Origin of the sequence: Faecalibacterium sp. Marseille-Q0746, from assembly GCF_017377595.1 — a bacterium.
In the GTDB taxonomy this organism is placed as follows: Bacteria; Bacillota; Clostridia; order Oscillospirales; family Ruminococcaceae; genus Faecalibacterium; species Faecalibacterium duncaniae.
Map to the genome: position 1 here is coordinate 55,949 of NZ_JAFREI010000003.1, position 114,089 is coordinate 170,037.

At 52.9% G+C, this 114,089-nt stretch carries 117 protein-coding genes, 3 tRNA genes and 1 pseudogene (2 of these 121 running past the window's edge); 47 read left to right on the top strand and 74 right to left on the bottom strand.

Annotation, left to right across the window (positions count from 1 at the left end):
• Window positions 1-133 carry the beginning of a ribonuclease Z gene (locus J3351_RS02805; RefSeq protein WP_207697092.1) on the bottom strand. 806 nt of this gene lie to the left of the window's left edge, so 133 of the gene's 939 nt are visible here — the first part of the coding sequence; its start codon is at window positions 131-133; its stop codon lies off the left edge, out of view.
• 113 nt (window positions 134-246) lie between these two features.
• Between J3351_RS02805 and J3351_RS02810 the strand changes: the two genes are divergently transcribed.
• The gene (locus J3351_RS02810; RefSeq protein WP_154277582.1) at window positions 247-417 is read left to right on the top strand and encodes a hypothetical protein; all 171 of its coding nucleotides are present in this window, start codon (window positions 247-249) and stop codon (window positions 415-417) included.
• A 72-nt stretch (window positions 418-489) separates the two neighbouring features.
• Window positions 490-711 (top strand): annotated as a pseudogene (locus tag J3351_RS14075) (TrpB-like pyridoxal-phosphate dependent enzyme); the annotation flags it as partial.
• A gap of 161 nt (window positions 712-872) precedes the next feature.
• Here J3351_RS14075 and J3351_RS02815 read toward each other — a convergent pair.
• From J3351_RS02815 to J3351_RS02835, 5 genes are all read right to left on the bottom strand, one after another.
• Window positions 873-1,769, bottom strand: coding sequence for an IS3 family transposase (locus J3351_RS02815; protein ID WP_307862849.1), 897 nt, complete (start codon window positions 1,767-1,769; stop codon window positions 873-875).
• Window positions 1,718-2,074 (bottom strand): helix-turn-helix domain-containing protein, encoded by a 357-nt coding sequence (locus J3351_RS14290; protein WP_197039553.1) that lies wholly within the window; start codon window positions 2,072-2,074, stop codon window positions 1,718-1,720. Before J3351_RS14290 ends, J3351_RS02815 begins: the two co-directional genes overlap by 52 nt.
• 417 nt (window positions 2,075-2,491) lie before the next feature.
• The gene (locus J3351_RS02825) at window positions 2,492-3,970 is read right to left on the bottom strand and encodes a recombinase family protein (RefSeq protein WP_156061738.1); all 1,479 of its coding nucleotides are present in this window, start codon (window positions 3,968-3,970) and stop codon (window positions 2,492-2,494) included.
• Window positions 3,971-3,983: 13 nt separating this feature from the next.
• On the bottom strand, window positions 3,984-4,304 hold the full coding sequence (locus J3351_RS02830) for a type II toxin-antitoxin system RelE/ParE family toxin (protein WP_156061736.1): 321 nt from the start codon (window positions 4,302-4,304) through the stop codon (window positions 3,984-3,986).
• On the bottom strand, window positions 4,301-4,606 hold the full coding sequence (locus tag J3351_RS02835; protein ID WP_035393314.1) for a type II toxin-antitoxin system RelB/DinJ family antitoxin: 306 nt from the start codon (window positions 4,604-4,606) through the stop codon (window positions 4,301-4,303). The genes J3351_RS02830 and J3351_RS02835 overlap by 4 nt, the downstream gene beginning before the upstream one ends.
• 162 nt (window positions 4,607-4,768) lie before the next feature.
• Between J3351_RS02835 and J3351_RS14085 the strand changes: the two genes are divergently transcribed.
• A complete protein-coding gene (locus J3351_RS14085; RefSeq protein ID WP_307862850.1) occupies window positions 4,769-4,846 on the top strand; it encodes a hypothetical protein in 78 nt (25 codons plus the stop codon).
• A 74-nt stretch (window positions 4,847-4,920) separates the two neighbouring features.
• Here the strand turns inward: J3351_RS14085 and J3351_RS02840 are convergent, their stop codons facing one another.
• The 7 genes from J3351_RS02840 to J3351_RS02870 form a co-directional block, all read right to left on the bottom strand.
• Entirely contained in the window at window positions 4,921-5,331 is a 411-nt protein-coding gene (locus J3351_RS02840; RefSeq protein WP_227611581.1) for a hypothetical protein, read from the bottom strand.
• Window positions 5,332-5,399: 68 nt separating this feature from the next.
• Window positions 5,400-5,909, bottom strand: coding sequence for a hypothetical protein (locus J3351_RS02845; protein WP_117477323.1), 510 nt, complete (start codon window positions 5,907-5,909; stop codon window positions 5,400-5,402).
• Window positions 5,910-5,941: 32 nt separating this feature from the next.
• Window positions 5,942-6,259, bottom strand: a complete 318-nt coding sequence (locus J3351_RS02850; RefSeq protein ID WP_154276418.1) for a zinc-ribbon domain-containing protein — start codon at window positions 6,257-6,259, stop codon at window positions 5,942-5,944.
• 137 nt (window positions 6,260-6,396) lie between these two features.
• Window positions 6,397-7,062 (bottom strand): sigma-70 family RNA polymerase sigma factor, encoded by a 666-nt coding sequence (locus J3351_RS02855; RefSeq protein WP_154276417.1) that lies wholly within the window; start codon window positions 7,060-7,062, stop codon window positions 6,397-6,399.
• On the bottom strand, window positions 7,046-7,876 hold the full coding sequence (locus J3351_RS02860; RefSeq protein ID WP_154276416.1) for a helix-turn-helix domain-containing protein: 831 nt from the start codon (window positions 7,874-7,876) through the stop codon (window positions 7,046-7,048). Before J3351_RS02860 ends, J3351_RS02855 begins: the two co-directional genes overlap by 17 nt.
• A 707-nt stretch (window positions 7,877-8,583) precedes the next feature.
• Window positions 8,584-8,790, bottom strand: a complete 207-nt coding sequence (locus J3351_RS02865; protein WP_120120272.1) for a helix-turn-helix transcriptional regulator — start codon at window positions 8,788-8,790, stop codon at window positions 8,584-8,586.
• Window positions 8,791-8,800: 10 nt separating this feature from the next.
• A complete protein-coding gene (locus J3351_RS02870) occupies window positions 8,801-9,280 on the bottom strand; it encodes a DUF2975 domain-containing protein (RefSeq protein WP_112091735.1) in 480 nt (159 codons plus the stop codon).
• 139 nt (window positions 9,281-9,419) lie between these two features.
• On the opposite strand from J3351_RS02870, the gene J3351_RS02875 reads away from it, so the two are divergent.
• Together J3351_RS02875 and J3351_RS02880 are read left to right on the top strand one after the other, a co-directional pair.
• Window positions 9,420-10,685: a plasmid recombination protein gene (locus tag J3351_RS02875; protein ID WP_207697094.1), complete on the top strand. Its 1,266-nt coding sequence runs from the start codon at window positions 9,420-9,422 to the stop codon at window positions 10,683-10,685.
• A 17-nt stretch (window positions 10,686-10,702) separates the two neighbouring features.
• A complete protein-coding gene (locus tag J3351_RS02880; protein ID WP_227611579.1) occupies window positions 10,703-10,879 on the top strand; it encodes a hypothetical protein in 177 nt (58 codons plus the stop codon).
• A 98-nt stretch (window positions 10,880-10,977) separates the two neighbouring features.
• Here the strand turns inward: J3351_RS02880 and J3351_RS02885 are convergent, their stop codons facing one another.
• The 4 genes from J3351_RS02885 to J3351_RS02900 all read right to left on the bottom strand — a co-directional run bounded on the left by J3351_RS02885 (window position 10,978) and on the right by J3351_RS02900 (window position 13,193).
• Complete coding sequence (locus J3351_RS02885) at window positions 10,978-11,229, bottom strand: DUF6061 family protein (protein ID WP_035393319.1); 252 nt, start codon at window positions 11,227-11,229, stop codon at window positions 10,978-10,980.
• Window positions 11,230-11,381: 152 nt separating this feature from the next.
• Window positions 11,382-11,467, bottom strand: a tRNA-Tyr gene (locus J3351_RS02890).
• A gap of 114 nt (window positions 11,468-11,581) precedes the next feature.
• Window positions 11,582-12,970, bottom strand: a complete 1,389-nt coding sequence (locus tag J3351_RS02895) for a sodium:alanine symporter family protein (protein WP_156062136.1) — start codon at window positions 12,968-12,970, stop codon at window positions 11,582-11,584.
• Window positions 12,971-13,106: 136 nt separating this feature from the next.
• Window positions 13,107-13,193: transfer RNA gene (locus J3351_RS02900), tRNA-Leu, on the bottom strand.
• 220 nt (window positions 13,194-13,413) lie between these two features.
• Between J3351_RS02900 and J3351_RS02905 the strand changes: the two genes are divergently transcribed.
• Both J3351_RS02905 and J3351_RS02910 read left to right on the top strand, forming a co-directional pair.
• A complete protein-coding gene (locus J3351_RS02905) occupies window positions 13,414-13,788 on the top strand; it encodes a DUF3592 domain-containing protein (protein WP_097772785.1) in 375 nt (124 codons plus the stop codon).
• Between the two features lie 15 nt (window positions 13,789-13,803).
• Entirely contained in the window at window positions 13,804-14,739 is a 936-nt protein-coding gene (locus tag J3351_RS02910) for an FKBP-type peptidylprolyl isomerase (RefSeq protein ID WP_097772786.1), read from the top strand.
• A 44-nt stretch (window positions 14,740-14,783) separates the two neighbouring features.
• Here the strand turns inward: J3351_RS02910 and J3351_RS02915 are convergent, their stop codons facing one another.
• The 5 genes from J3351_RS02915 to J3351_RS02935 form a co-directional block, all read right to left on the bottom strand.
• The gene (locus J3351_RS02915; protein ID WP_207697095.1) at window positions 14,784-16,559 is read right to left on the bottom strand and encodes an ABC transporter ATP-binding protein; all 1,776 of its coding nucleotides are present in this window, start codon (window positions 16,557-16,559) and stop codon (window positions 14,784-14,786) included.
• Window positions 16,556-18,295, bottom strand: coding sequence for an ABC transporter ATP-binding protein (locus tag J3351_RS02920; RefSeq protein WP_307862848.1), 1,740 nt, complete (start codon window positions 18,293-18,295; stop codon window positions 16,556-16,558). The genes J3351_RS02915 and J3351_RS02920 overlap by 4 nt, the downstream gene beginning before the upstream one ends.
• A 168-nt stretch (window positions 18,296-18,463) precedes the next feature.
• On the bottom strand, window positions 18,464-19,573 hold the full coding sequence (locus J3351_RS02925; RefSeq protein WP_207697096.1) for a GGDEF domain-containing protein: 1,110 nt from the start codon (window positions 19,571-19,573) through the stop codon (window positions 18,464-18,466).
• Between the two features lie 11 nt (window positions 19,574-19,584).
• Entirely contained in the window at window positions 19,585-20,751 is a 1,167-nt protein-coding gene (gene rlmD, locus J3351_RS02930; protein ID WP_207697097.1) for a 23S rRNA (uracil(1939)-C(5))-methyltransferase RlmD, read from the bottom strand.
• A 211-nt stretch (window positions 20,752-20,962) separates the two neighbouring features.
• Complete coding sequence (locus J3351_RS02935) at window positions 20,963-21,385, bottom strand: BlaI/MecI/CopY family transcriptional regulator (protein WP_097770038.1); 423 nt, start codon at window positions 21,383-21,385, stop codon at window positions 20,963-20,965.
• Between the two features lie 315 nt (window positions 21,386-21,700).
• Here J3351_RS02935 and serC point away from each other — a divergent pair, with 315 nt between their 5' ends.
• Window positions 21,701-22,783 (top strand): 3-phosphoserine/phosphohydroxythreonine transaminase, encoded by a 1,083-nt coding sequence (gene serC, locus J3351_RS02940; protein WP_035393327.1) that lies wholly within the window; start codon window positions 21,701-21,703, stop codon window positions 22,781-22,783.
• A gap of 24 nt (window positions 22,784-22,807) precedes the next feature.
• Complete coding sequence (locus J3351_RS02945) at window positions 22,808-23,968, top strand: phosphoglycerate dehydrogenase (protein ID WP_156066817.1); 1,161 nt, start codon at window positions 22,808-22,810, stop codon at window positions 23,966-23,968.
• 144 nt (window positions 23,969-24,112) lie between these two features.
• Here J3351_RS02945 and J3351_RS02950 read toward each other — a convergent pair whose 3' ends face one another.
• Window positions 24,113-24,982 (bottom strand): phosphoribosylaminoimidazolesuccinocarboxamide synthase, encoded by an 870-nt coding sequence (locus tag J3351_RS02950; protein WP_154277420.1) that lies wholly within the window; start codon window positions 24,980-24,982, stop codon window positions 24,113-24,115.
• 311 nt (window positions 24,983-25,293) lie between these two features.
• On the opposite strand from J3351_RS02950, the gene J3351_RS02955 reads away from it, so the two are divergent.
• Both J3351_RS02955 and J3351_RS02960 read left to right on the top strand, forming a co-directional pair.
• On the top strand, window positions 25,294-26,727 hold the full coding sequence (locus tag J3351_RS02955) for a 6-phospho-beta-glucosidase (RefSeq protein WP_156068430.1): 1,434 nt from the start codon (window positions 25,294-25,296) through the stop codon (window positions 26,725-26,727).
• A gap of 32 nt (window positions 26,728-26,759) precedes the next feature.
• The gene (locus J3351_RS02960; protein ID WP_207697098.1) at window positions 26,760-27,587 is read left to right on the top strand and encodes a glycerophosphodiester phosphodiesterase; all 828 of its coding nucleotides are present in this window, start codon (window positions 26,760-26,762) and stop codon (window positions 27,585-27,587) included.
• A 69-nt stretch (window positions 27,588-27,656) separates the two neighbouring features.
• On the opposite strand, the gene J3351_RS02965 is transcribed toward J3351_RS02960, so the two are convergent.
• Entirely contained in the window at window positions 27,657-28,958 is a 1,302-nt protein-coding gene (locus tag J3351_RS02965) for a Gfo/Idh/MocA family protein (protein WP_207697099.1), read from the bottom strand.
• A gap of 345 nt (window positions 28,959-29,303) precedes the next feature.
• On the opposite strand from J3351_RS02965, the gene J3351_RS02970 reads away from it, so the two are divergent.
• From J3351_RS02970 to J3351_RS02985, 4 genes are all read left to right on the top strand, one after another.
• Entirely contained in the window at window positions 29,304-30,890 is a 1,587-nt protein-coding gene (locus J3351_RS02970; protein WP_207697100.1) for an extracellular solute-binding protein, read from the top strand.
• Window positions 30,891-31,005: 115 nt separating this feature from the next.
• Window positions 31,006-31,962 carry a sugar ABC transporter permease gene (locus tag J3351_RS02975; protein ID WP_117476376.1) on the top strand — a complete coding sequence of 319 codons (957 nt, stop codon included), beginning with the start codon at window positions 31,006-31,008 and terminating at the stop codon, window positions 31,960-31,962.
• Window positions 31,962-32,870: a carbohydrate ABC transporter permease gene (locus J3351_RS02980; protein ID WP_238078237.1), complete on the top strand. Its 909-nt coding sequence runs from the start codon at window positions 31,962-31,964 to the stop codon at window positions 32,868-32,870. The genes J3351_RS02975 and J3351_RS02980 overlap by 1 nt, the downstream gene beginning before the upstream one ends.
• Before the next feature lie 17 nt (window positions 32,871-32,887).
• Window positions 32,888-35,593 (top strand): hypothetical protein, encoded by a 2,706-nt coding sequence (locus J3351_RS02985; RefSeq protein WP_207697101.1) that lies wholly within the window; start codon window positions 32,888-32,890, stop codon window positions 35,591-35,593.
• A gap of 72 nt (window positions 35,594-35,665) precedes the next feature.
• Here J3351_RS02985 and J3351_RS02990 read toward each other — a convergent pair whose 3' ends face one another.
• The 15 genes from J3351_RS02990 to J3351_RS03060 all read right to left on the bottom strand — a co-directional run bounded on the left by J3351_RS02990 (window position 35,666) and on the right by J3351_RS03060 (window position 53,809).
• Window positions 35,666-37,774, bottom strand: a complete 2,109-nt coding sequence (locus J3351_RS02990; protein WP_207697102.1) for an AraC family transcriptional regulator — start codon at window positions 37,772-37,774, stop codon at window positions 35,666-35,668.
• Between the two features lie 812 nt (window positions 37,775-38,586).
• Complete coding sequence (wecB, locus tag J3351_RS02995; protein ID WP_097770049.1) at window positions 38,587-39,762, bottom strand: non-hydrolyzing UDP-N-acetylglucosamine 2-epimerase; 1,176 nt, start codon at window positions 39,760-39,762, stop codon at window positions 38,587-38,589.
• Between the two features lie 13 nt (window positions 39,763-39,775).
• Entirely contained in the window at window positions 39,776-40,972 is a 1,197-nt protein-coding gene (locus J3351_RS03000) for an NAD-dependent epimerase/dehydratase family protein (RefSeq protein WP_097770050.1), read from the bottom strand.
• Window positions 40,969-41,547, bottom strand: coding sequence for a lipid carrier--UDP-N-acetylgalactosaminyltransferase (locus J3351_RS03005; protein ID WP_097770051.1), 579 nt, complete (start codon window positions 41,545-41,547; stop codon window positions 40,969-40,971). The genes J3351_RS03000 and J3351_RS03005 overlap by 4 nt, the downstream gene beginning before the upstream one ends.
• A gap of 6 nt (window positions 41,548-41,553) precedes the next feature.
• Entirely contained in the window at window positions 41,554-42,486 is a 933-nt protein-coding gene (locus J3351_RS03010) for a hypothetical protein (protein ID WP_097770052.1), read from the bottom strand.
• A 28-nt stretch (window positions 42,487-42,514) separates the two neighbouring features.
• Window positions 42,515-43,555: a polysaccharide biosynthesis protein gene (locus J3351_RS03015; protein ID WP_097770053.1), complete on the bottom strand. Its 1,041-nt coding sequence runs from the start codon at window positions 43,553-43,555 to the stop codon at window positions 42,515-42,517.
• A gap of 22 nt (window positions 43,556-43,577) precedes the next feature.
• On the bottom strand, window positions 43,578-44,864 hold the full coding sequence (locus J3351_RS03020) for a flippase (protein WP_156062107.1): 1,287 nt from the start codon (window positions 44,862-44,864) through the stop codon (window positions 43,578-43,580).
• Between the two features lie 19 nt (window positions 44,865-44,883).
• Window positions 44,884-45,834, bottom strand: a complete 951-nt coding sequence (locus tag J3351_RS03025; RefSeq protein ID WP_097770055.1) for a glycosyltransferase — start codon at window positions 45,832-45,834, stop codon at window positions 44,884-44,886.
• A complete protein-coding gene (locus J3351_RS03030; RefSeq protein WP_207697103.1) occupies window positions 45,815-47,038 on the bottom strand; it encodes a glycosyltransferase family 4 protein in 1,224 nt (407 codons plus the stop codon). The genes J3351_RS03025 and J3351_RS03030 overlap by 20 nt, the downstream gene beginning before the upstream one ends.
• Window positions 47,035-48,066, bottom strand: coding sequence for an EpsG family protein (locus J3351_RS03035; RefSeq protein ID WP_207697104.1), 1,032 nt, complete (start codon window positions 48,064-48,066; stop codon window positions 47,035-47,037). The genes J3351_RS03030 and J3351_RS03035 overlap by 4 nt, the downstream gene beginning before the upstream one ends.
• A gap of 3 nt (window positions 48,067-48,069) precedes the next feature.
• On the bottom strand, window positions 48,070-49,296 hold the full coding sequence (locus J3351_RS03040) for a glycosyltransferase (RefSeq protein ID WP_097770058.1): 1,227 nt from the start codon (window positions 49,294-49,296) through the stop codon (window positions 48,070-48,072).
• The gene (locus tag J3351_RS03045; RefSeq protein ID WP_097770059.1) at window positions 49,277-50,581 is read right to left on the bottom strand and encodes a glycosyltransferase; all 1,305 of its coding nucleotides are present in this window, start codon (window positions 50,579-50,581) and stop codon (window positions 49,277-49,279) included. Before J3351_RS03045 ends, J3351_RS03040 begins: the two co-directional genes overlap by 20 nt.
• 223 nt (window positions 50,582-50,804) lie before the next feature.
• Window positions 50,805-51,590, bottom strand: coding sequence for a glycosyltransferase (locus tag J3351_RS03050; RefSeq protein WP_223384857.1), 786 nt, complete (start codon window positions 51,588-51,590; stop codon window positions 50,805-50,807).
• Between the two features lie 72 nt (window positions 51,591-51,662).
• The gene (locus tag J3351_RS03055) at window positions 51,663-52,451 is read right to left on the bottom strand and encodes a glycosyltransferase family 2 protein (RefSeq protein ID WP_186851505.1); all 789 of its coding nucleotides are present in this window, start codon (window positions 52,449-52,451) and stop codon (window positions 51,663-51,665) included.
• A complete protein-coding gene (locus J3351_RS03060) occupies window positions 52,451-53,809 on the bottom strand; it encodes a sugar transferase (RefSeq protein WP_156062101.1) in 1,359 nt (452 codons plus the stop codon). Before J3351_RS03060 ends, J3351_RS03055 begins: the two co-directional genes overlap by 1 nt.
• 386 nt (window positions 53,810-54,195) lie before the next feature.
• Here J3351_RS03060 and J3351_RS03065 point away from each other — a divergent pair, with 386 nt between their 5' ends.
• The 9 genes from J3351_RS03065 (at window position 54,196) to J3351_RS03105 (ending at window position 64,219) form a co-directional block, all read left to right on the top strand.
• Window positions 54,196-55,344 (top strand): site-specific integrase, encoded by a 1,149-nt coding sequence (locus J3351_RS03065; RefSeq protein WP_156074709.1) that lies wholly within the window; start codon window positions 54,196-54,198, stop codon window positions 55,342-55,344.
• 363 nt (window positions 55,345-55,707) lie between these two features.
• The gene (locus tag J3351_RS03070; RefSeq protein ID WP_243135937.1) at window positions 55,708-56,469 is read left to right on the top strand and encodes a sugar transferase; all 762 of its coding nucleotides are present in this window, start codon (window positions 55,708-55,710) and stop codon (window positions 56,467-56,469) included.
• 6 nt (window positions 56,470-56,475) lie between these two features.
• Complete coding sequence (locus tag J3351_RS03075) at window positions 56,476-57,612, top strand: glycosyltransferase family 4 protein (RefSeq protein WP_207697105.1); 1,137 nt, start codon at window positions 56,476-56,478, stop codon at window positions 57,610-57,612.
• Window positions 57,609-58,598 carry a glycosyltransferase family 2 protein gene (locus J3351_RS03080; RefSeq protein ID WP_197037020.1) on the top strand — a complete coding sequence of 330 codons (990 nt, stop codon included), beginning with the start codon at window positions 57,609-57,611 and terminating at the stop codon, window positions 58,596-58,598. The genes J3351_RS03075 and J3351_RS03080 overlap by 4 nt, the downstream gene beginning before the upstream one ends.
• A 28-nt stretch (window positions 58,599-58,626) precedes the next feature.
• Window positions 58,627-59,727, top strand: a complete 1,101-nt coding sequence (locus tag J3351_RS03085; RefSeq protein WP_186851707.1) for an EpsG family protein — start codon at window positions 58,627-58,629, stop codon at window positions 59,725-59,727.
• A 22-nt stretch (window positions 59,728-59,749) separates the two neighbouring features.
• Window positions 59,750-60,541, top strand: a complete 792-nt coding sequence (locus J3351_RS03090) for a glycosyltransferase family 32 protein (RefSeq protein WP_156062095.1) — start codon at window positions 59,750-59,752, stop codon at window positions 60,539-60,541.
• Window positions 60,542-60,569: 28 nt separating this feature from the next.
• Complete coding sequence (wecB, locus tag J3351_RS03095) at window positions 60,570-61,661, top strand: non-hydrolyzing UDP-N-acetylglucosamine 2-epimerase (protein ID WP_156062094.1); 1,092 nt, start codon at window positions 60,570-60,572, stop codon at window positions 61,659-61,661.
• A 19-nt stretch (window positions 61,662-61,680) separates the two neighbouring features.
• Window positions 61,681-62,679, top strand: coding sequence for a glycosyltransferase family A protein (locus tag J3351_RS03100; RefSeq protein ID WP_197037019.1), 999 nt, complete (start codon window positions 61,681-61,683; stop codon window positions 62,677-62,679).
• 10 nt (window positions 62,680-62,689) lie between these two features.
• Window positions 62,690-64,219, top strand: a complete 1,530-nt coding sequence (locus tag J3351_RS03105) for an oligosaccharide flippase family protein (protein WP_156062092.1) — start codon at window positions 62,690-62,692, stop codon at window positions 64,217-64,219.
• A 415-nt stretch (window positions 64,220-64,634) separates the two neighbouring features.
• Here J3351_RS03105 and J3351_RS14090 read toward each other — a convergent pair whose 3' ends face one another.
• Window positions 64,635-65,039: a helix-turn-helix domain-containing protein gene (locus tag J3351_RS14090; RefSeq protein WP_227622796.1), complete on the bottom strand. Its 405-nt coding sequence runs from the start codon at window positions 65,037-65,039 to the stop codon at window positions 64,635-64,637.
• 10 nt (window positions 65,040-65,049) lie between these two features.
• Window positions 65,050-65,961, bottom strand: a complete 912-nt coding sequence (locus tag J3351_RS03115) for a helix-turn-helix domain-containing protein (RefSeq protein ID WP_154277393.1) — start codon at window positions 65,959-65,961, stop codon at window positions 65,050-65,052.
• Between the two features lie 209 nt (window positions 65,962-66,170).
• On the opposite strand from J3351_RS03115, the gene J3351_RS03120 reads away from it, so the two are divergent.
• Window positions 66,171-67,781 (top strand): ABC transporter ATP-binding protein, encoded by a 1,611-nt coding sequence (locus tag J3351_RS03120; protein ID WP_207697106.1) that lies wholly within the window; start codon window positions 66,171-66,173, stop codon window positions 67,779-67,781.
• Between the two features lie 23 nt (window positions 67,782-67,804).
• On the opposite strand, the gene J3351_RS03125 is transcribed toward J3351_RS03120, so the two are convergent.
• The 8 genes from J3351_RS03125 to J3351_RS03160 all read right to left on the bottom strand — a co-directional run bounded on the left by J3351_RS03125 (window position 67,805) and on the right by J3351_RS03160 (window position 80,059).
• Window positions 67,805-69,313: a tyrosine-type recombinase/integrase gene (locus J3351_RS03125; RefSeq protein WP_207684968.1), complete on the bottom strand. Its 1,509-nt coding sequence runs from the start codon at window positions 69,311-69,313 to the stop codon at window positions 67,805-67,807.
• Window positions 69,314-69,955: 642 nt separating this feature from the next.
• Entirely contained in the window at window positions 69,956-70,864 is a 909-nt protein-coding gene (locus J3351_RS03130) for a sugar ABC transporter permease (protein WP_370569206.1), read from the bottom strand.
• A complete protein-coding gene (locus J3351_RS03135) occupies window positions 70,861-72,300 on the bottom strand; it encodes a carbohydrate ABC transporter permease (RefSeq protein ID WP_207684981.1) in 1,440 nt (479 codons plus the stop codon). Before J3351_RS03135 ends, J3351_RS03130 begins: the two co-directional genes overlap by 4 nt.
• Before the next feature lie 143 nt (window positions 72,301-72,443).
• Window positions 72,444-73,724, bottom strand: a complete 1,281-nt coding sequence (locus tag J3351_RS03140; RefSeq protein ID WP_207684967.1) for an extracellular solute-binding protein — start codon at window positions 73,722-73,724, stop codon at window positions 72,444-72,446.
• 278 nt (window positions 73,725-74,002) lie between these two features.
• Window positions 74,003-75,034: a LacI family DNA-binding transcriptional regulator gene (locus J3351_RS03145; RefSeq protein WP_207684966.1), complete on the bottom strand. Its 1,032-nt coding sequence runs from the start codon at window positions 75,032-75,034 to the stop codon at window positions 74,003-74,005.
• Between the two features lie 142 nt (window positions 75,035-75,176).
• Window positions 75,177-77,159, bottom strand: coding sequence for a beta-galactosidase (locus J3351_RS03150; protein ID WP_207697107.1), 1,983 nt, complete (start codon window positions 77,157-77,159; stop codon window positions 75,177-75,179).
• A 795-nt stretch (window positions 77,160-77,954) separates the two neighbouring features.
• Window positions 77,955-79,382, bottom strand: coding sequence for a tyrosine recombinase XerC (gene xerC / locus J3351_RS03155; RefSeq protein ID WP_177718864.1), 1,428 nt, complete (start codon window positions 79,380-79,382; stop codon window positions 77,955-77,957).
• 65 nt (window positions 79,383-79,447) lie between these two features.
• Window positions 79,448-80,059 (bottom strand): helix-turn-helix domain-containing protein, encoded by a 612-nt coding sequence (locus J3351_RS03160; RefSeq protein WP_154260021.1) that lies wholly within the window; start codon window positions 80,057-80,059, stop codon window positions 79,448-79,450.
• Between the two features lie 139 nt (window positions 80,060-80,198).
• Here J3351_RS03160 and J3351_RS03165 point away from each other — a divergent pair, with 139 nt between their 5' ends.
• From J3351_RS03165 to J3351_RS03195, 7 genes are all read left to right on the top strand, one after another.
• Complete coding sequence (locus tag J3351_RS03165) at window positions 80,199-80,405, top strand: helix-turn-helix transcriptional regulator (protein WP_154260023.1); 207 nt, start codon at window positions 80,199-80,201, stop codon at window positions 80,403-80,405.
• 3 nt (window positions 80,406-80,408) lie between these two features.
• The gene (locus J3351_RS03170) at window positions 80,409-80,645 is read left to right on the top strand and encodes a helix-turn-helix domain-containing protein (protein ID WP_207697108.1); all 237 of its coding nucleotides are present in this window, start codon (window positions 80,409-80,411) and stop codon (window positions 80,643-80,645) included.
• 6 nt (window positions 80,646-80,651) lie between these two features.
• Window positions 80,652-81,005: a hypothetical protein gene (locus J3351_RS03175; RefSeq protein WP_154260027.1), complete on the top strand. Its 354-nt coding sequence runs from the start codon at window positions 80,652-80,654 to the stop codon at window positions 81,003-81,005.
• A gap of 17 nt (window positions 81,006-81,022) precedes the next feature.
• A complete protein-coding gene (locus tag J3351_RS03180; protein ID WP_154260029.1) occupies window positions 81,023-81,352 on the top strand; it encodes a hypothetical protein in 330 nt (109 codons plus the stop codon).
• A 281-nt stretch (window positions 81,353-81,633) separates the two neighbouring features.
• The gene (locus tag J3351_RS03185; RefSeq protein WP_154260031.1) at window positions 81,634-81,909 is read left to right on the top strand and encodes a hypothetical protein; all 276 of its coding nucleotides are present in this window, start codon (window positions 81,634-81,636) and stop codon (window positions 81,907-81,909) included.
• Between the two features lie 65 nt (window positions 81,910-81,974).
• Window positions 81,975-82,901: a sigma-70 family RNA polymerase sigma factor gene (locus J3351_RS03190; protein ID WP_154260033.1), complete on the top strand. Its 927-nt coding sequence runs from the start codon at window positions 81,975-81,977 to the stop codon at window positions 82,899-82,901.
• Window positions 82,898-83,230: a hypothetical protein gene (locus J3351_RS03195; protein WP_055188572.1), complete on the top strand. Its 333-nt coding sequence runs from the start codon at window positions 82,898-82,900 to the stop codon at window positions 83,228-83,230. The genes J3351_RS03190 and J3351_RS03195 overlap by 4 nt, the downstream gene beginning before the upstream one ends.
• A 77-nt stretch (window positions 83,231-83,307) precedes the next feature.
• Here J3351_RS03195 and J3351_RS03200 read toward each other — a convergent pair whose 3' ends face one another.
• Together J3351_RS03200 and J3351_RS03205 are read right to left on the bottom strand one after the other, a co-directional pair.
• Window positions 83,308-83,505 carry a hypothetical protein gene (locus J3351_RS03200; RefSeq protein WP_055188573.1) on the bottom strand — a complete coding sequence of 66 codons (198 nt, stop codon included), beginning with the start codon at window positions 83,503-83,505 and terminating at the stop codon, window positions 83,308-83,310.
• A gap of 64 nt (window positions 83,506-83,569) precedes the next feature.
• Window positions 83,570-83,896, bottom strand: a complete 327-nt coding sequence (locus J3351_RS03205) for a hypothetical protein (RefSeq protein ID WP_207697109.1) — start codon at window positions 83,894-83,896, stop codon at window positions 83,570-83,572.
• A 346-nt stretch (window positions 83,897-84,242) separates the two neighbouring features.
• Here J3351_RS03205 and J3351_RS03210 point away from each other — a divergent pair, with 346 nt between their 5' ends.
• From J3351_RS03210 to J3351_RS03225, 4 genes are all read left to right on the top strand, one after another.
• The gene (locus J3351_RS03210) at window positions 84,243-84,515 is read left to right on the top strand and encodes a plasmid partition protein ParG (protein WP_154260036.1); all 273 of its coding nucleotides are present in this window, start codon (window positions 84,243-84,245) and stop codon (window positions 84,513-84,515) included.
• Between the two features lie 22 nt (window positions 84,516-84,537).
• Entirely contained in the window at window positions 84,538-84,909 is a 372-nt protein-coding gene (locus J3351_RS03215) for a PBECR2 nuclease fold domain-containing protein (RefSeq protein ID WP_154260037.1), read from the top strand.
• A 255-nt stretch (window positions 84,910-85,164) separates the two neighbouring features.
• Window positions 85,165-85,524 carry a hypothetical protein gene (locus tag J3351_RS03220; RefSeq protein WP_207697110.1) on the top strand — a complete coding sequence of 120 codons (360 nt, stop codon included), beginning with the start codon at window positions 85,165-85,167 and terminating at the stop codon, window positions 85,522-85,524.
• Complete coding sequence (locus tag J3351_RS03225; RefSeq protein WP_154260042.1) at window positions 85,521-85,754, top strand: helix-turn-helix domain-containing protein; 234 nt, start codon at window positions 85,521-85,523, stop codon at window positions 85,752-85,754. The genes J3351_RS03220 and J3351_RS03225 overlap by 4 nt, the downstream gene beginning before the upstream one ends.
• Before the next feature lie 499 nt (window positions 85,755-86,253).
• Here J3351_RS03225 and J3351_RS03230 read toward each other — a convergent pair.
• Window positions 86,254-86,329 (bottom strand) — tRNA-Lys (locus J3351_RS03230).
• Between the two features lie 245 nt (window positions 86,330-86,574).
• Between J3351_RS03230 and J3351_RS03235 the strand changes: the two genes are divergently transcribed.
• Both J3351_RS03235 and J3351_RS03240 read left to right on the top strand, forming a co-directional pair.
• Complete coding sequence (locus tag J3351_RS03235; protein WP_207697111.1) at window positions 86,575-87,834, top strand: DUF3048 domain-containing protein; 1,260 nt, start codon at window positions 86,575-86,577, stop codon at window positions 87,832-87,834.
• Between the two features lie 34 nt (window positions 87,835-87,868).
• Entirely contained in the window at window positions 87,869-88,954 is a 1,086-nt protein-coding gene (locus J3351_RS03240) for a DUF3048 C-terminal domain-containing protein (RefSeq protein ID WP_207697112.1), read from the top strand.
• A 42-nt stretch (window positions 88,955-88,996) separates the two neighbouring features.
• Here the strand turns inward: J3351_RS03240 and J3351_RS03245 are convergent, their stop codons facing one another.
• A complete protein-coding gene (locus J3351_RS03245) occupies window positions 88,997-89,602 on the bottom strand; it encodes a twin-arginine translocation signal domain-containing protein (RefSeq protein WP_098923411.1) in 606 nt (201 codons plus the stop codon).
• Between the two features lie 146 nt (window positions 89,603-89,748).
• Window positions 89,749-90,423 (bottom strand): histidine phosphatase family protein, encoded by a 675-nt coding sequence (locus J3351_RS03250; protein WP_005929611.1) that lies wholly within the window; start codon window positions 90,421-90,423, stop codon window positions 89,749-89,751.
• A 282-nt stretch (window positions 90,424-90,705) separates the two neighbouring features.
• Here J3351_RS03250 and J3351_RS03255 point away from each other — a divergent pair, with 282 nt between their 5' ends.
• From J3351_RS03255 to J3351_RS03270, 4 genes are all read left to right on the top strand, one after another.
• Window positions 90,706-91,401 (top strand): helix-turn-helix domain-containing protein, encoded by a 696-nt coding sequence (locus J3351_RS03255; RefSeq protein WP_005929618.1) that lies wholly within the window; start codon window positions 90,706-90,708, stop codon window positions 91,399-91,401.
• A 119-nt stretch (window positions 91,402-91,520) separates the two neighbouring features.
• Window positions 91,521-92,144, top strand: coding sequence for a twin-arginine translocation signal domain-containing protein (locus J3351_RS03260; RefSeq protein ID WP_207697113.1), 624 nt, complete (start codon window positions 91,521-91,523; stop codon window positions 92,142-92,144).
• Between the two features lie 159 nt (window positions 92,145-92,303).
• Complete coding sequence (locus J3351_RS03265) at window positions 92,304-92,843, top strand: twin-arginine translocation signal domain-containing protein (RefSeq protein ID WP_207697114.1); 540 nt, start codon at window positions 92,304-92,306, stop codon at window positions 92,841-92,843.
• 249 nt (window positions 92,844-93,092) lie between these two features.
• Window positions 93,093-93,728, top strand: coding sequence for a hypothetical protein (locus J3351_RS03270; RefSeq protein WP_005929631.1), 636 nt, complete (start codon window positions 93,093-93,095; stop codon window positions 93,726-93,728).
• Window positions 93,729-93,804: 76 nt separating this feature from the next.
• Here J3351_RS03270 and J3351_RS03275 read toward each other — a convergent pair whose 3' ends face one another.
• From J3351_RS03275 to J3351_RS03365, 19 genes are all read right to left on the bottom strand, one after another.
• Entirely contained in the window at window positions 93,805-95,175 is a 1,371-nt protein-coding gene (locus J3351_RS03275; protein ID WP_207697115.1) for an MATE family efflux transporter, read from the bottom strand.
• A gap of 81 nt (window positions 95,176-95,256) precedes the next feature.
• Entirely contained in the window at window positions 95,257-96,081 is an 825-nt protein-coding gene (locus tag J3351_RS03280; RefSeq protein ID WP_117476402.1) for a histidinol-phosphatase HisJ family protein, read from the bottom strand.
• A 7-nt stretch (window positions 96,082-96,088) separates the two neighbouring features.
• Entirely contained in the window at window positions 96,089-96,724 is a 636-nt protein-coding gene (gene hisIE, locus J3351_RS03285; protein WP_005929638.1) for a bifunctional phosphoribosyl-AMP cyclohydrolase/phosphoribosyl-ATP diphosphatase HisIE, read from the bottom strand.
• Between the two features lie 66 nt (window positions 96,725-96,790).
• Complete coding sequence (gene hisF, locus J3351_RS03290; RefSeq protein WP_098923415.1) at window positions 96,791-97,546, bottom strand: imidazole glycerol phosphate synthase subunit HisF; 756 nt, start codon at window positions 97,544-97,546, stop codon at window positions 96,791-96,793.
• Complete coding sequence (gene hisA / locus J3351_RS03295) at window positions 97,476-98,282, bottom strand: 1-(5-phosphoribosyl)-5-[(5-phosphoribosylamino)methylideneamino]imidazole-4-carboxamide isomerase (RefSeq protein ID WP_242699286.1); 807 nt, start codon at window positions 98,280-98,282, stop codon at window positions 97,476-97,478. Before hisA ends, hisF begins: the two co-directional genes overlap by 71 nt.
• Window positions 98,283-98,361: 79 nt before the next feature.
• The gene (gene hisH / locus J3351_RS03300; protein WP_207697116.1) at window positions 98,362-98,970 is read right to left on the bottom strand and encodes an imidazole glycerol phosphate synthase subunit HisH; all 609 of its coding nucleotides are present in this window, start codon (window positions 98,968-98,970) and stop codon (window positions 98,362-98,364) included.
• Complete coding sequence (hisB, locus tag J3351_RS03305; RefSeq protein ID WP_005929650.1) at window positions 98,967-99,557, bottom strand: imidazoleglycerol-phosphate dehydratase HisB; 591 nt, start codon at window positions 99,555-99,557, stop codon at window positions 98,967-98,969. Before hisB ends, hisH begins: the two co-directional genes overlap by 4 nt.
• A gap of 3 nt (window positions 99,558-99,560) precedes the next feature.
• On the bottom strand, window positions 99,561-100,622 hold the full coding sequence (hisC, locus tag J3351_RS03310; RefSeq protein ID WP_207697117.1) for a histidinol-phosphate transaminase: 1,062 nt from the start codon (window positions 100,620-100,622) through the stop codon (window positions 99,561-99,563).
• 166 nt (window positions 100,623-100,788) lie between these two features.
• Window positions 100,789-102,069, bottom strand: a complete 1,281-nt coding sequence (gene hisD / locus J3351_RS03315) for a histidinol dehydrogenase (RefSeq protein WP_156068346.1) — start codon at window positions 102,067-102,069, stop codon at window positions 100,789-100,791.
• Window positions 102,066-103,658: an ATP phosphoribosyltransferase gene (hisG, locus tag J3351_RS03320; protein WP_035393346.1), complete on the bottom strand. Its 1,593-nt coding sequence runs from the start codon at window positions 103,656-103,658 to the stop codon at window positions 102,066-102,068. Before hisG ends, hisD begins: the two co-directional genes overlap by 4 nt.
• Window positions 103,659-103,902: 244 nt before the next feature.
• Window positions 103,903-104,208, bottom strand: a complete 306-nt coding sequence (locus J3351_RS03325; protein ID WP_035393348.1) for a helix-turn-helix domain-containing protein — start codon at window positions 104,206-104,208, stop codon at window positions 103,903-103,905.
• Window positions 104,180-104,563, bottom strand: coding sequence for a type II toxin-antitoxin system RelE/ParE family toxin (locus J3351_RS03330; RefSeq protein WP_097770093.1), 384 nt, complete (start codon window positions 104,561-104,563; stop codon window positions 104,180-104,182). The genes J3351_RS03325 and J3351_RS03330 overlap by 29 nt, the downstream gene beginning before the upstream one ends.
• A gap of 122 nt (window positions 104,564-104,685) precedes the next feature.
• Window positions 104,686-104,994 carry a thioredoxin gene (gene trxA, locus J3351_RS03335; protein WP_035393488.1) on the bottom strand — a complete coding sequence of 103 codons (309 nt, stop codon included), beginning with the start codon at window positions 104,992-104,994 and terminating at the stop codon, window positions 104,686-104,688.
• Between the two features lie 215 nt (window positions 104,995-105,209).
• The gene (locus J3351_RS03340; protein WP_005929673.1) at window positions 105,210-105,554 is read right to left on the bottom strand and encodes a hypothetical protein; all 345 of its coding nucleotides are present in this window, start codon (window positions 105,552-105,554) and stop codon (window positions 105,210-105,212) included.
• Between the two features lie 89 nt (window positions 105,555-105,643).
• The gene (locus tag J3351_RS03345; RefSeq protein ID WP_207697118.1) at window positions 105,644-105,988 is read right to left on the bottom strand and encodes a hypothetical protein; all 345 of its coding nucleotides are present in this window, start codon (window positions 105,986-105,988) and stop codon (window positions 105,644-105,646) included.
• A 192-nt stretch (window positions 105,989-106,180) separates the two neighbouring features.
• Window positions 106,181-107,350 (bottom strand): DHHW family protein, encoded by a 1,170-nt coding sequence (locus J3351_RS03350; RefSeq protein WP_207697119.1) that lies wholly within the window; start codon window positions 107,348-107,350, stop codon window positions 106,181-106,183.
• Window positions 107,351-107,363: 13 nt separating this feature from the next.
• Window positions 107,364-108,782, bottom strand: a complete 1,419-nt coding sequence (locus tag J3351_RS03355; RefSeq protein WP_207697120.1) for an MBOAT family protein — start codon at window positions 108,780-108,782, stop codon at window positions 107,364-107,366.
• 139 nt (window positions 108,783-108,921) lie between these two features.
• Window positions 108,922-109,494, bottom strand: a complete 573-nt coding sequence (locus J3351_RS03360; protein WP_207697121.1) for a DUF4358 domain-containing protein — start codon at window positions 109,492-109,494, stop codon at window positions 108,922-108,924.
• A 148-nt stretch (window positions 109,495-109,642) separates the two neighbouring features.
• Window positions 109,643-110,563 carry a M15 family metallopeptidase gene (locus tag J3351_RS03365; RefSeq protein ID WP_098923426.1) on the bottom strand — a complete coding sequence of 307 codons (921 nt, stop codon included), beginning with the start codon at window positions 110,561-110,563 and terminating at the stop codon, window positions 109,643-109,645.
• Between the two features lie 75 nt (window positions 110,564-110,638).
• Between J3351_RS03365 and J3351_RS03370 the strand changes: the two genes are divergently transcribed.
• The 4 genes from J3351_RS03370 (at window position 110,639) to J3351_RS03385 (ending at window position 112,984) form a co-directional block, all read left to right on the top strand.
• Window positions 110,639-111,079 carry a SpoVA/SpoVAEb family sporulation membrane protein gene (locus J3351_RS03370; RefSeq protein ID WP_050762766.1) on the top strand — a complete coding sequence of 147 codons (441 nt, stop codon included), beginning with the start codon at window positions 110,639-110,641 and terminating at the stop codon, window positions 111,077-111,079.
• A gap of 135 nt (window positions 111,080-111,214) precedes the next feature.
• Window positions 111,215-112,243: a stage V sporulation protein AD gene (locus tag J3351_RS03375; RefSeq protein ID WP_207697123.1), complete on the top strand. Its 1,029-nt coding sequence runs from the start codon at window positions 111,215-111,217 to the stop codon at window positions 112,241-112,243.
• Window positions 112,240-112,596, top strand: a complete 357-nt coding sequence (locus J3351_RS03380) for a SpoVA/SpoVAEb family sporulation membrane protein (RefSeq protein WP_005929703.1) — start codon at window positions 112,240-112,242, stop codon at window positions 112,594-112,596. Before J3351_RS03375 ends, J3351_RS03380 begins: the two co-directional genes overlap by 4 nt.
• Window positions 112,597-112,702: 106 nt before the next feature.
• Window positions 112,703-112,984 (top strand): peptidoglycan synthetase, encoded by a 282-nt coding sequence (locus J3351_RS03385; RefSeq protein WP_179860347.1) that lies wholly within the window; start codon window positions 112,703-112,705, stop codon window positions 112,982-112,984.
• Between the two features lies 1 nt (window position 112,985).
• Here the strand turns inward: J3351_RS03385 and rpsT are convergent, their stop codons facing one another.
• A complete protein-coding gene (rpsT, locus tag J3351_RS03390; RefSeq protein ID WP_005929709.1) occupies window positions 112,986-113,246 on the bottom strand; it encodes a 30S ribosomal protein S20 in 261 nt (86 codons plus the stop codon).
• A 176-nt stretch (window positions 113,247-113,422) separates the two neighbouring features.
• Between rpsT and gpr the strand changes: the two genes are divergently transcribed.
• Window positions 113,423-114,089, top strand: partial view of a GPR endopeptidase gene (gene gpr, locus J3351_RS03395; RefSeq protein WP_035393352.1) — the 5' portion only. 119 nt of this gene lie beyond the right edge of the window; the window shows 667 of its 786 coding nt (coding positions 1-667); its start codon is at window positions 113,423-113,425; its stop codon lies beyond the right edge, outside the window.

Consider the following 114,089-nt stretch of genomic DNA (forward strand, 5'->3'; position numbering starts at 1 on the left):
GGGCCGCCGCCTGCGTGCCCTCGCCGCAGTCAAACAGCAGGGCATGGCCCCCGCATTCGGCCAGCGCAGCGGTCAGGGCACGGTCCGGCAGGGGCATGGTGGCCGCCGTGCCCAGCAGTGTAATGGTCAGCATAACAGTTCCTCCGTGATTTGTCGGTAACAGTGTACCACATTTTGCACCCGCACACAATCGGCACAGCCTGGCATAGGATGGCGCAGAGCTCTGATACAAAGGGAGGTTTGACCATGCAGCGCAAAAAAGTCCCCGCCGGGCACCACCGCTTCGGGCTGGCCCGGCTTGTTCTGGTTCTGGCACTGCTGTTTCTCGTCGTGGCGCTCACCGCCGGGCTGGCGGGCTGCCTGTTCCAGCCCGTACTGGCCGCCCGGGGCACGCTGCTGTTTCTGCCGGGGGCGTAAATTATTTTGTGAAAATTGAAATCCCTCTTGACTTCAGGACAATGACGTGATAAAATCCAGCCAAACCAGTGAGAGGGCATCCTGCCCGCCCCCGAGAGCAGCCACGCCATCCGCGCCGCCATCGACGAGGCCCTCAAGTGCAAGGAGACCGGCGAGGAAAAGACCATCGTCTTTGGCCTGACCGGCACCGGCTACTTTGACATGGTGGCCTATGAGAAGTTCCACGATGGCCAGATGAGTGACTACATCCCCACCGATGCCGACCTGCAAAAGGGCTTTGACGGCATTCCCCGGCAACGAGCTCTGAGCCGATACTATAATTACTATATAATAAAGGAGAAGCGCGCTCCCGATCCCGGGAACACGCTTCTCCTTTTCTGCGCACCATCCTCTGCAAACAGAAAACCGCCAGCGTATCTCTGAAGTGCCCCCCAAAAGTTAGACAAAAATAAGAATTAAGCGACCTGAACGGTCTGAATCCTGTACTGCACAGGGCTCAGGCCGTTTAGTTTTAATTTGATTCGGCGGTTGTTGTAGTAGTCGATATACTCAACAATGGCCTTTTCGAGCTGTTCAACGGAATCGAATTTTTCCAAATAGAACAGTTCCGTCTTGAGCAAGCCAAAGAAGTTTTCAGCAACCGCATTATCCAGACAAGTGGCTTTCCGGGACATACTTTGCGTAATGCCTTTCGCTCTCAACAGGTTCTGGTAAGGCTTCATCTGGTATTGCCAACCTTGGTCTGAGTGTAGAATAAGATTGTCTACTTTGTCGGGCAGCTTCTGAAAAGCATCTTCCAGCATGTCCGTGACTTGCTTGAAATTAGGATGGCGGCTAAGGTTATAGCTGACCACTTCTCCATTGAATAAATCAATGATCGGTGACAGGTAGAGCTTCTGGTCGTTTACCTTGAACTCCGTAACATCCGTAACCCATTTACGATTTGGTTCGTTTGTTTTGAAGTGCCGTTCCAGCAGATTTGGAGCCACTTCGCCAATCTCACCTTTGTAAGAATTGTATTTTCTTCTTTCACGAACATGGCAGACCAAGCCTAACTGTTTCATAAGCTTCTGTACCGTCTTGTGATTGACACAAATATCGTTGTTATGCAATTCTTGTGTAATTCTACGGTAGCCGTAACGCTTTTTGTTCTTGTTGAAGATTGTAATGATCTCCGCTTTCACCATTTGGTACTTCGCTGGCTTATGAGACTGACGCAAATAGTAGTAGAACGTGCTGCGAGGAAGCCCGGCAAGCTGCAGCAGTGCTTTCAACGGATATTTCTGCCTTAGTTCCTGAACTACTTGTGCTTTCTGTTTTGGCGTTCCTCTTCCAGCACCAAGGCTCTCAATTTTTTTAAATAGTCGATCTCCATACGAAGCCGTTGATTCTCTGCAATGAGATCTTCTTCTACCTGCTTGTCTAATTTCGGCTTTCGCCCCTTCTGCGTTCCGCTGGCGGCACAAGCTCGACCGCGCCGTTCTACCAGAAGAGCTTCTTTTCCTTCTTCCAAATAGATTCGTTCCCAGTCTTGAAGTGTTCGTCTGGGAACGTCGTACTCCCTGGATGCTTCGTGAAAGCTCAGTTGTTCACTGCGGATCCGTTCTATGATTTCTACTTTCTGCGTTCCATTGTACTTGCGTTGCCCTTTCGGCATACAAAAACACCCCATTTCCTAAACAGTATACCATACTGTCTAACAAATGGGGTGCAGTTCACTCTACACTGGCGGTCTTTTTATGGGCGCGGGTGGATTACGCAAGCCGCGCTGCTAAAAACAGCCCACCGGGCTGTTTTTGCCCCTTCTTCTGCGACGGGGCCGCAGCTGTTCGAATCCACCCGCATGAAAACCCAAACTTTCTGCAAACAGAAAACCGCCAGCGTATCTCTACACTGGCGGTCTTTTTATGGGCGCGGGTGGATCACGCAAGCCGCGCATCTAAAAAAGCCCCGCAGGGGCTTTTTTCCCCGCCGGACTGTTCGGCGGGTCGATGCTGTTCGAATCCACCCGCATGAAAATCCAAACCTTCTGCAAACAGAAAACCGCCAGCGTATCTCTACGCTGACGGTCTTTTTATGGAGCGAAGCAACCTAAATCCGAACCATTGCCCTCTGGGGCATCTTTGGCGGCGATTTCATCGAAAGTGATGGTTTTTGTGCCGTCTTTGTAGTTGAAGGCAATCAAAACTTTTTCATCATAGAGATAAACGGCATTCACGAATGTATTGATAAGCGTTTCCCGGTGGCTTTTCACGTTCGGGTCGAGCTTGCGGAACCGGGTCAGCCAGAAACGAACCTGATTTTCACTCAACCGAGGCCGAGCGATTTTTTCTTCAGCGATCCGAACCTCAAGTTCTTTCTGCTGGGCTTCCAACTTTTCCAAACGCGATTTAGTGGAGTTGGTCAGCACACCTGCTTGGATGGCGTTCAGCATATTCTCAATGCCGTTCTCCACCTCGCGCATCTGCTTTTCCAGCAAAGGAAGCGTGGTGTTTTCCTGATCCTGCAACTCCATGACCTCTGCAACGATGGCATCAATCACGGCATCGTCCTGAATCAGCTTCATGGTTTCGCAGACTACCAGATCTTCCAGCCACTCTTTACGGACGGTCTTTTTCTTACAGGTCTTGAAACGCTTCGCGGTGGCGCACTTATAATAATGATGAACGACCTTGTTTCTACCCGTACCGCACTCGCCGAACATCATCGCGCCGCACATTCCGCAGAACAGCTTGGTGGTGAGCAAGTAATTGTCCTCGGCCTTGTGACGGGCAGGAGCGCGGCTGTTCTTCTTGATTTTTTGCTGCACTTCTTCAAACAAGTCCTTGTCCACGATGGCTGGGATGCTGTCGGGCATCACAATGTCCTTGAAGTGGTTTTCTCCGATGTACCGTTTGTTCGTCAACAGCTTCTGAACACTGTTGTAGGTGAACTTCTGGTTGCGGTTGGTGGTCACGCCACTGTCGTTCAGCCAGTTCATCAGTTCTTTCATAGTTGCGCCATCGTTGTACCGATGAAAGGCTTCTACCACAAAGGGAGCTTTCAGCGGGTCGATTTGAAAGAACTTCTCTTCGTCCACCTTGAAGCCAATGGGAATCGTGCCGCCGTTGTACTTGCCCTTCAGAACATTCTCGGTCATGCCGCGCACAACTTTTTCAGAAAGTTCTGCCGAGTAGTATTCGGCCATGCCAGTCAGCATACTCTTGACCATGATACCCGCAGGGCTGTCAGAGATAGGCTCCGTGGCAGATACCAGCTTGACATGATTTCGTTCCAACTGGTACTCATAATGTGCCGAATCGTAACGATTTCGGGCGAAACGGTCAAGTTTCCAGACCAGCACAATGTCAAACAACCGTTTCTCGCTGTCCTTGATCATCTGCTGGAAGTCCGGGCGGTTGTCTGTCTTGGCAGAAAGCGCACGGTCGATGTAGTGCTTGATGACCGTGATGCCGTTCTTTTCGGCATAGGCGGTGCATTCACGAATCTGGCCTTCGATGGATTCTTCGCGCTGGTTATCCGATGAATAGCGGGCATAGATCACGGCGGTCATGCAAACACCCCTTTCACTTCATTCTCCGCAGGCGGCGCACAAGGTCGGATGCACTGTACAGCACACGGGCCACTGACACCGCATCCTCGCCCACAATGTAGAACACCGAGTAGTTGTCCACCAGCATCTGCCGCAGCCCTTGGGTGCGCTCCGGCTCGCTTTCCACCAGCGCACAGCGTTCCGGCAGGGTGTTCAGCGACTGGATAGCTTCTGCAATGCGGTTATACTGCCCCATGGCCGTGTCAGGCTCCAGCAGACGGTCAGCAATGTAGCTGTAAATCTGCTCCATATCATTGAGGGCTGCATGGGAAATTTTTACGTCATACTGCTTCATCTGTGCTGTTCCCTGAACTGTGCGAATGCGCTTGCGGCATCCACGGTATCACCGTTCTGAATCTCCTTAATACCCACCTGCAAGGCTGCGTGAAGCTGATCATCGGTCATGGTGTCAGCGTTCAGAGCCGCAGGAGCCTTCGGCAGGGACAGCGAGAACGGAATGCCGCCAGTCAGGGTAATCTGGCGCAGGTACATATCAATAGCTGTTGCCATCGGGATGCCGAGCTGCTTCAACACATCCTCAGCTTGTTGCTTGACAGTAGGGTTCACACGAAGATTGAGAGTCATCGTTTTTTCCATGGTTATCACCTCAATTTTATTGTAACGCATTTTGCGTTGCGAGTCAATCAAGCGCGAAGCCTCTATTGAAATTCTCTGTATTGCACAATATATTCGTCATTAAATTGTTTAAAGCGCAGAATATTCATTCGTTAGAATAAATCTTTGGAGTACGCCCAGTTTGTGCTGGGTGGTGAGATTGAGCATTATCTCTCACTCAGCTGTGACCATAGCAGATTTAGAGGATTGGCCTTTAATTAGAATATACAGATAAAACCGACAGCCATCTACTTGCGACTTGCAAATAGATGGCTGTCTATTATTAACTACGCATTTTAACAATGATTTTTCTTTTCAACAATCATTCCGATAACAAACGAAAGTAGGAAAACGAGCAGCCAAATCAAAACTCCATAGTGTGTCTTGAGCTGCCATACTTTTCCTATATACATATCCGGCGTGATTTTTGTGGCGTTTATTTTAATAATGAAATCGCCCAACACTTGTCCAATCAAAATTCCTGCCCAGTTTCCAGCCGTTGTGATAAGAGCCGCTTTATACATTTCCAGAAAACAGAAAGTAACGGATGCAACCCATACACACAAATAATAATGGGCTGCTGTCCATTCAAACAAGTAGATTTCATGAAACACTGTTTGAGAGAGAAGATAGCACACCACATATGCTAAAAATACGATCAGCAAAAATCCGAGACAAGTTTTCTTTTTTGATGCTGTGTTCTTCATACGGCTTTTGAATCCTATTCCAATGTGTACCGCCATCTTTGTGTTTCATTATAAAATAGCTTGACTGTTTACTTCGATACTATTTCGACAGTTGGCATCTTGCCTTCCAATCCAAGTTCATCATCTTCTGCAACTCTATAACTGGTAACATTTATTGAATACATATAATCTGAAATATCTGGATTTTCTTCATCGTCGGGAAGTTCAACTTCAAAAGTCTCAAACTCAAACACATAAGACGTTCCTTCAATAAGTTCGCCTGTCAAGTCCTTCTGGAAATGAAGCAAAAAAGGCCTGTCTTGAAAGAAGTGAACAACGGCGATTGTTTTTCCCGGAAGCGCATAGTAATCGGGCAAGAGTTGCTCAACTGTGGCCATAAAAGAACCCGAAAACTGTGCAAAATGCTTTTTGCTTTCGGCTATTTGCTGTTTCCCGTCATTATACCCTGCCTCGTAGCCAGCGGCATAGCCTTCTTCGTATTCCGCATTGTGCGCATCTGAACTTTGAGCATTATTTCCACAGCCAACCAATGTAAGTACTAGCATAAGGCCAAGAACTATTGTAGCCATCTTTTTCATACTGTTTCCTCCTTCCATGTTTTTCTTCGCCTTTATCGGACTTTTCCACAGTTTTTGCAAAATCGTTCGGAAGAATCATTTAATGTTCCACAGTCCGGGCAGTACCACCTACCATCTGGCATCGGTTCAACAGGCGAAGGCGTTTGGTGCGCCTTTGCCGGAGTTTGATTGGATGGTGCAGTAAACAACGGCGCAATATTCACATCTCTACGGCCAACACCAGCAAGGCTTCTAAAATCCAACGATTTAACTTCTTGTGCCAATGTCCGTTTTGGTTCAATATACTGACCGCACCGTTGGCAATATCGAACACCCAACTTGTTTTCATAACCACAATTTTTACAAGTCATCAAAGCTCCCTCCTTGCTTTTTGTTTAGATAACGAAATTTAAGCCTGATTTATTTCGTTTGTCCACAAAATTTTTCAAAATCGTATAGCTGCACATAAATTTTCAGAAAACTTGTAGCACAATCACGATTTTTTCATTCATATAAACCACCACGGCAGTTCCAGCCACAAATTATCCATAGCCTGTTCCTCCGTCTTTTTGGCGCGGCCTTTTGTCAGGTGAAAGTATATCGCCGTGCCGATCAGCGGATGTTCCTCACCATCGGTGAAGCCATAGCGGTACAGCAGATAAGTCTGCTCCCGCTGGGTCAGCCGTTTCAGACCATCGTACAGTTCCCGGCGCGATTCCTGTTCCTCCATAATGCTCTGCGGCTGCATGGCGTAGGGGTCAGCTATGGCTTCGATGCGCCGTAGTTGTTCCTCTCCCGGCAGAACATCGTCCAGCGAAACGCGCTGGTAGCAGACGCCGTCCTTATCCTCCGTCACCATCCGCTGCTCAAAAGCAGTAAAGGCATCCCTCACCATGTCCATCATGGCGTTGCGGATGGCAGGAGCCGCATAGGTCAGGAACTTCATGCCGCGCGCTGCATCGAACCTCGGCACAGCTTTCCATAAGCCCAGATTGCCCGCCTGTTTCAAATCGTCCGTGTCAAGGTTCAGGCCGGACTGTGCCAGATTCATGCTGCGGAAAAGGTCATTTGCCACCTTGCCAATAAAGGACTTGTTGTTGTCGATCAGGCTGTCCAGCGCGGCAGCATCGCCTTCCTGTGCCAGTGCACAAAGCCGTTCATTCGTCTGCTTCATGGGCGTTTTCCTGCTCTGCGGCAGACTGCAAGATTCCCAACAGACCGCTTCGCAGCTGTTCCAGTGCTTCCGGCGTGGCTCCTTCCATACCCGAAACGCTGTCCAGCATTGCATCCGTCAACTGCTCTGCCGTGATCGTTGGGTGCTGCACATCCTGCCCTTTGGTCAGCTCGTTGAACATCTTCTCTGCCACTTTCTTGCTCATTGCTTCCTGTTCGGCGTAATGGCTCCCGATGCCCTTTTTGATTTCCTTGACCGCTGCCATGAAGTACATCTCAATATCATCAAGGTCGCCCTGATACACCGGCTTTCTCCGAAGGCTGATGTCTTTGGCTGCCTTGGCTGCTTCCGGGGTCTTGACTTTTGTGCGCAGCAAGGTGCTCAATGTCGTGAACATGGCGTTCTGTGCCGCGATACCGGATGCAAAGGTATCATCAAAATACTGCGCTATGCGGTAAGTAAGCTCTGCAAAGCAGGTGTTTTCCAGCAGCAGATTGACCACCTCTGCATTGACACGCCCTGTGTAGAGGTTCTTTGCAGCTTCTACGGACAAGCCCAGCTCGGCAATGTCGTAATTCTTGCGGTCAGGGATGTTGGTTTCTCCCAGCAGGAAATCCGTGGACACGTTGAACAGCCTTGCGATCTTCAGCACCTGCTCATGGGTCAGAGTTCCTTTCGCACCACTGATAAAACGGCTGATAGTGCTTTTAGAGCAGCCGATTTCCTTGGCAAGCTCCGGTTGGCTGATGTTGTGCTCTTTCATCAAGTCCGCAAGACGGACGTTGGACGGTGCGGGCAGATATTCCTGTGCCATGTAGTCGGCCCTCCTTTTTGAGTTTTTTCCTCATTATAATACGCTCTGCCGTTTTGTTCAATATACGTTTTTCTCTCTGCCCTTGCTGTTGCAGCCCTGCAATCAGCAAGGGCATTTTTCTTTTTCCGTTGCAGTTCTGCCGCTTTTTCGCCTTTCCAGCAAAATTTTCCGTATATTCAGGCAGGAAGCAAAAAACACCAGAGTTCCCACTTTGGGGTACTCTGGTGCAACGCATAACACCGCCCTGCTCGGTGGCCGCAGGGTGCGCGGTTTTGTGGACATCGAACCGATTGTCCGCCCCTGCCCGTAAAAAGTGCATTTTTCACGGAAGAAGTTCGTACAACCTGTACGGTCTGTACTTGTACGCATCTGTACGGCGAATTGAAGTAAATTAAAACGAATTATCGTTTATATTTAGGATTTCCGTACGTCGTACGAACCGTACAGGTTATTTGAAGTCCGTACGCAATTTTTTCAGATGCGTACGGAGCAATCAAGTTCGCATTGTGCGAGCTTGATCGTAGCTCTCCCGCAGGAGACGTTCCCCCTCGGAGAGTCCTCGAAGAGCCCACTACACTTTGCAGCCCATAGGGATGAAAGTGTTATAGTGGGTTATTACACTTCCGAAGAAGTGCATCTCCCCACCGCAAACAAGCTGTTCGCCTAAAGAAAAGCCGCATAACGGAATGTGCCTGTTCCGGCTCCTTCTATGTTTCATCGTATTCTAAAATGTCTCCCGGCTGACAATGAAGCTCCCGGCAAATTGCATCCAGTGTAGAAAAACGAATTGCTCTAACCTTTCCGGTCTTTAGATTTGAGAGGTTCGCCATAGAGATTCCAACACGTTCAGAAAGTTCTGTCAAGGAAATCTTTCGGTCTGCCATAATGCGGTCCAATCGTAGTATGATTGCCATTCTTATCCCCTTAAAGAACTTCGTTCAATTCCTTCTGCATCGCAACAGCTTCTTTCAACAACTCAGCCATGATAATCAGAAGTACTCCAGGCAACAGCAATACTGAATCACAGAAGAAAAAGGTCGAACCAGACGCTTGATATCCCGGTAAAAGTGGAAATATCACAGATGCAACCGCAATAAGATAGCCTTCAAGACGAGTGCATTGAACCAGCGTTTTAGAAAAAGTTTTATCACTAAGCATCATCTTCAAAACAGAGATTCCGGCAATCGTCATTACAAGGAAATACAGTTCCTGCGATGCAATGGAAGTGACATTAAGAGCCACTCCATGCCTTGCACCCAAAAGCCATTGAATAGGAAGAATCACTGCACTGAACATTTGCGGAACAGTCAGTAAGAATGCCAGTCCAAGAAGTGTTTGTTTCTTTTTGAAAAACGTCTTTTTCTCGGAAGAAGTTGTATCAACCCGAAAATCATTCTTACCCATATTGCATCCCCCTTTGATTTCACATTTAGAATAGCACACGTTAAATTGAAAATCAATATATTTTTATCGTTTATCAGCAAAACCATCTGCATTATGAGTAAGAGTGTTAAACAGCACCCCTTGAAAGGAGGGATGCCCTTTGGCAAGAAACGATGGCGTTGACCGCACCAGTGTCCGAAATCTCGACGTTTCGGACAAGGCCGTTGGCAACACCCAACAGCACAACGAGCGCGAAAAGGACAGCTATCGAAACCCCGACATTATCCCCCAGCGCACCTCATGGAACGTCCACTTCAAAAAGCCAACCGCCAGCTACACTGACCTGTTCGCCCAACTGGAAACCGCTGGTACGATTTCAACGCGCGGCCTGAAGCCGGATGCCAACCACTACTGTGAACTTGTCTTTGATGTCAACTCGGCCTATTTTGACAACCACGGCGGCTATGAGTTCGCCAAGCAGTTCTATGAGAATGCCTACAAAGCAGCCGTTCAGATCGTGGGTGGTGAGCAGTATATCCTCTCGGCAGTCATGCACGCCGATGAGATCAACCGTGCCATGACCGAAGCACTAGGCTGCGAAGTTTACCACTACCACCTCCATGTGGTCTATGTGCCTGTGGTGGAAAAGCAGATTCTGTGGTCGAAACGCTGCAAGGACAAGGCACTGGTCGGCACCGTCAAGGAGACTGTCATGCAGGTCAGCCGGAGCAAGAAGTGGGCATCCAAGCCCCTGCTGGACGATGCCGGAAAGCCCGTGCTGCAAAAGAACGGCAAGCCAGTCCTGAAGAAGTCGTACAGCATCCTGCAAGACGATTTCTTCAACTATATGCGCTCTGCCGGGTACACCGATGTGGAGCGCGGCGAACGTGGCAGCACCGAAGAACACCTGACTGTCACTCAGTTCAAAGTCCAGCGGGAGCAGGAGCGGCTGGACGCCCTGACCGCTCAAGCCAATCAGCAGGTACAATCGCTTGCTAAAACCAGTCAGACCCTCTCCCAAAAGGAGAAAGAACTTGCCTCCATTCAGAAAAAGACCACGCTCACGAAAGAAGCCCTCATTCATGCGCGTGATCTGGATTATATCGGCAAGCGCACCTTTCTCGGTAACTACTCGCTGACCGAAGAAGAATTTTCCAAGCTGAAAAAGCAAGCCGACCACGGCTATATGATGGACGTAGAGAACCGCCGCTTGAAAGAAGAACTTTCCACCGCCAAGAAGGAGGCCGTTCGTTGGAGTAACAAGTACCACGACCTGTGGTACGACGTGAAACCCTATCTGGATGCTCTCCACCGTGCTCCTGAACTGGTGCGCAGCTTTCTGGAAAAGATTCTTGCCCCCAAGCAGGAGCGCACCATGAATGTGCCGCAGCGAAACCACAAGCGTGGACAGAATATGGAACTTTGATTTTCGGAGGATACCATTTGAACAAAAAGAAGAAGTCGAACAAATCCGGCTACCCGGATGAAGCGATCAAGACCCTTGCGCGTTGCTTTTATCCCTCCATGGTTGAGTTTTTCAACAGTGAGGAAGGCCAGCGTGAATATGAGGAATGGCTGAAAGAGCAGAAAGCACTACAAGCCTTGCCTGTTGCAGCATAAAAACAGCAGGACGCTCCCGATGAAAGGAACGCCCTGCCTTACATAGATGTATCTCACCGAGGTGTGTCCAGTTGGGCACACCTCTTATTTTTTTGTCCTTAATCTTCTAACCCATGGCTCCCGGCTGCATTTTTCAAATATTCCTCTGGGTCACCGTTCAGAATCAAATCGGCGTAGCCCAGCGGGTCATTGTAGATGAGATAATCTAACTCTGCCCTCTGCGCCATAGTCACATCCAGCGCATCCTCGACCCCGGTGCAGTCAATATAGATCATTCTCCCATCCCGGAGCAGCAGCTCCACGCACCCGGTGTCCATGTTGAAATGGCAGGCTCTTGCATCGTACTTCATAATCATACCCTCCAAATCTTGTTATCAGCTTACGGTCTATGACAAGGTATCGGAGTTTTGCGCCGTCCACGGGAGCCTTCATTGCTGTACCCAAAGAAAACGAAAAATCCGAACCCTTCTCCAATCGGAAACAGGTTCGGATTTTTCTTGTTTGGTGGGCGCGGGTGGATTCGAACCACCGAAGCTGAAAAGCAGCAGATTTACAGTCTGTCCCCATTGGCCACTCGGGAACACGCCCAGATTCTGTTCACGTCCGTTGCCGGACGACTTGTTTATTTTATCAGACTGCGGGCGATTTGTCAACTACTTTTTTCGGATTTTTGCAGCTTTTCTGCGGAAACTGTCGGCAGGGTCAGTTTTGGGTCAGATGTTTCCGGCGCTCGTAATCCCGCAAGGCGGCAATGGCTTCGCCGGACATGGGGTAGAGGGCAATGAGATTGAATATGGTCATCAGGCCGATGCCCACGTCGCCCAGGTCCCACACCACGGTATAGGCCTCCAGGCCGCCCACCATCAGCATGACAAGGGCCAGCACCTTATAGGCTGTCTGCCAGCCCCAGCGGTCGCCAAAGAGGTACGCCACATTGGAGCGGGCATAGAACAGGATGCCGATGAAGGTGGAGAAACTGAACAGCGCCAGCGTGACGGCAATGAACACCACGCCAAAGCTGCCCAGATGGTACTGCGCCGCTGCCTGCAGCAGGTCCATGCCGGTCAGCCCAGTGGTGACATTTGCGGGAGCCAGCAGCATCATAAAGGCAGTGCAGCTGCAGATGACCACCGTGTCGATCAGGACACCCAGTGCCTGCACAAAGCCCATTTTCACGGGATCATCGCAGGAGGCAGCCGCTGCCGCACAGGGGGCCGAACCGCTGCCCGCTTCATTGGAGAACAGGCCGCGCTTGACACCGTTCATCAGCACCGCGCCAAAGCCGCCCGCGGCCACCTGCCGCAGGCCGAAGGCTTCCGAGAAGATGCGGCCCAGCACAGCGGGCAGCTGACGGAAATTTACCGCAATGATGATGACCGTCATCACGAAATAGCAGACCGCCATGATCGGCACGATAACATCCAGGCTTTTCACGGTGGCATCCTTGCGCAGGACAATGACCGCCGAGAGCACCACCAGCACCACCGTGGTCACAATGGGCGGGATGGAGAACGCATTGGCAAAGGCAGAGCTGACCGAGTTGCTGATGACCTGGCTGATACCGCACCAGCAGATGAGGCCCGAAATGGCAAACAACACCGCGATGATGGAATGACGCAGCTTTTTGCCCCGCTTGCGCTCGGCCAGCACATGGATGTAGTAGGCCGGGCCGCCGCGCTGCCCGCCATAGAGCGGGTCGGGCTGCCGGTACTTCTGGGCCAGTGTGGATTCCACAAAGGAGGTGGAGGCCCCCAGCAGGGCCGTGACCCACATCCAGAACACCGCACCGGCACCGCCGGCAGACACTGCCGCCACCACGCCCACCAGATTGCCCATGCCTACCCGGGTGGCCGTGGAGACGATGAGCGTCTGAAAAGAGGAAAGGCTGTCCCTGCTCTGGTTCTTTTCGCAGACAGCGGCGATCATATCCCGGAACAGCCGCACGGGCAGCAGCCGGGTGCGCAGGGTGAAGAACACGCCCGCCGTGAGCAGCAGCACCGCCATCAGCGAAATGCCGATGCCGCCGCCCACCGGCAGGGTGAACAGATCACCCCAGAGCAGGTTGTATACCGTTTCGATCAAGTGGGACATTCTGAGGAGCCTCCTGTTGTGTGATTACTTTATTATAATACAGCACTTCAGGTTTGTAAATCAGAAAATCCCGGCGCAGAGAAAACAAAAAATCCGAACCCTTCTCTTTCGAGAAAAGGTTCGGATTTTCATTGTTTGGTGCGGATAAGAGGACTTGAACCTCCACCGAGTTGCCCCGATTAGAACCTGAATCTAACGCGTCTGCCAATTCCGCCATATCCGCATATTCTGTTTTGTTCACCGGCCGTTCGGCTCGGAACGTTAGTTATTATACCACAGCCACAAGAAAAGTCAAGCACTATTTTCAAAATTGTTCGACAAAAAAATGTTCTAAATTTCAGGCACTCCGTACAGGGGCATTTGGGCCGGAATATGGTACAATAAAAGCTGACCGTCCGGCCTGTATGCCGCCGGGCGAGTAATGACGGAATGAGGGAAACCGAATGTTCAATGTTCTGATCTTCATCATCGGCGCGGGCATCATGTTCTACATGGGCCTGCGCAGTGTGCTGCAGCGCCGCCGCTTACAGCAGAAGGGCCAGCGTGTGGAGGCCCGGGTGGCAGGCACCGTTCAGAGCCGGGACGGCGCGGCTTATCTGCTTGAGTTCGAGACCGAGGGCGGCAGCCACCGCCTGCACTACCCCAAAGCCGCCAAGGGCAAGGGTTTTGCCAGCGGGGAAACGGTCACGCTGTACTACGACCCCGAAGATCCCGAAAAGATGTATGTGGAGGGCGACCGCTCCGTTCTGGGGGCCGAGATCCTCTATTTCTGTCTGGCCGTTGTGCTGCTGGCACTGATGGTCAGCTTTAGCCGCTGAAAGGAGGTCACCGCAATGGTATTGGAACATATCGGAATGCCCCAGCCCGGGGACTGCCGGGTGGTATTCTCCGCCAGCGCCGAGGAGTTGGAAGCGGCCATTCAGGCCGAGCAGGCCGCAGAGAACCCGCCGCAGACGGAAGAGGACCTGCTGACCGCCGCCGTGAACCGGGCTATCCTGACCGGTTTTTCCACATTATATCAGGAGCTTGTGGAAAAAGAGCATCTGGTTCCCGTGACCGATCCAGATTTTGAGCTGCTGGCTGTCAACCGGGCCGAAGGCTTCCGGGCGGGAGCAGAGTTCTACTGCCTGCCGCCGCTGGAGCTGGAGCGTTACACCGGCTTCACCCAACCCATCCAGCCCCGGCCCATCCGTCAGGTGAGCATTGAACTGGAAGTGAACACCCGGCACGGCGATGAAGACCGCGCCGCCGATGCCGCAGGCAAGGCGGCCCTGCGCCAGCAGGTTGCACGGGAGCTCTATGCCCAGCGCTGTGCGCAGGCCAAGGCACTGGCCCGCCGGGAGCTTATCTTCCAGCTGGGCGGCTGTGTCAAGGGCACCCTGCCCAAGGACCTGGTCTCTGGCAACTATTTTGCTGAACAGCGGAACTTCAACCTGCGGCTGCAGGCCAACAACGTCAACTTTGACCAGTACCTCAAAGTGCGGGGCCAGACTGTGGAACAGTTCCGCACTGAGCTCCACGCACAGGCAGAGCAGAAGCTGCGGGGCAGTCTGGGCCTTCTGATGGTGGCCGAGCGGGAACACCTCTGGCCCACCGATGCCGAGGTGGAGGCCGCACTGGCACACTGGAAGGGTGAGCGCACCTTCCCTGCCAACGATTTCCGCAAGGTGCGGCAGGGCATCGCCAGCCAGCGGGCGGCAGAGTTCGTGGAAGCCCACTCCACCCTGCTTCCCCCGCCGGAGGAACCGGTGCTGGAAACCATCGCATAAAAAATGGGAGATGCCGTGTACCGACATCTCCCATTTTGGTTTTTTCAGGTCTCCACGCCCTCGAACTGGCTGTTATAGAGCTTGGCATAGAAGCCGCCCTGCGCCAGCAGGGTGTCGTGGTCGCCCTGCTCCACGATGTGGCCATCCTTCATCACAAGGATGACATCGGCCTCACGGATGGTGGACAGGCGGTGGGCCACGATAAAGCTGGTGCGGCCCTGCATCATCCGGGCAAAGGCAGCCTGGATGCGCACCTCGGTGCGGGTGTCGATGGAGGAGGTCGCCTCGTCCAAAATCAGCATGGGGGGCAGGCAGAGCATCACGCGGGCGATGCAGAGCAGCTGCTTCTGACCCTGACTGATGTTGCCGCCGTCCTCAGCAATGACGGTATCGTAACCCTTGGGCAGGCGGCGGATGAAGCTGTCGGCGTGGGCCGCTTTGGCGGCGGCAACGATCTCTTCCTCAGTGGCATCGGGCTTGCCGTAGGCAATGTTCTCCCGCACAGTACCGGCACGCAGCCAGGTCTCCTGCAGCACCATGCCGTAGCTGCCGCGCAGGGAGGCGCGGGTCAGGCTGCGGATATCGTTCCCGGCCACCTCAATGGAGCCGCCGTTGACATCGTAGAACCGCATGAGCAGGTTGATGAGGGTGGTCTTGCCGCAGCCGGTGGGGCCGACGATGGCGATGCGCTGGCCGGGCTTCACATCCAGATCCAGGCCCTCGATGAGGGGGCGGTCCGGCAGGTAGCGGAAGGAAACGTCCTTCAGCTCCACATGGCCGTCGGTCTCCAGCACCTTGGCGTTCTCCGCCTCGGGCACCTGATCCTCGGCATCCAGCAGCTCGAACACACGGGCCGCGCAGGCCAGTGCGTTCTGCAGCTCGGTGACCACACCGGAGATCTCGTTGAAGGGCTTGGTGTACTGGTTGGCATAGTTCAGGAAGATGCTCAGCTGGCCGATGGTGATGCCGCCCGCCACAGCGTAAACGGCACCCACCAGACCGACACCTGCATAAACGATGTTGTTCACAAAGCGGGTGGCGGGGTTGGTCATGCTGGAGAAGAAGATGGCCTTCAGGCTCACGCTCTGCAGGCGGCCATTCACCTCATCAAAGGCGGCAAGGCTCTCGGCCTCATGGCCAAAGGCCTGCACGACCTTCTGGCCCTCGATCATCTCGTTGACCAGGGCGGTCTGCTCACCGCGCACGGTGCTCTGGCCCTGGAAATACTTGTAGCTGCGTTTGGCAAGGAAGCTTGCCACCACCAGGCTCAGCGGGGTGATGCAGACCACCACCAGCGTGATGGGCACATTCTCACTGAGCATAAACAGCAGGGTACCAAGGATGGTCAGCACGCCGCTGAACAGCTGGGTAAAGCCCATGAGCAGGCCGTCCGCAAAGGTGTCCACATCGGCGACCATGCGGCTGACGATATCGCCGGAGGGGTGGCTGTCCAGATAAGAGAGCGGCAGGGTCTGGATCTTACGGAGCGCGGCGTTGCGCAGGTCCCGGCTGACCGAGAAGGTGATGCGGTTGTTGCAGACACTCAGCAGCCACTGGGCCAATGCAGCCACTACGGCCACGATCACAATCTCCACCACGATGCGCAGAACACCGTTGAAGTCCACATTCCCCTTGCCCAGCATCATATCAATGGCGCTGCCGCAGAGGATGGGGATATACAGCTGGGCAGCCACGCTCGCAGCGGCCACGATCAGACTGCACACCACAAAAAAGCCGTAAGGGCGGATCTTTTCCAGCACCCGCCGAAGCGTTGCGTTGCGCTGTTCCGGGGTCAGCTTACTCTTTGCTTTTGCACTCATTTCTGCGCATCCCCTTTCTTGAACTGGCTGGCGTAGATCTCCTCGTAAACGGGGCAGGTCTTCAGCAGATCGGCGTGCCTGCCCAGACCCACCATCCTGCCGTCATCCAGCACGATGATCTGGTCGGCATGCTGCAGGCTGGCGGCACGCTGGCTCACGATGAACACGGTCAGGTCACCGGGCAGAGCGGCCAGCGCCTTGCGCAGGGCCGCATCGGTGGCGTAATCCAGCGCGCTGGCGCTGTCGTCCAGGATCAGGATCTCGGGCTTGCCCACCAGCGCACGGGCAATGGTCAGGCGCTGCTTCTGGCCACCGGACAGGTTCCGGCCGCCCTGCTCCACAGGCTCGTCCAGCCCAAGGGGCTTTGCCCTGACAAAATCCGCAGCCTGCGCAGTCTCCAGTGCGGCCCACAGGTCAGCGTCCGCCGCATTCTTGTTGCCCCACAGCAGGTTGGAGCGGATGGTGCCGCCAAACAGCTGGGCTTTCTGCATTACGACCGCCACACTGCCGCGCAGAGCCGCGCGGGGGTACTCCTGCGCCGGACGGCCCAGGATCTCCACGGTGCCCTCCGTGGCATCATAAAAGCGGGGGATCAGGTTGATGAGGCTGGATTTGCCGCTGCCCGTGCCGCCGATGACACCAATGGTCTGGCCGCGCTTTGCGGTAAAACTGATATCGGTCAGGCTGGGGGCACCGGCACCGGCGTAGGTCAGGCTGACATGGTCGAACCGCACAGCATCCCCGGCCTTATCCGCAGGTGCCTCACCCTTGAGGGCCGCGGGGAATTCCATGCCCGGTTCGGTGTCCAGCACAGCCTGCACACGGCCGGCACAGGCCAGCGCCTTGCTCACCTGCACGATGAGGTTTGCCAGTTTGACCAGCTCCACCAGGATCTGGTTCATGTAGTTCACCAGCGCGATCACATCGCCGGAGGCCATGCCGCCCACATTGATCTCGATGCTGCCCACATAGAGCAGAGCCACGATGGCCAGATTGATGATGACGTAGGTCAGCGGGCTCATCAGGGAGGAGATGTGGCCCACATGGAGCTGCATCCGGGTCAGCAGGTCGTTGGCCGACTCAAAGCGGTCGATCTCGCTCTGCTCCTTATCAAAGGCGCGGACCACACGCACACCGGTCAGGTTCTCGCGGGTCAGGCCCAGCACACGGTCCAGCCGGGCCTGGGCCGTTTTGTACAGCGGGTTGGTGATGACCATGACCCCGAACACCACCACGCTCAGCAGCGGGATGGCGACCACAAAGATCCAGGCGGCCCGCACATTCACGGTGAACGCCATGACCATGGCACCAACCACCACGAACGGGCTGCGCAGGAACAGGCGCAGGAAGAGGTTCAGACCGCTCTGCACCTGATTGATGTCACTGGTCATGCGGGTGATGAGGGTGCTGGTGCCCATGGTATCCATCTCGGTAAAGCCAAGCCTCTGGATGTGCTCAAACAGGGCATGGCGCAGGGAGGTGGAATAGCCCACCGCCGCCTTGGCCGAGAAATACTGGGCCGTCAGGCTGCAGGCAAGGCCCACAACGGCCAGCAGCAGCAGGATGCCGCACCGCACAAGGATATAGTGGAAATCATGTGCTGCAATGCCCACGTTGACGATGTCTGCCATGACCAGCGGCACAAACAGGTCGAACGTGGCTTCCAGCATCTTGAACAGCGGTGCAAGCACAGCCTCGCGCTTGTAGCCGTTCAGGTGGGTAAGCATTTTATTCAAGGGGTGATTCTCCTTTCCCAGTGATAGCGGGTGTAAACTTCACAGTTCTTTATTATAGTACAGGAAATGCAAAAAAGCCAGTTCAAATCACGCCATTGCGCACCGTGCCCTGCCAGAACAAGGAAAGGGACTGCCGCACAGGGGAGATCCCAGTGCAGCAGTCCCTTTTCATAGGAGGGTATGATTCGGAGAACAATGAGCGGCATCGGGCTTCCGGGCTTTTTTGTAGCGGTACATCTCCCGGTCGGCCCGGTTCTTCACAGCCAGCACGTCCTCCCCCAAAAAGGGAGCCGAACCAAAGGACACCGTGGGCAGAAAGTCCACGGCTTTTCGCCGCTGTTCCAGCTGGCGTATAAACTCCTGCGCGCACTGGGCCTCCCGGTCTGCGTTTTCCATCAGCACACAAAACTCGTCGCCGCCGGTACGGTAGCAGTAGCCGCTGCGGGCATAGGCTTTTTTGATGCAGCGGCCGATCTCGGCCAGACAGACATCTCCCTGCAGGTGGCCGTAGCGGTCGTTGATCTGCTTGAAGTCGTCCACATCGAACACCACCAGCACCCCGCCGCGGCGGCGCATCTCAGCAGTGCGGTTCAGGTAGCTGTTCTGATTCAGCAGCCCGGTAAGGGCATCCAATTGGTTCCACATCTCGCTGCAGTAGATAAAGTACAGCACCGACAACAGGGTAACGCACAGCCATGTAACGTGAAGCTCCGGCAGTGTCACCTGAATGATGGTCTCAATGAGCAGGAAGATCATCAGGGGGTAGATCAGCGCCCGGCTGCGGTTCTGGAATTCCCGCGCCGTGACGAAGGTGGACACCGAGAGATACACAATGGCCGCAAAGTACATGATGATATAAATATAGAAGTATTGCCCGCGGGAATAAACGTTGTCGGCGCTGACGGAGAACACCAGCCCGGCGGGGATGGACAGAGCAAGGAACAGCAGGTAGCACGCCTCGCAGCACACCGCCGCCCCGAACCAGCGGTTCATCCTCTTTTTCCGGTCCATGACATACACAAGGCAGAGACACACTCCCGGGGACAGGCCGAACCCCAGATAGTTGGACAGGATGTTCAGCCAGCGGTAGCCTGCCGGGGTGCCATCCACCGCCAGTGTCACCACCTCCAGCACCGAGATCACCGCGATCAGCGCAAAGGCAAAGAAAAATCCCTGCTTCTGCTTTTTGTTCAGGGACTCGCTGAGCTTTGTGAGGATGCACATGAAGCTCAGCACAAAAAGGTCAATGGCCGTCAATACATAAAAATATCCATTCATTGTGGCTTGTTTCACCCTTTGGACTTCTGTGATCTGGTCAGCGCGCCGACCACCTCACAATGGGCGGTCTGGGGGAAGAGATCAACAGGGGTAAAGCCCTCGGCGCGGTAGCCTTTGGCGGTCAGGAGAGCAAGATCACGGGCCATGGTCTCGGGGTTGCAGCTGACATAGACCACCCGTTTGGGGGCCATGCGGGCCACGCTCTCGATGAACTGGGGGGTGGAGCCTTCGCGGGGCGGGTCCATGAAAATGACATCTGCTCTCTGCCCGGCGGCCGCCGCTTCTGTGATCCACTGGGTGGCATCGGCGGCAAAGAAGCGGGCGTTTTTCACGTTGTTGTGCCTTGCGTTGCCGATGGCATCCCGGACAGCGTCCCGGTTCAGCTCCACGCCCACCACCTGCTTTGCCCTGCCGCTGGCGGTCAGACCGATGGTGCCAATGCCGCAGTAGGCATCCAGCACCACCTCTTTGCCAGTCAGGCGGGCAGCTTCCACGGCCAGACCATACAGCACCTCGGTCTGGTCATGGTTGATCTGGTAGAAACTCCGGGGGCTCAGGGCATAGGTCTTGCCGCAGAGGGTATCCAGAATGAAGCCCTTGCCGTAGAGCACCTTTTCCTCTTCGCCCAGCACCACGCTGGTGCGGCGGGGGTTGTAGTTCTGCACCACGGTAGTCACGGGGACATGGCGCTTCTCGGCTTCGGCCAGCAGAGCACGGACAAAGTTTTTCGCCCCGGGCAGAACCGGCTGGGCTGTCACCAATACCACCATCACCTGCCCGGACACCACGCCGCGCCGCAGCAGGCAGTGGCGGAGCAGGCCAGTGCCCTTGTCCTCATTGTAAGGCTGGTAGCGGCAGGTGCTGGCCGCCGCCCGCACCGCCTGCATCACGGTGTCCAGCACTTCGTCCTGCAGCAGGCAGCTTTCCACGGGCAGCACTTTATGCGTACCTGCCGCATAGATGCCGGACACCAGTTTCCCGCCGGGGCCCGCTGCAAAGGTAGAGATCACCTTATTGCGGTAATGGCAGGGGTTTTCCGCACCCCGGATGGGAGCCACCGGGCCGTATTTCCCCACCAGCTTACGGACAGCAGCTTCTTTCTGTTTCAGCTGCTCGGCATAATCCAGCCCCAGCATCGGACAGCCGCCGCATTTTTTTGCTTTCAATCTGCACTCCATCGTATATCCTTCCGCCTCTTGACAAAACAAGAAAAAATCACTATACTACAAATAGAAAAGGCACTGCGACAAGCGGTTAGCCCTTTTAGGTTTGAGGTTTAACTAGAAAACCGTCACCGGCCAGGGTGGCGGTTTTCGCTTTTACTTTAGCATATCTTCTGACCGAATGCAACGAAAAAGCTCCCATAATGGGAGCTTTTTTGTTTTTCCGTCACCCATAGGGATCGTACAGGTCATATTCTTCTGCCTCCTGATGCTGCTCCTCCAGCACTCGGATGGCCTGTTCCAGCTGGCTCTGGGAAGCGCCGCTCTCGCTGGCAAGGGCGCGGACCGCTTCGGGCAGGCTGCCGCCGAACAGGGTGTCCATCCGCTGGCGCATGGCCGCAACGCAATAGGCCCGGCGGGTGACCGTGGGCAGATAGGTGTTCTGGCTCCCCGCCTTGCCGCCCTTGACCCAGCCCTTTTCCTCCAGACGATACAAAAAGTTGAGCACCGTGGCCGGGGCCCAGCCGGTGGCGGTCAACTTTTCGCTGATATCCCGCCGGGTGGCCGGGGCGGGGCAGTCCCAGAGCGCCAGCAGCACCTGTTCCTCGGCGGCAGAAAGTGGTTTCAGTCTGTCCGAAAGTCCGTACACCGGTTTCACCTCCGATTTTTTCTTTTACATTTGTCTTATTTCAACATGATTATACCATACCCGGCACAAACAGGCAAGCAGTAAAAGTGAGGAGCCATGCGGTAAAACCAGCATATTTTTACATTTGTCTTAAAAAGTGTTCTTTATTCAAAGACAGTTGTGTGTTTTGTGCGCTCAAGGCAGGCAGAGCAGCCCCATCTTTGTGCAAAGATGCTCTTGTTTTTGCACCCCCGGAACCGGTATACTACGGACAAATCAAGCACACACCTGCCGCAGATGAGAGCGGCGGTACGGATAGGAAAGGGAGAGTTCCATATGGCACGAGTATACAACTTCAGCGCAGGCCCCAGCATGTTACCGGAAAAGGTGCTCCGTCAGGCACAGGCAGAGCTGCTGGAATACGGCGATTCCGGCCAGAGTGTGATGGAGATGAGCCACCGCAGCAAGTGGTTCGATGCCATCATCACTGAAACCGAAGCCACCCTGCGCCGGGTGATGAACATCCCTGACAACTACAAGGTCGGTTTCTTCCAGGGCGGTGCCACCCAGCAGTTTGCCATGGTGCCCCTGAACTTTATGACCACCGGCAAGGCCGATTATCTGGTCACCGGCAATTTCTCGAACCTGGCTGCCAAGGAGGCCGCCAAGTTCGGCGAGGTGAAGATTGTTGCTTCCAGCAAGGACAAGAACTTCACCTACATCCCCGATGTCAACGCCATCGACTACGACAAGGACGCAAGCTACATCCACATCTGCCAGAACAACACCATCTTCGGCACCCAGTACGTTGAGGTACCTCAGGTGGAGGGTGTGCCGCTGGTGGCGGACATGAGCTCGATGATCCTCTCCAAACCTGTGGACGTGAGCAAGTATGGCTGCATCTACTTTGGCGTGCAGAAGAACGTAGCCCCCGCCGGCATGGCCATTGCCATTGTCCGGGACGACCTGCTGGGCCACGCCGCCGACACCGTGCCCACCATGATGAATTACACCACCCTGCTGGCCAAGGACAGCATGTACAACACGCCCCCCTGCTGGTGCATCTACATGACCGGTCTGGTGCTCAAGTATCTGGAAAACGACATCGGCGGTCTGGAGAACATGCAGAAGATCAACGAAGCCAAGGCCAAGATTCTGTACGATTATCTGGACGGTCAGGAGTTCTTCCACAACCCTGTGGAGCACCGCTACCGCAGCACGATGAATGTCACCTTTACCAGCCCTGACCCTGACATGGACAAGAAGTTCTGCGCCGAAGCCGCCGAAGCCGGTTTTGTCAACCTGAAGGGCCACCGTCTGGTGGGCGGTATGCGCGCTTCCATTTATAATGCAATGCCCACCGAAGGCGTAGAGAAGCTGGTGGACTTCATGGAGAAATTCCGCAAGGCAAATGCCTGATTTGTGTATAGGAGATAGGAAAGTATGTTTACGATCAAGACCCTGAACGCCATCAGCCCGGTGGGCCTGGCAAAGCTGAACAAGAACCTGTTTGATGTTTCGGTGGACACCGATGTCCCCGATGGCATTCTGGTGCGCAGCGCTGACCTGCTGAACACCACCTTCAACGACAACCTGCTGGCCATTGCCCGTGCTGGTGCCGGTGTGAACAACATCCCGCTGGATCGCTGCTCGGAGCAGGGCATCGTGGTGTTCAACACCCCCGGTGCCAACGCCAACGCCGTGGCTGAGCTGGTCATTGGGATGCTGATCGCAGGCAGCCGCAATGTGGCCGCCGCCGCCCAGTGGTGCCAGGGCCTGACCGGCGACCCCGCCATGGCCAAGACCGTGGAAAAGGGCAAGAAAAAGTTCGTGGGCAACGAGATCAAGGGCAAGACGCTGGGTGTCATCGGTCTGGGTGCCATCGGTTCCCGGGTGGCCAACTGCGCCATTGAGCTGGGCATGGAGGTCTACGGCTACGACCCCTACATCTCCATTGATGCCGCCTGGAACCTGTCCAGCCAGGTCCACCACTGCGTGAACCTGAACGACATGCTCCCTCTGTGCGACTACATCACCATCCATGTTCCCTACCTGCCCACCACCAAGGATACCATCAACACCCAGACCCTGGCCCTGTGCAAGGACGGCGTGAAGATCCTGAACTACGCCCGCGGTGAGCTGGTGAACACCGCAGCCCTGCTGGAGGCCATGGAGACGGGCAAGGTCTCCGGCTACATGACCGACTTCCCCACTGAGGCCATTCTGGGCAAGCCCGGCATCGTCTGCACCCCGCATCTGGGTGCTTCCACGCCGGAGGCCGAGGACAACTGTGCCGCAATGGCCGCGCTGGAGATCAGCGATTACCTCAAGAACGGCAACATCACCCACTCGGTGAACATGCCCGAGGTGCATCAGCCCCGTGCAGGCGGCAAGCGCATCTGCATCATCCACAAGAACGAGCCCGGCATGATCAGCCAGATCACCGCCCTGACCACCGAAGCGGGCCTGAACATTGAAAACATGGTGAACAAGAGCAAAAAGAACATGGCTTACACCATGCTGGACGCGACCGGTGCCGTGGACGGCAGGCTGGCTGAGAAGCTGGCCGCCATCCCTGCTGTCATCCGGGTGCGCATCCTGTAACACTGCCAACCCTTAGCTTTCCCCTCGCCCCATCTGTTCATGGGCGGGGGGATTTTTTGGTACAGCGTACTGTCGGGCCGGTCTGCTGATATAAAAATCCCCCCTGCCGTTATACAGCAGAGGGGAGAAAGAAGATCAGAGTGTTTACAGCTTCTTGCCAGTCAGGAGCTCATAAGCTTCCTCGTACTTGGCAATGGTCTTGTCGATGACATCCTGAGGCAGATCGTAGTTGCTGTCGGGATTGGCCTTGAGCCAGTTGCGGACGAACTGCTTATCGAAAGAGGGCTGACCGTGGCCGGCCTCATAGCCCTCCAGCGGCCAGAAGCGGCTGGAATCGGGGGTGAGCATCTCATCGCCCAGCACCACGTTGCCGTTCTCATCCAGACCAAACTCGAACTTGGTATCGGCAATGATGATGCCGCGGCTCAGGGCATACGCGGCGCACTTCTTGTACAGGGCAATGGTGTAGTCCCGCAGCTTGGTGGCGTAGTCCTTGCCGTGGCCGGGGAACTGCTTTTCCAGCACCTCAATGCTCTTTTCGTAGCTGATGTTCTCATCGTGGTCGCCGATCTCAGCCTTGGTGGAAGGAGTGTAAATGGGCTCGGGCAGCTGCTGGGATTCCTGCAGGCCCTCGGGCAGGCGGATGCCGCAGACGGTGCCGTTCTGCTGGTAGCTGGCCCAGCCGCTGCCGGTGATGTAGCCGCGCACGATGCACTCGATGGGCAGCATGGTCAGCTTGCGGCACTTCATGCTCCGGCCCTCAAAGGCAGGCGTGCGGAAGAACTCGGGCATATCGGCGGTATCCACGCTCAGCATGTGGTTGGGCAGAACATCCTTGGTGTAGTCGAACCAGAATCTGCTCATCTGGGTCAGCACCTTGCCCTTGTTGGTCACTTTATTTTTCAGGATCACATCAAATGCAGAGATACGATCGGTGGCAACCATAATGAGGCTGTCGCCATTGTCATAGATCTCGCGGACTTTGCCTTCCTTGATGGGCTTGAATTCAGTCATAGCAAACACTCCATTTTTCCTGATAGCTCTTTCATCAACATCCTCGCCCGCTCCGGCATTGCAAAGCAATGGAGGACAGGGCGAGCCGTTTTCCGTTTACCTATTCAGTCTATCACACTTACTGTCCGTTTGGAAGAAACAGATTCCAAGGAAAATTGCTCGCAATTTTCGATTTCTTCGTGAAAAGTGTCAAAAATCAGCAACATTTTTCGTCGAATTGACGGCTAAAGTCGTACTTTCCCGGTTGACAGCGGCTCAGAACATGGTATCATTGAAGTATCAGAATTCAACCGCATCAGGAGGTAAGACCTATGGGCAAATTCCCGAAAGACTTTTTGTGGGGCGGTGCCACTGCCGCCAACCAGTGCGAAGGCGCTTACAACGAGGGCGGGCGCGGCCTGTCCAGTGTGGACGTGGTACCCTTTGGCCCCGACCGCTTCCCCGTGGCGCTGGGCCAGCTGAAGATGCTGGACTGCGATGCCGAGCACTTCTACCCCTCCCACGAAGCCATTGACATGTACCACCACTTCAAGGAGGACATCAAGCTCTTTGCCGAGATGGGCTTCCGCTGCTACCGCCTGTCCATTGCCTGGACCCGCATCCTGCCCAACGGCGATGACGCGCAGCCCAACGAAGAGGGCCTGCGCTTCTATGAGGAACTCTTTGATGAGTGCCACAAGTACGGCATTGAGCCGTTGGTGACCCTGTGCCACTTTGATACCCCCATTGCCCTGATCAAAAAGTACGGCGGCTGGAAAGACCGCCGGATGGTGGATGCCTACGCCCACTACTGTGAGGTGCTGTTCCAGCGCTTCCGGGGCAAGGTCAAGTACTGGCTGACCTTCAACGAGATCAACATGCTGCTCCACATGCCCTTTATGGGAGCAGGTCTGCTCTTTGCGCCCGGCGAGAATGTGCAGCAGGTCAAATATCAGGCCGCTCACCACGAGCTGGTGGCCAGCGCAAAGGCCGTCAAGCTGGCCCATGCCATCATGCCCGATGCCATGGTGGGCTGTATGCTGGCCGCCGGTCAGTTCTACCCCCGCACCTGCGCCCCTGCCGATGTGCAGGCCGCTGCCGAGGCTGACCGCGACAACTACTTCTTCATTGATGTCCAGTCCCGCGGCGAATACCCCGTCTGGGCCAAAAAGCGGATAGAGCGTGCAGGCATTGCCCTGCAGATGGAGCCGGGCGACGAGCAGCTGCTGAAAGAGGGCACTGTGGACTTCATCTCCTTCAGCTACTATTCCAGCCGCTGCGCCACTGTGGACCCCGAACTGATGAACAAGGCCAGCGGCAATGCCATCATGGATGCCGTCAAGAACCCCTACCTCAAGGCCAGCGATTGGGGCTGGGCCATCGACCCGGTGGGCCTGCGCATCACCATGAACAGCCTGTATGACCGCTACCAGAAACCGCTCTTCATCGTGGAGAACGGTCTGGGTGCGGTGGACAAGGTGGAAGCAGATGGTTCCATCCACGACACCTACCGCATCGACTACCTGCGGGCCCACATTGAGCAGATGGAAAAGGCCATCAACGAGGATGGCCTGCCCCTGCTGGGCTACACCACCTGGGGCCCCATCGACCTGGTCAGTGCTTCCACCGGCGAGATGAAGAAGCGGTACGGCTTCATCTATGTGGACAAGGACAACGAGGGCAAGGGCACGCTGGCCCGCAGCCGGAAGGACAGCTTCTACTGGTATAAAAAGGTCATCGCCTCCGACGGCGAAGATCTGGCCTGAGCCAACTGTGAGGAAAGGAATCATAGCACAAGATGACGACACCCCAAATCATTGCGCACCGCGGTGCATCCTATCTGGCCCCTGAGAACACGCTGGTCGCCTTCCGCAAGGCGATGGAGATCGGCGCGGATGGCGTGGAAATGGATGTACAGAAGACCTACGACAACGAGAGGATCGCCACGCTGCAGGAAGCGCTGGAGCTCTGCGCCGGCATGGAGGGCACGCAGGTACAGCTGGAACTGAAAAGCCCACTGGAGGACGACCCCGACTTTGTGCCCCGGGTGCTGGATGCGGTCCGCGCCGCCGGGCTCACCGACCGGCTCACCCTCATCTCCTTCCACCACTCTCAGCTGCGGCAGGCAAAGCAGCTGATGCCTGAGCTGAAGGTAGGTGCGCTGACCTACGGCGCTTTCCTCAGCATGGTGCTGCCTCCGCCGGTGGTGTGGAAGGATCTGGGTCTTGTGAACAGCATGGACGAGCCCCTCAGCGAGGAAAACTGCATCGACCTGCGGAACAATCTCATTTACCGCACTGTGGCCGACAAGGTCGATATGCTCCGTGCCAACTTCCCCGGCGAGACCGTGGAGCAGGTCATCGGCCATCTGGAGGAGCAGGCGGATGTGGCTGCCTACATCAAAACGCTGGATTTCCCTGTGGACATCGTCAGCTGCGAGTACCACACCGCCTACTCCAACCCCGAGCTTGTGAACCAGCTCCACGCCATGGGCATCCAGGCCGCGTTCTGGACCGTGGACACCCAGGACGCTGTCCGTTCCCTGCTGCCCCTTGGCCCTGACTGCATCGTCACCAACCGGCCTGACCGCGTGCGGGAATGGGTGAATGCGGAAATGAGGAAATAAAAAGATCACAAAACGTCCCCGTGCAGGATATCAAAACTGCACGGGGACGTTTTTTATGTCAGCACTGCATTATCTGATGTCCGGCATCGTTATGACGGCGCTCTCCTTGCGAGCACGCTCTGCGCAGAAAACGCCCAGATGCCCATTGATCGAATCTTTGAGCGTCGTGCAGGAGATGGAAGGTTCCTCACCCTGAAGCACATGAACAAAGTCCTCCACCAGCCGCAGGTCGCCGCCGCCATGAGAGCCTGTCATGCCGCTCTTATCTCCACCAATCTTCAGGTCTACCACTTCCTCGTTCCAGCCCTTCTCGCTGGCGGTATCTATGGTGCGCACAGTGAAAACCGAATCGTCAAACACACCCTTGATCTCACCCTTTGTACCAATGATGTGGATATTGCGCTCCGGCTTCGCTGCGCCGCCGATCATGTTCAGGGTCGCAGTTGCACCATCCGTAAAATTCATCAGCACCGATTGATGATCCACCACCGTATGTTCACAATCCCACACACAGCGTCCATGGATATTGTCTGTCATCAGCGACTTACGCTTGTCCTCCAGCGTCGGATTCTCAATATTCTCCAGGCAGTCCCATACATAAAACGCCCACCGATCCGGGTGATCCAGATAATGCTTTTTGGCGGAGTACAGACAAGTCTCCTCGCACTGACAATCCACCAGGCAGCGCTTGCCTGCCCCTGCGGGCTTTTTGGCAGGATCAAACTGGAAGTCACTTCCAAAGCTTGCGATCTGTTTGGGCGAAACGCCGCTCTTCAGCCACATGATGAGATCCATGTCATGGCAGCACTTTGCCAGCAGCATCGGAGCCCCGCATTTTTCCTCGTTGCCCCATTTGCCGCGCACAAAGGAGACAGCCAGGTGATGGTAGCTGACATGCTCCGTGGCCTGAATATTGATAATGTCACCGATCTCCCCGCTCAGCAGTCTCTGCTTGATTGCGACATAGAAGGGCGCATACCGCAGAACGTGGCAGATCATCACCTTCCGCCCGGTCTCTTTTACAACCTTATATAAATAGTTTACTTCCTCCTCGCTGATCGCGAAGGGCTTTTCCAGCAGCATATCATATCCTGCACGCAGGAGCGGAACCGCAGTGGGCACATGCTGGCGGTCCATGGTTCCATTGATCACCGCGTCTGCCAGCTTGGGCCTTTCTGCCAGCTCCTCAGCACTCCTGAAGCACATCTCCTCCCCGAAGCCATGCATCTCCGCAACCTTTTTCCGCCGGATCGGATCCGGATCTGCTACGCCCACGATCTTCAGCTCGTCCGGGTGTTCCAGCGCATACAGGCTGTACAGGATCGCCCGATGGCCAGCGCCCACGATGATGGCTGTGATTTGTTTCCTCATAGTTTCTCTCTTCCTTTCTTTTGAATGGGTCTCCGATTCCAATTTTGTTTCCAGCATATCTTTTTGTGCCGAAATCGTCAAGGTGAAGGAGCATGATATTTCATCCTACACCATGACGAAAGGAAGAATAATCGCATCTTTGTGGATATTGTGCAACAATCATGCTCAAAAATGAGAAAATCTTTTGTGCGTTTTGTATCAAAAAATGTTGCAATTCCAAAAAGAACATGATATGCTTCTGAGTAAAGAAAAACCACTGGTCGGCAGCGTACGAGCTGAACGGAGGTTATGGAAGCACGGGGATCTTCCCCGTCCCATTCCATAAATCAAGGAGGAAAAGATTTTATGAAAGAAAGAAAAATCAGCAGACGCGCCGTATGCAGCGCTATGGTCGCTTCCCTGGCATTGGGTGTCCTGGAGGGCTGTGGCAGCTCTTCCTCTACGACTGCTTCTTCTGCTGCCGGTTCCGGAGCAGCTGCTTCCAACGAGCGCATCACCGTGCGCATCCTGAAATCCAAGGCCGCAAACGAGGTTGCTGCCGAGCAGATGGATGTCTGGAAGGTCCTGGGCGAAAAATTCAATATGGATTTTGAATTTGATAACCCCCCGCAGGACAATTACAACGAGCGCCTGAATCTTGTGATGATGGATGCTCAGCTGCCGGACATCATTATGGATATGCCCACCACCGAAGTTCTGAAGTACGGCGAGTCCGGCGTGATCCTGTCCCTGAACGATTACATCGAGAACGACATGCCCAACCTGAAGAAGGAGATCGACAAGCGGGACGGTGTCGAAAAAGCACTGACTTACAGCGACGGCAATATTTATTATATGCCCATGCTGGATGAGAAGGTCTCCGGCAATATGCCCTACATCGTCCGCACCGACTGGCTGGAAAAGCTGGGCATTGAGAGCCCCGTGACCCTGGAGGACTGGGAGAACTACTGGCATCTGGTCAAGACCACCGACCTGAACGGCAACGGCACCAACGATGAGATCCCCTTCAGCTCCTACGATATGACCGGCCTGCGGAACTTCTGCACCGCATTCGGCTGCCTGGATGACTTCTACACCGACCCGGACGATGGCGGCAAGGTCCACTACGGCCCCATCGACCCCAAGTACAAAAAGGCCGTGACCTGGATGCACGATATGTACGAGAAGGGCTATATCGACCCTGAGATCATCACCATGGACTACGCTTCCTTCGTGCCGAAGCTGGCCCAGAACGCGGTGGCTTCCTTCTACGGCCCGCTGGGCGGTATGCTGGCTGCACAGAACGCCACCATGCCTGCCTCCTTTCCCGGCTTCCATGTTGAGGCCACCGTACCCCCCAAGGGCGATGCACAGATCCACTCCTATATTGATCAGGAGCCCCGTGCAGTCGCAGCGGCTACCATCACCGCAAGCTGCAAGAACGTTGACCGCGTGGTCGCTCTGCTGGATTACATGTACAGCGACGAGGGCACCCGGCTGATCAACATGGGTATTGAGGGCACTCACTACACCATGCAGGACGGCAAGCCGATCTTCACCGATTATGTTATGAACAATCCTGACGGCCTGTCTCCCAAAAACGCGATCGGCACCTTCACCTTTGCACAGAGCTCCGGCCCGTTCATTCTGAGCCAGGATGAGGTCACACAGCTGGATGATGAGTCTGTCAACCGCGCAAAGCAGGACTGCATCATTCCCTTCCTGGAAGAATCCAAGAAGTACGTCATTCCCGGCTCTACCTCCTTCTCCTCTGAGGACGATGCCGTCCGCCGTGCTGTGATGGCAGACGTGGATACTTACGTTGACGAGATGATCATCAAGTTTGTTTCCGGCCGTGAGCCGCTGTCCAACTGGGACACCTACGTTGAAAAGGTCAATGGCATGGGCATTGCAGAAGTCGTCGATATCTACCAGAAGACGCTGAATGGCTGATGCCCCAGCAGGTACCTATTTTTTGATCCAGTAAAATAACGGCCGGGGCAGGAACACCCTGTTCCCGGCCTATTTTTTCCTGGGTTCTTCAGAACGAAAACAGGAGAATACCACCATGAAAACAGCCACCGCAGCAAAACCGATCACACTGCCAACAGCGAACCGCCTTGATCATGCCTACAAAAAGTTCTGGCGCAGCCGTTATCTGCTTTTGATGCTGCTGCCCGCCCTGATCTGGTATATCGTGTTCATGTACGCGCCCATGTACGGCGCGCAGATCGCCTTCCGGGATTTTTCTCCCGTACTGGGCATCACGGGCAGCAAGTGGGTCGGCTTCAAATATTTCATCCAGTTCTTTAAATCCGAGTATTTTGGCCGTCTGATCAAAAACACGCTTGGCATCAGCCTGTATTCCATTATTGTGGGCTTTCCCATTCCCATCATTCTGGCTCTGCTCATCAACGAAGTCCGCGGTAAATTCTTCAAACGCAGCGTACAGACCGTAGTGTACCTGCCCCATTTCATCTCCGCCGTGGTCGTTGTCAGTATTCTGAGCGCCCTGCTTTCTCCTTCCAGCGGCCTGATCAACCAGCTGATCACCGCCTTTGGCGGTACGCCGATCCATTTTATGGCCGAACCCAAGTACTTCAAGACGATCTATGTTCTTTCTGACATCTGGCAAAGCGCCGGCTACGGTTCCATTGTGTACATGGCGGCACTGACCGGCATTGACCCCTCTCTCTACGAGGCCGCCACCGTTGACGGTGCTTCCAAATGGGACAAGCTGATCCATATCACGCTGCCCGGCCTGCTGCCCACGATCATCATCATGCTGATCCTCCGCATGGGCTCTATTTTCTCGGTCGGCTATGAAAAGATCATGCTGATGTACAACCCTGCAACCTATGAGACTGCCGATGTGATCTCCACTTACGTTTACCGCCGTGCCTTTGAAAGCGGCGATTACAGCTTCTCTGCGGCTGTGGGCCTGTTCAATTCTGTGATCAATTTTACCATTATCGTGCTGTTCAACAAGTTCAGCAAAAAGATCAGTGAGGTGAGCCTGTGGTGATGAAAAAGAATATTGATGCGATGAATCACCCCACGAAAGTGAAGGAAAGCATCGGGGAACGGATCTATACCATTGTTGTGTATCTGCTGCTGATCCTGATCAGCGCAACCATCATTCTGCCGCTTCTGCACATCATCAGCGGCTCGTTCAGTGATCCCATGCAGCTGCTGACAGGCAATGTTTCCTTCTGGCCCAAAGGCTTTACGACCTCCATGTATGAGAAGGTTCTGAAGGATGCCAGCATCTGGACGGGTTATCTGAACACGATCCTGTATACCGTGCTGGGCACCCTGATCAGCGTGACCCTTACCGCCTGCGCCGCCTACCCCCTGTCCCGCAAGGATCTGTTCGGGCGCAATGTCTTTATCAGCCTTTTCATCTTTACCATGTTTTTCAACGGCGGCATGATCCCCACTTATCTGATCATTCAGAAGCTGGGTATGCTGAATAAGATCTGGGCGCTGGTGCTGCCTTCCGCCATCAGTACCTATAACATGATCATCATGCGCACCTTCTTTGAAAACACCATCCCGAATGAGCTGATCGAGGCCGCAGCCCTGGACGGCTGCAACGATATCACGACCTTCTTCCGCATTGTTCTTCCGCTCTCCGGTGCAGTGTTCGCCGTTATGGCGCTGTTCTACGGCGTTGCGCAGTGGAACAGCTGGTTCCCGGCATTGCTGTACATTCGGGATCGTTCTCTGTACCCTTTGCAGATGATCCTGCGTGAGGTCCTGATCCAGAGCGACATCGGCAACATGGCCGGTTCCACCGGTGATGTCGAGGTCATCGGCGATGGTCTGAAATATGCCACCATGGTGGTTTCCACCCTGCCGATCATGTGCCTGTATCCGTTCCTGCAGAAGTACTTTGTTGCCGGTGTTACCATTGGCGCGGTCAAGGGCTGATGGGAGGATATCACACCATGCAATCACATGACCTTTCCTTGCCTGCGTGGGGCCCCTACACCAAACGATACAGCGGCATTTCCCATGTTCCTGCGGCCAACGATGGTGTTCGATTTGACCTGTCCGTTTTTCCGGGAATGTATCGCCGCCGGGTCGATGTGCCCAATGTACGGTTTGAAAGCGGCTTTCACCCCTGGGCTGCGGCTCCGGATCTGAGCTGCTACATGTTCCGCCACGAGCTCCTGTGGAAGGATCAGCTGTATGCAGACATCTCTTTTGCTCCCTTGGGGGAGGATGCCCGGCTGATCCGTGCTGAACTCCACAACAATACAGATGCTCCGCAGAATCTGGTGCTTCATTATATGGCATCCGCCTGGGATCCCGTTCCGTCCTACCGCGGTTTCTCCCTGCCGGGCTGTGAGGTATCCCTGCCGGAAAACGCGGCCTTTGTCTGGGCAAAGGATTATGACACCCTGGATTTTTCCATCCATCGTCCCAATGAATGTCTGACCTGGGATGGTCTGCGCCGGGGCGAAGAAGCCGTTCCCGGCTTTGGTCAGGGATACGGCATTGGCATGGGGTTCGGCTGTTCCGAAGGCAAAGGACCTTTTGGACAGGTCGTGCCCAACGGAAAAGGGGACACCGTTACCTTTACGCTTTCCCTTACCGCGCCCCTGCATACCCCCTGTCTCTGTGTACGGTATTGGAATCCGGCAGATGAGAGTTCCGAGTACGATGTCAATGGTCAGGACACGCTGCGGCTGCCGCCCTGTCAGAAGCCTTCTATTGCCATCCTGCCGCTGAATGCTTCCATTCCCGCCGGGAAATTCACTCTGACCCTGACTGCTGCCGGTGTTGGAGGGGCGAAGCTGGATTGTCTCGCTCTGTGCGAGCAAGCGGACGCTGGTAACTTTACCGTCACCCTGCGTGGAGATGGCTCCCGGCCTCAGGCCGAGCCCGCCGCAGATGAGAACTATCTGACCCTGCAGTATCCCCATATTCAGGAGTGCTACGGGATCCTGTGGGACGATATCACCACCCATATTCGCACGATCGAAAACGACGAACTGGATATCTTTCTGCGTGACACCGTACACGACCATGTAAATGCCACGCTGCGCGGCAATGGAAAAGGGCATTACGTCAATCTCTTTATGGGGCCGATCCCCTTGGAGGCAGGACAGACAAAAGTGATCTATGGAGCGGTCTGTGCTGCTCCGGATTCTTCTGCCGCCGCGCTGCGCTGCCATGAGCTGCTAACGCGGCGCTGCGATTGGGAGCATGTATGGCAGCAGGCTTCTGCATCCCTTGCAGCACTGCCCGCTCTACCGGCTGCCGAATCGCTTGCCTTGGGCCAACAGTTGATGAATGCTGTTCTCTGCACCAACGTTGTGTATCCGGTGTACACGCGGGGACAGTATATCCGCCACTACACTCCCGGACGCTGGTGGGACTGTGTCTACACATGGGATTCCGGGTTCATTGGAATGGGTCTGGCTCAGACCAGCCTGCGCAATGCCTTTGACTGCCTGAACACCTACCTGATGCCCCCGGATTCTGTGGATGCTGCTTTTTTGCACCATGGCTCCATGGTGCCAACGCAGTTTTATCTGTATGCCGAGCTGTTGAATCGCACCAGCAGCAGAGAACTTGCCGCCTACTGCTATCCGCGCCTAAAGCTGTACTACCGCTTCTTCACCGGGCAGGAAGGCGGCTCCACTACCGCCAACCTGCACAGCGGCCTGCTGCGTCCCTGGGATTATTTCTATAATTCCGGTGGATGGGACGATTATCCCCCACAGCAGGAGGTCCATCGCCGCCGTTTGCAGGCCAGCTGCGCGCCCGTGGTCACAACTGCCCATGCGATACGCTGTGCCAAGATCCTGGCGTACACCGCCCGCCTGCTGGGCGAGACAGCCGACGCAGATGCTTTTGATGCTGATGCGCTTCGCTTGGGGCGTTCCCTGCAGACTGCATGGGATGAGGAAAGCGGTTACTTCGGGTACCTCCTGCACGATCCTTCTGGTGATGCTGCAGATATTCTGCGCACCGAGCAGGGTCTGAACTACGATATGGGCATGGATGGCGCTTCGCCGCTGTTTGCAGGTGCCTGTACAGAACCGCAGAAGAAACTTCTGTGGCAGAAGCTGCAGAGCCCGGAACACCTGTGGTGTGCCTGCGGCCTTTCCACCGTGGATCAGAGTGCGCCGTACTATCGGCGTGACGGCTACTGGAACGGCGCTGTATGGATGCCTTACCAGTGGATGTTCTTCAAATCTGCACTGGATGCGGGCCTTGCCGATTTTGCTTACCGCATTGCCGACACCGCTCTTACCCTGTGGCAGAACGAGTGTGCCGAAAGCTACTGTTGTTTTGAACACTTTATGATCGAAAGCCGCCGTGGTGCCGGCTGGCATCAGTTCAGCGGGCTTTCTTCTCCCATTGTACAGTGGTTTTCCGCTTACTACCGCCCCGGCACCCTCACGACCGGTTTTGATGCCTTTGTCCGGCATACGGATTGGGCACCGGACAACAGCGCCTTAAATGCCACACTGGATTTTACCGCAGCGGGCCGCAGCACTGTTCTGGCTGTTCTGCAGCCGGGTTCCAAGGCTGTTACAGCCTCTGTTCCCTGCACCGTGACCACACGCCATGATGGGCTGCTTGAGCTGACCTTTGCATTGGATGCTCCCTGCACTGTTACCATAAGCATCCATCCCTGAATCCACCTGTAAAAAGAAACGAACGATGTCTGTCCGAATCGGATGACATCGTTCGTTTTTTTTGCACTGAAATCAGTTGTCTCCTTTGCGAACTGCAGAAGGCGAGAGCTGATACTTCCGCCGGAATGCCTTATAGAATGTATTCGCTGTGGAGAAGCCGCACTGTTCTGCAATATCCGTAATATTCAGATCTGTCGTTCTCAGCAGCTGCATCGCATGATCCAGACGCAATTCTTCCACATACTCTGTATAGCTCTTTCCGGTTTGCTCCTTCAGGAATTGTGAAAGATACTTTTTCGAGATCTTGAACTGCTCCGCCGTCATTGCCGCATTGATCTCCGGATTCTGGAAATTCTGTGCCAGCCAGTCCAGAATATTCTTTTGAAGCGCATCATTGTGGCTATGCTTCAAGAACTGCACATGGTTGCAGATCTCCACACAGCAGTCCTGCAACCGGCTCAGCATCTGGCGGGCAGTCAGTTTAGAGTCATAACTGCACAGATAGGCGATATCCGGACAGCATACCCTTTCCGCCGTGTTCAGCAGAATGCCGCCTGCCGTGTAAAAATCCTGCTTGAAGTTTTCCGGGTCCAGATTATCCACCGAGAACAACTCACTCAGAAGCGAAACCGCTTCTTCCGTGCATCCGGAAAGCAGATACTCCCGAAGCCGCGCTGCATTGGTTGCATTGACCGTGGTACCGCGCTGCGCACTGCTGTTCCCCAAATAGCAGATCTTCTGTGTCGGATCCGCATAGGCCGCCACATTGCGGGCCTTCCAGTAAATATCTGACAGCTGCTCCATTTTCTCAAAAGGATCGCTCAATATCAGGGGAGTTGTCAGATGCAGCGCATCATACAGCTGCTCTGTGCGGAAACACATTTCCCGCAGTTCCTCTGCTTTATCCGTTTCCTGCGTCAGGATCACCAGGATCAGGTCATCTGCCGTTGCCTGTACATAAAATCTCTGCCCGTAAATTTGACGTATCTGCTCTGACACCACCACAGTACGCAGTTCTTCTTTCAGTGAGCACTCGGCGTTTTCCTGAAGAGATGGGATCAGCAGCAGGAAGTTATAGGCTTTCAGCTGCACCGCATCCGTCAGCTGCTGAAGGGTTTCCTGACTCACAGACCCTGTGCGCAGCAAAATTTCCATTTTGCCGTGTTCCAGCTCGCTGCGTGAATGCTCCAGTTCCCGCGCCAGTTCATGCTGGCTGTTTACATTACGGAGAAAGATCTCATTCAGCACTTTCCGTGATGCCAGATCCGACTCGTCCAGCGTGTCCAACATCGGACGCAGGCTGTTCATATCCTCCAGTGTCATGCAGACGCTGATCAATACACAGCCCAGAACGCCCACGATCAGATACAGACAAATTGCACGCTGTACTGCCAACAGACCCGCTTCGTAGAGCGACGGCGGCATTCCAATGACCGCCGTTGCATTCAGAGATGCCACATATCGCGTTGCCATCAGATAGCGCTTTCCCTGATAGGTCTCCCAACCCGTATCATCACTTGTCAGGGAAAGTGTCGTTCCGTCATAGTTGTTTCCCGCCAGGATCGTTCCGTCATCGGAAATCAGGCAAAAAAGGCCTTCCTCGCGCCATTGCTGCTGCGAAAGGAACATCGAAACGATATCTTTTTCCTTGATCAGCACCGTCATTGCGCCGCAAAGGCGGCCCGCCGTGTTCAGATAGGGCTGATATACTGTGACATACGAATTGCCATAGCTGGAATGCATCAGTTTGACAACATGGGCGGGCTTTATCGTCATTACGTCGATCTGATTCTGTGCATCCCATTCCTCCTGAGACACATCCTCATACTCAAGTGCTCCCGGGTAAAAATTGCTATGGCTTTCATACGCGCTCCGGTCATCCAATATGATGCCATTCCGCTCAAATGTAATATAGCTGTATGTGATCACAGAGGAATCGTAGGTCTTATCCTGTAACGATTTGCTGGCTCTCGTCAGTGTCTGATAATCTCCCAGAATACTGTTATCATAACTGCTGGCAAGCAGCGTATACTCCGTTTCGCTGAACAATTTGTTCGTTGTACTGCGGATGTTGCTCAGGCATCGCTCCAACTGGGTGGTGCCGATCGCCAGCATTTCCATCGTGCTGGAGGACTGCGCTTGGATCGTCTGGCGGATCATCAGGCTATACAGAGGAACCACGACCAGGAAAAACCCAACCGGAATACAAAGATACCTTAAAAGCCTTCGGATCCAGTTTCTAACAAACAGTCTCTTACGCATCTGCAAAAGCTCACTCCAAGCAATGATGATTTCTATGGAACTGTTGGCTGCACCTGTAAGGCGTTTATGGAGCTGGTGCATGTTGCACAGCTCCTCCCTCCGCAATTTCGCAGCATCTTTCTAATTATTTTACCACAGAAGGATTTTTTCCTCAACATTTTTATTGATTTGTAACAAAAATCCACTTTATCACCATGATTTTCAATGCTTGAAAATCTCTGTCAGATGGTCAATCACTTTGCTCTGCAAACCGTGTTGTCGTTCAAAGCCACCACCCGGGGCCTGATTGTCTGAGGGAACTCGAATCCCTGGCCCTCTGATTAAAAAGCTTACTTTGATGGACTTTTGTGCTCCGAACTGTTGCGAAACACACGATTTTACGGCATTTTTTGCGTTACTCCGCCCTGTAGCAGCCCCTCATGCATTTTCGAGTTGTCGCATTTTGTCGCACTTTTTTGCGGAACTATAATCGGGACTTTTTTCATTAGCCATGATAAACGAGAGTTCAGGATCCATAATTTCGGATAGATGGAAACTGCACGGTTTTCTGCAACAGGAAGAGTAATCTCGGGTGGTTCCCCTACCCTATTTCCGGGTGCTGCGCACATCAAAATTTCGCCGGAGTGAGTTTGGCGGTAGGTGTGGGGAGGGGTGGGGATTATTGCTTGATATAAAACTTTTCTTACTTCTTCACCCTAGATCATGGCTTGCGTACATCAAATCAGCCTCTATTAATATTTTCTCCACACCATTTTATTGACCACGCCAGTATAGCTCTGGATGATTTTCACGACTTTATCAGACACGTTCTCATCCACATAGTCCGGTACAGGAATGCCCAAATCACGATTCCGGTTCATCTCGACCGCCACATCCACAGCCTGCAGCAGATGGTCACCGTCAATACCGGCAAGGATGAAATCCCCCTTATCCAGTGCTTCCGGGCGCTCAGTACTGGTACGAATACACACCGCCGGGAACGGGTGCCCTACGCTGGTGAAGAAGCTACTCTCCTCCGGCAACGTTCCACTATCGGATACCACACAGAAGGCATTCATCTGCAGGCAGTTGTAGTCATGGAAGCCCAAAGGCTCATGCTGGATCACACGCTTGTCCAGCTGGAAACCACTCTGTTCCAGACGCTTTCGGCTGCGGGGATGGCAGGAGTACAGAATCGGCATATCGTACTTTTCTGCCATTTTATTGATTGCAGTGAACAGCGAATTAAAGTTTTTCTCGGTGTCAATATTCTCCTCACGATGGGCAGAAAGCAGAATATATTTACCCTTTTCCAGTCCCAGACGGGCGTGGATATCGGATGCCTCGATCTTGGCCAGATTCTGATGCAGCACTTCAGCCATGGGCGAACCCGTCACATAGGTACGCTCTTTGGGCAAACCAGTATCAGCCAGATAGCGGCGGGCATGCTCAGAATAGGCCATGTTCACGTCGGAAATGATATCGACGATGCGGCGGTTGGTCTCTTCAGGCAGGCACTCATCTTTACAACGGTTACCGGCTTCCATGTGGAAGATGGGAATATGCAGCCGCTTTGCACCGATGACAGACAGGCAGCTGTTGGTATCGCCCAGCACCAGTACGGCGTCTGGCTGGATAGCAACCATCAGCTTATAGCTTTCGGAGATGATATTGCCCATCGTCTCACCCAGGTCTGCACCCACGGCATTCATATATACTTCCGGATCTGCCAGCTGTAAATCGTGGAAGAACACGCCGTTCAGGTTATAGTCGTAGTTCTGACCAGTATGGGCCAGAATTACATCAAAGTATTTCCGAGTCTTGTTGATGACCGCTGCCAGGCGGATGATTTCAGGGCGGGTACCAACAATGATGAGCAGTTTCAGCTTGCCATTATTCTTAAAAGAAACATTGCTATAGTCAGCCATTATTTTTCTCCTCTCACACCGGCTCAAAGAAGGTGTCCGGGTGCTTCGGGTCAAAGATCTCGTTACAGGTCATGACCGTGACCAGATTTTCCGTCTCAGACAGGTTAATGATATTGTGCGTCCAGCCGGGAATCATGTGGACAGCCTCGATCTTGTCCCCAGAAACCTCAAACTCCACCGTTTCGCCAGTATTGATGTTCCGTTCCTGGATCAGACCATGCCCAGCCACCACAATGAATAGCTCCCACTTGGAGTTATGCCAGTGCTGCCCCTTGGTAATGCCCGGGCGGCTGATGTTGATGCTCACCTGTCCGCAGTCGGCGGTATGCACCAGTTCAGTGAAGGAACCACGGCTGTCCACGTTCATCTTCAAAGCATACTTGAACTTGTCAGTCGGCAGGTAGGTCAGATACAGGGAGTACAGCTTCTTGGCAAAGGAGCCATCTGGCATCTTGGGCATCATCAGAGTCGTTGGCTGCGCCTTGAATTCCTGTAGCAGATCCACAATTTCGCCCAGTGTGACCTTATGTGTCACGGGGACGCAGCAGTAACGGCCATCCGCTTTGAGAACCGTTTCCACACCATCAAATTCGCAGTGCTGCTCCTTGCCTTCCAGCAGGTCAAACATCCCTTCTACCAAGTCATCGATGTACAGCAGCTCCAGCTCGGTGCTACGGTCGTTGACAGTGAAGGGTTCGTCATTGGCAACCGCCCAGCAGAAGGTACTGACGGCACTGTTGTACTTGGGGCGGCTGTGTCCCATTAGATTCGGAAAACGATAGACCGCCACTTTTGCACCAGTTTCTTGGGCATAATCGAAGAACAGCTCTTCACCCGCCTTCTTGCTGCGGCCATACTCGCTGTTGCCAAAGCGTCCGGCCAAAGTTGCCTGAATGGACGAAGACAGCATGATGGTGGCCTTATTGTTGTGCTTTTTCAGGCAGTTCAACAGGTCAAAGGCAAAGCCAAAGTTGCCCTTCATGAAATCTTCCGGGTTTTCCGGGCGATTCACCCCTGCCAGATTGAACACAAAGTCTGCCTTCTGGCAGTATTCGTCCAGTTCTGCCGGGGTCGAATTCAGGTCGTATTCATAGATTTCATCAATATGCAGTTCTTTGCGGGTCTTGTTTTTTCCGTCTCGGATATTTTTCAGGTTGTTCACAAGGGCGGTTCCCACCATGCCCTTGGCACCTGTCACCAGAATGTTCATTTTCTCACCTCCGGGCGTACCGCTGTGCAATCCGGAACATCTGCTCCATCTGGCACGACTGCAGAATTGCAAACCGTCACATTGCTACCGATACGAGCATACTTGCCAACTTTTGCACCAGTGCGAACGACGCTATTTGCATAAATGAGCGCATAATCTTCCACGATTGCATCACAATGGATTTCTGTACCCGCATTCAGCAACACGCCATTGCCCACGACTGCACCATTCTGAACACAGGCATTCTGCAAAATGACACACCCATTACCAAGTTTGGCGTAGGGGCTAACGTAGGCACTGGGTGCAATGATATTCGGGAAAGTATAGCCCATTGCCGCAGCTTTCTCATATACCTGCACCCGGAAGTTGTTATTACCAATGCCAACCACGAGCAAACCATAACTCTTGCGCAACTCAGGCAAATTCGCAATCTCACCAACAACAGGAGTACCACAAACCCCAGTCCCAACAGGTTGTCCATCGTCCACAAAAGCGCAGTCATACTGGAGCATTGCCTGCTCGGCCACCATGCGTCCAAAACCACCAGCACCGACGATCAACAGTTTCTTTTTCATGTGAAATTATTTCTTCATAATAGTGTTTCTAAGCATCTTTTTTATCTTATCGAGAAATGGAATTCTATTAAGTCGAAAAGTTTTCCAAACTTTTTCATCGACTGGAATCTTTCCGATTTTTATGTATTTATCATATATTTTCAGCATTCCTTGTTCTTTTTCTGCCGGAAGATGTAGAATTGTGATTCGATTATATTCATAACAAGTTGAAATCAGCCTGAATCCTGCACCAGTCCAAAAACGATAAATATACGCTCCTGCATTCTTAATGCTTTCCCTCATCTCATTCGCTGCAAGAGATAAAATAAACTCATCACCTTTCGTTGTTATAAAATTTTTCTGGAGCATTTCATAATAGACCTGCTCGCATGTGTCAACAAAAGCTTTTGCATTCTCTGCAGATGCTGCAAAAAATTCTCCGCCATAATGTGTAATCAGTTTCCTTTGTCCGCAGTAACTCTCAATCTCATCACACAGCAGAACATAATCCCGTGTGTTCAGGCCATGATTGATATCATATAGCATGATATTCTGCCTGCATTCTGTCCAAATAGCATCAAAACTTCCCTGAATGTAGACATCGGTGTCCATGTAGCAAATTGACTCATACTTCATACAAGAGAGCTTTTTTAGGACGCAAAGCTTATAAAATGCAAGCGCCCATGTATAACTACCTTGAAATCTAAACTGGTCAAATGGGATTTCCATCACTTTAATCTCCCATTTATCAAAAATAGACAGAAATTCTTCAGGAATATTCCATCTGCCAAAGTTTGTAACTAGCGCAACATCCGAATCCGGATTGTAATATTTAGCCGAAATCAATGCCACACAAGCATTCTTTAAATATATTTCGATTTTGCCTTTTCCCTTTATAGAGACATTGACCCCTGAATTCATATTTTCTTCATAGGCAAACGGAATGCAAATCAAATTCATGCCAGTTGTTCCTCTTTACAGACTAATTTTACTTATCTTCTTTCAATGCATTCTGCACATACTCAGTGGTCATAATTTTCTTAACGGTACCTTCCACATCCAGCCGGGTGGTGTTGTGGCTGGTGTAAGACTCATCGGCCATGGTGTGGACCTCGCCCTTGACCACGAACTTATCGTAGTTCAGGTCACGATTGTCAGCGGCGACACGGAAGTAGTGCCCCATGTCCTCACTGCGCAGACGCTCCTCGCGGGTCATCAGGGTCTCGAACAGCTTCTCACCATGACGGGTACCAATGATGTTCGTGCCAGTGTCACCAAACAGCTGCTGAACAGCCTTTGCCAGATCACCAATAGTGGAAGCATCAGACTTTTGGATGAACAGGTCACCGGGATTTCCGTGCTGGAAGGCGAACATGACCAGATCTACAGCCTCGTCCAGATTCATCAGGAAACGGGTCATATTCGGATCCGTGATGGTGATGGGATTGCCCGCCTTGATCTGGTCGATAAACAGTGGGATGACACTGCCGCGAGAGCACATAACGTTACCATAACGAGTGCAGCAGATGGTCGTACCGCCACGCTCAGCCGCCACACGGGCATTTGCAAAGATAACATGCTCCATCATAGCCTTGGAGATACCCATGGCATTGATAGGATAAGCCGCCTTATCCGTAGACAGACAGACAACACGCTTGACACCGGCATCGATAGCAGCATGCAGAACATTGTCTGTGCCGATGATATTGGTCTGAACAGCCTGCATCGGAAAAAACTCACAGGACGGAACCTGCTTCAAAGCAGCAGCATGGAAGATGTAGTCAACACCGGGCATAGCGTCCTTGATGGACTGCGGGTTGCGGACATCACCGATGTAGAACTTGACCTTCTTGGCTGCTTCCGGGTGTTTTGCCTGAAGCTCATGGCGCATATCGTCCTGCTTCTTCTCATCGCGGGAGAAGATGCGGATTTCCTTGAGATCAGAATCCAGAAAGTGCTTCAGCACGGTGGAGCCGAAAGAACCGGTACCACCAGTGATCATAAGGGTTGCGTTATTAAATGCAGACATTTTTATTTCCTCCTATGTGCAGTCAAAACACATCTTTCAAGCAAATTGCATCAAGCATAAGTTTCACATTTGGTCGCATTTTGCGAATAAACAGTGGAAAAATCATGATTGTTGAAATTTGTGTTACTACTGATGCGAACGCAGCACCAGAAGCTCCAAACAATGGAATCAGAAAATAGTTCATTACAACATTTGTTATTGCCGACCCGATATATAGATATTTCAGATATTTTTGACAGTCATAACTTATAACCCAAACATTTCTCGCATCTCCCAAATAAGAAAATGCAATGTACCATGTAACAATTCTCATAGGGGTAATTGCTGGCAGATACGCTTCTCCATACAATATCAAAATGATGTATTTTGCAAACATTGTATACAATATTGAAACTCCAGCAGAAGTATAAAACACAATCGCATATAATTGCCTGCACTTTCGTTCAAAAAGCTTTATATCCGATTCAAATGCCTCCAATATCACCGGATACATTGAGTCATTGATTGCTGCCAGAATAAAACACCATAGACCACATACAGTAACCGCTGTTGAATAAAATCCAACTTCTGTCTCATCCATCATTTGCTTTAGCATCAGTTTGTCGGTACTTCCATAAATCGATACCATCAGTGAAACCAAAATAAAATGATGGCTACTATTCAACAATTCTTTTACTTTTCTCCACGAAAACGAAAGAGATGGTCCTCCATGCCTTCTATAATTGTAATAAAGGCATACTGCAACCACTAGATATTCGATTGAAGACGCTGCTGCAAACCACACCACATTCTTTTGAAACACAAGCAATGAGATTTTATAACCCATCATCACCGTGTATCCAATTGCGGATGCTATCGCAGCATATTTTGATTCAAGTTTTGCTTGGAACCAGTAGTTCAAGGTATCAAAAACCTGTGGAATTGCTCCCAACCCCAGCAACAATACTACTAAATGTGTTGTCCTTTCTTCTCGATCCAGAAAAAGTGTTGCAACCATAATAAGAACAACTGAACAGATACTTGATATCATCCGAACGCCAATAGCTGATCCTGTCGTTTTTCCCTCTTCATTTGGATGATCAATGAAATTTTTAACAATTACCGAATTGATTCCAAGTACACAAAATGTCGAAAAAAAAGATGTGAACGATGATGCATAATTAATCAAGCCATAATTTGATGGTCCAAGATAGCGTGCAGTAAGCATGCTGACAACAAAGGACAGACTCATCTGGTAAATCCGACCAATAATCATCCAGCTAGCATTTCTCGTCACTTTATTTTTAAAAATATTTTTTATTTTTTTCATTAATTTTATCTCTAAGCAATCATTTCACGATGTAATGTGCAAACTTATACACATAGAAAAGATGATGTGACAAAATAAACATCCATTGATTGCACTCCTTACTCGATGGAATATAATCTTCTTTATTATCAAGAATATATTCCAAGAGTTTTTTTTCTACATCTCGGTATTCGTCTCTTGTACGAACAGCCAAAATCCTAAGCACATTCATTCTTGCCTTCAGCAGCATATTCTTAGCAAGGTCATGCATTTGGGGAAATTGTTCTTCAATTTTCTTGTACTTCAAATCAGACACTTTCAAAATATCAAAATATTTTTCAGAAAAAACCGTCCTAGATGAACTTTCCGAATTCGCCCGATAAAAATAAATCACATCGTTTGTCAAAACAAAAACATTTTGTTTACAGAGAAGTTGAAATACAAAATAACTATCTTCATTTATTCTTATATCTGGAGTAAACCGAGTTTTTCCAATAAATTCTCTCCGAATCAATTTTGCACATGCGGAATACGTAAACAAGTGATCTTTTAGAGAATTTTCAAGAGCTTCTGCACCAGTCCAAATTATTCTGTCTTGAAAAAGTTCCTGATTCTCACAACTTCTTCCAGCAACAACATCCGCATTCGTCTCTTCTGCAATGTTTACCGTCTTTGCCAAGCAGTCTTCAATAAGCTCATCATCCGCATCGAGAAATACAACATAATTTCCAGTTGCTTCATCAATTCCTTGATTTCGAGCCAATGAAACCCCCAAATTTTTCTGATGAAAAACTGTTATCCGTTCATCAGCAAATCCATATTCTTCCGCTATTCGCCCTGATTTATCTGTGCTCCCATCATCAATCAAAATCAATTCCCAGTTTGTATATGTTTGTCTCAGCACAGACTGAATACAACTATCCAAATATTTTTCCGCATTATAAATCGGCACAATAATGCTTACAAGCGAATCATTTACCGAACCAATCATTTTCCATCACCTTCGCTTCGCTGCAGATTCCATTTTCATATGGACTTTTAGTTTTCTTGGCAAATATTATATTTTCGCACAAATCAATCAGTCTTTCTGCCGCCACATCTGCATTCCACAAATCTGCTATTGTATGGTAAGCATTCAATCCAAGCTTCATGCGATACTCGGCATCATCCATCAATCTACAAACCTGTTGTTCAAGCTGCTTTTGGTTTCCGTTTTCATAGATCAGACCATTCTCTTCGTCCTTGATCAAAAACGGAACCGATCCAATCGCATGGCTTGCCACAACTGCGCAGCCGCTGTTCATAGATTCATTCAGAACCGCGCCCCAGCCTTCATTGAAATCACTGGTGAAGAGGTAAATATCGGCTTTTTCCATATAGGAACGGACTTCACTCGCCTTCATAGCGCCAGGCATTTCCACGCAGTCTTCCAGGCTCTTATCTCTAATCATGTTATGGAGCTGTTCTTCCATTTCACCCGTACCAATAAGGGTCATTTTGAAAGAATAACCTTTTTCCTTGAGAGACTCCGCCAGCCGAATGGAAGCATCCGGGTGTTTCCATCCGATCAATCTTCCCGCCCACAGGATGGAAACGCACGGGCGCTTCAGACCATCTGATGCAGCCGACAGTTTTCCTTTCATCAGCTCATCCGGATCATATTTTTTTGCCTCCGGAAAATATCCCCATTTGTAGCATTTTCCACGATAACAGCCAAAACGAGCATAATCGTCTGCAGTATAGGCACTTGCTGCCAGCATATAAAGCGGTTTGGACTGGAATCGTCCGTGATGAAGCCACATCCCGCAAATGATATGCGCAAGGTTGTTCCAATGGATGCCCTTCTTCAATGGGCGCTCACTGTATTTGAAAGTCAGTTTATTCCTTTTCAGACGTGGGATAATATAGGAATCCGGCGCACTTCCAATGATCACAACATCGCTTTCAATAGCCAGTTGTTCAGCTTTTTTCTGCAGCTCATTGCTTTCATTTGCTTTTATCTCAAATGGGTATGTATCTTTATCCAGACTCCAGCCTAATTTGATGCGTTCCTCCGTCATCGGCTCAGTGGCAACAAATTTGAAATCCTCGCCCAAACGATTCACCATTGCCTTACAGAATGGAAGCTGATGCGGGCCAAGGAAATTTGATATAAATGTAATTTTCACTGTCTTATCCCTTTCTTCTGCTTTCATTTCCAGAACAGAACATACGGACTGACTCCCAGATATCCCCAGCCTGTATTCTTGTAGAAGTACAGCAGGCAGAACGCCACACATCCAACGTAAAGCATAAGTTTCAATTCTCTCGATCGGGTTGTTTTTTCAATCATTTCAGGAATCAAAAGGCATTCAAAGAAAGCAAAGTAATACCCCACCCGGCCAATATTCATATGATAAAGGCCCAAGCATTGGATTGCCGCAGCTAGATACATACAATTTATATACAGGTTCCACGGGGCATCACATCGAATAAGAAGGGAGCTCATAAACCAGATCAGAGCATACAATAAGAAACAGGCGTATGCTCCTGTAAACTGGATCGTATTATAGCTGCCAAACAGTGTCGCAGCGACTTGTATAATGGCCGGTGCCATGAAAATCTCAACTATAAATGCTCCAAGCATCAAAAAATGAACGATATGATTTTTGACTTTGATTTTTGAAAGCGGCCATACAACTATCCCAATCAGCGCAGACTTATGGAACATTGCTGCCAAAAGAATCAATGCTGTAAATTTGAGCCACTGCTCATCCTCCGCTTGGAGTACAGCCAGCAAAAACAGACCTATTGCAATCATCTGCCGGATTCCTGAGAAGGAAAACGTAAACAAGCCGAATGTAAAATAGATCAAGATGCTCAAGCACGGATTTTTTGCTCTTTTGTAAAAGAAGTAGAAAACTGGGGCCTGACATAGCACAGACATGATAGCAATAAACCCCTGCCTTGGCACATGAAATACAGCCAGTGTATGAATCAGGATACGAAAAATCAGCTCAAAGTTAAAAACGGGATCGAGCCATCCGCCCCGGGCACTGGCTGTATATCCCCGAAGATACTGTACCATATCTCCACCGACATATTCCGCACAGAGACTCTGCAGTAACACGGTTGACAAAAAAGCCAGACAGACAAAAGTCTTCTTTTTATCTTTCAGTCGGACGTGTTTTATCCCGCCATAAAGGATTCCTGTCCATAAAATCAATCCATAATAAGGAATCATATTTTAATCCGTACTCTGCTCCAAAATCTTTTTGTATATTTTCTCATAATTTTCCACCATTACTTTTTGAGAAAATATTTTTTGACCAGCTTCACAACAAATTTTCTTTTCTTCAGGATGATCAGATACATTTTTCACAGTGTCAGTAAGCTGTTCCATATCACCGTGTGGAATAAAATGCACGTATTTTTCTGGGAAGCTTCCTTCGCCTTCATCTCCATGAAAATAGAAACTGACAATTTCTGTACCACAGCAAAGTGACTCCAGACATGTGGTCGGAAGGCATTCACGATAGCTTGTCAATACCATCACATCAGCTGCAGAATAGAACGCCGCAAGCTCCTCCTGTCCATTTGCACGACCATAGTAGATACCACAAAAGTCTTTTGGGGGAGGGTTATTCAATCCGTCCACAACTACAACCACGTACTTTTCGGAATCCAACCGTTGGGACAATTCCGTGATAAACTTTCCGCCTTTTACAGGGTCGGTATAGCTTGCCGTTACATGAAGGATCATCTTGCGGTCGCCAACATTTAGTTTCTCTCGAAGAACCAGCGCTTCTTTTTCTCGATAATGAAATATATCTGTGTCAATTCCATTTAATACGGTGCGGATTGGATACTGCTTCAGTACCGGCGACTGTGTCGCTCGCTCTCCCACCCAATTCGAAACCGGACAAAGGATCAGATCATCAAACCCTTCAAATGCTTCTTTCATCTTCTTCCAGTTCCACGCAGCTGCTCCTTTTCTGGTGGAATTGATTGCTTCTTTTTGATTTGGGCAATTATGACAACCAGTCTTCCATTCATTGCATTCAAATGCATGTCCGCAATTTCCGGTATACATAAACTCAGCATGAAGCGTTAAAACGGTTGGAATATGATTCTTTTTCAGATAATTTAAAAGTCGATAGATATCCACAAAGTAACCATTGATGCACTGCAGATGCACCACATCCGGTTTTTCCCGCTCCAATCGGTGCAGCAGTGTCAGTGTTCCAAATGGTGTCACAGCATACGGATGACCTGTCAGCCGGGACAGAACATTCCATGCCTTCGCCTCGAACTCTGTACAGGTTTTATAAACCCCTGCTTCCTGTACTTTCTGACGACGTCCATATAAAACAACACTGTCAAATCCATTTTTCTGCATGTTTTTATGGATATCTCTCGTAATTTTTCCAGTGCTTCCATAGTCGTATACGCAATTAATTTGTAGAATTTTCATTTTGTGACTTATCCACTACTTCTTGCAGCCATTTGCGAACCTTTCGAGGGTTTACATCTGCGTTATGATTTTTCAACGCCAATGCTCTGGCATTTCTTACAATCTGCTCCCGTAATTCCTTATTTGTCAGAATCTCCTCGAGACCTTTTTCCAGATCTTCCGGCCTTGAAATCACATATGCGGCATTATTTTCTTTCAGATAATCGATTGATGCGATTCCCTCTGGACCATAAGCGATCAGGCACGGGCCATACATTAGTGACTCGGCGATTTTTGTAGAGACTGAGAAGCGAACCAACTCCATCATTTCCTGCTCAAAAGATTCTGTATGAATAACAGCCATACTGTTAGCCATAACTTCCAATACACTTTCTGCCGAAATTTCTCCACAAAAATTAATTCCTGGTGCTTTTTTTAGCGGTTCAATACAGTCAAATTCTCTTGTTCCAGAGTATACATCAATAACATTTGGGACATTTTCATCTCGCAGCTCTGAAAGCGCTTTTCCTATATCAATTAACGTCTTGTACCGGCCACACTTCAAATTTCCTATATATGAAACATGCCTTGCAGTTTGAGCTAATTGCACATTTTTCCTTTCTGCAACAGTATGTAATGTCAAACATTTTTTTTCAAAAAGCTTGCCATACGCATCATTCATCTCATCACAAATTGTAAAAATCATATCGCAATCTTTCGCTGTCTTGTTGACGACTCTCATAAAGTTTTTTTGCCTTATTCCCCCAAGAATCTCTTTTTTATTGCGATTATTTATAAAGAAATCATCCATGCAAACCATAATAAGTGGCTTATTCAAATATCTCGCAATTTCATCAGCGATTCTATATATAAATGCCCCATCCCCAGGAGCAAAAAATATAACATCCGCCCCAGTCCGATCAAGCCATTTTAGAAGTTCTCTGTTCTTCCACGAACTCAGTTTCCAGATCGTATCTCGTACAAAGAGCATCCACGCTTTATGCGCTGCTCCTAATTTATAAATTTCATCCTTTTCCGCTACTTCTTCGGCATCTTTCTTTTTAAATACCTCAGATTCCTTAGTAAATGATTTTCCTTGTATTTTATGATTCAGGATTGATTTCATTGCATCAGAATCTGAAAAGCAATAATATTTTTCACAAACATCTGTATTTTCAGGTACACCTTCGTGCAAATATAGCTGAGATATATCGTCTGGAGAAAAATCTCTAAAGTACCCCATCAAGGTCTTTCCCATATTATTTGTTTTGCTTAAAACCGGTTGACTTATAATTAATACCTTCATTTGATTTCCTCAGCCATATTCGACGCAGTGCTCACAAATAGTACTTCATCACGCCATTTACTGCGTATCTCACAAAAGCCCACGCACTGGTGGCCAGATTCAAATTCAACGCCTTGCGGTATGTATTCCATCGTTCTTTTGCCGCATTTCCCTTTTTATTTGACCTAGATCCTGTGACCTGCCGATAGTTCATCAGCACTTTCTCAAACACAAACTTCCTTAACTAATTTGGAGCCAATGCTGATCCACTGCGAATCACACAACTTTTGATGTACTGACCATTCCCAATGAATCCACTGCCCCTCATAAAACGGAACAACCTCATCTGCGTTTCGGCATACTTCCAGCCTGCCCGACGCTTGTACATCTCTGAACCGGCTCGCATATGCAACAACGGCTCCTGAATGTTATAGCCTTGATATCCAGCCATCAGCATCCGCAGCCAAAGATAATAGTCCTCCAGCAAATAGAAATCCTGATACGAACCGACTGCTTTAACCACTGACTTCCGGTACATTACGCAGGGATGATTGAACGGATTACGCTTCTTTGCAAACTCTACGATTTCCACATTCGTCTCCGGCGGCACTCGCTTTGCGTCAACAGTATTGGGGTCAGTTGTAAACTCCTCTACGATGCCGGAGCATATGCCCACTTCCGGATGCTCGTCAAACACGGAAAGCTGTTTCTCACAGCGATCCGGATACGCAATATCATCGCTATCCATCCGAGCAATCAGCTCGTTTTTACAGTACTTGATGCCTTCATTGAGTGCATTTCCAAGTCCACCGTTCTTTGCGAGACGAACAACATTCAGTACCGTACCCATCTCCTGTTGCTTTGCAAAAATCACTCCATCCAATGCATCATTCAATGGACCATCGCACACCAGCACAAAATCATCCGTCAGGAGTGCCTGTGCTTGAATGCTCTCAATTGCTTGCTTCAAATACTCTGGCTTCTCTTTGTGATAAACTGACATCAATACAGAATACTTGGAAGCCATCATGCAGCCTCCAGTTGTTCTTCATGCAGTTGCTCAGGGACGATCAGAATATCAAACGAAGCAATGTAAATCACCTCATTCCATACCCCCCCTCCCGGATATTTTTAGGTTCGTGTACTTAATCACATTTTTTATCATGTACCAGCCCTCATAATAAGCGGCCTCTATCGGATTCAATCCGATATACCGATATGTATTCCAATTCATCTTTGCAGCCTTGAACTTGTTGCCCGACTTCGATGATTTTGCAATTCTATAAATGAGCAGCGGCTCATCTACACCATAGGCCTTTCGTCCATCTTTCAGGATATTGAGCCACAGCGCAAAGTCTTCATGCATTCCATCGCCTACCGCATAGTACTTTGCATATAGCTCCTTACGGACAAGCGCAGAAGAATTAGATAAGACATTCTGTTTCAACAGCTGCCGGTAGGTAACTTCTGCAGGAGCAGCTAGATACCAGTCGATTGGTTTTCCATCCGCATCCATGAAAGCCGATCCGGTAAACAGCAGGTCTGCATTTGTTTTCTTTTGAAGATTGATCTGCTTTTCCAGTTTCTCCGGTGCCCACGCATCATCGCTGTCAAGAATAGCGACCCACTCACCGCTAGCTTCTTCCAGCCCATGTTTCCGGGTGTAAGAAACGCCGCTGTTCTTCTCATTCGAAATCAACCGAACCCGATCATCTTTTTTCACGATTGCTTCAGCCAACATTGCGGTTTTATCTGTCGAACAGTCGTTCACAACCAGAAGTTCGAAATCAGGGTACGTCTGGCTCAAGACTGAGTTGATCGCTTGTTCAATCGTTTTTTCAGCATTGTACGCTGCCATAATGATACTGATCAGACCAAAATCATTCTGCATCACTTCGTCTCCTGTTCCATCGCCGTGGTCGCACCTTCTGCCACACCTTCCGTGCTCTCCGGCATAAACAAGATCTTGACGGTTGCCAGCATGATCTTCAGATCCTCGATCAAGCTGGGATGGGCGATGTACATCAGATCCATCTGCAGTTTATCGTAAGGAGTCGTATTGTACTTGCCGTACACCTGCGCGTAACCGGTCAAGCCAGCCTTTGCCTGAAGCCGCAGTGCAAACTCCGGCATTTCTTCGCAGTACTGGGCTGCGATTTCAGGCCGCTCCGGGCGGGGGCCGACGATAGACAAGTCACCCTTGAGGATATTCAGCAACTGAGGAAGTTCATCCAAACGGCAGGCACGGATGATATGACCCACCTTGGTGATGCGGTCGTCCTTATCGCCGGTGGAAAGGCGAGCCACACCATCTTTTTCGGCATCCACACGCATCGAGCGGAACTTCAGAATCTCAAACTGCTTACCATCTTTGGTCAGACGAACCTGCTTATAGAACGCGGGGCCACCATCGGATTTCACCGCAATGGCTGTGATTAGAAAGAGCGGGCTGAGAACGATCAGCGCAATCAGGGAGATCACAATATCCATTGCCCGTTTCACAAACAGATACTCCGGGCTTGCCATATAGCGCCCCACCCGCAGAACCGGCAGATGGAACATGTGCATCGGCTGTGAACCGCTCATGATCACATCGCCCACACGAGGGATCACAAACACATTGATGCCCTGTCCCACACAGTATTTCAGGATGATATTGCGCTCATGGCTGTGAACACCGCTGATGAACACACTCTGCATTCCATCCAGCAGGCTCAGGTCGCTCAGACATTCTTCCACATTCAATGTCATCTTGACATCGTATTTTTTTGAAAGGCCGTATTCATTGATGAGCTTTTCCAGACCATGCCGGACATCGTAGACCACTGCGGTGGGCTGAGGCGGAAAAGTCCGGAAATACCAGGTATGGGCGCATCTTGCCCACAGGGTTGCCATCATGACCTGTCCGGCAATCGCCGCAGTACCCGGCAGAATATTGCAGAGCCGTCGAGACATCAGGCAGATCACGATATACAGGATGCCGTCTGTCGCCATTGCCGCCAGCACTTGCCCATAAATCAACTCCGAAATACGCTGCAAAGACATCCAGAACGCATCGTAGACTTTTCCCAGCAGGAAGAACAACACCGCAAACAGACCGATCATGGCCCAGTTGCCCTTCCAACCAAACTTTGCATAGACCTGATACGAATAATACAGCTCCCAACAAAGTGCAAACGGAATCGTGATCATAATCAGATCAATCACTTTCACGAACTTTAGCATTACATCGTGCTGAAATTTTGACATAGTACCCCAATAACTCCTTCAATTGTTTTCTTTGGTTCTCATCAGCCTTCCTGATGCTGCCGTGGGTCAAGCTTTTTCCACTGCATTTCAACAGCATCCAACAAAGCCTCATACTCCTCCTATCGCAATCAAGGAGTATCCTCCATTTGAATCATGGAAGATACCTCTTATTTTTCGCCTTGTACCAATTCTCGCCTTATTTTATCATGAATTTACCAGCACTTCAATAGAAATACCTTGTATCATTCCAAATTGACGGAGAAAAAAACAACATTCTAATGCAATTTTATCCGATTTTAGGCAAGAAATGCAATTTATGGAAATTGCGGAAGCGTTTCTTTGCTCACAAGGAGTTAAACAAGGGTCAAGTAAAGGGAGGCATTCAGATGGCAAAACGAGGAGAAAACATCCATAAGCGAAAGGACGGCCGCTGGGAGGGGCGTTATATCAAAGGGCGCACCGCCGAAGGAAAACCCGTATGGGGGTACCTGTATGGATATGCGTACAGCGAAGTCCGGGAAGAACTGATCAAGCAGAAAGCTCTGTCCGGATTCTATCAGCTCTCCGGGAAGTCGATGCATTTTTCAGAACTGGCAGCGCTTTGGCTTACGGCTCTCAGGCAGAGTGTCAAAGAATCCACATATGTTCATTATCAGTACACTCTGCACAAATATTTTCTTCCTGTTTTAGGCAGTCTGCCGGTCTCAAGTATGACGGATTCTTTGCTGGAACGTCTTTTTCTTCAAATTCTATCGCCCACAGACCGGAGCCACAAGCCACTTGGCGCATCCTCGGCACAGGAATGTCTTGGGATGCTGCGGCGAATCTGCAAGTATGCTGCACATCTGCACCTCATGCCGCCCATCGAGATATGCGTCAAACTGCCACACACACAGAAACCAGAACCACAACCCTTGACCCGGACAGAACAGGATTCTCTCCGGGAATTTCTTTTGTCAGAACCAACCACCCGTAAAATCGGGATGCTTCTGCAAATGGAACTTGGATTGCGAATCGGGGAGGTCTGCGGCCTGCAGTGGGGGGATTTTGATTTTGATGAAGGCACAGTAATAATCCGGCGCACTGTCTGTCGAATCTGTTGTGGGAATGGTCATACAAAAGTTGTGATCCAGACCCCCAAAACACAGCATTCTAACCGTGAACTTCCGCTTCCGAAGCCGTTGCTGAGAACTCTACGCAAGTTGCACAGAAAATACAGCGATACCACATGGTTTCTCTCCGGGAACGAGGAACGGCCTGTAGAACCACGCTGTTACCGCAAGAGCATCCAATGTTACCTGAATCAGGCCAGGATCCGAAAAATTCACCCACATGTTCTGCGTCATACGTTCGCTACGACCTGCCTGCAGGCTGGATGTGATATCAAAACCTTGAGCGAACTGTTAGGCCATTCCAATGCAACGATTACGCTGCAGCGATATGTTCACTCTGATCTGAACCGTATGAGACAGGAGCTGGAGCGCATTACACGCAGGCTTTATAAAGGGTCGGACAGGAGTTACAGGTTGAAATAAATCACGATGTCGCAGAAAAAATCAGACTATGCCCTCAACGATTCAAATGGAAGATACTCCTTGATTGCGGCAGGAGTGTGCGCATGTGGCATTGCGGCTGTCTTGAGCATAATGAGAGGACCTCCCCAGCGGCGATAGAGCCGATAGAAGCAGTATGGCAAGACCACTGTCATTTATCCGGCCAGCACCGGTAAGAGTCAATATTGCGTTAAAACTCACAGAGAACCACTCGGATGCGGTCATTTTTGACTGTCTCCCAGTGAGCACATCTTCAAAATACAGACAGGAACTCAATTGGTAAAAATTGTTGCACAGGAATCTTCCTTATTATATAAGCGGAATAAAAACGTGTGAGGAAAAATGGTGAATTTAGAAGAAACGAAGTATCATGTGGATTTTGGTGAATATTATGTTCGGATGACGGATAAGCAAAAGCATTATCTTGTGGTGCGCTCTGTCATCGACCGGATTCTTGCGGGGATTGCTCTGGTAATACTTTCACCGCTGTTTTTGATCGTGAGCATTGCACAGAAAATCAGTGCACCTGATGAGCCTGTTTTCTTTTTGCAGAAGCGTGTTGGAAAAAATGCACATTGCTTCAACATCATTAAATTCCGGACAATGAAAAGCTCTGCACCAAAAAATGTGGCAACAGGCGACTTGGCCGACCCACAAATATATATTTCAAGACTTGGGCGCTTTCTAAGAGACACCAGTATTGATGAACTTCCACAATTTGTGAATGTGGTCAAGGGGGAAATGAGCTTGATTGGCCCCCGCCCGTTGGTATATACCGAGCGTGAGATTCGTTTTTTGCGTCGATGGTACGGTGTATATCAAGTGACACCGGGCATCACCGGCTGGGCACAGGTCAACGGTCGGGATACGGTGGATATCTACGATAAGGTCTATTATGACCGTGAGTACGTCCAGAATGTCAGCCTGAAGTTTGATTTGAAGGTCATCTGGAAGAGCGTTCTGGTGGTGCTGGGCCGGAAGGGTGTCGTGGATGGAAAGGTTGATCCGGAGTTCCGGCAGGAAAGTATTGTGCTGCTGCGGGAAAGTCAGCTGGTGCAAAATAGGCAAGTTGAATGCACAGACGAGAATAAATTGCCGATGATGTGAGGAAATATGAAAAAGGTACTTTTTGTAACGCACAATGGACGTTTTTTAGTCCAGTTTGAATTGAATGATATCCAGATTCTGCAGAAACTTGGGTACGAGGTCCATTGTGCAACGTATTTTGACGGCGAAACTATGCGTGCAGACGCTGAAAACACCTTGAAGGAACACGGTGTGATCTGCCACTCAATTCCGATTGAACGTTCACCTTTGCGATTGAGAGAAAACCTGAACGCATATCGGGCGCTGAAATCACTGCTAAAAAAAGAGCATTTTGCGGGTGTGCATTGTCATACCCCTATGGGTGGCGTTGTTGGCCGTCTGGCTGCCAATGCCGCACACACGGCACCGGTACTCTATACAGCCCATGGTTTCCACTTCTACAAAGGCTGTCCATTGAAAAACCGGCTGATCTACCAGACCGCCGAGACTTTTTTGGCCCGCTATACCGATGCCCAGATCACCATCAATCAGGAGGATTACGCTGCCGCACAGAAATTCCCCCTGCGTGGCAAGGCGTACTATGTACCCGGAATCGGCGTGGATGTGAAGAAGATCTCTTCCATGCAGGTGGACCGAGCTACAAAGCGAAAAGAACTGGGCATCCCGGAGGATGCGTTTGCGTTCCTCACTGTGGGAGAATTGATTCCACGGAAAGGTCATGAGCTCTTGATCAGAGCTTTTGCAAAATCAAACATTTCGGGGGCACAACTTTTAATTTGTGGTAGTGGCAGAGAAAAGGAGCACTTAACTGCCTTGATTAAAGAACTTGGGATATCGGACAGAGCGCATTTGCTTGGCTTCCGGAATGACATCTATGAACTGCTGAAATGTGCGGATGCTTTTGTATTTCCATCCAAACAGGAAGGACTGCCAGTGGCTTTGATGGAAGCAATGGCTGCTGGCCTACCCTGCATTGCAAGCCGCATCCGTGGAAATGTAGACCTGCTGCCAGACAGCCGGTATCTGTTTGAGTCATCGGATGAAAGTACATTGTGCCAGTTGATGCAGAATGCTGTAAATGGAGTACAGGTTGACCAGGAATGCGCCCAGAATAAAAAAGCGCTGGAGCAGTTCGATGTGAAGAATGTCAGCGAATGCATGAGGAAAGTCTATACGACTGTGTTAGAAAAGAGTGCGGTATGAAGAAAAAAGCTCTAAGCATTATCATCCCAGTATACAATGTCGAGGCTTATTTGGAGCAATGCGTAAAAAGTATTCTAGATCAATCAACACCTGAGGTTGAAGTAATTCTTGTTGATGACGGATCGACAGATGACTCTGGAAAACTATGCGATAAATTTGCGGCGCAATCCAAAGAGCTTATTGTTGTTCATCAGGAGAACGGCGGACTTTCTGCTGCAAGAAATACAGGGCTGCGGTTTGCAACAGGTCGATATATAACATTTGTCGATTCAGATGACTTTATTGGAAATAACAGCATTCAGAAGATATTGTCATGGATCGAAGGATCCAGTGCGGATATTTGTTTTATGAATGCATGGAAGCTCTTCCCAAATGGGAGAAAAGAACTTTTGGATGTGCCAATACCACATGAAATGCTATGCAAAGGAAAGCTGAATGCAGTAAAGTATCTTTCTGAAATGAACAAATATCCTGGAAGCGCATGTGGAAAACTTTTCAGAAGAGCCTTCCTCACACAGAATAAACTAGACTTTCCAAAAGATAGAAGAATCAGCGAAGATCTCGGATTTATGCGAGACTGCATTCTAAAAGCAGAGCAATTTGATTCATTGCCCATCGACTTTTATTATTATCGTCAGGGACGAAGCAATTCTATTACAAATAAGATCACGAAAAAGTCTTTTGATGGCGTGGGAAAATTTGTGACAGAGTCTGCAGAAAAGTTGACTTTGCATAAAAAAGCAATTGGGACATTAGAAAGCTACGCCATGAGTTTTGCTGCATATGAGTATTCGATTATGGTTTGGCAGTATAGTTGTTTGACACCGTTGGAAAAGAAAGCTTCATATCCATTTCTCAAAGAATATAAATGGGTATTAGAATATGGAAAATCACAGAAAACACTTTTTGTACGCAAAACATCAGCCATACTGGGGCTTCGTATTACGTCGTCCGCAATGAAAATATACATGCAACTACGAAAATAAATCTATCCGAAGGAGCAACGTAAAATTTGTGACGATATACATATGCATAGAAGCTGTTTTGCTTGTACTTCTATTTAAGAAAAAGCCGCACCATATCGGATATTCTCTGATTTCAATTGGGCTGTTGCTTATATCAGCTTTTCGGGCCGAATCTGTGGGAACGGATGTTGTGAATTATATTATCGAGTACAACCTTCATGGAATCGAAACATGGAAAGAGTCTTTCACAAATTCAGAGTACACCTTTGCAATTTACTGCAAGTTTTTGAATGTTCTTGGCCTAAAGGAGCGCGGCTTTCTTATTGCAACTGCCATCCTGTTTGCAATGCTTCTTATGATTGCACTGCACGTAAATCATTGTGATAAGATTCTGACTTTTTCATTGTTTTATTTTGCCGGACTATATCTTCAGTCATTCTGTATTATACGGCAAAGTCTAGCGATTGTTACTGCTCTGATTTCATATAGCAGCCTTGAAAAGAATTATTCTATTCAAATGCCATACAATAAGGGACGCTTTCAAAGATTTCCTATTGGCTTTGTGATTGGAATGATTATTGCGATAGGTTTCCATCCAACCGTAATTGTTCTCTTTGCGCTTCCCGTCATGATGCTATTTTATGGGCAGAAACGTTGCAGGAAACCCTCTGTTTTTTTACGGGATGGTATTTTGTGTATGTCAGCGGCTTTAATAATACTGCCCGTCCTTTACCCATTTATTCTCCAACACTCCAAAGAAAAGTACCAGGTTCTCTACGGCGGCAGTTATGTAACCGGCCCATTCGGGAACTGGAAAAGCGGCATTCTCTTGGTTGCGCTATACCTTATCTTCTATATAGCCTACTACAATAACTGGAAAAAACTCACCGAAAAAGAAAACATCATCGTCGGCAGTGTTATTATGCTGGCATTTGCTTGTTCCTCATTGAGTATTATCAATAGCACTTTGGGCAGAACCAATCTCTTTTTCGAAGGGCTAATGGTCCTAATGCTTGGCAAATTATTGAGTCATAGATATACCCGAATAAAATCCATCAACTTCTACGTCATCCTCGTATTTTCCGCCTTTTTTATACTGTATCTGATGCGAGATTCAATTGTCGTCGTTCCGTATAAAATATGGCAATAAACAATATTGAAAGGAAAACAAAATGATTCCTAAAGTCATCCATTACTGCTGGTTCGGTGGAAATCCTCTGCCGGAGCTGGCGCAAAAATGTATCGCCTCGTGGAAAAAATATTGCCCTGACTACGAGATCAAAGAGTGGAACGAGAGTAACTTTGATTTGAATTGTTGCGATTATGTCCGGGAGGCATACGAGGCAAAGAAATGGGCATTTGTCAGTGATGTTGCACGACTGTATGCTATGGTTCATGAAGGCGGTATCTACATGGATACAGATGTTGAAGTGATTGCTCCTTTGGACAGTCTGCTGCAATACCATGCAGTTTCGGGTTTTGAAACTGAGCATTCTATTCCAACTGGACTGATGGCATGCGAAAAAGGCAATCCGATGTTCACAGAGTTTCTGAATGAATATAAAACAGCCCACTTTCTGTTGCCTGATAGTTCATTGGACCAAACCACAAATGTAGTCAGAATTACAAATATCTGTTTAAAATATGGCTTTATTCCAAACAATCAGAAACAGACGATTCGCACTTTTACATTGCTCCCACAAGATTATCTATGTCCTAAAAGCTTTGAAACAGGTAAAACAGAACTCACTAAAAACACCCTTACGATTCATCATTTCAATGGTTCGTGGCGATCCGAGCAAGAAGTTTACCAGACCGAACTTTCCAGAAAATTAATTGATTATTTTCCTTTTATACCGCATATACTCCAAGTTCATATAGCTGCTTTTGTCGCAGAAACAAAATTTAATGGTCTAATCCGTGCTATCTGTCGAACAGCAACGTGGGTTAAAAAGAAAAAATAAACGTATTAATCGGAAGGAGTTCCATGCTGTGAAAAAAATAATGCTAGTCTTCGGTACTCGCCCCGAAGCAATCAAGATGTGCCCATTGGTCAATGAGCTGAAGAAGCGCAAAAACATTGAAAAGATTGTATGCGTGACCGGCCAACACCGGCAGATGTTGGATCAGGTGTTGGAAGCGTTTTCTGTTGTACCGGATTACGATCTTTCCATCATGAAGGACAAGCAGACGCTGTTTGATGTAACAGTCAATATTCTGGAACGAATCAAAACCGTTCTGGAAGAAGCAAAGCCGGATGTCGTACTGGTGCATGGTGATACATCTACCACCTTTGTGACAGCGCTGGCCTGCTTCTACTTGCAGATTCCGGTCGGACACGTGGAAGCCGGACTGCGCACCTATAACATTTACAGCCCCTACCCGGAAGAGTTCAACCGCCAGGCAGTGTCCATCATCAGCCAGTATAATTTTGCTCCGACAGAGTTGTCAAAGCAGAATCTTCTGAAGGAGGGTAAAGACCCGGACAGCATCTATGTCACAGGCAACACTGCAATTGACGCGCTGAAAACAACGGTGCGGGCAGATTATACACACCCCGAACTGGATTGGGCGAAAGACAGCCGTCTGATCATGATTACAGCACACCGCCGTGAAAACCTTGGTGAACCGATGCGGCACATGTTCAAAGCAATCCGCCGGGTCATGGACGAGCATCCGGACGTGAAGGCAATTTATCCCATTCACATGAACCCAGTTGTGCGTGAAATTGCGCAGGAGTATTTGGGTGACGATGATCGTATCCATATCATCGAGCCACTGGACGTGCTGGACTTCCACAACTTCCTGAGCCGCAGCTATCTGATCCTGACTGATTCCGGTGGCATTCAGGAAGAGGCTCCTTCTCTGGGTAAGCCGGTTCTCGTAATGCGTGACACCACCGAGCGCCCGGAAGGCATTGCCGCAGGTACACTGAAGTTGGTTGGTACGGAAGAGGAAACTATTTACAAGGAATTCAGTCGTCTGCTGTCGGACAAGGCAGAGTATGATGCTATGAGCAAGGCAAGCAATCCCTATGGCGACGGCCATGCCTGTGAGCGGATTGCGGATATTTTGGAGGCATAAAACCACATACGAGGAAACCATGAAAACGCTTTCTATAATTATACCAATTTATAATACGCCTGAAGAATATTTTTCAAAGTGCCTTGCTTCCTTACAGTGTGCACATGCACATGAAGTTGAAATCATTGCTGTTGATGATGGTTCAAAGCCGGAGTTCAGCGCTAAAATCCAAAAGTTGATTGACAGTTCCCCGTTGGATATCCAATATTATAAAAAGGAAAACGGCGGACAAAACTCAGCCCGGGAATATGGCCTTGAACGTTCAGATGGACAGCATATCTTCTTTATGGATGCGGATGATTATGTCGATACGATTGTATTGGATAAAATCATTGCTCTATTGAAAAAATATCATCCGAAAGTGTTGGCATTTAATTATGATGTCCGTTCACCAAATGGAGTTCTTCTGGAAAAGCATGATCGTTGGCTCAAAGAATACAGTGAAGCGAGTGCGCATACCGGTTTGTTGTACAGCGATTCGTTATGTATGCAGATTTATGAGCGCAGGGCGCTTTGTGAGTGCGGGATTCACTTAGTACAAGGAGTAAAAATCGGAGAAGACTTTGCATCTGCGACAGCAATTCTGGCTGCAATTGGGGAAGAATATACCCTTGGTGAGTGCTTATATCATTATGTAAGGCGGCCCGGAAGTACATTGCAGAGTCCGCCTAAGGATTCAGCGCTTGACATCGTGAGAGCATTTGATACAGCACTACAGCAACTGACTGAACCCATACAAACAGAATACCACGACGAGCTAGAGTGGCTGGCAATTTTGCATATATTGGTTTATAACTCTATCCGTATTCTGGAAAGCTTTGATGGAAATAAAGAGGCGCTCCGAAAAACACGTGAATGGGTTGAAGAAAAATACCCGAATTGGCGAAGAAATCACTATTTGAGAACAGAAACTATCGTAAAAAGCATCTCGTTCCAATTAATAAAGAACGATCATATTTCTCTGTGGACGATACTTCGCAAAGTGAAGAGAAGCATCAGAATATTCATCAAACAATAATAACTAAACCATGAATGAACGAAAAAAAGGTGCAATATTATCCTATATACAGGTGTTCCTGAGCGTAGTTGTCAGTATGATCTACGTCCCAGTTCTCCTGCACTTTCTCGGACAAAGTGAATACGGATTGTATCAGATCGTCGGCTCATTCTTTTCGTATGTCACTGTTTTCGAGTCCTGTGTGTCGGCCGGTATTCTAAGGAACTACTGCAACGCCTTGGGGCGCAGCGACCATGAAGAAGCCGCTGTGACCCTGTCGATGGCAAGAAGCATCTATCGGTTTCTGGCAATCATTCTGGATCTGGTCGGAGTTTCCGTGGTGTTTGCCTTCCGGAGCTTCTACGCAGGTTCATTCAGTACCTCAGAGCTGAACGAAAGCATTGCTATTCTGATCCTTCTGTTCGTAAATATGACTTTCACCTTGCAGGGTTCGGTTTATCTGACTGTGCTTACCGGGCATGAGAAGTACACCTTTTTGCGTATATTATCCATCCTGATGCAGGTCATCCAACCGCTTCTGGTCATTTTGTGCGTCAGCCGGATCCCATATGCAATCACAGTCTCGGTGGTGATCGTCCTTCTGAACCTCCTGACCATTGGAATTCGGTATGGCTATGTGACCCAAAAACTAAAAATACGGATCACAAAACAGCCCAAAGATTCCCGGATCGTGAAAAATATCCTTGGGCTTTCTGCTGCCATCCTGCTTGGAAGCATTGCGGATCAGATCTTCTGGAAAACAGATCAGGTCATTCTGGGACGAATGTTCAACACCGCAGTCGTTGCCGTTTATTCTGTCGGCGCTCAAATTTACATGATGTACATGCAGTTCGGCACACAGGTCTCCGGTGTTTTTTATCCAAAACTCAGCGCCTTGTATCAAGAAGAAAACGGTCTGCAGAAAGTATCGGATTTGTTCATCCGGATAGGACGGATCACCTTCTACATCATCCTTCTGGTTTTATCCGGCTTCATCGTTTTCGGGCGTGAATTTCTGCTGCTGTGGGTCGGAGAAGGCTACGAAGAAGCCTATTGGGTTGCAATCATCGTCATGCTTCCATTTTCCATCGATCTGGCGCAGAATCTCGGACTTTGCATTCTGCAGATCAAGGGGCAGTACGGTTTCCGTGCAAAGATCTATTTTCTGAGCGCTGTCCTGAACATCCTGACGACCATTCTTTTCACAAAATGGATCGGGATCATCGGTGCTGCACTTTCTACCGGCATTTCGATGTTCCTGACCAGCGGCCTGATCATGAACTGGTACTTTCAAAAACGAGCCGGTCTCGACATCCGGAAATTCTGGAAGGAGACTCTGCCCATTATCATCGCCACACTTTTGCTGACCACTGGGGCGCTCCTGCTCAAGCATTTTCTGGTATCCGAGCGCACAGGTTCCTTCCTGACGTTCGGGTTGGAAGTTATTCTTTACACCACACTCTACGGCATCGTCATGCTTAAAATCGTGGCAGACCGTTCCGAAAAGGAACAATTTCTTCAAATTGTCACAAGCTTGACCCTCACTCTAAAACGAAAATAAGTGCCCACCTAACGAAACCACATGCTTTTTACCATTGGGGGTTGTAATGCCGGGTGGCATTCGATTCGAACATCTGCCGGATATAGCGATTTTGACCCACCCGGAGCGTCTCAAGCAGATGCAGCCTTGGAGAAATCTCGTCTGGGAAAACTTTGCGTGACAAACAAAACGAGGCATCCGATTTCAACATCGAGTGCCTTTTTCTTTGTTGCAACGTGTTTTCTCCGAACAGCCACCATATTTTGCCCCGGACTGGGGAGAACAGACAACCCTTCCGTTCAGCCAGAATAACCCCCGGCTCCAGATTTTTAACTACCCCCACCCCCCACTTCTGACTGCCTCTGACTTCTGCCAAACAAAAAGCCAGCATATCATACGCAAATCGTACAATATACTGGCCATTCCGGTTATTCTCTTATCCGGCTTTCTGCGTGAGCCACTTTTCCACTGTCTCCATGCTGAAGCCAATCGCTCTTGCAATCTGCTCTATCGTCAGACCCTGCTCATAGAGGTTCTTCGCCGTCATCTGAGCCTGTTCTTCCCGACCCTCTGCATGACATTCTGCGCGGCCCTCTGCATAGCTTTCATCTCTCAGGTCTTCCATCACTTTACACATTTCGCTCACTCCCTTCGGATTTTCCTTCAGATACCGGGGCTTTTCGGCAAGGATCTCAAAATTCATATCATCGGCACTGGTGCAGTTGAAGTCGTGCATCAGCTTGCCAATGTCAGAGTCATCCCGATATTCACCGTTTACATACAGGACTAAACCGGAATGTCCTACTCCATCCGCAGATGCCGCCACACCGCAGGACGACATTACATGATATTCAAAATAAGATGTTCAGATACTTTTCTGCTTCTGTGCGGATAATCTGCAAATCATCTTCATATCCCATGACTTTGCAAATGTAAAAAGCTTCCCGATAGCGTTCGACACTCTCCTCCTTTTTTCCAAGAAAGAAGTCGCATTCAGCTTCGATTTCCAAACACGAGTGAAGCACCTGATAATGTCCATATTTTATACATGCTTCTTTTCCGTATCTTGCCACCTTTGCGCCTTCCTCATACTTTTGCGACAAATCCAACGATCTGGCAAAATTATACAAAACCAAGGGAAGCATCCTGTTTGAAGTAACCGTTTCCGGAAGATGCTTTCTTATATATTGAAGCAGTCGATAGAAAATATCGGCTGCTTTTTCATTGTCACCGCTCAAAGAATACGCATTTCCAATTTGATTGACCAGTTTCATTTCATCCAATGTAAAGAGAAAGTCTTCAATTTTGTCCAGTTGAAAATCCGGTATGGTCATCCGAATGGCTTGCAACAACATTTGAATCCGTTCGTCATTTGAATATCTTTTATCCAATCCTCCCAAAAGGACTTTCGATCGAAGAATAAACTGTTGTGTGATTTGATCATCCGGCTTTGCAATTTTCTCAAGCCGACTTATTTTGTCAAAGCCCTCCTCAACGCACTTTAGCGCATTACAGGAAACAATTTCCTTCTTGAGTGCTTCTATTTCCAGTTCTTCCGGTGTTACCAACGCATAATATCGGTCATCCGGCAGACCAAGGCGCTGCAGAATCGCATTGATTCGATTTCGGCTGGGGGTCTGTTTTCCGTTTTCAAATCTGGACAATGTAACGGATTCACAAATGCCTGCACAGACCTGCTCCTGTGTCAACCCGAGATCCAAACGCCGCTGGCGGATATACTCCCCCAATTTGTAATTCTGCATTTAGCAGCTCCCTCCAAACTTTAGTATTGCCATAATTGTAATATACTAGATTTTGTACATGTGTGCAAGCGTCTCTTATGAAAACCTGTCGTCCCATGTAATTTTTTATTACACCAGACGATATGGTCAATTGAAATCTTTTGTGATAAAATACAGAAACAGCAGATGAAATGCATTCTAAGCTCTTTGACATACGCATGGAGGAAACAATGATACACTATCTGAAAAAGCAATGGAGGCTCAGTACCCTCACCTGCTTGTTTGCCATCATCGCCTATGGTGCTCAGGCTCTGATTCAGCTTGCCTTGATGAAGATTTTTGATGCCGTGGTATTGCTGGATCTGCGGAGTACTATCTTTTGGACGGCAGTTGATCTGACCTGCTGGGGAGGCTATTTTCTTTTTACTGCTTTACAGGAGCATTGTCAGGCCAAAACAATTCGCGCTTTGAACAATACGGTGCGAGATGGGCTGTATCACTCCTTCCTGCGCAAGAGCCATACCGATTTTCATCAGTCCGACACCGGAGAATATCTCGCCCGGCTGACCAATGATATGAAGCAATTAGAACAGCTTACGTGGATTCCCTTCTTCGGCTGTGTAGGCAGAATTGCGCAGATCGTGTTCAGCATTTTGGGACTTGCCTTTTTGCATTGGTCGCTGGTTGTTTTTTCCGTGATCACAGCAGTTGTTCTTTGGCTTTCCCCAAAACTGTTCCAGAAGAAGCTGGAACTACTGGGGCAAAGCTGCGGTGTGCAGCAGACTGCCGCCATCAACCATTTGAAGGACCTTCTGACAGGCTTTGACGTACTCCAGTTTTTTGGCAGAGGAAATCTCTTTCTCCAGCAGGGAAATAGGATCAGCGATGACATTGAAAAGCCCAGTTGCCAGCTGAGCTATGGTAAATCTCGCATGGAGGCGTTGATTGGCTTTATCAACGTCGCACTTCAGCTCGGCTCGCTTGTGCTGATTGCTGTGCTGACCAGCATGGGACTTGTCACCACAGGCACACTTGCCGGTGGTGTCAATCTGATCGGAGGCGTGGCAAACGGCTTTAACAGTTTGGCCGGTTTGCGTCTCTCCCTCTCAGCCAGCAAGCCTTACTTTGGCAAGCTGCCAACGGTCGATACTGATTCCAAATCGGAAGAGGTTGCTCCTATGTCACCGCTGAAAGCCTCCATTACGGTAGATAGAGTTTCTTTCGGCTATGATGAGAAAAAGCCCATCCTGAAAGATGCCTCCTTCCGCTTTGAAAAGGGCAAAAAGTATGCCCTGACAGGCCCCTCCGGCTGCGGAAAATCCACTCTGCTCAAGCTGCTTTTGGGCTGGCTGCCGGACTACACCGGTACGATTTCGTTTGACGATGTGGACATTCACACCATTACACCCGCTCAGCTCCAGCAACAGATGAGTTACATTGAGCAGAATGTGTTCCTGTTCAATACTACGATTCGGGAGAACATCACACTGGGTGAAGATTTCTCGGAAGAGCAGCTGCATGCGGCCATTCAGGGCAGTGCCCTTGCCGCAGATTTGGCCGCCATGCCCGATGGCCTTGACACCGTTGTAGGTGAGAATGGCAGTAATCTTTCCGGCGGTCAGAAGCAGCGTGTCGCCATTGCCCGTGCCCTGATTCACAATCGCTCCATCCTGCTGGTAGACGAGGGCACCAGTGCGCTGGATCAGAAAAACGCCGACCTTGTGGAAAAGAGCCTGCTTACCAATCCCGACCTGACACTGATCCTCATCAGCCACCACCTGTCGGCAGCGCGCCGTGCGCAGTTCGACCGTGTGTATGAGCTGGCACCTGTAACACAATGATCGCCCTGTAATTTCCCCTCAAATCATAAATACGCCCTGCATGCCGACCAGTGCCGGTGTGTGGGGCCTTTTGCAGTGAAACCGAAACGCTCCACAAGGCTGCTCATATCCTGACCACCAAGGACAAGCCTGCCGATTGCACGGACGACCCCTTCCTTGTGGAGAAGATGTGTGCCGAGTTGGAGGGCCGATGCATAGTAGTTCAGCGTGGTTGAGGTCTGTGCATGTCCAAGCCGCCCGGAGACCGTTGTGATCGGTACATGTGCCGCAATCAGGATGCTGACATTCGAATGGCGGAGGCTGTGGAAGTGAATTGATGGGAGATCGTGTGCTTCCAGAAACTTCGGAAACCAGGACGAGATGATATCCGGGTCCATCGGCTCTCCATTCCATTTCGTGAATAGCATATCGTTATCCACCACTTTGCCATTTTCCAGTGTGACCTTGCGCACCCACACTGAGCCGATCCGGAACCTCTCTACTTTTTGGTATCGCCGGTACTCCTGCAGCAGTTCCACGCAATCCGCTCCTATGCGCAGGCATCTCTTGCCTCGTCTGGTTTTCGGTGCATTGAACACAAGGCATATCCCGGGGATGGACTGGACTGTCCGCTTGATGGAAAGCGTCCCCTTCTCAAAGTCAATGTCCGACCAGCGAAGGGCACAGATCTCACCCCGCCGGGCACCAAGCAGCAAGGCCAGCTGAGTGATCACGCTGTACTGCGGCGGTGCATCCAAGAGGGCATCCAACAGCTTTGGGATCTCTTCCTCGGTCAGCACCCGAACATCGATTTCCTCGGCTTTGGGGTGTTCTGCACGGGAGCACGGATTTTCGTTGATCAACCCCCACTGAACCCCTTTCTTAAAGATGCTGGAGAGCATGGCCTGGTATCGAATGACGCTGTTGTTGTTCAGCTTCCCGTCCTTTTTGGTATGCTCCACAAACGCCTTTGAGAAGGCCAGCCCCACTGCAGCGGACACCTTTTCCGCCGTCTTTCGGCTCACACTCTTACCCGCATAGACCATCCGCATGGTGTCCTGACCGATCCCGGCCTTTTTCGCCAGTTCACCCCGAGTTCCACGCGGGAGCAGGTTCAGAAGGGCTTTCGTGGCAGTGTAGGTACTGTCCCGGCGGACTCCCCTCTCCTCCAGATTGTTGTAGAACGCCATCACATGCGCCGGCTTGATCTTGGACACCTTGAGATGCCCGAGTCCGGCGCTGATCCGGCCACGCATCCTTCTATAATCGTAGAGCGTCTTGGCCTTCAGCTGCTTGTTGGCGTATTCCTCAAACCAGCGGTCGATCAGGTCATCCAGCAGCATGTCTGAGTCCAGCACGAGGCCGTTCGTGACCTGCTGCGAATCCTCTCTGACCGGCTCTCCCTGTGCGAAGAACTGGGCCAGCGTGTCCATGTTGACCAACCACTTTCGGCTTGAGATGGCCGTATAGCAGATCTTGCCCGTTCGGCAGAGCTTGCGGACATATTCGGGTGTCACGTTGAACCGTGCGGCGGCGTTTTTCACGCTGGCCATAGTGGGATAAGGGTTCAGAACAGTTTAGAGTCCCCTCAGCCCGCCAGATGCCCCCACGTCATTCATTTTTAATTAAATCCTCCGGCAGGTGCTCCGGTATGCGCACAAAGCCCCTTTGAAGCTGTCGCATTTCTGTCGCACTTTTCAAGCCCCGCCGGGCGGATATAACAAAAAGAAACCCACGATCCAAGCCGCATTTGAAACGGTGAATCGTGGGTTTTCCTTTGGTGCGCTCGAGGGAACTCGAATCCCTGGCTCTCTGATTAAAAGAATCCAAGGTGCATCATTCGTCAAATTCCAAAAGTTCGAAGAAGCGCTATTTTTATCGTATCATCGTAAAACACGCCTTTGCACACACCGCATTATTTGCATACAGTGTAATGCTTTGCAACCGTTATCCAGCTATTCAGGTGTGCAAAAAGCGTGCAAAAATGTGCAGACGGGCAAAACAAAGCCCAATGGACAAATCAACCACTGGTTTTATGGCAAGGTTTAGGACATCCGAACAGACACCGTTTGATATAGAAATGAGGTTCACCATGAACAAACTGCTTTCCTGCCGCCATTGAGAAAAAAATCCCCACAGCCACAAAAAGGACTGTGGGGATTGCTTTTATGGTGAAGGAGAAAGAGAATAACGTGTTAACCCTTGTCCGCGCCGGAGGTGATGCCCTCGACGTAGAACTTCTGCATGATGACAAACAGAATGGAGATGGGGATAGACACCAGCACACCGCCTGCACAGAAAAGCGCAAAGTAATTGTTGATCAGGGTCTTTTGCAGCATATTATACAGACCGATAGCCACTGTCCAGTCGGCAGAGACGCCCGAATTCAGGATCATTTTTGCCATCACGAAATCGGTCCATGGAACCATGAAAGAGCTGATGATGGTATAGACCAGGATCGGCTTGGACATGGGCAGAACGACCTGAAAGAACACACGGGCATCGGATGCGCCGTCCAGCTTGGCGGCTTCCCGCAGGGAGATGGGGATGGTATCAAAGAAGCCCTTGCAGATCAGATAGCCCAGACCGGACGAACCGGCATAGACCATGATAAGACCGGCATAGGAGTTGGTCAGATTCAGATATTTCAGGACGAAATAGACGGCGATCATTGCCAGCACGCCGGGGAACAGGTTGACGCTGACAGAAAGGTTCTGGATCAGCTTGCGCCCCTTGAAGCGGCAGCAGCTCAGCGCGTAGGCTACCATCAGCACAAAGCAGGTGGAGATAACGCAGTTGAAACAGGCCACCACAAGGGTGTTGGTAAACCAGCGCGGGAACTGCGCCACAGAGTCCGGGTGGAACAGAATGTTGACATAGTTGCGCAGTGTGTAACTGGCCGGGAAGAACTGTCGCACATTGATGCCCCGGTCTGTGGAGAAGGAAGTGACCAGAAGCCACAGAATGGGTACCAGCCAGATAGCTGACAGCAGGGCCAGCAGCAGATGCCGCAGGATGCTGCGGACTGTGCGGAGGATACGCCCGCGGCGCAGCTGCGCTGCGGTCTCTGCCCGGCGTGCCGGAGAAACAGTTGTCTGTGTCAAGAGAACGTCGCCTCCTTTTTATTGAGGAACCGGAAGCATACCAGCGTGAACACGGCACAGATGATGAACACCATAATGCCAATGACGGCGGCCATCTTGTAGTTGTACTGCTCCTGCGTCAGGCGGAACAGCCATGTGACCAGCAGGTCCACCTCTTTTGCGCTGGAGGAAGCCAGCGCCTGATCCTTGGTGATATAAACGTCCTGTGTGAGCAGGTAGATGACGTTAAAATTGTTGACGTTGCGCACAAAATCCGTTACCAGCGCCGGCCCCTGCACACTGAACAGATAGGGCAGCTTGATGTGGATGAAGCTCTGCCACGGCGAGGCACCGTCGATAGTGGAGGCTTCCAGCATATCGGTGGGAATGTTCATCAGCACACCGGTGGCAATGAGCATCTGGTAGGGCACGCCCACCCAGATGTTGATGAGGATGATCATGAACTTTGCCCAGTGCTGGTCGGTCAGGAAGGGAATGTGGTTCATGTTCTGCCCCAGCAGACCGATGGCCTTTAAAAAATCGGTCACGCCTGCATTGGCCATCATGGTGTTGAAGATGCCGGCGTCCGAGAAGAAGTTGCGCACCAGCAGCAGGGTGACGAACTGCGGCACCGCAATGGTGATGATGAACAATGTGCGCCAGAGCTTTTGGCACTTGGTCTTTTTATTGTTGATGAGCATGGCCAGAAATACGCCGCCGAAGAAGTTGGTGAAGGTGGCAAAGAAGGCCCACACCAACGTCCAGCTGAGCACCCGGCCAAAGGCGTAGCTGAAGGTCAGGCTCAGCGACTGCCCGCCAAACAGAGAAGCAAAGTTAGCCAGCCCCACCCATGTAAACAGGGCGGCGGGAGGCATATGCTGCTGATCGTAGTTGGTAAAGGCAACAGCGATCAAAATGAACAGCGGGATGATGGTGAACACCACCACACCCAGCACCGGAAGGGTGAGCAGGGTAACGTAGAACTTTTCGTTCAGGTACAAGGTGATATCCTGCCGGAAATTGTTGGGCTTTTTGCCAGCGGCCTTCTGCGCCTGTAACGCGTAATTGCTCTGCACCACCAGCATGGCAGCAGCGATCAGCGTTACAATGACCACCAGTGCGATCACGCTGAGCAGCAGGATGGCAAACGAGTTGTCGTAGTTGTTGACCTCGTTCTTTAAGGTAAGGGGGTTGAACTGCATCTCCATCTGCACCGTGCCCAACGTGCCGAACTTTTTCAGCGCAGGAATGCCGGAAGTACCCAGAAAATACAGTCCCAGCCCCTGCACCAGCGTTACCAGCAGTGCCTTGATAAGCTGGCCGTGGCCAATGTAGCCCAGACCCCAGACAAAGAGGGACAGCTTTGTAAAAATATCTCCGTGAACAAATGCGTGACCGAACTTCTGAAGGAAATTCGGCTCCCGGCCATCTGCCCGCAAGGGTGGTGTAAGGACCATTTCTGCCACAGAAGTCAACTCCTTTCTTGGTATACAGAGGGGGTTATAGCAAACAGGATGTTAGGTTGACGCCGATTTCTTGTATTGCGATAAAAAGCGGGCACACCGCATTCTGCTGCGTGCCCGCCGGGAAAAACCGGAACTTACTGTGCCACAGGTGCGGTGATGCCGGCCACAGCGTCATCCATCAGCTGCTGCGTGGTCTTGCCCTGCGTGTCGCCGGAGGCGAGGATCTCGCCCAGACTTGCGGCGGAGCTCCAGTAGTTTGCGCCTACCCGCTGCAGGGTAGCGTAGGAGCTCTGCTCAGCCAGTGCGGCAATGGCGGGTGCGGACTGCACAGCCTCGGTGGAGTTTGCGTTGATGTTAGAGGGGCCCAGCTTGCGGTCGTTGAAGCGCTTGATCTGGTTGTCCTCGTTGGTGATGAAGTCGGCCAGCATCATGGCAACGCCCACGTTGGCGCTGTGGGGGTTGACGCCCACCAGCTTGTAGCCGGAGAAGGAGCCCATCTGGACCTGCTCGCCGTTCAGGGTGTAGGTTGGCAGCTTGGTGGCGGCGTAGCCCTCGCCCCAAGCCTCCTCGGCGGTGCTGGCGTTCCATGTGCCGGAGATAGCGGCGCAGCAGCTGCCGTCCTTGATGGCGGAAACAATGTCGGCATCCGCACCGGACTTGAAGCCGGGGTTTACGGCGATATCCAGAATGGCCTGCGTTACGTCTGCGCCGGGAGCCTCGTTCCAGTTGCAGACGGTGTTGATACCGTCATCTGCCAGCGTAGCCACCAGACCGGCACCGGCGTAGAAGCTGTAAATGTACCATGCGTCGTTCACGCTCATCATAAACTTTTTGCCGGCAGCTGCAGCCTTTTCCAGCATGGTGTCCATGCTCTGCACGTCCTCGGCGCTCAGAACGCTTGCATCATAGTACAGGAAGTAGCCGTTGTCGGCGGTCATGGGGTAGGCGTAAAGCTTGTCGTTCATGGTGGCAGCACTCACAGAGCCAGGCAGGTTGCGGCTCTTCACGTCGTCCGGGTTCAGCAGAACCTCCTGCAGCGCACCGGCGTTCACCAGCTCGTTCAGCTGGTCATCGGCAAAGGCGAAAACGTCTGCGGCAGACTCCGGGTCGGCCAGAACAGTGTCCTTTGCGCTGGACTCGGACTGCACGCCGATTTCGATGGTCACGTTGCCCTTATCTGCATTCTGCTCGATGAAAGCATCTGCCATCTCGCGCAGCATGGTCTGATCCTCTTCTGCGCCCCACATGGTCAGCTTCACATCACCCCAGCTCTCCGCAGCAGAGGCAGCCGTACTGGAAGCGGCAGCAGAGGAAGCAGTGCCAGAGGAAGAACCGCCGCAGGCGGTCAGCACACCGGCAGCAGCCATCGTACCCATGGCTGCAAGGAAGTTACGGCGGGAAATCAGCTTTTTCATGATCCAGTTCTCCTTCGTTCTCAATCTGAAATCTTCGACTGCTCTTTGTTGCGCTTATAAGTTGCGCGCATCCAAGCAGCTGTTTTTCTGTACCCATAGGATACCGCATTCTTTTGCTCACGTCAATGGACGAAATTCACGGTATTGTTGAGTCGAAACTGGAAAAAGTGACGGTAAAATCAGGATACATGGGCAAAAGTGCGCAACTTTAGCGCAACCTTTGCCATGCAAAGAGCAAAAATGCCCGCTCCGGGAAAGGAGCAGGCACAAAAAGCGCGTTATTTGATGCTGTGGGAGCGTTCCCTCCACTTGGTAGAATCCCGCAGGATGACCTGATGGCCTTCCAGCTGCCGCATGACGATCTCTTTTCCGGCCAGCCGGTCCAGCAGCATCCGGCAGGCGGTCTTACCCAGCTGCTCTGCATCGTACTGTACCGCCGAGACTGAGGGCGTGATGCTGGCAAGCATGGAACTGTCGTACAGGCTGGCCACTCGCAGATCGTTGGGCACGAGGATATGCCGCGTCCGCAGCTCCCGCATGACCTCAAAGGCGATCTCATCATCGCCGCAAAGGATGCAATCTGCCTTCTGCTCCAGCGCAGCCTCCAGTGCATCGAGCGTCTGCCCGGCAGATTCCACACCGGAATGAACGAGCCGCTGGTCTACTGGCACACCAAATTCCGCGAATCCACGCAGATAACCGCGTATGCGGTCGGTGTTGACGGCGTAGATGGTACTGCCCACCAGCAGCGCGATCCGCTTGGCGCCCAGCTGCAAAAGGATGCGTGTCATCTCGCAGGCAGCCGCGACCTGATCGTTGTCTGCCTGCGGGATGGTCTTGTCCTCGCTGCGTCCGATGAGCACAAAAGGTGTCTTGTATTGCCGCAAAAGTTCGATGCAGGGATCATCCGCCATGGCGTAGGTCAGGATCACGCCGTCCACCTTGTGGTTGGCCAGCTGCCGCTGCAGCTGTGAATACTCGGTGTTGGAGGCGTAGCAAAGCATCAGGTCATAGCCGCGCTGGTCTGCCATGGTGCAGATGCCGCCCATGCACTTGCGCAAAAAGGGCAGATCCAGCGCAATAAACCGCTGCGGTACGACCATGGCAATATTGTTGGTGCGCAGTTTTTCGCCGCTCTGTGCAGAAATAGGCTCGGAGCGGGTACGCCCCATATAGGCGTACACCTTGGTGCGGGTCTCCTCGCTGATGCGTCCCTTTCCGGAAAGTGCACGCGATACCGTTGTTTTAGAAACGCCAAGCGCATCAGCCACCTGCTCGATCGTCATTTTTTCGGTTTCCTTTGCAGCCACAGGATATCCTCTCCTTTTCACAGAACTGCGCAACAATGCGCCACCCCAGCATACCGGGGTAAGCCCGCTTTGTCAAGTATGAAAGCAAACAAAAAGCGTTCTGCTTTTTCGGCAGAACGCTCAAAGGGGAAACTTTTACTTTTTACAGAACCTGCTCGCCGTTTTTCCAGACGGCCGTTCCGTAACGGTTCAGCGCAACACCGCCTACTTCAACCGGATGTTCATTGCAGTTCTGTACAAAGACGAACGTACCGCGCCGCGCGGCCAGAACGCCGTCCGGCAGTGCCTCCGGCCAGGCCGGGTTCAGGCCGACTTCCTTTACAGCGGCACGATAAAATGCGCGATAGAACGCTTCATCGAACCGGCTTGCCAGATAATAGGCACGGCCTTTTCCGTAAGGATGGACGGCGACCGCAGGGTGCCCCTCGTAGTAATCCTCTGCATAGATGCTCAGCGGTGTGGCAGGGTCTGTGTCGTTCAGACTTGCGACCTCGCATAGGACCGAAGCCTGCGTTTCCGGCAAAGTGGAATCGTCCATCGGGGTGCAGCGGCAGGTTTCGCCGTCATACATTCCGTCGATCTCAGTGCGGCGCAGGCCCAGCAGGTCGGTCAAGCCGTAGGGCGTGTCACCCAGACGGCACAAATCGCTTTCATTCACCACACCGGTCCAGTATGTAACCACGACCGTACCACCATTCCGGGCAAAATCACAGAGTTTTTGGGCAAAGGCATCGGTCAGCAGATAAACCATCGGAACAACGACCAAACCATAACCCGTCAGGTCGGATTCCTGATTCACGAACTCCACCGCAATGCCTTCCCGCGCAAGAGCATTGTAGTGCAGCTTCAGCTCGTCCCAGTAGCCCATCCCGGCATTTCGAGGGCCGCAGGAACCTTCCAATGCCCACTTGTTTTCCCAATCGTGGACGATCGCTGCCTGTTTTGTGCGGCAGACTGTTGCAATCTCTGAGAGCACTTCCAGCTTTTGGCCCACACCGACTGTCTCCCGGAAGGGGCGGGCATCCTCCCGCCCATCGTGGCCAATGACTGCACCGTGGAGCTTTTCTTCCGCACCCCGGCTGGCCCGCCACTGGAAGTAAAGCACACTGTCCGAACCATGTGCAACCGTCTGCAGAGCCGCAAGCTCCGCAATGCCGGGGCGCTTCTGTTTGGAGATCGGCTGCCAGTTGGTAAAGCTGGGGCTGGATTCCATCAGCAGGAAGGGCCTGCCCTTCATGGAGTAATACAGGTCGTGCATCAGGGCCGTATCCAACGCCGTTTCTTCCACCGTTTCGCTGGGCTTGTGCCATGTGGGGTAGTTGTCCCAGCTGGCCACGTCGATCTCCTTGGACATTTTGAAATAGTCGATGCCATCAAACCGGTACATCATATTCACGGTGAACTTTGCAACCGGTGCAAATTCTTTCACGGTATCACGCTCAAATTTCAAAAAATCAATATGCCGGTCACTGACAAAGCGCTTCCAGTCCAGCGCAAGACCCTGCACGGCATTTTCCCCCTGCGGGGCAGGGCTTTCGATTTGTTCCCAAGCGGTATAGTCGTGACTCCAGAACCGGGCGTTCCACGCCTTGTTCAAGGCTTCCAAAGAGTTGTACCGTGCCTTGAGCCAGCGGCGGAACGCAGCCTGACACAGCTCGCAATGGCAGTCGCCGCTCATCTCGTTGGAGATATGCCAGAGCAGGACAGCCGGGTCATTGCCGAACCGCTGTGCCAGCTTCTGGTCGATGATGCGGACTTTTTCCCGGTAGATCGGCGATGTATAGCAGTAATTCTGCCGCCGGTTGTACAGCTCCCGGACCCGGTCTGCCCGGACTCGGCGCACCTCGGGGTATTTGTGTGCCATCCAAGCAGGGCGGGCCGCACTGGGCGTTGCAAGGATCGTATAGATTCCATTGGCATACAGGTTATGGATGATGTCAGCCAGCCAATCCAGCTCAAATACCCCCTCCTGCGGTTCCAACGTGGACCATGAGAACACACCCAGCGTCACAGTATTAACGTGTGCCTTTTTCATCAGTTCGATGTCCTGCGCCAGAATATCGGGCCGGTCCAGCCACTGTTCCGGGTTGTAGTCTCCGCCATGAAGTAATCTGAGCTGCTGCATGATAGCGGCCTCCTTTGGTTGCGCAAATTGCGCAACATTTTTATCGGATAAAGTGACGTTCGATACAAAGTATAGCAAGAACCTCCGCAAGATGCAATGCAGCTATATGGAATTTCGTTGTAATAAGCTGAACGTTTGATGCGGCACAAGAAACCATCCATGGATGCTTTGGAAGATTCCACAACGTTCATGTGGGATTTATAGGCAGGTTGTCAAAATGCAGAAATACATTGATTGAACGGGAAAGCACTTGAACGCCATGCTATAAGTCCTACGATCACCGCTTTATCACAATAAAATTTGCAAAACCATCTTGACGCACCTTGTAAACCTTGACACTCTCTGTCACAAATTCCACTGAGCTTGTCGGGGCGAGGCCCGACAAGCTCTGCTCACGATGCACAGAATGCAGACAATGCAAAGAAAAACACGGCTTTCCCGCCGGTGTGCAAAAAGTGTGCAAAAGTGTGCAGAGCTCCAGAAAATGGAAAATCCCACGATGAATCTTACGATTCTTCGTGGGATTTTGGTGCGCTCGAGGGAACTCGAATCCCTGGCCCTCTGATTAAAAGAATGGCCGCTCTAGGATTCGGCTGTTTTTCGTCATTCATTTTTACATAGAATTATCGTTGTTTTTGTGCTTGGTCGCACATTCTTATTTCCGGGCTTTTTTAGTGAATAAGGCACAAATAAGGCACTTTCTAGAGGACACCCAACAATGAACAGAAAAAGAAGCAGCCCACAGACCCGGCGGAATTATCCCCGCCCCCTGTGGGCTGTATTTTTGTTTCCGAGTTATGCGTGGTTCTCTTCCCGAATCCGAGTGAATACATCCGTTAGCGCGTCCGCCGCTGCTGCATCCGCCGAACGGATGAACCCGGCGTAAATATCGGTGGTGGTGCTTGTCTTGGCGTGGCCCAGACGGCCAGAAACCGCCGTAACGGGAACGTGGGCGGCTATCAACAAGCTGGCGTTGGTATGCCGCAGACTGTGGAAGTGTACAAGCGGCAGGTCATGCGCGGCCAGAAAGCCCGGGAACCACGTTGTTACCGTCTTGGGGTCGATGGGTGCGCCGTTCCATTTGGTAAACAACAGGTCATTTTCCACAGTCTTACCCTCTATTTCCACCTTGCGCACCCACTCGGAACCGATTTTGAACCGTTCCGCCTTTTGGTGTTTGCGGTATTCCTGTAGGAGCTGCACACAGTCTGCGCCCATCTTGATGCACCGTCGGGAGCGTTTTGTTTTAGGCGAGGTGAACACCGTGCCTTTGCCCGGGATGTATTGCAAGGTACGTTCAATGGAAATTGTACCCGCGTCCAAATCTACATCAGACCAGCGCAGGCCGCAAATCTCGCCGCGCCGTGCGCCCGTAAACAAGGCAAGCTGTGTAATGACACTGAATTGTGTTGGCGCATCCTGCAAGGCTTGCAATAGCCGGGCAACGTCCAATTCTTCGAGGGCCTGCACGTCTATCTCTTCGGCTTTGGGTGCTTCTGCCCGCTTGCAAGGGTTTTCCGGCACAAGCCCCCACTGTACCGCCTTTGTGAATACGCTGGACAACATCCGGTGATAGTGCTGCACTGTGTTTCCGTTGAGCCTGCCGCCCTCTCTGGTGTGCTCTGTGAACGCTTTGGAAAGCGGAAGCCCAGCGGCCCGGGAAACCTTTTCCGCCGTGTTCTTGCTCACATTTGCGCCTCTGTGTACGTTCCGCATGGTATCTTCCCCAATGCCTGCCGCCTTTGCAATCTCGCCCCGCTTGCCGTGCGGCAGCAGTTCCAGCAGGGCAGGCGTTGCCGTATAGGTGCTATCTTCCCGTACGCCATGCTCCTCTAGGTTCGAGTAAAAGGCCATGAGGTGCGAGGGCTTGACTTGGCAGACCTTGAGCTGCCCCAGCCCGGCGGAGATACGCGGCACCAAACGCCGGTAGTTGTAAACCGTCTTGGGCTTGAGCTTCTTTTCTGCGTACTCGGTGAACCACCTCTCTATCAAATCATCCATCTTCATAGAGGCTTCAAGCGAAATGCCGTTGCGCACTTCCTGCTCGAATGCGTCCGCCTGCCGTTTCAGCTCTCTTTCCAGCTTCTTCCCAGTCATTCCCGGCGGAGGCGTATAGGTGCGGTTTACCAGAACCTGACGGCCCAGACGGTCATATCCATTGGAAACCCGGATGCAGTAGGAGCAGGAGCCGTCTTTCTTCACCCGCTTTGTTATCTTTGCCATGTGGTTACACTTTCTGTGGGACTGCGCCCACGCTGACAGCGGCAGAGAAGCCCCGCCGGGCGGCTTTAGCTGTTCTTGTGGTCTGTATCTTTGGGAGCATCCCCGGCGGCGTCCTGTGCATCCTGTGCGTTCTCTGGTGGATGTTTTTCCTCTCGCTGATATTTATAAATTTGAGTAAGTTCCTCAATTCTTTCTCTTGCAACACGCTGACCGTCTGCATTCAGTTCCTCATAGTAAACGACAATATCCCGCAAGTCGGGCGGCAAAAAACGGAACAACTGCAAAAGTGCGCTTCCGGATTCTTTTCCTATCTCGTCTACGGCGGTCCACATTTGATTTTCAAGGACAGAAAGTGCCTTTGCGGCCTTGCCGTTAGTTAATGCCGGGGTTATTTTTCCTGTTTCAAGCGATTTTTGCAGCTCCCCTTTCAGTGCTTTGGCTGTATCCTCTGCATCAAAAAGAGAACGCTGCACCGGGTCTGTGTCACCGTAAAGCAAATAACCGGGCGTAACCCCCAAGGCATCCGCGAGCTTTCTTAAAGTTTCAATTTTAGGATTCCGCAAATCATTTTCCCACTGGGCAATACCAGCCGCAGAAATCCCCAATTTATGTGCAAGTTCTGCCTGTGTCATGCCCGCACTCTTTCGAGCCTGCCTGATTCTTTCGCCGGTCGTCATTGCCAAACATCCCCCTTTTCTGAAATCAGTATAGCATAATTTTTAGCAGAAATAAAGCATAAGATAATGTTTTCGCCTTGACATACTCTTTTGCTAATGTTATATTGTTAGCATACGATAAAGAAAGGATAATGATACTATGAGAGTTGACCGTGTCAAACTGATTGCCGAAATGGCCCGGCAGAACATACATATTAAGGAATTAGCAGAAAAAGCACTCGTGTCCCGTGTGACTATTACAGCCATGCGCGGCGGCAAGAGCTGCAACGTCAACAGTGCAAGACGTGTCGCGCAGGCTTTAGGCGTTTCATTGGAAAGCCTGCTGGAAGATAGAAAGGAGAGTTGACACATGGGCGACACTATCCGTTATCCCAATATGGGAACAGTCAAAAAGGCTGCTGAAATTTACGGCCTGTCCCCGGTCTACATCCGCCGACTGTGCAAAGAGGGCAAAATCAGGTATGTAAATGCCGGGCATATGTGGCTCGTGAATCTGGACAGCCTAGCCCGGTACTTTGAGCAGGGCGACCCGGCCCCTGCGGAGCCCGGCCAGACCGCCCACGGAATCCGGCGGCAGTGGGGGTAGTTATGGATGGCACGAAAGCAAAGCGCGAGACCGCTTCCCCGCTGGATGTCCGCCGCTCCTGATTGCAGAGAGACACGGTTCGTTCAAATTGGCGATACGCTTTTACACAACGAACGATTCAAAGCCTTGAGCCCGGGCGCATTCAAACTATACGTTTGTTGTTCCATGGAAGCGGCCGGACGAATCAACTTTCAAATTCCCGCATCTAAAGCAGAAAAATACGGCATCCCGCGAAAATCATTTCAGCGTTACTTGCAAGAGCTGATAGACGCCGGATTTATCCAACTGAACAGAAGCGGTAAAACTACCCGCACCGCAAACGATTATTCATTCTGTTTTGATTGGTACAATCCCCCTTGAACAAAAGGAGCACCGTTATGAAGATTTTCGATATTCTCCCCGTGGGAGAAGAAAACGCTATCTCAGCAAAAGCTCTCAGTGCAAAACTCGGCCTATCTGTGCGCGAATGCCGCGCTAGAATATCAAAAGAACTGCAAGAGGGCTCGTTCTGTCTTTCTTCAACACATCGTCCCGGCGGATATTTCCGACCATCTCCCGGCGAAAAAGGGCGTCAAGAACTTTTGCGCTTTTACCGTCGAGAACTTTCGCGCAGCCGTTCGAGTGCTCGAAAACTGAAAACAGTCCGCACAGCTCTTGAGGAATGCGAGGGACAAGAAACCGCATTCGATATAGACACCCTTGAGTGACCTCTTTATCTTCTTATTTATTTTTGTCAATGGATGGCTATATATAGTATATCTGGGTCAAAATGACCCAGTGTGCAAAAATGTCAAATAACGTATTATCGTCATCACACTGGGCCAATTTGACGCAGTGCGACCGTAGAAAATGGCTTTGCACTGGGCCAAAATGACACACATACAGTGCTTGTACTGGGTCAATTTGACCCAGCCAAAATTTGAAAAAAGCGGTTATACAAAAGTAGGACAAGAGTATACAACTGTTTCATATCAGAAAGGGAACGACAATGGCTGACAGCAAGAAGAATGTGTTTTTTATTGGCGGCTATTCCTACACTGTTGACAAGTCAACGCCTCTGTGTAGGCGTGAGGATTTTTTCCACAGCGCAACTCTATATCAAAGCCCGAATGGTAGGTTTTTCGTAGTAGAAAATGATGCTGCGGACACGATTACTGTAAAAGTCCTTTCAAAGTCTGATGCGAAAACTTTCATGGATGAACACCCCGCCGGGATTTTCACTGAAAACTATATCCGTATCTTTGGGCAGCCAAAACAAGGATAGTCCATCGTATACCAAGAGTGTACCAAAAGTACACCGATTTCGGCAGACAGAAAGGGATTGTTACCTTGACACCAAACACTGTGGACGCACTTACCAATGAAGAACAGGTGAAAAAGATTCAGGCTCTCGAGCGTGGGGCGGCAGAATCAACGCGACTTATAGAAAATCTGTGGGTCCAGAACTGTGGGCTTGTAAAAACAATCGTCCACAATGTAACAGGGCTGAACGCAGGCGAGCCCGGGTTTGATGATATGGAACAGCAGTCTTTTTTCGGCTTTCATGCGGCTATTTATACATACGACCCGGCGGCAGACATAAAATTTTCAACATATGTTGCAAAACGCATAAAGTGGGAGATATGCCGGTACTATGAGCGCAACGGCTATACAATTCGCGTCCCGGCCTTTATGAAGCGTCGTTTTCGTGAATGCCTGAAAAAGCAGCAGCAACTAGAAAACACACTCAGCCGGAAAGTGAGTATAGAAGCCGCGCTCCGTGAGTTGGGACTGTCCGATTCTATTATAGCCGGGACTATGGCAGCCTTTCACCGTATGAAAACAACTAGCATTGAAGCTGGAATAGAGTGCAGTGGCGAAGATTCAGACGCTTCTTTGTTGGATTTCTTGAGCAGTGATACCGATATGGAAAATACTGTAATATCTCAAGAATGGCACAAAGAGCTACACCGGATTTTGTTTGAAGCCCTCGCCGATATTCCCGGCGAACAGTGTTCTCTTATCGTACGGCATTACTTTAACGGTCGAACCTTTCGACAGTTGGCAGAAGAATACCATACTACCCCTCAAACATTGTACAACTGGAAAGAGGCTGCTTTTCGCTCTATTCGCACCGGAAAATACGGAAAGGCTCTTGCGGAGTTTTCTTCCAGCGAGAGCGGGAAAAGGCGGGCAGATTCTCTTATAAAACAAGACCTGAATGCCTTAAAACGGCTTGAATTGTCGAATAAGGAAAAGGAGCTCTTAGCATTATGACGTCTTACGAAATGCGCAAGGAATGGTTTACAGAGGTTCTTGAAAACTACCATACTATACCGGCTGTCGATTGGAAACGGCTGTTTATTGACCGCATTCTTGAAACAAGCCGAAACATTGCCCACAATGAGCAGGAAAAACGGTATCACAATTTAATCATCTTGCGGTATATCGCCGCTGAAAGGCTATCTACGCAGAAAATCTGTAAAATGCTTCACATAAATCGGGACCGCCCCAATTATGATGCCATTACCGCACACGCAATCGATAGGTTGCTAGTGCTGGCATTTGGAACGGACGGTATAAACTGGAATGATACGAGCACCTGAACATAAAAACGCCGACCGTTTTAGGCGGCCGACGTATTAAAAGCCGGGAATGGTGAAAATTCACTCCCGGCTTTTTGTTATAAGCATTCGGCCTTTTGTCCGGCCTCAAATGCGGATTTTTCCCTAAGATATGCCACATGACCCGCTGCACGGTCGATAGCATCCCTTAATTCGCTGTTATCAATCCGCTTGAGCAATGCCGATAGAGCATCTTCTGCCTTTGCAATGTCGGGCATCTCTTGTCGGCTCTCGACATAATCATCATAAGTACGCATTTTATATCACCTTTCAAAATATCCCCGGCGGGCTTTCTCTGCGCCGCCGGGTCAGCGGTTCAATTCAGGCGTTCAGGGGCTTCACTTGAGATGCCCCAAAGAATGATGCGCGGTAAGTCTGGCTGTCCCCCTTGCTGCTGTGGATGAGAACCACTTGAAACAGAGCCTTTGCACCGTGCAGGACTTCAAACCCGGCGGTTTTCCATCCTGTCCATGTGTTCACCTGATCGGCCACGCCTGCGGTCTGCTGGGCTTTCTCAATGCGCTGGGCATTGACCGGGGCGGCCTTTGCGCTGTTCCATGCCCTGTGCAGGGCTTCAGCAAAGCTGCCCACGCCCTTGCGGTACAGCTTCCATGCCTTGTGCATGATTTCAGAAAGATTGTACTTCATATGATGACCTCACTTTACATTGCGGGCCAGCCCTGCTATACTGGGCTTGACCCTGTTGTTGGGTTTGGCTCGGTGTTGTAGTTGGTAGCTCTCACCGGGTCATTTTTCATATACAGCGGCGGGAGTGGGTTACTGTCTTAGCTGGCGTTCTGCTCTTGCGCTCCCGGTACATCCTTCGCCCCTTGCCTTCCGGTCGTGCTCCCTTGCTGTGATTCTATTATAGTACTGTTTACCGTACAAGTCTATTGACAGATTTGACAAGGTTTACAGTGTATTTCTGTGTATATTTGTACTGTTAACCGTTCTGATTTTGTGATATACTGTTTACAGAACAGGAGTGAAAGAAATGGTTACTGAGGCAAGAAAAAGAGCCAATGCCAAATGGGACAAAGAAAACATGGTCGTTCTGGCCTGCAAGGTCAAGCGGGAGACGGCGGAGCAGTTCAAGGCCGCTTGTGCTGCACAGGGGACAACGTCCAATGCGGTTTTGCAGCAGGCCGTGAAAACCTTTTTAGACGAACACCCCGCGCCGGAACAGCCCCACGCCGCCCGGAATGCCCCGGACGATGATACAGAAGCCCGGCGGGCCGCCCTGCTGGAAAGCATCAAAGGGCTGTAAGGCTGGGAAAGGATGTTGAACAATGCCAGACCACGCCAAACAGGTAGGTATACTGTGCCAGCGTGTTATTGACCTGCTGGGGCTGTCCATGACAGAGGGGCAGAGTATCTTACTCGGTGAATCCAATGTAGCCCACATGGTCAGCCGCCACCCGGCGGATTTTGCCCTTTATGGGGAGTATATCCCGCTGATTCTGGCCGCGCCGGACTATGTGGCCCTGAATGCAAAGGACGGCTCCATTGAGTATGTCAAGGAAGTGCAGGTTAACAGCGTCTTTGTCAAGGTCGCTGTCCGGGTCTCCGCGCGGGGTCAGCTCTTTGCCCGGTCGGTCTACCGCCTGAACACAAACCGCGTTCTAAACTTCATTGAAAAAGGCACATTAAAGCAATACTAAACGAACCAACACGAATTGACATTTTCTCGTGTTCTGGTATAATAGAATTGCAAAGAGAACCAGAGGACGGAACAGGCAGCCGTCACCCATCGTTAGGAGATGCGGGAAGCGTCACCCCGCCTGATTCTCGAACAGAAAGAGGCCGTTGCAGAGATGCAGCGGCCTTTTGCTTTTAGAATATTTCCGCACCGGAAATGCGCTGGTTTGGTGTCATTATGGGTTTTTTGTACCTTTTCCGGGTCGGAAATCGCTCAAATGGCTGTTTTCTACGGAAGATATTCAAGTTTTAGCGACATTCTTGTTCATTTCCAAGATGACAAGATTTCACCGAATGTTCAATCTTGCGAAAAGCTGCTCCATCTGTCCATATTCCGCCGGGAAAGCCCGGTGCAAGATACGGCATCCCATGGCACAGGGCGGCACTCCATGGCACCAGATGCAAAGAGATTCCACGCTGTTCCGAATAACCGAACAGATTCCCGATCATCAATGCTGCATCCCGCTGCACCGCAGCCCACATTCAGCCCTCTTGCAAAATGGCCCGCCTCATGGTTTAATGCAGGCACACAGAGAACGGCACAAACCGACCAGCAGGAAAAGAGGTGCATTGCTTGAACAATACAATCCGCTATCCGAACATGGGAACCGTCAAAAGAGCCGCTGAAATCTATGGGCTGTCACCATCCTATATCCGGCGGCTCTGTAAGACAGGCAAAATCAGGTATGTAAATGCCGGGCATATGTGGCTTGTCAATCTGGACAGCCTAGCCCGGTACTTTGAGCAGGGCGACCCGGTCCCGGCGGAGCCCGGCCAGACCGCCCACGGAATCCGACAAATCGGATGACGAACACACCCGGGAGCACACCGAGAACATACACCTCGCCCGGCGGCGAGGTGTAACACACTAGACTTTCGCGGAAAGTCGTGTGCTCTTGCAGAGGGCCTAGAGCTTGCAAGCAGTGCAGCTGTTTATACAAACGCTGCTCTTGCAAGCAATGGCCCTGTACATACACGGCCCCTTGCGTTGCAAGGACTTGTTGGGAAGAATCCCAAACCCACATAGCTGCCACGCTCTAGCAGCACCACACCCCGCCTCAGTCCCGGCGGACACCATCCAACACACACAGCAGCCGCACCCAGACCGCCCGCAAATCTCGCAGCCTGAACCGCCCCGCCCACGCCGCCGGGCATCAGAAGCAAGGCACAGCGTAAGGCACACGGCAAGGCATTTTTTCAAGAGTAAGGCACAAATAAGGCACATTTTGACTGTTTCGCACCCCTTGCAAAACAGAAAAGCCCACGATTTGTACCGCGTTTTCAACGGTCAATCGTGGGTTTTTCTTTGGTGCGCTCGAGGGAACTCGAATCCCTGGCCCTCTGATTAAAAGTCAGATGCTCTACCGGCTGAGCTACGAGCGCATACATTATAAAGCGCAGTATAACACGATACTGCCGAATAATATTACCATACTCCCGGGCAAAAAGCAAGCTTTCTGCACAAAAAACTTTCCCAAAGCTGTCATCGGGCAGATTTTACCACGAACTGCCCCTTTACAAACCGGGCAAGAACCAGTACAATCAAAGCAGTTCATTACAAAACTGCAACCGACCTGCCGGGCGCACTTCCGCGCCGGGCAAGCCGATCCGATAGGAGGGCTTTTTCCATGAAAATTTCTCGACGGTCCGTACTTCGCTATTCCGGGCTGACGGCGGCGCTGCTGGCGCTCACCGGCTGCTCTGCAAGCCCCGGCAGTGCCATTCTGGGCGGTGACCTGCCCGACTGGATGAAGAGCCTGTTCTGCGGCTCGGCGGCATCCTCTTCCGCTTCTTCTGAGGCCGCTGCATCCTCTGCGGCCTCAGCCGGTGAGGTCGCAGCCGGTGAGGCAGCCGCCTCCTCGGCAGCGTCCAGCGAAGCCGCAAGCTCTGCGTTCAACCTTCTGCCTGCCTACGACGCTGACCCTCTGACCGGCGAAGCCCGCAAGAGCACCGGCCGGATGGTGGGTGTGATGGTCAACAACATCGCCAACTCCGAAAAGCAGAACGCCCGCCCCCAGCGCGGCATCGGCTCGGCAGACCTGCTCATCGAGAGCAAGGTGGAGGGCGGCATCACCCGCCTGTGTGCCGTGTTCCGGGATGCAGACACCATCCCGGAGGTCGGGCCGCTGCGCTCCGGCCGCGACCAGTTCCTGCAGCTGCTCATGCCCCATCAGGCCCTCTATTACCACGATGGCGAGAGCATTTTCTGCACCCAGTTCATCAATGTATACGATTACTCCGGCCTGAACATCGGCGGCAAGAGCTACTTCAACACACCGGTCCACCCCCACGTTGCCCACCGTGACAACCGCGGCCGCAATGTAGCCTATGAACACACCGAGTTCACCTCCGGCAAGGAGATCAAACAGGCAGCCGGTAATGCCGGCATCGGCCTGACCTACGCCAACGAAACGCCTTTCTTCCACTTTGCCGACTACCGCACCGCGGCCTCCAATGACCTTCCCGGTGCCCCTGCGGCCAAAACCATCAGCATTACCCACTCCGAGAGCTACAGGACCCGCCTGACCTACAACAGCTGGGGCCGCAGCTACAAGCTGGAAATGTACAACCGCTCCAAAAAAGCCTCTGAGAACACGGTGGACGAGCTGACCGGCAAGCAGCTGACCTTTGACAACGTGGTGGTCTGCTTTGCCGATATCGCCGCCTATGCGGGCGATTCTCACGATGTCCAGTCGGTCAACTATGTGGCCGGTGGGCAGGCGTACCTCTTCACACGGGGCGGCGTGCAGGTGGGCCGCTGGGAGAAGCCGCATCCCACCCATCCGCTCAAGCTCTACACCGAAACCGGCGAGGAGATGACCCTGAACCGGGGCAAGACCTATCTGGCACTGGTGGACAATGATGAGTGGAGCAATTTCAGCTACTAAATCACCCGCCCTCCGGGGCAGAAGAGGGAAACCGATGAAACGCTTTTGGATGCGCGCTTTGCTCTGTTTTGCGCTCAGCGCCGCACTGCTGACAGGCTGTGCGCTCAGCCCCAGTTCCCAGCCCGCTGAAAGTCCCACTGACCCGCTCACTGGGCAGGAACTTGTCTGGCCGGGCCAGCGGCCCGTCGCCATCACCATTGACAACGCGGCCGCCAGCACCACCCAGTGGGGGCTTTCCACAGCCTCGCTGGTGCTGGAAGCCCTGACCGCACAGCAGCAGGCCACCCGGCTCTGCCTGGTCTACCCTGCCGTGGGGGCCGTGCCGCAGGTCGGGCCTGTCTCTGCCGGGCAGGACCTTTACTGGCGGCTGCTGGTGGGCCAGCAGGTACTGCCGGTACAGCGGGGCGGCGGACAGTTTGACCAAAACTACCTTGATTACTACTCTCTGCGCGCGGTAGACGCACTGGAGGTGGGCACCAATGCCTTTTCCTGTGAGACCAATTGGCAGAATGTCCCGCTGTGGCATACCAGCGGTGCAGCACTTTCGGGCGTGCTGGGCAGCCTGAACATCTCCCCGGCCCTGACAGAATCCCGCGTCACGGACACCTCTTCCAGCAGCTCCGACAGCGAGAGCGGAACCCTCCTCTCCGTGCCCAATCTGCTGCCCATGCAGGAAAGCGGCAAACTGCCCGATGCAGATGCTTCGGACGCCATGAGTGTCCGGGTCCAGTTTGATGCGCAGAACGTCACCGGCTTCTCCTACGATGCCGACAGCAAGACCTACCGGATGCTCCACGCAGACGGCACACCGCAGCTGGATGCCAACAACGGCCAGCAGGCAGATTTCGACAACCTGCTCATCCTGTTCAGTGCCTCCACCCTGCGTGACGATGGTGTAACGCTGGATTACGACCTGACCATGGGCGGCGGTGTCTGGCTCAACGAGGGCCACCTGTGGAACATCACCTGGACGCAGGGCAGCGAGACCACCTTCTTCCTGTATGATTCCAACGGCCGCCCCCTGACCCTGACGGCAGGCCGCAGCTATCTGGCGCTGGTGTCCAGCCTGACCGGGCAGGAGCTTACCGTGCAGAATTCCACCGGGGAAAACCTGTTATAAACAAAAGAGACGGTCCTGCAAACCGTCTCTTTTTATGCTTTCTTACAGATCGACCACGCTGCCCACTTCGGCAAGGGTGGCAGGCACCGCACCCAGATGAACTTCATCGGCATCCCGACGCACCACAAAATGGACGGTCTGGCCTGCGGCAAAGTCAGGCTGATAGATCAGCTCAAGCATCTGCCAGTCCGCAGGGGTCTCGCAGAAGCAGTGGAGCATCGCCCCGCGCCCTGCGGAAAGATTCAGGGTAAAGGCAGAAGCATCTGCCGCATTCTCACCGTAAAGGGGAGCCGCAAAGCTGCCCACCCGCACCTGTCTGCCGTCACACAGGGCAGTCAGGCCAGTGCCCAGGCTGTACAGGGCATTCCTGCTGTCCAGCCCGCGGCTCTGCAGGTAGCTGGCACCCACAGCCAGCGGCCGGGCCGAGAGGTTCTCCACCGACAGATAGACCAGCGTGCTGTCCAGCTCCGGGGCCGGTGCATAGCCCAGCAGCTCCACTGCCGCCTTGCCGTCCAGCAGAGCAGGTTCGCCCTCATAGCAGGGGGCCAGAGCCGCGCCCGAAACACCTGTGAGCAGAGCTGCAGCCAGACTGACTGCACCGGAACCGGCATATTTCAGGAACGAGCGGCGGGACAGGGATTGTGACATCGGGGATTCCTCCTAACGGGAAAATAAGTTCTCTTTATACAATAGTAAATTCCTGGCTTTCTGTCAAGAGATTTGCCCGGAATTTTACCTGTTCTTCCGCGTTTTTACGTGTTTTGGATATTTTCAGAGCGGCGCGGCAAAGATTCTTACTCAAACGCCTCGTTTTCCTCGGCTTCTGCCTGCCCGCGCAGGGTATCGGCGTAGCCAAAGGGGACGATGTCGATGGCCTCCACCAGACGGTCGCGCATCCAGAGCTGCACGTCGGTCTGGACAGTATAGCCGCAGCCGGGGTCGGCCATCCACTGTTCCGGGTGGCGGGAGGGCAGCGCGCGCTGGCTCAGCATACTCATGATCACGCCGCCATGGGTCACGCAGGCAGCCTCGGTCACATCCATCCGGATCATATACTCAAACAGCTTGAGCAGGGTCTCGGCGCAGCGGGCATGGAACTGCTCGGTGGGCTCTGCTCCCTCGGGCACAAAGCCGGAGCCGGGGGTGATCCACTTCTTGAAATCCTCTTCCTTGACCAGATCCTTCACGGGCCGGTTCTCAAACACGCCGAAGCCTGCTTCCCGCAGGTCGTGCACCGTGAACTGGTGGCCTGCATTGGGGAACAGAATGTTCGCTGTCTCCACAGCGCGCACCAGCGGGGAGGAGAACACCGTGTCCACCTGCGGATACTCGAACCGCTCCTTCAGCTCCTTCAGCTGGGCGCGTCCCTCATCACACAGGGGGATGTCCGTACCGCTGCCGATGTACAGGCCCTGCAGATTACCGGCCGTCATGCCGTGGCGGATGAGATGAAGTTTGAACGTTTTCATGGAAAAACACCTCTATCTGGCAAAGAGTTCCTCTTTGCTGTAAAATTTCGCACCGGCAGTGGGCAACCTGCCCGGGCCGTGCGCCACAAAATATGCGTTGATTGTCTTTAGTTTAGCATAGATATGGTATCCGGGGCAAGCCTTTTGACAAAAATGACGAAAAATGACGAGAATTTCCGTTACTTTTCTTGCTTTACTTTTGGTTTTCCACTGTGTATAATCAACATGTTGTAAACCAAAACTCAAAGAAGTTCAATTTCCACTACTGAGGAGTCCAAAATCATGGAATTCAACCGTATCATCAAGCTGCTGCGCAAGGAGCGCGGCATCACCCAGAAGCAGGCCGCGGAGGACCTTGGGGTGTCCCAGGCACTGCTCTCCCACTACGAAAAGGGCATCCGCGAGTGCGGTCTGGACTTTGTTGTCCGGGTAGCGGATTACTATAATGTGTCCTGCGATTACCTGCTGGGCCGCTCGGCTGAGCGCAACGGCATGATGCTGAACGCCGATGACCTGCCCAACCCCGATAAGATGAAGGACAACGTCTACCACGGCAGCGTTCTGCCCACCATGAACAAAAAGCTGATCTCCAACAGCCTGAACGTGCTGTATGCCAAGATCGCCGAGTGCCACAGCAAGGCCCTGACCACCGAGGTCAGCACCTACCTGATGATGGCCGTGGCCAAGATGTTCCGCCTGCTCTACTCCGCCGAACCCCACAACGCCCAGAGCCTGTTCAGCGTGGAGGCCCGCCGCTGGCCCGGCTACTCCGATGCCGTGATGCGGATGAGCGAGAGCAATGTGGAGGACCTGCTGGCCGGTGAGGACCTGAACGGTGCCGAGGGCGTGAAAGACCCCTCCTGCCTTGCCATGACCACCGAGAGCCTGACCCGGGAATACCCGCTGTACACCCCCAGCCTGCTGAATCTGGTCAAGACCAGCGAGACCCATGTGCGCGGCCTGGACCCCAACCAGTGAGCTTCTGTGTGAAACTCCTGTTAATTCTGTGCCCAGGGCCTTGCAATTTCCGGTAAAAAATGCTATAAACGAATCAGCGAAGAAAAAGATTTCTGCCATTGATTAAGGAGGCAAGCTTTATGTCGAACAAGATTTCCCGCCGCACCTTCCTCAAGGTCACCGGTGCTTCTGCCGCTGCTCTGGGCGCTGCTGCTGTGCTGGGCGGCTGCCAGGCCGGCGATAACTCTTCCATCGAGGTCAAGGTCGGCGATAAGATCAGCAACTGGAACAATCTGGCGGTCCAGCTGACCAGCGTCTTTACTCTGGCAAGTGCACCCGATGCCGAGGGCTATGAGTACATTGCTATGCTGATCACCTCTGCAAACCGTTCCAGCCGCGACACCTTTGCCATCGGCGCACAGAACATTCAGGAGATCGGCGAGGCCTATCCTCTGGATACCCCGGAGCAGGTCGCAGCCAACACTGCCGGTTACTTCCACGCTCTGTCCGCTTCCACCACCGACTTCTCCTTCACCTGCGACGGTCAGGCAACCGAGGGCGGCGCTTATGTCCAGCTGTACGACAGCACCACCGAGAGCTTTACCACGGCCTCTGCCATTCCCCCGCAGGGTGCAGGCTACATTGAGCTGGTCTGCATGGTGCCCACTACCTGGCAGCAGATCGGTGTGACCTACACCCCGACCTTTGTTTCCGGCAAGACCCTGAACTTTACCATCAACGCCTCTGACCTGACCAAAGCCTGATCAAGCAGGACGAAATTTCGTATGATTTGCACGGCGACGGTGGGAAAATTTCACAAAATATTTGTGAAAACCATTGACATTCGCCCCCGTTTCGCCTATTGTATAGGCAGAGCCTTTTGGCATTTTCGTGCGCTTTGCACATTATAAGGAGGAACGATTATGTCGTTAGCATTTTCTCGCCGCTCTTTCCTGAAATACTCCGCTGTTGCAGCTGTGGCCGTTGCGGGTGCCGGCCTCTTCTCCGGCTGTGATCAGACCGATACCAAGAACCTGTACTGCGAAGGTGCCGGTTCCATCACTGTTCTGCAGATCAATGCCGTTCTTGGCACCTACGATGACAATGCCAAGAAGTACAAGGATATTGATTTGTCCGGTACTACGATTGACTTCCCCTTCCAGGTCACTGTTGGCCGTACTAACAATCTGGGCATTGATCCCTATAACTTCAAGGTTACCGTTACCAGTGGCAAAACCGTAACCAAGTATAGCTACCCCAATGTTACTCTGAAGGGTCTGTCTGATCCCAACTTGGAGAACAGCGCAACTGCCAGCGGTACGGTATCTGTTACTCTGCCTTCTGCATTGAAGGATGGCGACAAGCTTGTTCTGACATATGTGCCTGACAAGACATATGCTGAGTATTCCATGAACTGGACCTTCACGAAAAAGGCTGCTGAAACTACCACTGCTACCAAGTAACTTATCCAACGTACATCCCAAGCCGTCCGGGAAAGCCGGGCGGCTTTTTTGCGCTGTCGCATTGGCAAAGTATCTCAATTTTTCTTTAAATTTTCAGCAATTCTGTATCTTGTGCACACCCGCATTTTCTGATACCATAGGTTCATGGAAAAGAAGGGGAGCGCAGCGGCAGGGGCCGCCGCGCTGTTTGTGTTTCCGCCTGAAAAAGGCCAATGGGCCGTAGTTTGACAGAACAGGAGTGTTGCAGTTATGATCAACATGGTAAAGCTTCCCACCAACAAGAGCAATCTGTTCCTGCGTGTGGCAAAGGGCCATTTCGCAACCAGCCACAGCCACATCAATTACTACATCGATGTCACCACCCAGAAATCCCGCCTTTCCGAGGCAAAGGCCGTGGCAAAAGAGCTGGTGGCTGCCTACCAGCACAACACCATCGTGGATACCGTTCTCTGCCTGGACGGCACGCAGGTCATCGGCACCTGCCTTGCCAACGAGCTGACCAAGGACGGCTTTGCCAACATGAACGCCCACCAGACCATCTATGTCATCACCCCGGAGTACACCACCGGCAGCCAGATCATCCTGCGCGACAATCTGGCCCCCATGGTCAAGGGCAAGCATGTGCTGATCCTGGCTGCTTCCATCACCACCGGCTACACCGTGCAGGCTGCGATCGAGGCGATCAACTACTACGGCGGCACCGTGGCAGGCCTGAGCGCCATCTTCGCCACCGCCACCGAGTGCCTGGGCATCCCGGTCACCTCTATTTTTGACCCCTCCAACCTGCCCGATTACGCCAGCTTCGATTCCCGCGAGTGCCCCATGTGCAAGGCGGGCCAGCATATCGATGCACTGGTCAACAGCTTCGGCTATTCGGCACTGTAAGTCTCCTTGCCCGATCGTTTCATCCACTTCCCGCAGACACAAAGACCCGGCTGTCATCGGCAGCCGGGTCTTTTCCTTATTCTGCTTTTTTCGGGAACACAAACGGGTCGTGCAGGTAGACCAGCACGAGGTACGCCGCCATAAAGCACCAGATGATGGGCTCACAGAGGATGACGGCATTATAGGCAAACTTCGGGATGAAGAAGAGCACGAATACCACCTTGCCCACCAGCTCGATGACACTGGAGAAGAGGGGCAGGACCTTCTGCCCCAGGCTCTGCAGAGCGTAGCGGGTGGCCAGCAGAACACCCAGCACCGAGTAGAAGGGCGCGTTCCAGAGCAGATACCGTGCGCCGTTTTCCAGCACCACAGGCTCGTTGGAGCCAGAGATGAGCCGCACCATCCACTCTGCGCCCAGCTGCATCAGAAAGATCGCCAGCACAGCCACCGCCACGCTGTACAGGGCGATCTCCTTCATGCCCTTGCGGACACGCTCCGGCTGGTTTGCGCCGCAGTTCTGGGAAACAAACGTGGAGCATGCCGATGCCATGGCCATGACCGGCATGCTGGTAAAGGAGAACAGCTTCCGGGCGGCGGTGTGACCGGCGATGACCAGCGTGCCCAGACCGTTGATGCCGTATTGCAGCACCACCGAGCCAGCCGAGACGATGCTGCTCATCAGGCCCATGGAGATGCTCTGGCTGAACAGCTCCCAGTAAAGGTGGCTGCCCACCCTGAAATGCTGTTTTTCCGGAAGCAGGATCTTCACTCTGAGGAAGATGTACAGGATGCAGAGCACCACCGAAACGCCCTGCGAGATGACCGTTGCCACAGCCGCCCCCTGCACCCCCATGCCCAGCCTTGCAATGAACAGGAGATCCAGCACCACATTCAGGCCCGAGGAGATGAGCAGGAACACCAGCGGCATCACGCTGTTGCCAATGGCGCGCAGCAGGCCCGCGCAGAGGTTATAGGCGAACATGACCAGCACGCCCAGATCAATGGTCAGGATGTAGCGGTACGCATCGTCCAGGATCTCCGCCGGGGTGTCCAGCATGAGCAGCAGCGGGTGCAGGCCCAGCACACCTGCCAGCGTAATGCAAAGGGAAGCCACCAGACCGATGACCAGTGAGCCTGCCACGGTCTTTTTGAGCAGATCGTGATCCTGCGCCCCGTAGGAGCGCGCTGCAACGATTGCAAGGCCGTTGCCGATACCGAGGCCAAAACCGACCAGAAGCTCGTAGATCGAGCCGCAGGAGCCAATGGCGGCAAGGGCGGTATCGCCCAGCACATTGCCCACGATCATGGTGTCCACGGTGTTATAGAGCTGCTGGAACAGGTTGGAGATGAAGATGGGCAGCATGAACAGCAGCAGGTTTTTGAAAATGGGCCCGTGCATCAGGTCCACATTCATGCTGAAGGGGGATTTTTTCGCAGTTTGGGTCATAAGGTTCCTCACAGTTTACGGAAAACAACCCTCCCCGGCATTGCGCAGCAAAAACGGAGAGGGTTGTGCTTTATTTTTCTTTTACAGCTCCTGGGTCTCAAAGCCGTGGCCGGTCAGCACCTCCACGCTGGTGAAGCCGGCTGCCTTGATGGCGGCGGCAGCTTCCTCAAAGCCGAAGGTCAGGCTGGAAACATCGTGGGAGTCGGAGGTGATGATGACCTTGCCACCCATCTTGTTCCACTCCTCCAGCATCCATGCACTGGGGTAGAAGTCCTTGCGGTAGCCGCGGTAAACGCCGCCGGTGTTCACTTCCAGCAGGCAGTTGTGCTCTTTGGCTGCGCTCAGGGCCTTGAGGGCAGCGGCCCGGTAGCGGGGAGCCTCTTCATCAAAGAACTCGCCCTCGCCGTTCAGCTTCTTGATGAGGTCGATGTGGGCCAGAATGTCCGGTCCCTTGGCGGCAACCTTCTCCACCTCTGCAAAGTAGGCCTCCACCGCGGCCAGCGGGTCACCGTCGAAATCATCAAAGATGCAGTCGTGCAGATCCTGCGGGCGGAAGTCGATCTCGTAGTACTTGCCAGTGTTCTTGCCGTACAGGTGATGGGCCGCACCGATCCAGTAATCGTAGTTCTCGGGCTTATCCTCGCTCAGGCTGTCCCACTCGATGCCGCAGAGGATGTCCACCTTGCCCTTATACTCTGCCTTGAGCTTTGCAATGGTGGCCTTGTACTGGGCGGTGCGGCTGGGGCTCATGCAGTACTCGCGGTCCCGCTGCGTATAGCTATGGCCGGAGAAGCCCAGGGTCGTCAGGCCCTGTGCACAGGCGGCACTGGCCATTTCCTGCAAGGTATTTCTGCCATCGCACATCGTCGAGTGGCAATGAACACTGGACTTCCTATAATCTGCCATAACTAAATCACTGCATCCTTTCCTGTTTGACCTTGTGGTCAATGACGTGTCGTTTTTCCAGCTCACGGGTGATCTCTTCCACCGTAATGCCTGCCTGCACCATCAGCACCAGCACATGGTATGCCAGGTCGCTGATCTCATAGATGGTCTCGGCCTTGTCTTCTTTTTCTCCCGCAATGATGACCTCGGTGCACTCCTCGCCCACCTTTTTCAGGATCTTCTCCTTGCCCTTCTCGAACAGGTAGGTGGTATAGCTGCCTTCCTGGGGATGATCCCTGCGGCCCTGGATGAGTTCGTAAAGCCCCTGCCAGCTGAACTGCTTGAGCTCCGGCGAGACATACACTTCGTTGAAGAAGCAGCTCTCGGCACCGGTATGGCAGGCAGGGCCATCCTTGACCACCTCCACCACCAGTGCGTCCTTGTCGCAGTCTGCAGTGATGGACACCACATGCTGGACATTGCCGCTGGTATCGCCCTTGCGCCAGATCTCCTGACGGCTCCGGCTCCAGAACACCGTACGCCCCTCGGCAATGGTCAGTGCCAGCGTCTCGGCGTTCATGTAGGCAAGGGTGAGCACCTCTTTGGTGTAGTGATCCTGCACGATGGCAGGAATGAGGCCCTTTTCATCAAATTTCAGTTCCATGGTCCATACTCCCTCCCCAAAGGGGATACTTACAGTTTATCCTAAAGTTGCCCGAAACGCAAGAGCTTACAGCCGCATTTCGACACCATTTTCATTCAGATAGGTTTTCAGGTCGTGGATGGTCAGCAGTTTCTGGTGGAAAATGCCCGCCGCAAGGCCCGCGTCGATGCCCTTGTGGTGGAACAGCTCAAGGAAATCTTCCTTTTTGCCCGCGCCGCCGCTGGCGATGATGGGCACATTCACCCGGGCAGCGACCGCGTCCAGCATCTCGAGATCGAAGCCGGTGCGGACACCATCGGTGTCAATGCTGTTCAGGCAGATCTCCCCCGCGCCATGCGCCACGCACCAGCTGATCCAGTCCAGCGCGTCCCGGCCGGTATCCTCGCGCCCGCCCTTGGCGAACACCCGGAACTGGCCGTTCACCCGCTTCACGTCCGCCGAGAGCACCACGCACTGATCGCCGTATTTCTGGGCCGCCGCCGGGATGAGGCCGGGGTCCCGCAGAGCGCCCGAGTTGACGCTGACCTTATCGGCACCGCATTTCAGCACCCGGTCAAAATCCTCCAGCGTGTTGATGCCGCCGCCTACGGTCAGCGGGATGAAGATCTCACTGGCCACCCGGGTCAGGATATCGGTGAACAGAGCACGTCCCTCAAAGCTGGCGGTGATATCGTAGAACACCAGCTCGTCGGCACCGGCAGCGTTGTACATCCGGGCCATCTCCACCGGGTCGGCCACATCCCGGATGCCCTCAAAGTTCGTGCCCTTGACCACCCGGCCATTCCGGACATCCAGACAGGGAATGATGCGTTTTGTGATCATTTTCGTTCCCCTCCGTTTCATTCTGCACCAGTTCTACACAACGTTTCAGATCCAGCGCCCCGGTATACAGGCTCTTGCCCAGGATCGCGGCAGCGGTGCCCATCTTTTTCAGTTCCAACAGCTCGGCTTCCGACGAGATGCCGCCGCTGGCCGTGAAGGCCACGCCCGGCACCTCTGCCGCCAGCTGGCGGTACAGCGCCAGATTCGTACCCTGCATGGCACCATCACAGGCAATGTCGGTGTAGATGATGGCCGTGCATCCGGCATCTGCCAGCCGCCTGCAGAAGTCCACGCCCTTTTCGGCGCTGACCTCCTTCCACCCATGGATGGCAACAAATCCATCTTTGGCATCCACCCCCACGGCGATCCGTTCGCCGTAGCGTTTCAGCATCCTGGCCGTGAAATCAAAATCCGTCACGGCCACACTGCCCAGGATGCAGCGATCCACGCCCAGAGAAAGGTATTTTTCAATGCGCTCCTCCGTGCGGATGCCGCCGCCCACCTCGATGTACAAGCCCCCCTGCTCTGCCAGCGCGGCAATGGATTCGTAGTTGGAAAGGGTGCCGTCCTTTGCGCCGTCCAGATCCACAACGTGGAGATACCTGGCCCCGGCCTCCACAAACTGCCGGGCCTGTGCGCAGGGGTCCTCCCCGTAAACGGTCATACGGTCATAATCTCCCTGCGTCAGACGGACAACTTTGCCGCCCCGCAAGTCAATGGCTGGGAATAGATTCATAGTTTCTCCTTTAGCGGCCTTACCCTCTCCGTCCTTGCTTCGCAAAGCCGTCAGGCCTTGACTGAGAGGGCGAGCCAGTTTACAATTCTGCAAACGCCTTCAATATCCGCAGCCCCGTCTCCCCGCTCTTTTCGGGGTGGAACTGGGTGCCGTACACCCTGCCCGCCCTGACCACGCCGGTCACGGGGATGGAGTAATCGCTGACAGCAAGTGTACTCCCGGTACAATTTTTGCCGTAGTAGCTGTGGACGTAATAGACATACTCGCCCTCACGGATGTATCGGAAAAGCGGGTCATCCCGTACGATGTGCAGGGCGTTCCAGCCGATCTGCGGCACCTTGAGGGTTTTGTCTTTCAGGTCAGGCTCCAGCGGGCAGACCTCGCCTTTGACAAAGCCCAGGCCCCCATGTTCGCCGTACTCATAGCTTTTTTCAAAGAGCAGCTGCATTCCCAGGCAGATGCCCAGCAGGGGCTTTTGCGCCACCTGCTCCCGGATGACCGGCACCAGACCGGTGGCCGAGAGCTTGTCCATGGCATCGCCAAAGGCCCCCACCCCCGGCAAAATGAGCCGGTCGGCCTTGCGGATGGTCTGTGCATCGGCGGTCACAACAGCCTCCAGCCCCAGATGCGTCAGGCTGGAGCGCAGGCTGAACAGGTTGCCCACGCCGTAATCGATGATCGCGATCATACCAGCAGTCCTTTCGTGGAGGGGATCTCGTCCCGGTGGGCGGCATCAATGGCGACTGCCGCAGCCAGCGCGTGGCCTGCACCCTTGAAGCAGGCTTCGAGAATGTGGTGGGTATTTTCCCCTGCAAATTGTACAAAGTGGAGCGTAGCGGGCACATTGCGGGCAAAGCCCAGCCAGAACTCCGAGGCGCATTCCACATCGAAATCGCCCACTTTTTCGGTCTTGCAGTGGACATCCCAGTTCAGGGTGCACCGGCCCGAAAGGTCTACCGCGCAGAGCACCAGCGCTTCATCCATGGGCAGGTAGAAGCTGCCATACCGCTGGATGCCCCGCATCTCGCCCAGCGCCCGGGCAAAGGCCTGCCCCAGTGCAATGCCGATATCCTCAGCCGTGTGGTGGTAATCCACCTCCACATCCCCGTGGCAGGTGAGCACCAGGTCAAACCGGCCATGGCGGGCAAACAGCTCCAGCATGTGGTTCAGGAACCCACAGCCGGTGTCCACCTCATAGCGGCCCGCACCGTCCAGATTCAGGGTCAGCTCGATCTGGGTCTCGTTGGTGTTGCGTTCCAGTGTCACTTCCCGCATGGGTCATTCCTCCATTATTTTGTCAAGGGTGTTCAGGAAGATCTGCATCTGCTCCGGCGTGCCGATTGTGATGCGCAGCCAGTTGTCAATGCGCGGGGCATCAAAGTGGCGCACCAGAACGCTCTTTTTCTTCAACTTCTGGTACAATTCGCCGCCGTTTTTCTTTTGTGTAGAGGCAAACAGGAAGTTGGCGCGGCTGTCCAGCACCGCAAAGCCCCGGGCTTCCAGCTGCTGTTTTGTCCAGGCCCGAGTGTCCACGATGGCGGCACGGGTCTTTTCAAAATAAACGGTATCTTCCAGCGCGGCCTGCCCTGCTTTCAAGGTCAGGCGGTTGATGTTATAGGGGTTCAGGCTGAACTTGACCCGGTTCAGGTCCGCGATGAGGCTGGCGCTGCCCATGGCAAGGCCCAGCCGCGCTCCTGCCAGCTGGCGGGATTTCGAGAAGGTCTGCACCACCAGCAGGTTGTCGTACCGGTCAATGAGCGGCACACAGCTCTCGCCGCCAAAGTCCACATAGGCCTCATCCACAATGACCACATTGTCCGGGTTCGCTTTCAGGATGCCCTCGATGGCACTGCGGGGCAGGGCCAAGCCGGTGGGGGCGTTGGGGTTTGCGATGACGATGGTCTCGTTCAGGCCGTAGTAATCGGCGGGGTCAAGGGTGAAATCCTCCTTCAGCGGGATGATATGGCTTGGGATGTGCATCAGCCCGCACCAGACGCTGTAACAGCCATAGGTGATGTCGGCATAGGCCAAGGGGTGGGTCTCGTCACAGAAGGCCCGCAGGGCAAAGAAAAGGTTCTCGTCACTGCCGTTGCCGGGCATGATCTGATCCGGCTGCAGGCCAAAGTGCGCCGCCGCCGTTTTCAGCAGGTCGGTGCAGGCAGGGTCGGAGTAGAGACGGAGCTTTTCCACCTCATGCTCGCTCACCGCCGCCACCACCGCCGGGCTGGGCCGATAGGGGCTTTCATTGGTGTTCAGCTTGATGTATTGCTGGTCCTGCGGCTGCTCCCCTGGGGTGTAGGGGGTGACTGTTTCAAGTTTCGGAGAGAGATATTTACTCATAGCAATTTCCTCACTGTCAGCGTCCTCGCCCTCTCAGGCGCTTCGCGCCAGCTCCCCCAAAGGGGGAGCCTCTGGCGGTTTTCCGTAACCTTGCGGGAAATTGCCAAAGCCTCTCCCTTTGGGAGAGGTGGCATTGCAAAGCAATGACGGAGAGGGCGAGCCGCCTTTAGTCCTCTTCATATCTTATCGTCACACTCTTCGCATGGGCGTGCAGGCCCTCGCGCTCGGCAAAATCGGCAATGCGGGGTGCCACCTCGCCCAGCGCCTCGCGGGTGTAGTAGAGAAAGCTGGACTTCTTCACAAAGTCGTCCACACCCAGCGGGCTGGAGAAGCGGGCCGTGCCGCTGGTGGGCAGGGTGTGGTTGGGGCCTGCAAAGTAATCGCCCAGGGCCTCGGGCACATTGCGGCCCAGGAAGATGCTGCCCGCGTTTTTGATCTCGTTCAGCACGCCGAAGGGGTCCTCCACGCAGACCTCCAGATGCTCCGGCGCAATGATGTTGCAGGCCTCAATGGCCTTGTGCAGGTCGGTGCAGACGATGATCTTCCCGTTGTCGTCCACGCTGGCGCGGGCAATGGCGGCACGGGGCAGCTGGGGGATCTGCACCTCCAGCTCTGCCTGCACGGCCCTGGCCAGCGCCGGACTGTCGGTGACAAGAACAGGGCTGGCCAGCTTGTCGTGCTCGGCCTGGCTCAGCAGGTCTGCCGCCACCCAGGCGGGGTTGCAGCCGCCGTCGGCCAGCACCAGGATCTCGCTGGGGCCGGCGATCATATCAATGCCCACCTTGCCGAACACCTTCCGCTTGGCGGTGGCAACGTAGATGTTGCCTGGGCCAACGATCTTGTCCACCGCCGGGATGCTCTGGGTGCCGTAGGCCAGCGCGGCCACGGCCTGTGCACCGCCGGTCTTGAAGATCTTGGTCACACCGGCGGTGGCGGCGGCGGCAAGGATGACCGGATTCACCCTGCCGTCCTTTCCGGCGGGGGTGGTCATCACGATCTCCGACACGCCCGCGACCTTGGCCGGAATGACATCCATCAGCACGGTGGAGGGATAGGCCGCCGTGCCGCCGGGCACATATACGCCCGCCTTTTCAATGGGGGTATATTTCTGGCCCAGCACGATGCCGGGCTTCTCGTTGATCACGAAGTTCTTGTGCACCTGCTGGCGGTGGAAGCTCTCAATGTTGGCGGCAGCCTCCCGCAGGGTCTCAAGGAAATAGGGGTCCATATTGGCAAAGGCCTCATCGATCTCCGCCTGCGTCACCTGCAGGTCGTCGATCTTTGCCCCGTCAAATTTCAGCGCGTACTCCTTCAGCGCCTCGTCGCCCCGGGCGCGGACCTCGGCAATGATGCCGTCCACCACATCCTCCACGTTTTTCTCCGCGCGGATGTCCCGGTTCAGGATCTCCTCGGGCCTGAGCTCATCAAAATTATACAGCTTGATCATTTTGTTTCCTCCTGCAAGGTCTTGCGCAGCGCTTCCAGCATGGCATCCATCTCGTTGTGCTTGAACTGGTAGCTGGCCTTATTGGCAATGAACCGGGCCGAGATGGGCATGAACTCGGTGACCACCCGCAGGCCGTTCTCCCGCAGGGTGGTACCGGTCTCCACGATATCCACAATGACATCGGAAAGGCCCAGAATGGGGGCCAGCTCAATGGAGCCGTTCAGCTTGATGATATCGATATCCCGCCCGATGGATGCATAGTAGCTCTTTGCAATGTTGACGAATTTGGTCGCCACCCGCACCGGGCGGCTGGGATCATCCTTGTAATCCGCCGGGGCAGCCACGCACATCCGGCACCTGCCAAGGCCGGTATCCAGCAGCTCGTAGACATCGGCAGAGGCTTCGGTGAGGATATCCTTGCCCACGATGCCCACATCTGCCGCGCCGTGCTCAACGTAGATGGCCACATCGCTGGGCTTGACAAGGAAATAGCGGATGCCCGCCGCAGAGTTCTCCACCACCAGCTTTCGGGTGGCGTTGTAGTCCTCGGTGCAGCCGTAGCCGATGCGGGCCAGCAGGTCATACATCCTGTCACCCAGACGGCCCTTGGGCAGGGCCACATTCAGCATGACCCGGCCCGTGCTGTTCCTCTGTACCGGCGGGGTGGGGGCGCTCAGGCGGTCCAGCTCGTCCAGATAGACCGCAAAGCCGATGGCCCCGGCCCCGGGGGTGAACTTCTGCATCAGCAGGTCGTAGCGGCCGCCCTTGAGCAGGGGCCGCGGCAGACCCTGCAGGTAGCCCTGAAAGACCAGCCCGTTGTAGTATTCCATCTCACCGGCAAGGCTCAGGTCAAGGCGGACCGCCCCGCCGGAGGCCTCCAGCGTTTTGGCCAGTGCCCGCAGCTCGGCGGCGGCGGCGCGCATCCGGTCGTTGCGGCAGGCGCTCTCTGCCTTTGCCAGCGTCTCCTCGCAGCTGCCGGAAAGCTCCAGCAGGCCGGTCAGGGCATCGGCCCCGGCGGCATCCAGCCCGGCGACCTGCGCGGCGCGGCGCAGCTCGTGCGCATTCTTTTCCCGCAGCTTTTCCAGCAGGCCGGGGCGGGCATTCTCCGGCACGCCCAGTGCGTCGAACAGGCCGAACAGATAGCCCATGTGGCTGACTTCCAGCACCCACGCGGCCCCCAGCTGGGCCAGGCTCTGCGCTGCCAGCCGGACCGCCTGCTGCACCTGTGCCTCCCCCACCGCGCCCAGCATCTCAAGGCCCATCTGGGAGATTTCCTGGAAGGTGTGGCTCTCTGCCGAGGGGCGGTAGACGTTCTCATGGTAGTAATACCGCAGGGTCTCGCCGGGGGCGGGCTGGGCCGTCTTGGCGATAGACAGGGTCACGTCCGGCTTGAGCGCCAGCAGACGGCCATCCAGGTCGGTGAAGGTGATGACCTGCTCCGAGGACAAAAAGCTCCGGTTCTCCTGATAAAGCCCGTACTCCTCAAAACGGCCCATGTGATATTTGCGGCAGCCCGCCGCCTCATACAGCGCCCGCAGCGCAAAGGAGGCCCGCTCCTTGGGCTGCAAACTGTCCAGACTGAATTCCATCTCGATCTCCTCGTTCCCTCTCTGCGTATTTCCCACTTCTTTTGTTTATTTTACTTTATCAAGATAAAGTTGTAAAGCATGAAAGTGACAGCTTTTCAGCCCTATCTTACCGTTTTTCTGTGCGTTTGTACAGAAAGGCGAAATCATTTCACCCCAGCGCCAAAACAGATGATAGAGAGCGAAAACCGGGGATGCAAAAAGGCCGGGCCAGTCTCCTGCATTGGAAACCGGCCCGGCATCTTTCTTATTTTGCAAGCTTCAGATTCTGCGGCTCTTTTGGCGTAAACACAAGCTTCAGGTCCATTCCCATTCCGTCTGCCAGACGCTTCAGCAGCTTCAAAGATGGGTTGCGTGTTCCATTTTCCAGCTTGCTGATATCCGCCTGATTGATTCCGGTGCGTTCGGCCAGCTCCTTCTGGGTCAGGTTCTGAGAAATGCGTGCATCTGCCATCGCCCGGATGATATCCATTTCCGGCTGGTTCTCTTCCCACTCCTTACGGAACTCCTCATTTTTCAGCTGTTCATTCAAATACAGATCCAGTGTTTTCATCTGATTCACCCTCTCTTTCCAAAAAATCTTTCCGATACTGTTTTGCCCGTTCAATTTCACTCTTGGGTGTTTTCTGGGTCTTTTTGATAAAGCCGTTCGTCAAAATGATCCTTCCCCCATAATAGAAGAAATACATGACCCGCGAAATATCCGTTCCAACTTTTCCGCGGATCTCAAAAATCCCATCATCCAGATGCTTGCTGTATGGCTCCCTCAGACGGTTTCCCTGTTCCTGTAAAACCTTCAGGGTCATTACCAGCTTGCTCCGCATTTTGATATCCAGTTCATCCAAAAAATCTTCCGCAGGGCGCTGGCCATCTCTTGTTTCATAAAATTCCACCACGAACGGTCCCATTTCAAAATCCTCCCTACACTTTTCCCCTTTCAGTATATGGCAGATATGCCATATTGTCAAGCGCAAAAAGGCCGCCGCCCATTCGAAAACAGGCAGCGGCCATACAGCTCGATTTTTGTCTTTTAGCCCAGCAGCGCCAGCACACCGGCCTTGGGGCGGGCACCCACAGCCTGATTCACAAGCTTGCCGTCGCGGAACACCAGCAGGGTGGGGATGCTCATCACGCCGAACTGAGAGGCCAGCTCGGGCTGTTCATCCACATTGACCTTGCCCACCTTGACATCGGTGCGCTCCTCGGCCACCTCGTCCACGATGGGGCTCAGCATCCGGCAGGGGCCGCACCAGGTGGCCCAGAAGTCCAGCAGAACAGGCTTTGTGCTGTGCAGCACCTCTGCCTCAAAGTTTTCTTTGGTAATGGTAACAACAGCCATATTGGTTCCCTCCATTTTTTATCCGCACCCTCTGCGGGGGCGGTCAGTTCCCTCAAAAGAAGGAGTGATTCTTACTTATGGCTCTAGTATACCCCAAACGACAGGATTTTTCCAGAAACAATCTGTGAACAAAAAAGGCGGCGGCCCGCCCGCTTGGGGAGAGCCGCCGCCCTGTGTTGTTCTTTGGAGTTCTCCGGGCTGTCTGGTCAGAACGATCAGGCCGTGACCCAGGCGATCGCGGTAACGGGCCACCAGCCGGTCAGGTTCAGAGCGGTGTAAACGCCAACGATCGCATTGCCGATGGACTTACCCATGTAATCGGCAGCGGCATTGATGCCCTTTGCTGCCAGATCTGTGATATTCTCGCCGTTCTTCTTGTTGTTCTTGATCCAGGTACGGGTCTGATCCAGACCCCAGATCAGGTTTGCAACAGAAATGACTGCGCCGATCGTCCAACCCACAGCAAACGGAGCGGTAAAACCGTCGCCGCCGCTGGTATAGGTCATTTCTTCTTCGTTCATCACGTTGTAGTTCGCGGGCAGCATGAGCTTCTTTTCCATAATAATACTCCTTTACAAAAGCATTTATTGCACGGTGCAGCATACACCGCAGGTTACAGAAAACAGACCCGGTATCCCACTTTCCCGGCTTACAGGATCAGCAGAACAGCGCTCAGGGGAGCCAGAGCAACCACCATGGTGCTGGAAACGGCATCCCGGACAAAGTTGGCTGCGGACTTGGACATATCCTCGCCGACAGCATCTGCGGCACGGCCCAGAACGGTGAAGAGGTTGCCCTCACGGTTGCTCTTCTTGTTCAGCCAGTCCTTGGAAACGGAAATGCCCCAGATATAGCTGGCACCCAGCACCACAGCACCCACGACCGTAGCGGCAGCGGATGCAAAGCCGCCAATATCGGAACCGCCCTGGGTATAGGTCATCTCTTCTTCGGAAAGCACTGCGTATTCAGCAGGCAGATTCATGTTCTTGTTCATAGGTCTCATACTCCTTTTTTGAGCAGCTTGAACCGATGGTGTTCTTTCCCAATTTACCATCTGGTTTCCAGCCTTATATTACTACATCACACAGTTTCATGCAATGGATTTTGTGAAAAACCATCAAAAATCGGAAAGTCGCATGAAAAAACAAACGAAAGTTTGGTGAAAAGCACTGCAATAATTTTCCACTCAGCCCGCCACGCCCGCACGGTAGAGATACGGGTCGGTGGTAAAGCTGGCATAGCTGTACAGCACAAGGATCTGGTCGTAGTCGTTGGCCGCAATGAGCTGGTCCAGCCCATAGTTATAGTTGCGGAAATCCACCACGTCGATTGCCGCATAGTTGGCTGTCAGGTAGGGCACAAAGCTGTTGGCATAGCTGTCCTTAATGACCAGGATCTTCCCGGTGCCGCTGCCCTCCACCCTGCTCAGGCCGTTGTTGCCGTGCAGGAACATGGCGTACTTATCATACACCTCCAGCTTGTCCAGATCATACAGGCCGGTGGTGGTGCCCTCGGTGGGTTGGCCCGGGCCGGTGACGTTCCAGACCGTCAGGCTGTTCTGCAGGTCGTACCAGGTAATGGTGTCGGGTTCGGCGTTCCAGGTGCGGGCCTTGGAGTAGTGGGTGCCGTAGAAATCCTCACAGGTCTCGGCCGTGTGGGCATCCCGGTCAAAAGGGGTCAGGCCCAGCGTCTCACAGAACTGCTGGTAGGCGTAGTAGGCCCCCAGCGTCGTCCAGTGGTGGTCGGTGCGGTAGTAGAGGTATTCCCCTTTGTGCTCCGTCAGGGCGGGCAGGACATCAATGAACCGCCCGTAGGCCTCCCCCTGTGCGGCAACGCCTTCCAGAATGCTCTTCTCATCGATCTGGGGTGCCCCCGCCGGGACATTCTCAGGGTAGACCACCGAGGCCGACGGCACCAGCATGAGGTTCACCCTGCCCGGGTAGCGCTGGGCAAGGCTCTGGACGGCGGCAAGGTTCTTGGCCATTCCCTTTTCCTCATTTTTCAGGATGCTGTAATGCCGGGCGAACATCATGTGCTCCCGGCCCAGCAGGATGCCGCCGCTCTGGGTCTTTTGGAAGAGGGTGGTCTCCGCCGCGCTCTGCAGGCTGATCCACTGGTCGCGGCCAAACACCTGATCCTTGACGTATCGGGTGTAGCTGGTGAAGTAGTTGTTCAGCCCGTCGGCGGAAACGGCGGTCAGCCTGGGCCGCTGGGTCAGGGTGGTGTTTTCCAGTTCACTGTATGCGCGGTCGGGCGTGGCCATATCCAGCACGAACAGCCCGATAAAGAACAGCCCGAAGGCCACCAGCACCGGATACCGGAACAGAGAGGGAGTTTTCTTTGTATGCTTGTCCATTCAGGTCCCCTCCTCAGAAGTTGAAATACAGGAACGGGCTGTTGGTGCTGCCCACCACATACGCCGTGGAGAGCACCAGCAGCACCAGCACCGCAGCCACACGGGTCACGGTGTGTTTGCGCAGGGCGTTCCAGATCTTCTCAATGAGCGGGGTGCAGCACAGGATGCTGACCGCCAGCAGCACACCGTAGTTGCGCAGGAAGTAGACCGGAGACGCACCGCCCGAGGGGAGGAAGAGCTTGCGGAACAGCAGCCCGAAGCCCACCCCGGCCTCATTGCCCACAAACATGGCCCAGCCCACCACCACAAGGAACATGGTGTAGATGTGGGGCCAGATCCTGCCTTTTTCCAGATACTTGAGCAGGAACAGCTTTTCAAGGGCCAGCAAAACAAAGTAGTACAGGCCCCAGCAGATAAAGTTCCAGTCTGCACCGTGCCAGATGCCGGTGAGCAGCTCCACCACGAACAGGTTGAAGATCTGCCGCTTCAGGCCCTTGCGGTTGCCGCCCAGCGGGATATAGACATACTCGCGGAACCAGCCGGAAAGGGTCATGTGCCAGCGCCGCCAGAACTCGGTGATGGAGCGGGAGATATAGGGGAAGTTGAAGTTCTGGGGGAAATCAAAGCCCAGCATCTTGCCCATGCCGATGGCCATCAGGGAGTAACCGGAAAAATCAAAGTAGAGCTGGAGCGAGTAGGCGATGACACCCAGCCAGACCAGCGGCGTGGACGCATTGGCAAGGCCCACAAAGGTGGTGGAAGGGCTGTCGGCAATGCCGATGATGTCTGTCCAGAGCGCGCCAACGGCATCCGCCAGCAGGACCTTTTTTGCCAGACCGAAGGTGAACAGGGTCATGCCTTCCTCGATCTGCTGCAAGCTGTAACGATGCTTGTAAACGTGCAGCTGGGCCGAGACATCCCGATACTTGACGATGGGGCCCGCGATGAGCTGGGGGAACATGACAACATAAGCGCCGAAGTCGATGATGTTGTGCTCAGTCTTTACCTCCCGGCGGTAGACATCAATGGTGTAGGAAAGGGTCTGGAAGGTATAAAAGCTGATGCCCAGCGGCAGGACGCTGATGCCCTGAATGGCCGCAAATCCGGTGCCCAGCAGGCTGTTGATGCTGCGCAGGACAAAGTTTGCGTACTTGAAGTAGAACAGCATCCCCAGGCTGGCTGCAAGGGCGACCAGCAGCAGCACCTTGCGCACGCCGGGCTTTGCGTCAAACGCTTCCAGCCCCAGGCCGCAGAGATAGTTGATGAGGATCAGGGCCAGCATGACCGGGAAGAACCGGACCTCACCCCAGCAGTAGAACACCAGACTGCACACAAAGAGCACCGTATTCTTAAGCTTTGCGGGCGCAAGGTAATACAGCGCCAGCGTGATGGGAAGAAACCGGAACAGAAAGATGATGGTGCTGAAAACCAAGGCTTCGACCTCCTTTTAAAAAAAGAGCTGCTGCAAATGCCCTCTCACACTCGCTGCGCTCGTCAGCTCTCCCTTTGGGAGAGGCGGCAGTGCGGAGCATTGACGGAGAGGGCCTGCAGCAGCCCCATTCAGTTTTATTTTACTCTCCCAGTGCGCTGTCCACCGCGCTGTCCAGATCGGCAGTGCACTCGTTGGAAGCGATGACCATGACCACGGTATTGTCCTTGAAGGCGATCACGGCGTTCTCCACATTTTCCTGGGCCTGTGCGAACTCAGCGTAGTTGCCGTAGAACGCCACCTGATCCTGCTGGTAAGCAGTCAGCTGGTTTGCAACCTCCTCAGCCTTGCCGTCAGCAGCTTCCACGACCAGCACCATGCCGGCATCGCCGTTGTCGTTGCTCTTCACGCCCTTGTAGCTCACCACATCCTCAGCGGGCAGGTTGAAATCGTACTCAATGTTCATGGCAGCGATCTCAAACTGGTTGGAGATGGGGTTGGCATCCAGCAGGGCCTCGAACGGTGCGTTCAGGGCATCGGTGCTGTTGTCCTCGCCCAGCGGGATGCTGGAGGCCTGGCTCAGCACAGTGGAGGCAGGCTCAGAGGACGCGGCAGAAGAAGCGGTAGAACTGGAAGAAGAACCGCAGCCGGCCAGCAGAGCACAGCTCAGGGCCAGAGAAGCAGCGGTCAGAATGATTTTAGCACGAAGTTTCATGGATTATTCCCTCTTTTATCTATTTTACACCGGTTCGCCCACGCGGAAGAGTTTCCGACAACGAACCATTGTTATCTTACCATATCAAAGCCCGAATTGCAAACGGCAGGCAGAAGATTTTACGGTTTCTTCACCAGCGCTTTGCCGCTCAGCCCGCGATCTGCTGCAGGGCGGCGATATAGTCCTCAAAGCACAGGCCGCTGGCGTTGATCTTTGCGGCATTTTCCACGCCCACATAGCGCCAGTGCCAGGGCTCGTAGGTGATCTCGGTCTTCTCCTCGGCCCCCTTGGGGTAGCGCAGGATGAACCCGTACTCCCCGGCGTGCTGGCAGAGCCAGCGGAAGGCAGCCGTGTTCTCAAAACCCTCGTCCAGGCCGGTGTGCTCGGGGCTGTTCAGGTCTGCAGCCAGGCCGCAGTTGTGCTCAGAGTAGCCTGGCGGGTTGACGATGGCAGCGGCCATTTCCTTTGCCTTGGCATCGTCATAGCCCTGCTGCTTATAATAGTTGGTCTTTTTCTCGTAGAGATTGGTCTGGTAGGACACGCTGCGGTAGCCGCTCTGCATCCAGACGGTCACATTTTCCGCAGCAGCAGCCTTCTGCAGCTCCAGAAAGGCATTGCAGGCCACGGTCTGCAGGGTCTTGTTCACTGCGGTCTTGGAGCCGCACTCGGCGGTCTCAAAGGTGTAGTTTTCCGGCATCTTATTGGTGTGGTTCACAAGGATCATCAGCGGGTCGGCCAGCATGGCCTTTGCCTCGGCGGCAGTCAGGCCCAGCAGGTTGTCCCGACTCTCCACGCTCTCGGCGGCGGCTCCGCTCACGGCACTGCTCTCCGCCTTGCTGCTCGGCGCAGCCGACGGCAGGCTGCTGGCCGCACTATTGGCGGCGCTCCCGGCGGCATCTGCCGTGGGCACCGGGGCCTTGCGGCGGGAAAGCAGGAAGGACACACCGCCCACGGCCACGCAGACCACAAGGGTCAGCCCGGCGATGCGGCGGATGGCGCGGTTGCGTCGCCGCCGCCGGATCTCTGCCCGGGTCAGGCGGCGGCGGTGGATGGGTTGCTGCTGATTCATAAGAGACCTTCTTTCTCGGTTCATTTTCTGTATATTATGTTTCTCCGGGGGCATCCTAAACCCGAGGTGACAGCCATGAAGATGACAGCGGAAGAATACGCACGGCGGGTGAAACAGGTCGGCCCCCGCTCCCCTCTGGGCTCCGACTGCCTGTGGGCCTTCTGCGTGGGCGGCGGCATCTGCCTGCTGGGCGAGGTGCTGCGCGGGTGGTATCTTGGCATGGGGCTGGAAGCCCAGCTTGCCGGTACCCTGACCAGCTGCACCCTCATCGTGCTGTCGGCCCTGCTGACCACGCTGGGGCTCTACCAGAAGCTTGCCGCCAAAGCCGGGGCAGGCTCGCTGGTGCCCATCACGGGCTTTGCCAACGCCGTGGTCAGCGCCGCCATCGAGTTCAAGCCCGAGGGCAGGGTCTGCGGCACCGGAGCCAAGATGTTCACCATTGCAGGGCCGGTCATCGTGTACGGCACGCTGGCCGCTGTGGTCTACGGTGGGGTGCTCTGGCTGCTGGGCGGCTGACCGCTCTGTCTACAATACGCCTGCCGGGATGCAAAAATTGCAGTTTTCCGGCAGAGCGGATGGAGCAGAATATCGCACGAGCGCTATTATAGCACAAATCCCAAAGAAAAACAGCCCTGAAAGGGGGATTTTTTCATGGCGACCCGCCGGGGTGACACCCTGATCTTCCCAAAACCGCCTGTCATCGCCGCACACGCCTGCATCGGCGGCAAAAAGGAGGGCGAAAGCCCGCTGGCGGCAGAGTTCGATGAGCTGCACAGTGACAACCGCCTCGGGCAGACCAGCTGGGAGGCCGCTGAAACGCAGCTGCAATTACAGACGGCGCGGCTCTGCCTGAAAAAAGCCCACGCCACCGAAAAGGATGTGAGCCTCCTGCTGGCCGGAGACCTGCAGGCCCAGTGCACGGCTTCGGGCTATGCGGCCCGGGCGCTGGGCCTGCCCTTTGCGGGGCTGTTCGGAGCCTGCAGCACCATGGCCGAGGCGCTGGGTGTTGGGGCCTGCCTGTGCAGCGCCGGAATGGCAGACGGCCTGCTGGCCATGACCTCCAGCCACTTCTGCACCGCCGAGCGGCAGTTCCGCACCCCGCTTTCCTACGGAGCCGTGCGCACCCCCACCGCCCAATGGACTGCCACGGCGGCAGGGGCCTGCCTGCTCCGCCCCGCCGGGCAGGGGGTTGGCATCCGGGCCGTGACCTTTGGCCGGGTGCAGGATCTGGGCATCCGGGACATCAACAACATGGGGGCCGCCATGGCTCCTGCTGCGGCGGCAACGCTACTGCGCTACCTCACCGATACCAACACCCAGCCGCAGGAGTTCGATGCCATCTGCACCGGCGACCTGGGGCATGTGGGCAGTCAGCTGTTCCGGGAGCTGCTGGCCGCCGAAGGCCTGCTCCTCAAGAACCATGTGGACTGCGGTTCCCTCCTCTATGATGCCGAGGGCCAGTCGGTGCACAGCGGCGCTTCTGGGCCGGGGTGCTGTGCAGCAGTGCTCTGCGGGCATCTCCTGCCCCGGCTGGAGCGGCGGGGGCAGCGCCGGGTTCTCTTTCTGGCCACGGGCGCACTGATGAGCCAGACCACCTTTTTGCAGAAGGAGAGCATCCCCGCCATCTCGCACCTGGTGGAGCTTGCTGCCCCGGAGGAACAGAACGGAGGGAACACATGAACTATTTCTGGGCATTCGTTACAGGCGGGGCCATCTGCGTGGTGGGCCAGCTCTTTCTCGACCTGACCGCCCTGACCCCCGCCCGCATCCTGACAGGCTATGTGGTGGCGGGCGTGGTGCTTTCGGCCCTTGGGTGGTACGCGCCGCTGGCCGAGTTTGCAGGCTGCGGTGCCACCGTTCCCCTGCTGGGCTTCGGGCATCTGCTTGCCAAAGGCGTGCGCACCGCCCTTGCCGAAGAGGGAGCCATCGGCATCCTGACCGGCGGGCTGACCGCCGCTGCTGCAGGCATCACCACCAGCCTTGTCTGCGGCGTGGTCTGTTCGCTGGTGGGCCGCAGCCACGACCAGAACTGAAGCAGAACTCTTCCTGGGACGATACACTTTTTTCGTGTATCGTCCTTTTCTGCGCCGATTCGCGCCCTCTGCATGGTATACTTTTCCAGAAAAGGAGATGATAGTCATGCGCGAGACTCTTGCAACGATCTTATGGGAGGGCTGGACCGCCCTCGTGCTCTGCGCGGCGGCGGTGTTCCTGCCCGGCAGCGAGGCCCTTACATATCCCGCCGTGCTCTGGCCCGGGCTGGTGCTGGCAGCTGCTGTGCCTGCAGGCTGGGCGTTCTGGGCGCTGGCAGAGCAGCCCGCGCCCCTGCCCCCGGAACAGCTGCTGGAAAAACAAAAACCCCCGTATCGGGTTCCCGATACAGAGGTTTTGTTCGTCAGTCGATCACTTGATCTGTCGTAAATCAGGCGTTCTTGTTTGCACGCTTGGCCATACGGCTGATCTTGCGAGAAGCGGTGTTCTTCTTGATGACACCCTTAGCGCGAGCCTTGTCGATCGCGGAAACAGCAGCCAGGACAGTTGCGTCCTTGTCAGCGGCTTTAGCATCGATGGCAGCGTCTGCCTTCTTGACGACTGTTTTCAGGTTGGTCTTAATGGCCTTGTTGTGAGCCTGCTCTGCAGCAGCCTGCACGACGCGGTCCTTCTGAGATTTGATGTTAGGCATTCGTTCCACCTCCTTGGCTACCTATAACAGCGCACCTTATGATACCATATTTGCCGTACCAGCGCAAGCCTTTTTTGAATTTTTGTTTAGAATTTTTTCATTTTCCCATACTTCTGGTACCGTTTGGGCGGGAAAAGCGCCCAAATACGGAAATTCAGACGGATGGGGGATGCAAAATGCGGGAAACTGACCTTGCCGATGAACTGTTCGGCCAGCCGGGCAAAACCGCCCTGCCCGCCGGGGTGCGCGTGGCAACGGCCCGTCAGGGCGGCGTGACGATCACCCGGGTAGAGATCGCGCGGGAGGGGCTGGCGCGGCCGCGGGGCCGGTATGTGACGCTGGAGGTCCCCAGCGTGAGCCTGCTGGACGAGCGGGACAGCGCCGTGATCGAAGCCGCCGCCGCAGAGCTGCGGCCCCTGCTGCCGCCCGAAGGCCCGGTGCTGGTGCTGGGGGTGGGCAACCGCCGGGTCACGGCGGATGCTCTGGGCCCCCGCACGGTGCAGAAGGTGTTCGTGACCATGGGGCCGCGCACCGTGCCGGTGCAGGGCATCCGGCCGGTGGCGGCTGTGGCTCCGGGGGTGTCGGCGGCCACGGGCCTGAGCTTACAGCAGCTGGCCGGGGCACTGGTGCGGGAGCTGCGCCCCGCCGCCCTGCTTTGTGTGGACAGCCTTTGCTCTGCCGAGCCGGAGCGGCTGGGCCGGACGCTCCAGTTTTCAGACACCGGGCTCCACCCGGCCCAGCCCGACCACTCCCGGCATCTGGATGCCGCCCGGCTGGGTGTGCCTGTCCTTGCGGCGGGCATCCCCACCCTGATGCAGGCCGAGGAGGGCCGGGATCTGGTCG

Bases quoted from the DNA above. Each gene is read 5' to 3' on its own strand.
- J3351_RS02810 (WP_154277582.1), top strand. From the start codon at position 247: ATGCAGCGCAAAAAAGTCCCCGCCGGGCACCACCGCTTCGGGCTGGCC.
- J3351_RS14290 (WP_197039553.1), bottom strand. From the start codon at position 2,074: ATGCCGAAAGGGCAACGCAAGTACAATGGAACGCAGAAAGTAGAAATC.
- J3351_RS02825 (WP_156061738.1), bottom strand. From the start codon at position 3,970: ATGACCGCCGTGATCTATGCCCGCTATTCATCGGATAACCAGCGCGAA.
- J3351_RS02830 (WP_156061736.1), bottom strand. From the start codon at position 4,304: ATGAAGCAGTATGACGTAAAAATTTCCCATGCAGCCCTCAATGATATG.
- J3351_RS02835 (WP_035393314.1), bottom strand. From the start codon at position 4,606: ATGGAAAAAACGATGACTCTCAATCTTCGTGTGAACCCTACTGTCAAG.
- J3351_RS02840 (WP_227611581.1), bottom strand. From the start codon at position 5,331: ATGAAGAACACAGCATCAAAAAAGAAAACTTGTCTCGGATTTTTGCTG.
- J3351_RS02845 (WP_117477323.1), bottom strand. From the start codon at position 5,909: ATGAAAAAGATGGCTACAATAGTTCTTGGCCTTATGCTAGTACTTACA.
- J3351_RS02850 (WP_154276418.1), bottom strand. From the start codon at position 6,259: ATGACTTGTAAAAATTGTGGTTATGAAAACAAGTTGGGTGTTCGATAT.
- J3351_RS02855 (WP_154276417.1), bottom strand. From the start codon at position 7,062: ATGAAGCAGACGAATGAACGGCTTTGTGCACTGGCACAGGAAGGCGAT.
- J3351_RS02860 (WP_154276416.1), bottom strand. From the start codon at position 7,876: ATGGCACAGGAATATCTGCCCGCACCGTCCAACGTCCGTCTTGCGGAC.
- J3351_RS02865 (WP_120120272.1), bottom strand. From the start codon at position 8,790: ATGGCAATCATACTACGATTGGACCGCATTATGGCAGACCGAAAGATT.
- J3351_RS02870 (WP_112091735.1), bottom strand. From the start codon at position 9,280: ATGGGTAAGAATGATTTTCGGGTTGATACAACTTCTTCCGAGAAAAAG.
- J3351_RS02885 (WP_035393319.1), bottom strand. From the start codon at position 11,229: ATGAAGTACGATGCAAGAGCCTGCCATTTCAACATGGACACCGGGTGC.
- J3351_RS02895 (WP_156062136.1), bottom strand. From the start codon at position 12,970: ATGTCCCACTTGATCGAAACGGTATACAACCTGCTCTGGGGTGATCTG.
- J3351_RS02905 (WP_097772785.1), top strand. From the start codon at position 13,414: ATGTTCAATGTTCTGATCTTCATCATCGGCGCGGGCATCATGTTCTAC.
- J3351_RS02910 (WP_097772786.1), top strand. From the start codon at position 13,804: ATGGTATTGGAACATATCGGAATGCCCCAGCCCGGGGACTGCCGGGTG.
- J3351_RS02915 (WP_207697095.1), bottom strand. From the start codon at position 16,559: ATGAGTGCAAAAGCAAAGAGTAAGCTGACCCCGGAACAGCGCAACGCA.
- J3351_RS02925 (WP_207697096.1), bottom strand. From the start codon at position 19,573: ATGAATGGATATTTTTATGTATTGACGGCCATTGACCTTTTTGTGCTG.
- rlmD (WP_207697097.1), bottom strand. From the start codon at position 20,751: ATGGAGTGCAGATTGAAAGCAAAAAAATGCGGCGGCTGTCCGATGCTG.
- serC (WP_035393327.1), top strand. From the start codon at position 21,701: ATGGCACGAGTATACAACTTCAGCGCAGGCCCCAGCATGTTACCGGAA.
- J3351_RS02945 (WP_156066817.1), top strand. From the start codon at position 22,808: ATGTTTACGATCAAGACCCTGAACGCCATCAGCCCGGTGGGCCTGGCA.
- J3351_RS02950 (WP_154277420.1), bottom strand. From the start codon at position 24,982: ATGACTGAATTCAAGCCCATCAAGGAAGGCAAAGTCCGCGAGATCTAT.
- J3351_RS02955 (WP_156068430.1), top strand. From the start codon at position 25,294: ATGGGCAAATTCCCGAAAGACTTTTTGTGGGGCGGTGCCACTGCCGCC.
- J3351_RS02960 (WP_207697098.1), top strand. From the start codon at position 26,760: ATGACGACACCCCAAATCATTGCGCACCGCGGTGCATCCTATCTGGCC.
- J3351_RS02965 (WP_207697099.1), bottom strand. From the start codon at position 28,958: ATGAGGAAACAAATCACAGCCATCATCGTGGGCGCTGGCCATCGGGCG.
- J3351_RS02970 (WP_207697100.1), top strand. From the start codon at position 29,304: ATGAAAGAAAGAAAAATCAGCAGACGCGCCGTATGCAGCGCTATGGTC.
- J3351_RS02975 (WP_117476376.1), top strand. From the start codon at position 31,006: ATGAAAACAGCCACCGCAGCAAAACCGATCACACTGCCAACAGCGAAC.
- J3351_RS02980 (WP_238078237.1), top strand. From the start codon at position 31,962: ATGAAAAAGAATATTGATGCGATGAATCACCCCACGAAAGTGAAGGAA.
- J3351_RS02985 (WP_207697101.1), top strand. From the start codon at position 32,888: ATGCAATCACATGACCTTTCCTTGCCTGCGTGGGGCCCCTACACCAAA.
- wecB (WP_097770049.1), bottom strand. From the start codon at position 39,762: ATGGCTGACTATAGCAATGTTTCTTTTAAGAATAATGGCAAGCTGAAA.
- J3351_RS03000 (WP_097770050.1), bottom strand. From the start codon at position 40,972: ATGAACATTCTGGTGACAGGTGCCAAGGGCATGGTGGGAACCGCCCTT.
- J3351_RS03005 (WP_097770051.1), bottom strand. From the start codon at position 41,547: ATGAAAAAGAAACTGTTGATCGTCGGTGCTGGTGGTTTTGGACGCATG.
- J3351_RS03010 (WP_097770052.1), bottom strand. From the start codon at position 42,486: ATGAATTTGATTTGCATTCCGTTTGCCTATGAAGAAAATATGAATTCA.
- J3351_RS03015 (WP_097770053.1), bottom strand. From the start codon at position 43,555: ATGTCTGCATTTAATAACGCAACCCTTATGATCACTGGTGGTACCGGT.
- J3351_RS03020 (WP_156062107.1), bottom strand. From the start codon at position 44,864: ATGAAAAAAATAAAAAATATTTTTAAAAATAAAGTGACGAGAAATGCT.
- J3351_RS03025 (WP_097770055.1), bottom strand. From the start codon at position 45,834: ATGATTGGTTCGGTAAATGATTCGCTTGTAAGCATTATTGTGCCGATT.
- J3351_RS03030 (WP_207697103.1), bottom strand. From the start codon at position 47,038: ATGAAAGCAGAAGAAAGGGATAAGACAGTGAAAATTACATTTATATCA.
- J3351_RS03035 (WP_207697104.1), bottom strand. From the start codon at position 48,066: ATGATTCCTTATTATGGATTGATTTTATGGACAGGAATCCTTTATGGC.
- J3351_RS03040 (WP_097770058.1), bottom strand. From the start codon at position 49,296: ATGAAAATTCTACAAATTAATTGCGTATACGACTATGGAAGCACTGGA.
- J3351_RS03045 (WP_097770059.1), bottom strand. From the start codon at position 50,581: ATGAAGGTATTAATTATAAGTCAACCGGTTTTAAGCAAAACAAATAAT.
- J3351_RS03050 (WP_223384857.1), bottom strand. From the start codon at position 51,590: ATGATGGCTTCCAAGTATTCTGTATTGATGTCAGTTTATCACAAAGAG.
- J3351_RS03055 (WP_186851505.1), bottom strand. From the start codon at position 52,451: ATGCAGAATGATTTTGGTCTGATCAGTATCATTATGGCAGCGTACAAT.
- J3351_RS03060 (WP_156062101.1), bottom strand. From the start codon at position 53,809: ATGTCAAAATTTCAGCACGATGTAATGCTAAAGTTCGTGAAAGTGATT.
- J3351_RS03065 (WP_156074709.1), top strand. From the start codon at position 54,196: ATGGCAAAACGAGGAGAAAACATCCATAAGCGAAAGGACGGCCGCTGG.
- J3351_RS03075 (WP_207697105.1), top strand. From the start codon at position 56,476: ATGAAAAAGGTACTTTTTGTAACGCACAATGGACGTTTTTTAGTCCAG.
- J3351_RS03080 (WP_197037020.1), top strand. From the start codon at position 57,609: ATGAAGAAAAAAGCTCTAAGCATTATCATCCCAGTATACAATGTCGAG.
- J3351_RS03090 (WP_156062095.1), top strand. From the start codon at position 59,750: ATGATTCCTAAAGTCATCCATTACTGCTGGTTCGGTGGAAATCCTCTG.
- J3351_RS03100 (WP_197037019.1), top strand. From the start codon at position 61,681: ATGAAAACGCTTTCTATAATTATACCAATTTATAATACGCCTGAAGAA.
- J3351_RS03105 (WP_156062092.1), top strand. From the start codon at position 62,690: ATGAATGAACGAAAAAAAGGTGCAATATTATCCTATATACAGGTGTTC.
- J3351_RS14090 (WP_227622796.1), bottom strand. From the start codon at position 65,039: ATGTCGTCCTGCGGTGTGGCGGCATCTGCGGATGGAGTAGGACATTCC.
- J3351_RS03115 (WP_154277393.1), bottom strand. From the start codon at position 65,961: ATGCAGAATTACAAATTGGGGGAGTATATCCGCCAGCGGCGTTTGGAT.
- J3351_RS03120 (WP_207697106.1), top strand. From the start codon at position 66,171: ATGATACACTATCTGAAAAAGCAATGGAGGCTCAGTACCCTCACCTGC.
- J3351_RS03125 (WP_207684968.1), bottom strand. From the start codon at position 69,313: ATGGCCAGCGTGAAAAACGCCGCCGCACGGTTCAACGTGACACCCGAA.
- J3351_RS03135 (WP_207684981.1), bottom strand. From the start codon at position 72,300: ATGGTCCTTACACCACCCTTGCGGGCAGATGGCCGGGAGCCGAATTTC.
- J3351_RS03140 (WP_207684967.1), bottom strand. From the start codon at position 73,724: ATGAAAAAGCTGATTTCCCGCCGTAACTTCCTTGCAGCCATGGGTACG.
- J3351_RS03150 (WP_207697107.1), bottom strand. From the start codon at position 77,159: ATGCAGCAGCTCAGATTACTTCATGGCGGAGACTACAACCCGGAACAG.
- xerC (WP_177718864.1), bottom strand. From the start codon at position 79,382: ATGGCAAAGATAACAAAGCGGGTGAAGAAAGACGGCTCCTGCTCCTAC.
- J3351_RS03160 (WP_154260021.1), bottom strand. From the start codon at position 80,059: ATGACGACCGGCGAAAGAATCAGGCAGGCTCGAAAGAGTGCGGGCATG.
- J3351_RS03165 (WP_154260023.1), top strand. From the start codon at position 80,199: ATGAGAGTTGACCGTGTCAAACTGATTGCCGAAATGGCCCGGCAGAAC.
- J3351_RS03170 (WP_207697108.1), top strand. From the start codon at position 80,409: ATGGGCGACACTATCCGTTATCCCAATATGGGAACAGTCAAAAAGGCT.
- J3351_RS03175 (WP_154260027.1), top strand. From the start codon at position 80,652: ATGGCACGAAAGCAAAGCGCGAGACCGCTTCCCCGCTGGATGTCCGCC.
- J3351_RS03180 (WP_154260029.1), top strand. From the start codon at position 81,023: ATGAAGATTTTCGATATTCTCCCCGTGGGAGAAGAAAACGCTATCTCA.
- J3351_RS03185 (WP_154260031.1), top strand. From the start codon at position 81,634: ATGGCTGACAGCAAGAAGAATGTGTTTTTTATTGGCGGCTATTCCTAC.
- J3351_RS03195 (WP_055188572.1), top strand. From the start codon at position 82,898: ATGACGTCTTACGAAATGCGCAAGGAATGGTTTACAGAGGTTCTTGAA.
- J3351_RS03200 (WP_055188573.1), bottom strand. From the start codon at position 83,505: ATGCGTACTTATGATGATTATGTCGAGAGCCGACAAGAGATGCCCGAC.
- J3351_RS03205 (WP_207697109.1), bottom strand. From the start codon at position 83,896: ATGAAGTACAATCTTTCTGAAATCATGCACAAGGCATGGAAGCTGTAC.
- J3351_RS03210 (WP_154260036.1), top strand. From the start codon at position 84,243: ATGGTTACTGAGGCAAGAAAAAGAGCCAATGCCAAATGGGACAAAGAA.
- J3351_RS03215 (WP_154260037.1), top strand. From the start codon at position 84,538: ATGCCAGACCACGCCAAACAGGTAGGTATACTGTGCCAGCGTGTTATT.
- J3351_RS03220 (WP_207697110.1), top strand. From the start codon at position 85,165: ATGGCTGTTTTCTACGGAAGATATTCAAGTTTTAGCGACATTCTTGTT.
- J3351_RS03235 (WP_207697111.1), top strand. From the start codon at position 86,575: ATGAAAATTTCTCGACGGTCCGTACTTCGCTATTCCGGGCTGACGGCG.
- J3351_RS03240 (WP_207697112.1), top strand. From the start codon at position 87,869: ATGAAACGCTTTTGGATGCGCGCTTTGCTCTGTTTTGCGCTCAGCGCC.
- J3351_RS03245 (WP_098923411.1), bottom strand. From the start codon at position 89,602: ATGTCACAATCCCTGTCCCGCCGCTCGTTCCTGAAATATGCCGGTTCC.
- J3351_RS03250 (WP_005929611.1), bottom strand. From the start codon at position 90,423: ATGAAAACGTTCAAACTTCATCTCATCCGCCACGGCATGACGGCCGGT.
- J3351_RS03255 (WP_005929618.1), top strand. From the start codon at position 90,706: ATGGAATTCAACCGTATCATCAAGCTGCTGCGCAAGGAGCGCGGCATC.
- J3351_RS03260 (WP_207697113.1), top strand. From the start codon at position 91,521: ATGTCGAACAAGATTTCCCGCCGCACCTTCCTCAAGGTCACCGGTGCT.
- J3351_RS03265 (WP_207697114.1), top strand. From the start codon at position 92,304: ATGTCGTTAGCATTTTCTCGCCGCTCTTTCCTGAAATACTCCGCTGTT.
- J3351_RS03270 (WP_005929631.1), top strand. From the start codon at position 93,093: ATGATCAACATGGTAAAGCTTCCCACCAACAAGAGCAATCTGTTCCTG.
- J3351_RS03275 (WP_207697115.1), bottom strand. From the start codon at position 95,175: ATGACCCAAACTGCGAAAAAATCCCCCTTCAGCATGAATGTGGACCTG.
- J3351_RS03280 (WP_117476402.1), bottom strand. From the start codon at position 96,081: ATGGCAGATTATAGGAAGTCCAGTGTTCATTGCCACTCGACGATGTGC.
- hisIE (WP_005929638.1), bottom strand. From the start codon at position 96,724: ATGGAACTGAAATTTGATGAAAAGGGCCTCATTCCTGCCATCGTGCAG.
- hisF (WP_098923415.1), bottom strand. From the start codon at position 97,546: ATGATCACAAAACGCATCATTCCCTGTCTGGATGTCCGGAATGGCCGG.
- hisA (WP_242699286.1), bottom strand. From the start codon at position 98,282: ATGAATCTATTCCCAGCCATTGACTTGCGGGGCGGCAAAGTTGTCCGT.
- hisH (WP_207697116.1), bottom strand. From the start codon at position 98,970: ATGATCGCGATCATCGATTACGGCGTGGGCAACCTGTTCAGCCTGCGC.
- hisB (WP_005929650.1), bottom strand. From the start codon at position 99,557: ATGCGGGAAGTGACACTGGAACGCAACACCAACGAGACCCAGATCGAG.
- hisC (WP_207697117.1), bottom strand. From the start codon at position 100,622: ATGAGTAAATATCTCTCTCCGAAACTTGAAACAGTCACCCCCTACACC.
- hisD (WP_156068346.1), bottom strand. From the start codon at position 102,069: ATGATCAAGCTGTATAATTTTGATGAGCTCAGGCCCGAGGAGATCCTG.
- hisG (WP_035393346.1), bottom strand. From the start codon at position 103,658: ATGGAATTCAGTCTGGACAGTTTGCAGCCCAAGGAGCGGGCCTCCTTT.
- J3351_RS03325 (WP_035393348.1), bottom strand. From the start codon at position 104,208: ATGAAAACACTGGATCTGTATTTGAATGAACAGCTGAAAAATGAGGAG.
- J3351_RS03330 (WP_097770093.1), bottom strand. From the start codon at position 104,563: ATGGGACCGTTCGTGGTGGAATTTTATGAAACAAGAGATGGCCAGCGC.
- trxA (WP_035393488.1), bottom strand. From the start codon at position 104,994: ATGGCTGTTGTTACCATTACCAAAGAAAACTTTGAGGCAGAGGTGCTG.
- J3351_RS03340 (WP_005929673.1), bottom strand. From the start codon at position 105,554: ATGGAAAAGAAGCTCATGCTGCCCGCGAACTACAACGTGATGAACGAA.
- J3351_RS03345 (WP_207697118.1), bottom strand. From the start codon at position 105,988: ATGAACAAGAACATGAATCTGCCTGCTGAATACGCAGTGCTTTCCGAA.
- J3351_RS03350 (WP_207697119.1), bottom strand. From the start codon at position 107,350: ATGGACAAGCATACAAAGAAAACTCCCTCTCTGTTCCGGTATCCGGTG.
- J3351_RS03360 (WP_207697121.1), bottom strand. From the start codon at position 109,494: ATGAAACTTCGTGCTAAAATCATTCTGACCGCTGCTTCTCTGGCCCTG.
- J3351_RS03365 (WP_098923426.1), bottom strand. From the start codon at position 110,563: ATGAATCAGCAGCAACCCATCCACCGCCGCCGCCTGACCCGGGCAGAG.
- J3351_RS03370 (WP_050762766.1), top strand. From the start codon at position 110,639: ATGAAGATGACAGCGGAAGAATACGCACGGCGGGTGAAACAGGTCGGC.
- J3351_RS03375 (WP_207697123.1), top strand. From the start codon at position 111,215: ATGGCGACCCGCCGGGGTGACACCCTGATCTTCCCAAAACCGCCTGTC.
- J3351_RS03380 (WP_005929703.1), top strand. From the start codon at position 112,240: ATGAACTATTTCTGGGCATTCGTTACAGGCGGGGCCATCTGCGTGGTG.
- J3351_RS03385 (WP_179860347.1), top strand. From the start codon at position 112,703: ATGCGCGAGACTCTTGCAACGATCTTATGGGAGGGCTGGACCGCCCTC.
- rpsT (WP_005929709.1), bottom strand. From the start codon at position 113,246: ATGCCTAACATCAAATCTCAGAAGGACCGCGTCGTGCAGGCTGCTGCA.